Origin of the sequence: Pseudoalteromonas sp. SR45-1, from assembly GCF_014163655.1 — a bacterium.
Lineage (GTDB): Bacteria > Pseudomonadota > Gammaproteobacteria > Enterobacterales > Alteromonadaceae > Pseudoalteromonas > Pseudoalteromonas distincta.
The window spans coordinates 115,344-230,686 of sequence record NZ_JACJDR010000004.1; the positions used below are offsets into that span (position 1 = coordinate 115,344).

At 38.6% G+C, this 115,343-nt stretch carries 110 protein-coding genes (2 of these 110 cut by a window edge); 30 read left to right on the plus strand and 80 right to left on the minus strand.

All coding sequences use genetic code 11. From position 1 onward, the window contains the following. A protein-coding gene (locus H5089_RS05975; protein WP_182711739.1) for an allantoate amidohydrolase crosses the window boundary here: on the plus strand, positions 1–982 show its 3' portion. 302 nt of this gene lie to the left of the window's left edge; only the last 982 of its 1,284 coding nucleotides appear in the window; its start codon lies beyond the left edge, outside the window; the stop codon is at positions 980–982. Positions 983–1,109: 127 nt separating this feature from the next. Here H5089_RS05975 and H5089_RS05980 read toward each other — a convergent pair whose 3' ends face one another. The 14 genes from H5089_RS05980 to H5089_RS06045 all read right to left on the minus strand — a co-directional run bounded on the left by H5089_RS05980 (position 1,110) and on the right by H5089_RS06045 (position 10,080). After that, the gene (locus H5089_RS05980) at positions 1,110–1,412 is read right to left on the minus strand and encodes a hypothetical protein (protein ID WP_024596154.1); all 303 of its coding nucleotides are present in this window, start codon (positions 1,410–1,412) and stop codon (positions 1,110–1,112) included. Positions 1,413–1,455: 43 nt separating this feature from the next. Then, positions 1,456–1,704, minus strand: coding sequence for a DUF1272 domain-containing protein (locus H5089_RS05985; RefSeq protein ID WP_182711740.1), 249 nt, complete (start codon positions 1,702–1,704; stop codon positions 1,456–1,458). Beyond that, positions 1,698–2,060, minus strand: coding sequence for a 2OG-Fe(II) oxygenase (locus H5089_RS05990; RefSeq protein ID WP_149593221.1), 363 nt, complete (start codon positions 2,058–2,060; stop codon positions 1,698–1,700). Before H5089_RS05990 ends, H5089_RS05985 begins: the two co-directional genes overlap by 7 nt. 235 nt (positions 2,061–2,295) lie before the next feature. Continuing rightward, a complete protein-coding gene (locus H5089_RS05995) occupies positions 2,296–3,834 on the minus strand; it encodes a glucan biosynthesis protein (protein WP_182711741.1) in 1,539 nt (512 codons plus the stop codon). A gap of 364 nt (positions 3,835–4,198) precedes the next feature. Next, the gene (locus H5089_RS06000) at positions 4,199–4,423 is read right to left on the minus strand and encodes a ribosomal protein L7/L12 (protein WP_007378552.1); all 225 of its coding nucleotides are present in this window, start codon (positions 4,421–4,423) and stop codon (positions 4,199–4,201) included. 171 nt (positions 4,424–4,594) lie between these two features. After that, the gene (locus H5089_RS06005; RefSeq protein ID WP_024596157.1) at positions 4,595–5,107 is read right to left on the minus strand and encodes a hypothetical protein; all 513 of its coding nucleotides are present in this window, start codon (positions 5,105–5,107) and stop codon (positions 4,595–4,597) included. A 123-nt stretch (positions 5,108–5,230) separates the two neighbouring features. Then, complete coding sequence (locus H5089_RS06010) at positions 5,231–5,608, minus strand: hypothetical protein (protein ID WP_310735802.1); 378 nt, start codon at positions 5,606–5,608, stop codon at positions 5,231–5,233. Positions 5,609–5,859: 251 nt separating this feature from the next. Further along, the gene (locus H5089_RS06015) at positions 5,860–6,321 is read right to left on the minus strand and encodes a DUF2846 domain-containing protein (RefSeq protein ID WP_024596158.1); all 462 of its coding nucleotides are present in this window, start codon (positions 6,319–6,321) and stop codon (positions 5,860–5,862) included. A 188-nt stretch (positions 6,322–6,509) separates the two neighbouring features. Then, positions 6,510–7,094: a GNAT family N-acetyltransferase gene (locus H5089_RS06020; RefSeq protein WP_024596159.1), complete on the minus strand. Its 585-nt coding sequence runs from the start codon at positions 7,092–7,094 to the stop codon at positions 6,510–6,512. Between the two features lie 317 nt (positions 7,095–7,411). After that, positions 7,412–7,834 (minus strand): hypothetical protein, encoded by a 423-nt coding sequence (locus tag H5089_RS06025; RefSeq protein ID WP_024596160.1) that lies wholly within the window; start codon positions 7,832–7,834, stop codon positions 7,412–7,414. 78 nt (positions 7,835–7,912) lie between these two features. Next, entirely contained in the window at positions 7,913–8,311 is a 399-nt protein-coding gene (locus H5089_RS06030) for a hypothetical protein (RefSeq protein WP_024593234.1), read from the minus strand. Between the two features lie 111 nt (positions 8,312–8,422). Continuing rightward, positions 8,423–8,743 carry a hypothetical protein gene (locus tag H5089_RS06035; protein ID WP_024596161.1) on the minus strand — a complete coding sequence of 107 codons (321 nt, stop codon included), beginning with the start codon at positions 8,741–8,743 and terminating at the stop codon, positions 8,423–8,425. A 235-nt stretch (positions 8,744–8,978) separates the two neighbouring features. Continuing rightward, entirely contained in the window at positions 8,979–9,230 is a 252-nt protein-coding gene (locus tag H5089_RS06040; RefSeq protein ID WP_182711742.1) for a Rho-binding antiterminator, read from the minus strand. 10 nt (positions 9,231–9,240) lie between these two features. Then, on the minus strand, positions 9,241–10,080 hold the full coding sequence (locus H5089_RS06045) for a DUF417 family protein (protein WP_182711743.1): 840 nt from the start codon (positions 10,078–10,080) through the stop codon (positions 9,241–9,243). A 284-nt stretch (positions 10,081–10,364) separates the two neighbouring features. Between H5089_RS06045 and H5089_RS06050 the strand changes: the two genes are divergently transcribed. Together H5089_RS06050 and H5089_RS06055 are read left to right on the plus strand one after the other, a co-directional pair. Then, on the plus strand, positions 10,365–11,831 hold the full coding sequence (locus tag H5089_RS06050; protein WP_039486658.1) for a DASS family sodium-coupled anion symporter: 1,467 nt from the start codon (positions 10,365–10,367) through the stop codon (positions 11,829–11,831). 97 nt (positions 11,832–11,928) lie between these two features. Beyond that, positions 11,929–12,216, plus strand: a complete 288-nt coding sequence (locus tag H5089_RS06055; RefSeq protein WP_404936380.1) for a GNAT family N-acetyltransferase — start codon at positions 11,929–11,931, stop codon at positions 12,214–12,216. 149 nt (positions 12,217–12,365) lie between these two features. Here the strand turns inward: H5089_RS06055 and H5089_RS06060 are convergent, their stop codons facing one another. The 9 genes from H5089_RS06060 to H5089_RS06100 form a co-directional block, all read right to left on the minus strand. After that, on the minus strand, positions 12,366–13,001 hold the full coding sequence (locus H5089_RS06060; protein WP_004334621.1) for a trimeric intracellular cation channel family protein: 636 nt from the start codon (positions 12,999–13,001) through the stop codon (positions 12,366–12,368). A 578-nt stretch (positions 13,002–13,579) separates the two neighbouring features. Further along, entirely contained in the window at positions 13,580–13,981 is a 402-nt protein-coding gene (locus H5089_RS06065) for a hypothetical protein (RefSeq protein ID WP_076924301.1), read from the minus strand. 135 nt (positions 13,982–14,116) lie between these two features. Continuing rightward, on the minus strand, positions 14,117–14,713 hold the full coding sequence (locus tag H5089_RS06070; RefSeq protein ID WP_182711744.1) for an RDD family protein: 597 nt from the start codon (positions 14,711–14,713) through the stop codon (positions 14,117–14,119). Positions 14,714–14,853: 140 nt separating this feature from the next. Further along, positions 14,854–15,588, minus strand: coding sequence for a DUF5020 family protein (locus H5089_RS06075; RefSeq protein ID WP_182675000.1), 735 nt, complete (start codon positions 15,586–15,588; stop codon positions 14,854–14,856). 29 nt (positions 15,589–15,617) lie between these two features. Then, positions 15,618–16,994 carry a uracil-xanthine permease family protein gene (locus H5089_RS06080; protein WP_182711745.1) on the minus strand — a complete coding sequence of 459 codons (1,377 nt, stop codon included), beginning with the start codon at positions 16,992–16,994 and terminating at the stop codon, positions 15,618–15,620. Positions 16,995–17,068: 74 nt separating this feature from the next. After that, positions 17,069–18,136, minus strand: a complete 1,068-nt coding sequence (locus H5089_RS06085; RefSeq protein WP_182711746.1) for a BMP family ABC transporter substrate-binding protein — start codon at positions 18,134–18,136, stop codon at positions 17,069–17,071. A 72-nt stretch (positions 18,137–18,208) separates the two neighbouring features. Beyond that, complete coding sequence (locus H5089_RS06090; protein ID WP_182711747.1) at positions 18,209–19,135, minus strand: ABC transporter permease; 927 nt, start codon at positions 19,133–19,135, stop codon at positions 18,209–18,211. 3 nt (positions 19,136–19,138) lie between these two features. Then, on the minus strand, positions 19,139–20,242 hold the full coding sequence (locus H5089_RS06095; protein ID WP_182692491.1) for an ABC transporter permease: 1,104 nt from the start codon (positions 20,240–20,242) through the stop codon (positions 19,139–19,141). After that, a complete protein-coding gene (locus tag H5089_RS06100) occupies positions 20,239–21,798 on the minus strand; it encodes an ABC transporter ATP-binding protein (RefSeq protein ID WP_182711748.1) in 1,560 nt (519 codons plus the stop codon). The genes H5089_RS06095 and H5089_RS06100 overlap by 4 nt, the downstream gene beginning before the upstream one ends. 198 nt (positions 21,799–21,996) lie before the next feature. Here H5089_RS06100 and xdhA point away from each other — a divergent pair, with 198 nt between their 5' ends. Genes xdhA through puuE form a run of 8 tightly spaced genes read left to right on the plus strand, consistent with a single transcriptional unit; the run spans position 21,997 to position 31,055 of the window. Beyond that, positions 21,997–23,496: a xanthine dehydrogenase small subunit gene (gene xdhA, locus H5089_RS06105; RefSeq protein ID WP_182711749.1), complete on the plus strand. Its 1,500-nt coding sequence runs from the start codon at positions 21,997–21,999 to the stop codon at positions 23,494–23,496. Continuing rightward, positions 23,483–25,822: a xanthine dehydrogenase molybdopterin binding subunit gene (xdhB, locus tag H5089_RS06110; RefSeq protein ID WP_182711750.1), complete on the plus strand. Its 2,340-nt coding sequence runs from the start codon at positions 23,483–23,485 to the stop codon at positions 25,820–25,822. The genes xdhA and xdhB overlap by 14 nt, the downstream gene beginning before the upstream one ends. Next, positions 25,815–26,705 (plus strand): xanthine dehydrogenase accessory protein XdhC, encoded by an 891-nt coding sequence (gene xdhC / locus H5089_RS06115; RefSeq protein ID WP_182711751.1) that lies wholly within the window; start codon positions 25,815–25,817, stop codon positions 26,703–26,705. Before xdhB ends, xdhC begins: the two co-directional genes overlap by 8 nt. Continuing rightward, on the plus strand, positions 26,702–27,202 hold the full coding sequence (gene uraD / locus H5089_RS06120; RefSeq protein ID WP_024606698.1) for a 2-oxo-4-hydroxy-4-carboxy-5-ureidoimidazoline decarboxylase: 501 nt from the start codon (positions 26,702–26,704) through the stop codon (positions 27,200–27,202). Before xdhC ends, uraD begins: the two co-directional genes overlap by 4 nt. Further along, positions 27,199–27,537, plus strand: coding sequence for a hydroxyisourate hydrolase (gene uraH / locus H5089_RS06125; RefSeq protein WP_182711752.1), 339 nt, complete (start codon positions 27,199–27,201; stop codon positions 27,535–27,537). The genes uraD and uraH overlap by 4 nt, the downstream gene beginning before the upstream one ends. A 2-nt stretch (positions 27,538–27,539) precedes the next feature. Beyond that, entirely contained in the window at positions 27,540–28,904 is a 1,365-nt protein-coding gene (gene guaD, locus H5089_RS06130; protein WP_024595279.1) for a guanine deaminase, read from the plus strand. Positions 28,905–28,909: 5 nt separating this feature from the next. After that, positions 28,910–30,121: a urate hydroxylase PuuD gene (locus tag H5089_RS06135; RefSeq protein ID WP_182711753.1), complete on the plus strand. Its 1,212-nt coding sequence runs from the start codon at positions 28,910–28,912 to the stop codon at positions 30,119–30,121. A gap of 1 nt (position 30,122) precedes the next feature. Further along, a complete protein-coding gene (gene puuE, locus H5089_RS06140; RefSeq protein WP_182711754.1) occupies positions 30,123–31,055 on the plus strand; it encodes an allantoinase PuuE in 933 nt (310 codons plus the stop codon). 63 nt (positions 31,056–31,118) lie between these two features. Here the strand turns inward: puuE and H5089_RS06145 are convergent, their stop codons facing one another. Beyond that, the gene (locus H5089_RS06145; RefSeq protein WP_154902977.1) at positions 31,119–33,620 is read right to left on the minus strand and encodes a S8 family serine peptidase; all 2,502 of its coding nucleotides are present in this window, start codon (positions 33,618–33,620) and stop codon (positions 31,119–31,121) included. A gap of 585 nt (positions 33,621–34,205) precedes the next feature. Between H5089_RS06145 and H5089_RS06150 the strand changes: the two genes are divergently transcribed. The 4 genes from H5089_RS06150 to H5089_RS06165 are packed head-to-tail and all read left to right on the plus strand — an operon-like array spanning position 34,206 to position 37,336. Continuing rightward, the gene (locus H5089_RS06150; protein WP_182711755.1) at positions 34,206–35,708 is read left to right on the plus strand and encodes a curlin; all 1,503 of its coding nucleotides are present in this window, start codon (positions 34,206–34,208) and stop codon (positions 35,706–35,708) included. A 41-nt stretch (positions 35,709–35,749) separates the two neighbouring features. After that, entirely contained in the window at positions 35,750–36,148 is a 399-nt protein-coding gene (locus H5089_RS06155) for a curli production assembly/transport protein CsgE (protein WP_024595596.1), read from the plus strand. Then, the gene (locus H5089_RS06160; RefSeq protein WP_024595597.1) at positions 36,138–36,563 is read left to right on the plus strand and encodes a curli assembly protein CsgF; all 426 of its coding nucleotides are present in this window, start codon (positions 36,138–36,140) and stop codon (positions 36,561–36,563) included. The genes H5089_RS06155 and H5089_RS06160 overlap by 11 nt, the downstream gene beginning before the upstream one ends. After that, positions 36,563–37,336, plus strand: coding sequence for a CsgG/HfaB family protein (locus H5089_RS06165; protein WP_182197166.1), 774 nt, complete (start codon positions 36,563–36,565; stop codon positions 37,334–37,336). The genes H5089_RS06160 and H5089_RS06165 overlap by 1 nt, the downstream gene beginning before the upstream one ends. Before the next feature lie 81 nt (positions 37,337–37,417). Here the strand turns inward: H5089_RS06165 and H5089_RS06170 are convergent, their stop codons facing one another. The 4 genes from H5089_RS06170 to H5089_RS06185 form a co-directional block, all read right to left on the minus strand. Beyond that, on the minus strand, positions 37,418–38,107 hold the full coding sequence (locus tag H5089_RS06170; protein WP_024595599.1) for a LuxR C-terminal-related transcriptional regulator: 690 nt from the start codon (positions 38,105–38,107) through the stop codon (positions 37,418–37,420). A 182-nt stretch (positions 38,108–38,289) separates the two neighbouring features. Further along, on the minus strand, positions 38,290–39,792 hold the full coding sequence (locus H5089_RS06175; RefSeq protein WP_182711756.1) for a trehalase family glycosidase: 1,503 nt from the start codon (positions 39,790–39,792) through the stop codon (positions 38,290–38,292). Positions 39,793–39,806: 14 nt separating this feature from the next. Continuing rightward, positions 39,807–41,045, minus strand: a complete 1,239-nt coding sequence (locus H5089_RS06180) for a sugar MFS transporter (RefSeq protein WP_182711757.1) — start codon at positions 41,043–41,045, stop codon at positions 39,807–39,809. A gap of 175 nt (positions 41,046–41,220) precedes the next feature. After that, positions 41,221–42,228: a LacI family DNA-binding transcriptional regulator gene (locus H5089_RS06185; RefSeq protein ID WP_182711758.1), complete on the minus strand. Its 1,008-nt coding sequence runs from the start codon at positions 42,226–42,228 to the stop codon at positions 41,221–41,223. A gap of 285 nt (positions 42,229–42,513) precedes the next feature. Here H5089_RS06185 and H5089_RS06190 point away from each other — a divergent pair, with 285 nt between their 5' ends. Next, positions 42,514–44,766, plus strand: coding sequence for a TonB-dependent receptor (locus tag H5089_RS06190; protein ID WP_182711759.1), 2,253 nt, complete (start codon positions 42,514–42,516; stop codon positions 44,764–44,766). A gap of 80 nt (positions 44,767–44,846) precedes the next feature. Here the strand turns inward: H5089_RS06190 and H5089_RS06195 are convergent, their stop codons facing one another. From H5089_RS06195 to H5089_RS06215, 5 genes are all read right to left on the minus strand, one after another. Then, the gene (locus H5089_RS06195; protein WP_182711760.1) at positions 44,847–45,368 is read right to left on the minus strand and encodes a hypothetical protein; all 522 of its coding nucleotides are present in this window, start codon (positions 45,366–45,368) and stop codon (positions 44,847–44,849) included. 56 nt (positions 45,369–45,424) lie between these two features. After that, positions 45,425–46,963, minus strand: coding sequence for an EAL domain-containing protein (locus tag H5089_RS06200; RefSeq protein WP_182711761.1), 1,539 nt, complete (start codon positions 46,961–46,963; stop codon positions 45,425–45,427). Positions 46,964–47,041: 78 nt separating this feature from the next. After that, a complete protein-coding gene (locus H5089_RS06205; RefSeq protein ID WP_182711801.1) occupies positions 47,042–47,677 on the minus strand; it encodes an SGNH/GDSL hydrolase family protein in 636 nt (211 codons plus the stop codon). Between the two features lie 8 nt (positions 47,678–47,685). Beyond that, positions 47,686–48,198: a DsrE family protein gene (locus H5089_RS06210; protein ID WP_182671945.1), complete on the minus strand. Its 513-nt coding sequence runs from the start codon at positions 48,196–48,198 to the stop codon at positions 47,686–47,688. Positions 48,199–48,263: 65 nt separating this feature from the next. Then, a complete protein-coding gene (locus H5089_RS06215; RefSeq protein WP_182711762.1) occupies positions 48,264–48,737 on the minus strand; it encodes a flavodoxin family protein in 474 nt (157 codons plus the stop codon). Positions 48,738–48,814: 77 nt separating this feature from the next. Between H5089_RS06215 and soxR the strand changes: the two genes are divergently transcribed. Beyond that, positions 48,815–49,276 carry a redox-sensitive transcriptional activator SoxR gene (gene soxR, locus H5089_RS06220; protein WP_182674959.1) on the plus strand — a complete coding sequence of 154 codons (462 nt, stop codon included), beginning with the start codon at positions 48,815–48,817 and terminating at the stop codon, positions 49,274–49,276. Between the two features lie 14 nt (positions 49,277–49,290). On the opposite strand, the gene H5089_RS06225 is transcribed toward soxR, so the two are convergent. The 33 genes from H5089_RS06225 to tagH all read right to left on the minus strand — a co-directional run bounded on the left by H5089_RS06225 (position 49,291) and on the right by tagH (position 87,396). Continuing rightward, positions 49,291–50,457 (minus strand): lipase family protein, encoded by a 1,167-nt coding sequence (locus H5089_RS06225; RefSeq protein WP_182711763.1) that lies wholly within the window; start codon positions 50,455–50,457, stop codon positions 49,291–49,293. A gap of 23 nt (positions 50,458–50,480) precedes the next feature. Continuing rightward, positions 50,481–50,912: a DUF6795 domain-containing protein gene (locus H5089_RS06230; RefSeq protein WP_259396052.1), complete on the minus strand. Its 432-nt coding sequence runs from the start codon at positions 50,910–50,912 to the stop codon at positions 50,481–50,483. A 238-nt stretch (positions 50,913–51,150) separates the two neighbouring features. Beyond that, entirely contained in the window at positions 51,151–51,930 is a 780-nt protein-coding gene (locus H5089_RS06235) for a hypothetical protein (RefSeq protein WP_182711764.1), read from the minus strand. 82 nt (positions 51,931–52,012) lie between these two features. Next, complete coding sequence (locus H5089_RS06240; protein WP_076924322.1) at positions 52,013–52,279, minus strand: hypothetical protein; 267 nt, start codon at positions 52,277–52,279, stop codon at positions 52,013–52,015. A gap of 67 nt (positions 52,280–52,346) precedes the next feature. Continuing rightward, on the minus strand, positions 52,347–52,922 hold the full coding sequence (locus H5089_RS06245; RefSeq protein ID WP_182695336.1) for a hypothetical protein: 576 nt from the start codon (positions 52,920–52,922) through the stop codon (positions 52,347–52,349). A 4-nt stretch (positions 52,923–52,926) separates the two neighbouring features. Continuing rightward, positions 52,927–53,682: a hypothetical protein gene (locus H5089_RS06250; RefSeq protein WP_182711765.1), complete on the minus strand. Its 756-nt coding sequence runs from the start codon at positions 53,680–53,682 to the stop codon at positions 52,927–52,929. Between the two features lie 47 nt (positions 53,683–53,729). Further along, positions 53,730–54,185, minus strand: a complete 456-nt coding sequence (locus H5089_RS06255) for a hypothetical protein (RefSeq protein ID WP_182711766.1) — start codon at positions 54,183–54,185, stop codon at positions 53,730–53,732. Continuing rightward, positions 54,175–54,609 carry a hypothetical protein gene (locus tag H5089_RS06260; RefSeq protein ID WP_182711767.1) on the minus strand — a complete coding sequence of 145 codons (435 nt, stop codon included), beginning with the start codon at positions 54,607–54,609 and terminating at the stop codon, positions 54,175–54,177. The genes H5089_RS06255 and H5089_RS06260 overlap by 11 nt, the downstream gene beginning before the upstream one ends. 55 nt (positions 54,610–54,664) lie before the next feature. Next, a complete protein-coding gene (locus H5089_RS06265) occupies positions 54,665–55,297 on the minus strand; it encodes a hypothetical protein (protein ID WP_182711768.1) in 633 nt (210 codons plus the stop codon). Between the two features lie 130 nt (positions 55,298–55,427). Beyond that, positions 55,428–56,186, minus strand: a complete 759-nt coding sequence (locus H5089_RS06270) for an immunity protein YezG family protein (protein ID WP_259396053.1) — start codon at positions 56,184–56,186, stop codon at positions 55,428–55,430. A 9-nt stretch (positions 56,187–56,195) separates the two neighbouring features. Next, complete coding sequence (locus H5089_RS06275) at positions 56,196–61,073, minus strand: DNA/RNA non-specific endonuclease (RefSeq protein ID WP_182711770.1); 4,878 nt, start codon at positions 61,071–61,073, stop codon at positions 56,196–56,198. Next, entirely contained in the window at positions 61,073–61,924 is an 852-nt protein-coding gene (locus H5089_RS06280; protein ID WP_182711771.1) for a hypothetical protein, read from the minus strand. Before H5089_RS06280 ends, H5089_RS06275 begins: the two co-directional genes overlap by 1 nt. Beyond that, complete coding sequence (locus H5089_RS06285) at positions 61,921–62,949, minus strand: hypothetical protein (RefSeq protein WP_182711772.1); 1,029 nt, start codon at positions 62,947–62,949, stop codon at positions 61,921–61,923. The genes H5089_RS06280 and H5089_RS06285 overlap by 4 nt, the downstream gene beginning before the upstream one ends. Positions 62,950–62,951: 2 nt before the next feature. Then, positions 62,952–63,242 (minus strand): PAAR domain-containing protein, encoded by a 291-nt coding sequence (locus H5089_RS06290; protein ID WP_024595244.1) that lies wholly within the window; start codon positions 63,240–63,242, stop codon positions 62,952–62,954. Between the two features lie 35 nt (positions 63,243–63,277). Further along, positions 63,278–63,634 (minus strand): hypothetical protein, encoded by a 357-nt coding sequence (locus H5089_RS06295; protein ID WP_182671935.1) that lies wholly within the window; start codon positions 63,632–63,634, stop codon positions 63,278–63,280. Between the two features lie 7 nt (positions 63,635–63,641). Then, the gene (locus tag H5089_RS06300; RefSeq protein ID WP_182711773.1) at positions 63,642–65,519 is read right to left on the minus strand and encodes a type VI secretion system Vgr family protein; all 1,878 of its coding nucleotides are present in this window, start codon (positions 65,517–65,519) and stop codon (positions 63,642–63,644) included. Between the two features lie 73 nt (positions 65,520–65,592). Continuing rightward, positions 65,593–66,072: a type VI secretion system tube protein Hcp gene (locus H5089_RS06305; protein ID WP_024594574.1), complete on the minus strand. Its 480-nt coding sequence runs from the start codon at positions 66,070–66,072 to the stop codon at positions 65,593–65,595. A gap of 250 nt (positions 66,073–66,322) precedes the next feature. After that, positions 66,323–68,926, minus strand: coding sequence for a type VI secretion system ATPase TssH (gene tssH / locus H5089_RS06310; protein ID WP_182711774.1), 2,604 nt, complete (start codon positions 68,924–68,926; stop codon positions 66,323–66,325). Positions 68,927–68,948: 22 nt separating this feature from the next. Further along, on the minus strand, positions 68,949–69,938 hold the full coding sequence (tssG, locus tag H5089_RS06315; RefSeq protein WP_024594572.1) for a type VI secretion system baseplate subunit TssG: 990 nt from the start codon (positions 69,936–69,938) through the stop codon (positions 68,949–68,951). Further along, positions 69,935–71,761, minus strand: coding sequence for a type VI secretion system baseplate subunit TssF (gene tssF / locus H5089_RS06320; RefSeq protein WP_182711775.1), 1,827 nt, complete (start codon positions 71,759–71,761; stop codon positions 69,935–69,937). Before tssF ends, tssG begins: the two co-directional genes overlap by 4 nt. Further along, positions 71,758–72,243: a type VI secretion system baseplate subunit TssE gene (gene tssE / locus H5089_RS06325; protein WP_024594570.1), complete on the minus strand. Its 486-nt coding sequence runs from the start codon at positions 72,241–72,243 to the stop codon at positions 71,758–71,760. Before tssE ends, tssF begins: the two co-directional genes overlap by 4 nt. 17 nt (positions 72,244–72,260) lie before the next feature. Continuing rightward, entirely contained in the window at positions 72,261–73,028 is a 768-nt protein-coding gene (locus H5089_RS06330) for a type VI secretion system accessory protein TagJ (RefSeq protein ID WP_182711776.1), read from the minus strand. Between the two features lie 2 nt (positions 73,029–73,030). Further along, positions 73,031–74,557, minus strand: coding sequence for a type VI secretion system contractile sheath large subunit (gene tssC, locus H5089_RS06335; protein WP_182711777.1), 1,527 nt, complete (start codon positions 74,555–74,557; stop codon positions 73,031–73,033). A 36-nt stretch (positions 74,558–74,593) separates the two neighbouring features. Further along, positions 74,594–76,084 (minus strand): type VI secretion system contractile sheath large subunit, encoded by a 1,491-nt coding sequence (gene tssC / locus H5089_RS06340; RefSeq protein ID WP_182711778.1) that lies wholly within the window; start codon positions 76,082–76,084, stop codon positions 74,594–74,596. Next, positions 76,081–76,584 (minus strand): type VI secretion system contractile sheath small subunit, encoded by a 504-nt coding sequence (gene tssB / locus H5089_RS06345; protein WP_024594566.1) that lies wholly within the window; start codon positions 76,582–76,584, stop codon positions 76,081–76,083. The genes tssC (H5089_RS06340) and tssB overlap by 4 nt, the downstream gene beginning before the upstream one ends. A gap of 16 nt (positions 76,585–76,600) precedes the next feature. Further along, a complete protein-coding gene (tssA, locus tag H5089_RS06350; RefSeq protein WP_154902980.1) occupies positions 76,601–77,716 on the minus strand; it encodes a type VI secretion system protein TssA in 1,116 nt (371 codons plus the stop codon). Between the two features lie 221 nt (positions 77,717–77,937). Then, entirely contained in the window at positions 77,938–78,735 is a 798-nt protein-coding gene (locus H5089_RS06355) for a PP2C family serine/threonine-protein phosphatase (RefSeq protein ID WP_024595081.1), read from the minus strand. Beyond that, on the minus strand, positions 78,728–79,456 hold the full coding sequence (gene tagF, locus H5089_RS06360; RefSeq protein ID WP_024595080.1) for a type VI secretion system-associated protein TagF: 729 nt from the start codon (positions 79,454–79,456) through the stop codon (positions 78,728–78,730). Before tagF ends, H5089_RS06355 begins: the two co-directional genes overlap by 8 nt. Then, positions 79,438–82,950, minus strand: coding sequence for a type VI secretion system membrane subunit TssM (gene tssM, locus H5089_RS06365; protein WP_182711779.1), 3,513 nt, complete (start codon positions 82,948–82,950; stop codon positions 79,438–79,440). Before tssM ends, tagF begins: the two co-directional genes overlap by 19 nt. A gap of 9 nt (positions 82,951–82,959) precedes the next feature. Further along, a complete protein-coding gene (tssL, locus tag H5089_RS06370; protein WP_024603626.1) occupies positions 82,960–84,240 on the minus strand; it encodes a type VI secretion system protein TssL, long form in 1,281 nt (426 codons plus the stop codon). 21 nt (positions 84,241–84,261) lie between these two features. Next, positions 84,262–85,590 (minus strand): type VI secretion system baseplate subunit TssK, encoded by a 1,329-nt coding sequence (gene tssK, locus H5089_RS06375; RefSeq protein ID WP_182711780.1) that lies wholly within the window; start codon positions 85,588–85,590, stop codon positions 84,262–84,264. A 15-nt stretch (positions 85,591–85,605) separates the two neighbouring features. Further along, complete coding sequence (tssJ, locus tag H5089_RS06380; RefSeq protein ID WP_182671924.1) at positions 85,606–86,070, minus strand: type VI secretion system lipoprotein TssJ; 465 nt, start codon at positions 86,068–86,070, stop codon at positions 85,606–85,608. A 15-nt stretch (positions 86,071–86,085) separates the two neighbouring features. Beyond that, positions 86,086–87,396: a type VI secretion system-associated FHA domain protein TagH gene (gene tagH / locus H5089_RS06385; protein ID WP_182711781.1), complete on the minus strand. Its 1,311-nt coding sequence runs from the start codon at positions 87,394–87,396 to the stop codon at positions 86,086–86,088. Between the two features lie 494 nt (positions 87,397–87,890). Between tagH and H5089_RS06390 the strand changes: the two genes are divergently transcribed. Next, a complete protein-coding gene (locus H5089_RS06390; protein WP_182711782.1) occupies positions 87,891–89,864 on the plus strand; it encodes a serine/threonine-protein kinase in 1,974 nt (657 codons plus the stop codon). Positions 89,865–90,034: 170 nt separating this feature from the next. Then, positions 90,035–90,391, plus strand: a complete 357-nt coding sequence (locus H5089_RS06395) for a PEGA domain-containing protein (RefSeq protein ID WP_024595403.1) — start codon at positions 90,035–90,037, stop codon at positions 90,389–90,391. Between the two features lie 64 nt (positions 90,392–90,455). On the opposite strand, the gene H5089_RS06400 is transcribed toward H5089_RS06395, so the two are convergent. Beyond that, positions 90,456–90,827: a DUF1294 domain-containing protein gene (locus tag H5089_RS06400; RefSeq protein ID WP_182711783.1), complete on the minus strand. Its 372-nt coding sequence runs from the start codon at positions 90,825–90,827 to the stop codon at positions 90,456–90,458. A gap of 51 nt (positions 90,828–90,878) precedes the next feature. Here H5089_RS06400 and H5089_RS06405 point away from each other — a divergent pair, with 51 nt between their 5' ends. Beyond that, positions 90,879–91,409, plus strand: coding sequence for a hypothetical protein (locus H5089_RS06405; protein WP_182711784.1), 531 nt, complete (start codon positions 90,879–90,881; stop codon positions 91,407–91,409). A gap of 62 nt (positions 91,410–91,471) precedes the next feature. Here the strand turns inward: H5089_RS06405 and H5089_RS06410 are convergent, their stop codons facing one another. Then, positions 91,472–92,014 (minus strand): carboxymuconolactone decarboxylase family protein, encoded by a 543-nt coding sequence (locus H5089_RS06410; protein ID WP_024595406.1) that lies wholly within the window; start codon positions 92,012–92,014, stop codon positions 91,472–91,474. A gap of 112 nt (positions 92,015–92,126) precedes the next feature. Here H5089_RS06410 and H5089_RS06415 point away from each other — a divergent pair, with 112 nt between their 5' ends. Further along, positions 92,127–92,714: a TetR/AcrR family transcriptional regulator gene (locus tag H5089_RS06415; RefSeq protein ID WP_004334521.1), complete on the plus strand. Its 588-nt coding sequence runs from the start codon at positions 92,127–92,129 to the stop codon at positions 92,712–92,714. Positions 92,715–92,818: 104 nt separating this feature from the next. On the opposite strand, the gene H5089_RS06420 is transcribed toward H5089_RS06415, so the two are convergent. The 5 genes from H5089_RS06420 to H5089_RS06440 all read right to left on the minus strand — a co-directional run bounded on the left by H5089_RS06420 (position 92,819) and on the right by H5089_RS06440 (position 98,293). Beyond that, on the minus strand, positions 92,819–94,939 hold the full coding sequence (locus H5089_RS06420) for a methyl-accepting chemotaxis protein (RefSeq protein WP_182711785.1): 2,121 nt from the start codon (positions 94,937–94,939) through the stop codon (positions 92,819–92,821). Positions 94,940–95,046: 107 nt separating this feature from the next. Next, positions 95,047–96,264 carry an organoarsenical effux MFS transporter ArsJ gene (arsJ, locus tag H5089_RS06425; RefSeq protein WP_182711786.1) on the minus strand — a complete coding sequence of 406 codons (1,218 nt, stop codon included), beginning with the start codon at positions 96,262–96,264 and terminating at the stop codon, positions 95,047–95,049. Positions 96,265–96,288: 24 nt separating this feature from the next. After that, complete coding sequence (locus H5089_RS06430; protein WP_182711787.1) at positions 96,289–97,299, minus strand: ArsJ-associated glyceraldehyde-3-phosphate dehydrogenase; 1,011 nt, start codon at positions 97,297–97,299, stop codon at positions 96,289–96,291. A gap of 32 nt (positions 97,300–97,331) precedes the next feature. After that, positions 97,332–97,688 carry a metalloregulator ArsR/SmtB family transcription factor gene (locus H5089_RS06435; RefSeq protein ID WP_004334508.1) on the minus strand — a complete coding sequence of 119 codons (357 nt, stop codon included), beginning with the start codon at positions 97,686–97,688 and terminating at the stop codon, positions 97,332–97,334. 176 nt (positions 97,689–97,864) lie between these two features. Beyond that, positions 97,865–98,293 (minus strand): organic hydroperoxide resistance protein, encoded by a 429-nt coding sequence (locus H5089_RS06440; RefSeq protein WP_182711788.1) that lies wholly within the window; start codon positions 98,291–98,293, stop codon positions 97,865–97,867. Between the two features lie 123 nt (positions 98,294–98,416). Here H5089_RS06440 and H5089_RS06445 point away from each other — a divergent pair, with 123 nt between their 5' ends. From H5089_RS06445 to astB, 3 genes are all read left to right on the plus strand, one after another. Beyond that, positions 98,417–98,851, plus strand: coding sequence for a MarR family winged helix-turn-helix transcriptional regulator (locus H5089_RS06445; protein WP_182711789.1), 435 nt, complete (start codon positions 98,417–98,419; stop codon positions 98,849–98,851). Positions 98,852–98,896: 45 nt separating this feature from the next. Continuing rightward, positions 98,897–100,003: an L-dopachrome tautomerase-related protein gene (locus H5089_RS06450; protein ID WP_182711790.1), complete on the plus strand. Its 1,107-nt coding sequence runs from the start codon at positions 98,897–98,899 to the stop codon at positions 100,001–100,003. 637 nt (positions 100,004–100,640) lie between these two features. Then, positions 100,641–101,987, plus strand: a complete 1,347-nt coding sequence (astB, locus tag H5089_RS06455; RefSeq protein WP_182711791.1) for an N-succinylarginine dihydrolase — start codon at positions 100,641–100,643, stop codon at positions 101,985–101,987. Between the two features lie 81 nt (positions 101,988–102,068). Here the strand turns inward: astB and H5089_RS06460 are convergent, their stop codons facing one another. Continuing rightward, entirely contained in the window at positions 102,069–102,923 is an 855-nt protein-coding gene (locus H5089_RS06460; protein WP_182696518.1) for a mechanosensitive ion channel family protein, read from the minus strand. A gap of 274 nt (positions 102,924–103,197) precedes the next feature. Here H5089_RS06460 and H5089_RS06465 point away from each other — a divergent pair, with 274 nt between their 5' ends. Together H5089_RS06465 and H5089_RS06470 are read left to right on the plus strand one after the other, a co-directional pair. Continuing rightward, positions 103,198–103,878 carry an SDR family oxidoreductase gene (locus H5089_RS06465; RefSeq protein ID WP_024597442.1) on the plus strand — a complete coding sequence of 227 codons (681 nt, stop codon included), beginning with the start codon at positions 103,198–103,200 and terminating at the stop codon, positions 103,876–103,878. A 48-nt stretch (positions 103,879–103,926) separates the two neighbouring features. Continuing rightward, entirely contained in the window at positions 103,927–104,607 is a 681-nt protein-coding gene (locus H5089_RS06470) for an SDR family oxidoreductase (RefSeq protein ID WP_024597443.1), read from the plus strand. 123 nt (positions 104,608–104,730) lie between these two features. Here the strand turns inward: H5089_RS06470 and H5089_RS06475 are convergent, their stop codons facing one another. Continuing rightward, positions 104,731–105,189 carry a GNAT family N-acetyltransferase gene (locus H5089_RS06475; protein ID WP_182692573.1) on the minus strand — a complete coding sequence of 153 codons (459 nt, stop codon included), beginning with the start codon at positions 105,187–105,189 and terminating at the stop codon, positions 104,731–104,733. Positions 105,190–105,594: 405 nt separating this feature from the next. Here H5089_RS06475 and H5089_RS06480 point away from each other — a divergent pair, with 405 nt between their 5' ends. Continuing rightward, positions 105,595–106,908 (plus strand): M20/M25/M40 family metallo-hydrolase, encoded by a 1,314-nt coding sequence (locus H5089_RS06480; protein WP_182711792.1) that lies wholly within the window; start codon positions 105,595–105,597, stop codon positions 106,906–106,908. Between the two features lie 64 nt (positions 106,909–106,972). On the opposite strand, the gene H5089_RS06485 is transcribed toward H5089_RS06480, so the two are convergent. The 5 genes from H5089_RS06485 to H5089_RS06505 all read right to left on the minus strand — a co-directional run bounded on the left by H5089_RS06485 (position 106,973) and on the right by H5089_RS06505 (position 110,940). Beyond that, positions 106,973–107,770 carry a response regulator gene (locus H5089_RS06485; RefSeq protein WP_182197608.1) on the minus strand — a complete coding sequence of 266 codons (798 nt, stop codon included), beginning with the start codon at positions 107,768–107,770 and terminating at the stop codon, positions 106,973–106,975. 121 nt (positions 107,771–107,891) lie between these two features. Then, entirely contained in the window at positions 107,892–108,608 is a 717-nt protein-coding gene (locus tag H5089_RS06490; protein ID WP_182711793.1) for a Sir2 family NAD-dependent protein deacetylase, read from the minus strand. Beyond that, a complete protein-coding gene (locus tag H5089_RS06495; RefSeq protein WP_182711794.1) occupies positions 108,605–109,621 on the minus strand; it encodes a kelch repeat-containing protein in 1,017 nt (338 codons plus the stop codon). The genes H5089_RS06490 and H5089_RS06495 overlap by 4 nt, the downstream gene beginning before the upstream one ends. 108 nt (positions 109,622–109,729) lie before the next feature. After that, the gene (locus H5089_RS06500; protein ID WP_024594980.1) at positions 109,730–109,915 is read right to left on the minus strand and encodes an epimerase; all 186 of its coding nucleotides are present in this window, start codon (positions 109,913–109,915) and stop codon (positions 109,730–109,732) included. A 149-nt stretch (positions 109,916–110,064) separates the two neighbouring features. After that, positions 110,065–110,940 (minus strand): diguanylate cyclase domain-containing protein, encoded by an 876-nt coding sequence (locus H5089_RS06505; protein ID WP_182711795.1) that lies wholly within the window; start codon positions 110,938–110,940, stop codon positions 110,065–110,067. A 479-nt stretch (positions 110,941–111,419) separates the two neighbouring features. Between H5089_RS06505 and H5089_RS06510 the strand changes: the two genes are divergently transcribed. The 3 genes in view from H5089_RS06510 to H5089_RS06520 are tightly spaced (at most 9 nt apart) and all read left to right on the plus strand, a layout consistent with a single transcriptional unit that may run on beyond the window. Continuing rightward, entirely contained in the window at positions 111,420–113,480 is a 2,061-nt protein-coding gene (locus H5089_RS06510) for a TonB-dependent receptor domain-containing protein (protein WP_182711796.1), read from the plus strand. 9 nt (positions 113,481–113,489) lie between these two features. Then, positions 113,490–114,017: a YfiR family protein gene (locus tag H5089_RS06515; protein WP_182711797.1), complete on the plus strand. Its 528-nt coding sequence runs from the start codon at positions 113,490–113,492 to the stop codon at positions 114,015–114,017. A 4-nt stretch (positions 114,018–114,021) separates the two neighbouring features. Further along, on the plus strand, positions 114,022–115,343 hold the 5' portion of the coding sequence (locus H5089_RS06520; RefSeq protein WP_182711798.1) for a bifunctional diguanylate cyclase/phosphodiesterase. Its footprint extends 697 nt past the window's final position; only the first 1,322 of its 2,019 coding nucleotides appear in the window; its start codon is at positions 114,022–114,024; its stop codon lies beyond the right edge, outside the window.

Below are 115,343 nucleotides of genomic sequence, written 5' to 3' on the forward strand. Positions count from 1 at the left end.
CGCAGGTGCGTTTGATGGTATTTTAGGTGTACTACTGGGGATAGAAATTGCAGCGCTTGCACATAAGTTAAAGCTCGACCTGCCCTTTCATTTAGATGTAGTGGGCTTTTGCGATGAAGAAGGCACCCGCTTTGCCACCACTTTAATTGGCTCAAAAGCCCTCGCTAACGAATTTGACCCACAGTGGCTAAACATTGAAGACACAAACGGCATAACTATGCGCCAAGCCATGCTCGACTTTGGCCTAAACCCCAACGACTATGCAAAGGCCGCACTAAACAAAAACGAATTACTAGGTTACTGGGAAACTCATATTGAACAAGGTCCTGTACTCGAATCGGTTAATCAGGCGTTAGGCGTTGTAACTGCAATCGCAGGAGCAAAGCGCGCCATGCTTACCCTAACAGGCCAAAGCGGTCATGCGGGTACAACCCCAATGAACTTGAGGCAGGATTCACTAGCAGGCTGCGCTGAATTAGTAACCGAAATTGAAAAACTAGCAAGTAATGCTAAAAATGGCGAAGTTGCCACCGTAGGGCAAATACAGTCTCGCCCTGGGGCTACAAACGTGATTGCAGGCAAAACAACCATAAGCCTAGACGCACGCGCACAAAGCGACACCGATCTCGCTAACTTACTAAGCGTCATACAAAACAGCGCTCAATCTATAGCAAGCAAACGCAATTTAACGCTTGATTGGCAATGGACGCATGCCGCCGATGCCGTAGCCTGCGACACCACTATTCAGCATTTGTTTTCAAGCGCATGTAAACTCAATAACCAAGCATCGCCTTCACTTGCCTCAGGCGCAGGGCACGATGCAATGGCAATCGCTCCAATTTGCCCCGTTGGCATGTTGTTTATACGCAGCCCTGGCGGTATAAGCCATCACCCAGCAGAAGCCGTTATAGACGGCGATGTAACAAAGGCACTCAGTGTAATGTACAGCGCGCTTTTACTTTATGTGAAAGAGTGTGAGTGATTTAAGGTAATCGAGTAAACCAAGTATATTAACTTGGTATGCTTAGGGGCTTAAACCTCCTCAAAGTCATTTGGAGGTTATTACTGAAGGCAGGTAAATGCAGGAATATACGTTATTTAAAGTAGCTTTATCGGGCTGCCCTTTGCTCTTTTAGGCTAAGGCGTTTATGTGAGCTATATACATGTTGAATGTTTGTACCATTAACCAAATATGCATCCATTTCGACGGTAATTAAACCCGATAATGGCTTGATTTCTAGAACACCCAACTCACCTAAATTTGCAGATAGTAAAGTATTATTTCTAATAGCTAACAAAGTTTTGTCAGTATCTCGTAAGTCACCATTCACATATAATTTAGCACCACTAAACCAAGTGTTAATTATTTTAACTTTGATTGACTTAACAGTAAATTCAAAGGATTTTCTCATCAGATCTCCATACCCAGAAATGTAATTATTATACTTTATGTTTTTATATGCTTGGCGAACAAGCACTTTCTTTTAATACCCGTTTAGTCGATGCTGGGTAATTTTTTAGTGCAGCCAAAGGGCGAATTGGCCGCTGAACCAAATTACCTGAGCAGTTTGGGCACACGTTATTTAATACCGTTTGAGCACAGCCAGAACAAAATGTGCATTCAAATGAACAAATAAAAGCCTCTGTGGACTTTGCAGGTAGATTCTTATCACAACATTCACAATTAGGTCTTAAATCTAGCATTTAGCGCTCCCTTTTATCCACCCAATGCTGAGTAAATATCTATTACCTTTTATAACTTTTGATACCTGATGCTCACTTACATCAGGGCGGAATAGCTTAACCCGCTTTGTTTCAAATATCGGATTACTGCAAATAAACTCACCACCCAAATCTGCTTTTTTAAGCACTATATTCAACCGATAGTGTTTACCAGATTCAACTTTGTCTGTGTGTGGTGCTATTTCACTTCCTTGTGGGAATTTAAGCAAATATGTATCAAATTTAATTGGCCACGTAGCACCACAAATCAACATTTTATCGTAGCCTGATTTTTGTCGGCCTCGCTCCCAACAAAATAATTTACTCAAAAAAAACATACAATCCCTCGAAACAGCTAATAAGCTGCAGGTTAACTCGTTTTTTTATTTTTATTGATAAACAAACCATAGCCGAGTTCATATTTTGATTCAATCGATTACTGTATTTTAGGTGGGATATAAAAGGGAGTTTTAATGGGGTTTTGATTGGCGTTTTAATAGACATTATGGTGGCTATAATTGACAGAAAATCAAAATATAGCCACCCGTTTTACTTTAATGCTTATTTAAGGTCTTATTTAATCGTTACCTTTGCATCACTTACCCATGTTTCAGTTATAGCTTCATCATTTTTATCAACTAAATACGCGCGTATGTTCACCGGATTGCTGTTAGCTTGTTTGTAGTCAAACGCTAATCGCCATTGGTTTGTACCAACTACCGGATAAACTCCAATAGGTTCTAATATTTCACCGTTGCTGGCTTCAACAATCGGCTTTATACCACTTTTGTTATCTAATCCTTTAAATGCTGGACCTTCAAAATCAATCACCATTTTGTTAACGCCTTTAGGAATAGGCTGGCCGGGAATTCCGCCTAAGCCTTGGCGAGTATTTACAACGCTTGCAAGGTTTTTTGATTTTGGATCGAGTGGACGCCATTCAATATCATAAGAAAAGGTAAACTCATCACCTTTGCGCGCCTCTTTTTCAGGCACCCAATAGGCAACAATATTGTCGAACGTTTCATCTTTTGTAGGAATTTCGATTAACTGTACTGCGCCTTTGCCCCAATCGTCAGTAGGTTTTATCCACGCTGATGAACGCTTATTGTAAAATACGCCGTCGTCCTGGTAGTTATTAAAGTCACGGTCTCTTTGGATTAAGCCAAACCCTTTTGGGTTCTCATCAATAAAACTATTGGTCGACACCGACTGAGGATTATTTAATGGGCGCCAAACGTATTGACCCGATCCTGTGTGAATCGCCAGGCCATCGCTATCGTGAATTTCTGGGCGCCAATCTTTAGCTTCTGTTTTATCTTTTTGTGAGTACCAATACATACTGGTTAACGGTGCTACGCCTAAGCGTTCAACATCGGCGCGCATATACAAATTTGCCGTTACAGAGGTAATATGGCCTTTGGCTTCTTTGTTATCTTTACTTAAACCAAATCGATAAGCACCAGTGATAGAAGGCCCTTCAAGCAATGCCCAAACAGACACACTTTCACCTTTTTTCTCTGCGGGGCCAATCCAAAATGCAGAAAAGCGCGGAAATTCTTCTGGCTGATTCATGCCCGTATTAATCGCGATACCTCGGGCCGAGAGTCCATATTGCCCCTCTGGGCCGTCGGTACGAAAATAAGACGCGCCTAAAAAAGATATCCAATCGGGTTTCATATCTGGGCGCATTATTCTAAAGCCTGCAAATCCAAACCCTTCTGGGAGATCGTGAGCTGGGCTATTATCGGGCATATCAAAAACGTCATTACTAAAAGGTACATTTTGAACCTGATTTTTATCATCTCTGATGTAAATACTTACTGGCTCAGGAAAATATCGGCCAGGGTAAAATAATTGTACGGGCGCCTTTTTTCCACTTGGGTATAAGGTTTCATCTTCTTTAAAGCGTATTTTCCAGTGTTCGTCATACGTAATTTTATCGATTAACTCCGGCGCTGGCACCTTAGTTGGCGTATAGGGCTTTTCGGCTGAGGCTTTTGCTAGGGCTTTTAAGTCTTCGAATGAAAACTCCGTTTTATCTACTGCTTCTGTCGCGTAAGACGACATCGAAGTGCTAAAAATAATTGCGATAAATAACTTTAATTTCATAAAAAGAATATCCAATAAATTGAGTCAAATAAAAATGGGAACGCTGCACGAACGTATGTTTAACTTAAAGTTCTGTATGGATATTACGTGACGTAATATGAACTAGCGTTTACTAAAGTATTGTTATTTGACTACAGGAGCTCCCATAGTTATTTTTTTAGGGTATTGGTTTTAAGGGAAATTGCGCGCGTTTGATGATATCGCTGAAGTGAAATAAGCGGGGATAGCGCAATTTATTATTAGATCGCTGATATTCAAATGGATAAGGCTTGTATTTAGTCGGTGGAAAATGAAGAGGCTCACCCCTTTTAAAACTTGCAATTAATGGCTGAGTTTTATTTGGCCCTCACTTCAGGGCATGTTTTTATGTTTTTGAAGTTAATTTTTCAATAGCATCTTTAGCTTCTTTCAAACTTACACCATGAACAGATCTATAATATTTTATTGCTCTAACTTTATGACCTGATTTTAAAGCAACAATAACATCACCTTCAGTTACGCTGCCATGCTTAGGTATTGAGTTACCAAATATTAATATAAATAAAACTGCAATAACCGCTAAAACACCCCAAATATATTCAATTTCCATAAATATCCTCGATGTTCGAAAAATAATGAGCCTGTAGGTTAACTCGTTTTTTATTTATTTTTATTGATAAACAAACCATAGCTGAGTTCCTCTTTTGTTTGTAATAATGTTCACCAAGAGCAAAATGTATTTTTATTTTATCTTATTTTAATTATTCTTATTGGCTACTGGTTAAATAGCCTTTCGCATTTTATTTAATAACTCGTAGCATGCTTTATACAACAGTATTTCCATGTCTTCGTTATGGTACAAAGGACCCCAACGAAAAAAGCCTCTTAAGCTAAATTTTTTAGCTATGAATTCGCGCCACGTAACAGATTTAGAAACGCTGAACGTTTTAATCGTCTTATTGTGTTTAATATTATACAAGCGCGATACTAACTTAACTTTTGGTCGCCAAAATAGCGGAATAATAGCTGTATCAAAATCTATAGTGAATGCATCACCACCATGCAAAGTAACTATAACAACATCTAAACCAATATCTGACTTTTTAGGCTCTTTAATAGACGAAATACTGTGAAGACAAAAAATATCTTCAAGCTTCTTGTGCATATGATCTTGTAGTGAATCGCCCGTTATATAAAAAAACGACTCTACCTTAGAAAAATGGCTGTTATTAGCTACAGCTAACGATCCCAAATAAACATTTGGCTTTTCAGAGCTAAACCAATCGAATAGCAAATTTAAATTCCTTTTTTACTTATGCCGAATAAATAGGCCGTAAGGTTGTTATCTAAGGTTAGGGCGAAAAAGCAAAAACCAGCTGTTTTTGCTCTGCTTTACGATTTGTTTATTTACGCTCAACTATTTTCGACGTAATTGAATACCAAGTAATGTACCTAATAAAACAGCAATAACATGCAGCAAAGCTGAAATTAAATATATCAGAGGATCCATTGATATTTCTAATAAAATGTATAGTAAGGCACCGACACTTAGATCAATAAACCAATAAACCGCCGCAACTAAAAAGGCTTGTTTATACGGACTCACTGTTTGCTTATAGCCTAGGTAACAATAAACGATTAAAGAGGTTACAAATCCGAGGACGTAATAAGTAAAAGTTAATGAGGTACTTTGAGTCATTTCATCAAAGCCAACAATCTTTGTTGCTATTGTTGATAAAGCAACTAGCAATAAATACAAGCCTACTGAAAAGAGTACAATCCTAGAGCATTTCACGATAATCCTTTAGCAATACAACGAGGCTGTAGAATAACTTCTATAGCCAAATTCAATTAATTAGTTTCTTTAATTAACTCTAAGCATTTTAAAGCAATGTGTAATAAATGTATTACCCATTAAACAGGCTGTTTTCATAAAAAGAGTAATTCTACAATCTCAACGCCTCAATTAAACAGCGTAAAATAGCTGGTTACAATAAGCTAGGTACGAACAAAAAACTAACTATTAGAAGTCCGTTTAAGCAACTATTAGAGTTCAGTAGCTTGTACATATTTACAGCACTCTCTTAACAAGGTCTCTGCGGCCTCTTTGTTAGACTGATCATGTTTACTCGAACCTAGTTCAACACCCATTGCCGTATAAACACTGCTATTTAATTGTAAATATTTAGTTTGATTAGGTGCAATTATTAGCTGTTTTGTATTACTCCACACTCCTGTGAGTGGGCTCCAGCTAATTTTTAAATCGTAATTACCCGCAGGTAATTTTATGTAAGAGAAAGTATTGTTTGGTAGTGCTACAATTTTTTTATCATTTATACTTACACGCATATCTGATGCCGCTGGTGGGGTTAACAACCTATGGAATACTAAAACACTTTGCTCTTCATTTGGTTGAGGTAGCTGTACCTGGTCAAAAGTTAAAGCATCTCTTGGGGCTGAAGCACAACCACTTAAAAATAATAGTAAGAAAAAATATATATAACGCATAAACACCTATCAGATTTGAATTATAACGAGCCTGTAGATTAACTCGTTTTTTATTTTTTTTGATAAACAAACCATAGCTGAGTTCCTATTTTGGTTCAATCGTTATTGCATTTCACGTGGAATATAAAAAGAGGACTAGGTGTTGTTTTAATTGACGTTTTGGAAGGTATTACTGGAAATTTAGTATGCTAACTGTTTGTTATTATCCTAACTTGCCGTATTTCAGAGTACTCGGACTGAATTAACCCAAAGCATTTAAGATCGTGAAACTGATTTTTCCAGTAACCACTTTGACGCCTTATACCTTCCTCTTTGAACCCAACTTTTAAAAGGAGTGACTCAGATGCAGAGTTTCCAAGAACAGTATCGCCTTGAATACGATTAAGTTTACCGCAAGATAAGTCACCTGAAAATGCGGCTTTAACTATTCGATGAACTGCTTCAGTGGAAAAACCCTTACCCCAATATTTAGGTAGTAAATCATATCCAATAACAGCATTTTTCATTTTAGGACTCCAAGTATTAAAGCCGCAAGTACCTATAAGTTGATCTGTTTCTTTTAGGCGAATAGCCCAACGAATACCTGAGTTTTCTTTAAAACGAGCGTTAAAAAACTCAATTAAATGGCTGGCTTGTGACAGTTCAGTAAACGCCTCTAAATCATAATATTCTACAACTGAATTGTCCGAGAACAACTCAAACAAACTATTTGAATCTTCTTTTGATAATTGATCTAACCTTAAGCGATTTGTCTCTAAAGTTGGAAATGACAACCTAAATCCTCCGTGAAATATAACAAGCCTGTAGATTAACTCGTTTTTTAATTTTTTATTGATAAACAAACCATAGCTGAGTTCCTATTTTGGTTCAATCGGTTACTTCACTTCACGTGGAATATAATAAGAGGACTAGGTGTTGTTTTAATTGATGTTTTGGAGGGTATTACTGGATAATTTAGTGTGAGTGTCTTTTTACTCTTTCTTTCATTGTAGCTCAGCTTTTTGCGTGATTTATTTTTATAAAACCCACTTAACCCGCTGCTTTAATTTATTATTTATGTAAAAGCTAGAATGAATCTCATCCTAACTCTTTAGCTTTTGTTTAACTCTATTTTTGAAACGTAAAATACAATACCAGCAACAAGGCCTACTATAGAAAATAAAAATAATTGTAAAAAGCTATATCCATAACCTATTAACGTAATTGAACCATTTTCGACCAATACCTTACCATTAATGATTGAGCTATCTAAACCTGAAGGGAAAACAAAAAAGAAAGAAACTAAGCAAGTAGATATAACTGAAGATTTGAGCACTGTATTTAGCGAATAACCACAGCTTTTAGTGATAAATTTATAAATGGGAAATGCTGTTACTGGAACCAAAATTAGAACAACTATTAACGTCCAAATAAATATACCAAAAGGCATAATAGTAAATTTCCTTTCAATTGCCATTGGCGCTAAAAATGCAACAATTAAAGAGGCTAAAATAAAGCTAAATATTGTTCTCAACTCGAAACCTTCTTAGAAAGCTAACGCCTGCCATAACCGATTTGTGGCGCTCTTGCACAAATCCGGTTAATGGCTTTGTTATGTAAGGTCACCGTCAAGTCCAAATTTTTCCCTGTTCAAAACTAGCGCTGCCAGCACAGTTACTCCTAACACTGTACCAACAGGGAACATGAAGAGTAACAATGTTGAATATATTATTAGTGCCCAAAAAAGCCACTTAGTTCGATAGTTTAAGCCCACAACGGAAAATGTTAAAAAGCAAAGTGCAACTAAAAATAAGATGAACCCTGTTACTGTAGACAAAGCTGTTGATGACATTTCTTCTTGTGATATTTTAGGTTCATTACTTCCAAACAGCGTTATCTCTTGAAATGAAGAGGACATAATTAAATACGAATCAACAATTCCCCAAAGAGGTGCCCAGAAAAGCAATAATCCCAAAACTGCGACGTATTTCCCTATAGTTTCCTTGTTCATCATCTCTCCTCACGTAGTTATATAAAGAGCCTGTTAACAGGCAGAAAATAGTTAGTTAAATTAGCAACAAAGGAACAAAGCCAACTATTTTTATCCTTGTTTAACAGCCTGTTATGCATTGTTTACACTACAGTCAATTGTTGCGTTAATCTTTGGTGGGTAGACAGAACCAAACTGGCTATGCGAGCCATAAGTACCCATTTTATATTTTTTTACGTATATATCACTAGATTTGCATAACTCTTTTCCTTTGAGCTCTACCAATTCGACCATATCTGTTTCATTAAGATCGGTATGACCAAGAACCTCAATTGAATACGTCCCATCAGAGTTTTTGCTTACATCGCTATATTGGACTATGACACCTTTATAAGTTTTCATACCAACACAACCAGAGATTATTAATATGATTAAAGGTAGATACTTTTTCATGCTTATCCTTAAACACCTAACAGCTTATTGAGCACCACTTTGGGGATTTATAGCACCCCAAAACGGCGTATATTACAGTGTTCAATAATTCCACTAAACAACTTCAGTGTAAACAAGTAATTAAATATGTTACAAAAAACCTTTTATAATTTTTCACCAAAACGGTGTTTAATAATGTTATTGGACAAAACAAAAATAGAGCTTTATTTATGATAAAAACGAATGAGTGAGGTATTTACTTTACTTCAAAATTCACATGGTCAAAGTATGGGTTTTTCTCATGCGCTTTAAGTACGCTGATTGTAGTTAGCACAATGAGTTTCAACTCGCTATTTACATTAACAACTATGCATTCGTCTCTATTAGCATTGCGTTTTGTGTCAGTTGCTATCCCGCATACACCATCGCCATTTTTTAATATAAGCTCAATGCTTAAATGGTGCATACAGGCAATTTCGATGTAATCGTATTGGTTGCAACTAATCATAACGTCCTCTTTATTTAGTCGGTTTAAATAGCATTAAAAAAGCAATAACAACAAGGTTGGCTATATACCACAAATCTTTAATTACAAACTGCCCTAGGCGCTCCAATAAAGTGGAAGAACTAAATGCACCGGTTGCGGTAATTAAGAATGTTTGGGTCATCATAAATACGCTTAAACACGCTAAGCCACTTACAATAATTAGCTTTTTATTCTTTAAAAATAGCCCTAAGCCCAATAACACAGCAAATAATACATCAAACCCGCCAATCACGTTAGATGTACCTTGTACGCTAAATACCGTGTATAACCACGACATAAACGGTGAGGTTTCTACTAAACTTACAATGCCTTTTGCTTCAAACTCGTAAAACTTCATGCCGCCGATCCACAGTAAAACCATAGCAACCGGTATAAAGTTTAAAAGTACGTGTTGTTTGTCGGTAAGTTTGTCTTTATAAAACAAAAACAAATACAAAGGCACTACAGCGAAGTATTTAATTATGCCCTGCCCGCTACCAATGATTGGAAAGCCACCAAGTTGCGCCATCCAACGGTTACTGGCAAACAAGGTAAGTAATGCTACTAAACTTATAATTGCTGCAAGTAAAAGTGCTGGTGTAGGTTTCATTAGTTTAAGGCGAGCGAGCACGGTGGCAAACGCTAAGGCAATCATAAATGAGCCACTAATTAAACCTAACGCAGATACAGACATTAGCGAATCAACGCCATAATAACTAAACGTAGCCGTTAACGTATTAGGGTTTGCTCCTAACGCAAACGACAAGCCAAGTAGTAAAAAGCTACTCGTTAATAAAAAAGTAATCACGTTATTGGTTAGTTTTAAGTTCATTGTATTTCCAAGTATTCGTTGAGGTTTATAAAGACCTTACGAACCTATAAAACAATTCAAGCTAACTCTTAAAAATCAGAGTTAATTAAGCACACTGTAAGCTCTTATCGGGTAATGTAATCAATCACTTTAGTTTATAGTTTATTTCCTCTTTATTAATAAAATTAAATAAGTCTAATATTCATATGATGTGCGTCATCTTTTTTATTATTAAATGAAGTAGAATGACGTTGCCTTTTCAATAAACAGAATGCATGCATTTCTAAAACTTAGGGACATTTTTAATGAAGGGTACTGATATTCGAGTTACCTCTGGACTGATTTCTATAGCCATTGTTTTACTACTTTGGTTTGCTGTACCGCCTCCGCAAGGTGTTACCGAAAACGCATGGCATTTGCTCGCTTTATTTATTGGTACTGTAGTTGCCATTATTGGTAAAGCAATGCCTATCGGCGCCATTGCTATTTTAGCTATAACCTCTGTTGCGTTAACTGGCGTAACTAATGACAGCCCATCTGGCGCTATTAAAGATGCATTAAGTGGCTTTTCTAACTCATTAATTTGGTTGATTGGTATTGCCATTATTATTTCTCGGGGATTAGCTAAAACTGGTTTGGGAAATCGTATTGGCTATAATTTTATTTCTCTTTTTGGTAAAAAAACAGTTGGTATTGGCTATGCACTCGCACTTTCTGAACTTGTTATAGCGCCAGTAACGCCAAGTAATACCGCGCGAGGCGGCGCTATTATTCACCCAATTATGAAGTCGATAGCAACAAGCTTTGGCTCATCCCCTGAGGAAGGCACCTCTCGTAAAATTGGCCACTACCTTGCTTTAGTTAGCTACCATATAAACCCTATTACATCAGCTATGTTTATTACCGCCACGGCTCCTAACCCGCTAATTGTAAAGCTTATTGCTGATGCTACTGGTGCAAATATCAGTATTACTTGGAGTACGTGGGCGCTGGCAGCGCTTGTTCCTGGTTTGCTATGTATTGCCCTTGTGCCTTTGGTTGTTTATGCCATTTACCCACCTGAAGTTAAAAGTACGCCCGACGCTAAAACCTACGCAGAATCTAAATTAACTGAAATGGGCCCAATGAGTTATGGCGAAAAAATAATGGTGGGTGTTTTTGCTATGCTGCTTGTTTTATGGGCCGGCGTACCTGCAATGATTTTAGGGGCTGACTACGCAGTTAATACAACCGCAGTGGCTTTTTTAGGTTTGTCGGTTTTATTAGTCACTGGTGTATTAAGCTGGGACGATGTACTTAAAGAAAAGTCTGCGTGGGATACCGTTGTTTGGTTTTCAGCATTAGTAATGATGGCCACTTTTTTAAATAAACTAGGTTTGGTAACGTGGTTTTCAACACTTGTTGAGAGCAATATTGCGCAACTGGGCTTTGACTGGATTGTATCGGCTATTATATTGGTAGCTGTGTATTTTTATGCTCATTACTTTTTTGCCAGTACCACAGCACATATTACTGCTATGTTTGCCGCATTTTACGCCGCAGGTTTGGCGCTTGGCGCTCCGCCTTTATTTTTAGGTTTACTGTTAGCTGGCGCCTCATCACTGATGATGTCGTTAACGCATTACGCAACAGGCACATCACCCATAGTGTTTGGCTCAGGCTATGTATCGTTAAAAGACTGGTGGGTAATGGGCCTTATAATGAGCGTTATTAATTTAAGTGTATGGGGAATTATTGGCGGGCTTTGGTGGAAAGCACTTGGGTATTGGTAGTGTTGCCTTTGTTAGTTTGGCTTGCACATTTAATACTGCGCACTTATTTTAGTTAGTTCTACAAATATAAACATTGAGGCTGTTGCAAGGGAGCACTATGGTTTTTAAATTCATAAAGGCAGCATATTCAGACCGAGACTACTTATTAAGCCTCAGAAAGCTGACTATGGTTGAACACTTAGAAAATGCCGGGTTATTTTTAACAGATCAACAGCATGTTTTAAGGCTTAATGATCAATATGACTGCTCCCATCTTATAGTTATAAATGAGGTACCAATTGGTACTTTAAAATACCAAACACACGCTCAATACGTTGAAATAATGCAATTACAAATACATCCATTGCACCAAAATAAAGGGTATGGGAAAGCGGTTATTGAATAAGTTATTACAAATACGCAGTCAAAACCCATTAAACTCACCGTGCTTAAAAACAACCCAGCATTAGGACTTTATAAGCGGCTGGGTTTTACTATAACGGATGAGGATAATTACGAGTACCACATGCAAACGCGAGCTACTCGTAGCTAAAATTAGTCGCTTTGATCTCTGAAGTCTTTTTTTCTGAAAATAGTTAAATGCCAACCCCAATGCAAAGAGCCTAATCTTAAAAAGATAGTCGTGAAAAATGAGCCTAAAATACACCAAATGTAATCTACATTAAGGCTAAATAAAGCGGCATAAACTGCACCACCCGCTAAACACGCAGAGGCGTATGGTTCGCTGCGCATAACAGTTGGTACCTCACGGCAAATTACGTCACGTATTAAACCACCAAATATACCTGTAGTAATACCCATGGTAATTGCGACCACCATACCAGAGCCATTAATGAGTGCTTTTTCTATCCCCATAATATTAAATAACGCCATACCCACAGCGTCTACTAATAAAAAGTAGTAATTATTAACGCGCGGTAAATATCGAATAAATGCAATTGTTGCTATAACGGCCCCATAGGTTGAATATAAATACTCTGGGGTTGCAATCCAAAATACCGGTTTGTTTAAAAGTATATCTCTGAGGGTACCGCCCCCTAATGCAGTAACGGTTGCAACCACTACGACGCCAAAGCCACTAATGTTTTTTTCATACCCAAGCAATGCCCCTGCAACAGCAAAAAATGCAACACCGAGTAACCCTAGTACCATAAAGTATTCAGCAGTCATGGTAATTCCTTTTTAAAGTTTATTAGGAGTTGTATCAACTTACGTGCCAAAAAACTGAGTGAATATAAATAAACCCACAATTTAAGTGACTGAAATTTATAAGCTTATTTCATTTATTAAAAAATATTAGCTATGTGATATTTAGTGAAGGATTAACAAGAGTAATTATTTTAATTATGGGTAGTTTTTACACGTTAAAGTACAGAGAGATTTTGTTACAGAGTTGCAGCCGAGCACTTTTAAATTTTAAGCAAAAATTAAATGAACAATAAAGCTATTACCTATATTACAAAAATAATAGGCAATATTGCATGTTGCCAATTTTGTTCTTTATTTTGATTATAGAGTGTTTGCATTGAGCTTTTATCATTATTGGTAAAACTATGCTGGCACTGCATACAGTTTTGGGCTTTTATGCTCACCCAAGTACCACATTTAATACATGCGTAACACCTCGACAGTTTATCAAACTCGTTTGTTTTCCTGAATATTCTCATTTATCTCCTCATTGCTTTTCGCCGCAGTAAGAAACCCAATGAATAATATATGCTCTTTAAATTCATTGTTACTTCTTTACTTTATTCAATAATTTTTACATTTGGAATGTTTTGTAAAAGGTAGGATTTTAAAGATTCAAACGCATCTTTATTGAAAATAAACTCAGTTGTTTTACCATCAACTTGATTATACGGTAGTGCAAATACACCGTGCCTCTTAGTTTTGTCGATGACAACTTTGTTAATATCGTTAATATTAAACACTTGCTTATAAACGTATAATATTTGCCCCTCAACGCGTACAGCCTTTAACGGGCTTTGCTCAACATTGCGCGAACGAATAAACACAAAATATAAAATAACGGGAAATAAAAACAGGTTAAACGCTTGCAAACTAAAAGGTTTATCTATCAATACAATATATGTTGAGTAACAAATTAAAGAGGCCGCTAGTGCTAAAATTAGTTGTGTGTTGTTTTTCATAATCATCCTTGGTTACTAGTCAAAAAAATCGGTAAGGTTTTTTAATTATATTACCAATTTAGTGAAATACGCCATTTTGTAACTTTTGCTAATCAAACTTAAATCCGGGCAAAGCTGCCATAATTAATATCCTGATTAATCTACATAACTCACTTTTGTTCCCGCTAAATGATCATGTAAACATCGTTTATCTTTTCCAAATATAAATAATGGATTAACAAAACCAGCTATAAACTGACCTACCGAAGGGACAAGTGATAATAGTTGCATACAAAGCATGCGTTTAAAGTAAATTGTAGTAAAGCTTGCTTGTGTACCATCTAAATTTTCAATACGGATAGACATTAAAGATTTACCAATTGTTTGTCCGCGTTGGTACATAAGGTAACCATGAAGCACTAACGTGCTTAATATGCCATAACCTAGCAAACCTGCAGATAAAGTAAGTGTTGGTTGGCTTAAATTATCAAACCCTACGAGTATGAATACAGGTATAAAACAAACAACACCTAAAACGCCATCAACAATAGCAGCCACTAGCCTGTCTGAGCGCGTTGCTTTTTCTCCTGCTACTTTTGATACAATATTTTCAGATGGGTTCTGTGCTTCTCGCGTTTTAATTAAGTCGTCTATTTCTTTTGCTCGATCTGGGTAGGCTTCGCGATCTATAGCTCTCGCTGATGAGTAAAGCTCATCTAAAGTGTAGGTAGAAAAATCAATTTCAGAGTCCATGAAAAAAATCCGTCATATAGTGTTATTAAAAAGCAATCTAACACAACTAATTCAAGCTATTCAATTATTTAAGATTATCAAATAAAAAAGCTACTAAAAAGTAGCCTTTAATTATTAATTAAATACCATTCAATTTGCTGTTAAAAATGCCATTTAACTAGCAAGTTTGGATTATGTTCGGTTTGACCATCTACACCAAATTTATTTTTCCAATAAACATACTCAATACCCACATCAAGGCGGCCTGTATCTAAGCCGAGCATAGGGGCAATATTGTATTTAATCTGCGAGGTAAAGTTAAAGCCACCTTCACTTTTACCAAACATTGTGTCGGTGCTATCTACAATATCTAAAAAGCCATCGTATCTAAAGTTACCTTTGTTGTAGCCCCACGTGACTGTTATTTGGTTATTATCTTCACGTTGAATACCTATATCATCTTGAAAACGACGATAATAAGCCACATTAAAATATTGAAAGCCAGGTACATCAAGTGATACACCGCCCCCTAATAAATAGTTATTTTGATCCGTATCTCCCGAGCCATACTCTGTTTGTAGGCCTAAAAACACCTCTTTAACAAAGCTATTTTGTGGCTTGTAAAGAGTAGGGTTTATGTTTAGCTCACCGTACACTTCATCGGGATTACTTAGTCTATCCATAAAGAAGAACGTACTGCCCCATGTATGTCCCGATGCATGCTCTATAGTAACAACACTTCTATCATCTTCAGTACCTGAAAACGGCTCTAGGTAGTCGGCTCCTGTCATTGCGGTAATACTAAAATCAGACCAAAGCTCTTTAGCCGATACACCTGTAGAGCACATTGCAATTGCAGTTACTAATGCTAATTTTTTTATTGTTTTGATTTTCATTGTTAATCCCTTTTATGATTTTTATTAGTTTAGTTAAGATGATCCGTACTTGCTGAGTAATTTTCTGGTAGTACCAACGTCATTATTATTGCGGTGATACCCGACACCGTCACTGCACTACCAAATATGGCAGTAACTAACTTAGGTGCGTTTGTAAACAACTCCGGTACAAAACTAACACCTAGCCCGAGCCCCAAACTCACCGCAATAATAAGTAAACTTCTGCGATTTATTTTTTCGCTGGCGAGTATTTTGACCCCAGCGGCTGCTACGGTGCCAAACATTACAAGCGTTGCACCGCCCAAAACAGGTTTAGGTATATTTTGTAATACAGCGCCAATCACAGGAAACAAGCCAAGAATAATTAAAATACTGCCTATCCACAGGCCAATATATCTGCTGGCAACTCCAGTTAGCTGAATAACGCCGTTGTTTTGACTAAAAGTAGTATTAGGAAAAGTATTAAATAAAGCGGCAATCATCGAGTTAACACCATCTCCTAAAATACCGCCGCGAATACGTGCTAAGTAACTAGGTCCTCTAACAGGTAACTTAGAAACCGCACAATTGGCAGTAATATCGCCTGTCGATTCAATTGCAGTAATAAGGTATAAAAAACCAAAGGCTATGAGTGCACCAAAATCAACATTAAAGCCGTATTTAAAAGGCAGTGGGATAGCAATTAGGTCAAATTCACCTAATTTAAAATTAGCGATACCTAATACAAACGCAAGTAACCAGCCAAGTATCATTGCAACTACCACAGCCGTTAGCCTCACCCATTGGTTTTTACTTGCATTAAGCAGCACCACTAAAGCAACAACCGAAAAACCAACAATTAAGTTGCTCGTTGAAGCAAATTTTTCAGGCATATTAGTAAGTAGCCATTGCCCGCCACCTATATCAGTCATACCTACTTTAATTAGGTAAATACCAATAGTAGTGATGACCACACCAGTAACTACTGGCTTAATTATTTTGCCTAATTTACTAATAAAAAAACTAATAAATACTTCAACAAAAGCGGCCAAAAAGCACACTGCAAATATAGTGGCAAGGACCTCGTCGTTATTGCCTCCGGTGGCTTTAACGGTAAAGCCTGTTGCTAAAATAGTCCCTAAAAAGGCAAAGCTTGTACCTTGCACACATATTAATCCTGAACCCACAGGGCCAACACGCCGCGCTTGTATAACCGTGCCTACACCAGATACAAATAATGCCATACTAATTAAATAAGGTATTTCAGCAGCTAAACCAAGCACACCGCCAATAATAAGCGTGGGTGTAATAATACCTACAAAGCTTGCGAGTACGTGCTGTAGTGCGGCAAAAAATGATTCAGTTACGCCTGGTTTGTCATCAACTGCATATATAATATCGTCAGACGAGCTTGTATTTATTGACATATAAACCTCTACGTTTTGCAAGTTAGCCACTGTATTTGTCTAAGTGACCAACTCATTGTTATTGCGTTAACCGCTTATTTAAGCTGCCCTTCAACGCCCTCAACATAAAAATCCATACCCAACAACGTTTTGTCGTCTATTGTTTTACCCGCATCAATAATCAGCTCACCTTGCTGATTTTTTATAGGGCCAGTAAATGGATGAAATTCACCTTTACCAATTTTCTCTGAAATAGCATTTACTTCACTTACTACATCACTTGGAATATCTTTACTTAGCGGCGCCAAGCGAGTCATCCCTGAGCCTATCCCTTTCCATATATCTTGCGATTGCCACTTATCGTCAAGTACTTGCTGTACGCGCTCTGCATAAAATTCATCCCAGTGATGAACCGCTGCCGTTAAATGTGCTTTTTTACCGTATCCGCTCATATCTGAGTGGTAGCCAATAGCGTAAATACCAGCGGCTTGCGCTGCTTGCAGTGGTGCAGGCGAATCAGTATGTTGAGTAATAATATCAACGCCTTGATCTATTAGGCTATCGGCAGCTTCACGCTCTTTACCCGGATCAAACCAGCTATTAACCCACACTACTTTTACTTTTGCATTCGGCTTTACTGAGCGCAAGCCAAGCGTAAATGCATTTATACCGCGTATTACCTCCGGAATAGGAAACGCAGCAATATAACCAATGCTGTCGGTTTTACTCATGTGTCCTGCAATAACACCTGTTAGGTAGCGTCCTTCGTAAATGCGATCAAAGTAAGTGCTTACGTTTTTTGCGCGTTTATAGCCTGTGGCATGCTCAAACTTTACATTAGGAAATCGTTTAGCCACTTTAAGTGTTGGGTTCATGTAGCCAAACGACGTGGTAAATATTAAATCGTGCCCGCTTTTAGCCAGTTGCGTAATAACACGCTCTGCATCCGCTCCTTCTGGTACGCTTTCGACAAAAGTAGTTTCTATTTTGTCGCCAAACTTTTCTTCTAGGTAGTGGCGGCTAGAGTCATGTGTATAAGTCCAACCGGCCTCACCTATGGGGCTTACATATACAAAGCCAACTTTTACGCTATCTTTTGCAATAGCAGATGCGCTTATGCCTAAGCTCAATGCAACCCCGAGTGCTGTTATAAGTTTTTTCATTGTTATTCTCCGTGTTATATTTTTAATATCCTGTTGTAGCAGGTGATTTGCCATATTGATTTTGTAATTAATTTAATGACCCTTGTGCCAAGGTTTACCTAGCCACATGGGTTCGTACATTTTTAATTTTTGTTTATTTTTACTTAGCATAATCAGTACTATAAGCGTTGCACCATAAGGCAACATGGCCAGTAAGTTAGACTCCACAGCCCACCCAAAAGCCTGTGCCACTAAGTGCATAATGCTGGCAAAGCCAAATAAATAAGCGCCAAGCATTACGCGCTCAATACGCCAGCTTGCAAACACCACTAAAGCAAGAGCTATCCAACCTCGCCCTGCAGTCATGTGTTGAGTCCAAAGTGGTGTATAAGCCAACGACAAATATGCGCCCGCAATGCCAGCCAGTGCGCCGCCAAACATTACGGCTAAATAACGTGTACGCATTACAGGTAATCCTAAGTTATTACCCACACTTGGGTTTTCGCCAATAGCTCGTACTGCAAGCCCTGCTCTGTGGTATTTAAAAAACAAATACGCACCAAGCACTAAACCCCAACTTAAATACACAATGGCGTCTTGCGAAAATAGCGCTTTGCCTAAAACCGGAATATGCTCAAACCCTGCAATTGCTAAAGTAGGTAACGCGTTAATGGTTTTTCCCTCATAGTCAGCACCTAAAAATGCCGAGAGGCCTGTACCAAAAATAGTCAGCGCTAAACCTGCCGCTACTTGGCTAGCATTTAAATTAAGTGCTACAAAAGCAAAAATAAGTGAGGCCATAACCCCGACCAAAGCTGCTACCGTAAAACCAATAAATAGGTTGTCGCATTGGTACATAGTTATAAACCCTGCCACTGCGCCAAGTAGCATCATGCCTTCTTGCCCTAAATTTAAGGTGCCGCTTTTTTCGCATACCATTTCACCCAGCGCCACCAGCAATAAGGGGGTGCCTGTACGAATAGTGGCGTATAAAATATTAGTAATTACATCTAATTCCATGATTTAAGACTCCTGTGCAATATGTATTGGCTGCGCTTTTTGTTGTTTAAATGGCAGCGAAAATCTAAGGCGATAAGTAATAAGCACATCGCACGAGAGTAGATAAAACAGCATTAACCCCTGAAAAATACCGGTTATAGCGTTAGGTAATCCCATGTTAATTTGCGCAAGTTCACCTCCCATATAAATAAGCCCCATTAATAAGCCCGCAAACGTAATTCCTACTGGGTGGAGTCGCCCTAAAAAAGCAACAATAATGGCGGCATAGCCATAACCGGGTGATATTTGCGGAACCAACTGTCCAATAGGCCCAGCTACTTCGCCCGCTCCAGCGAGCCCCGCCAAGCCCCCGCTAATAACTAGCACTCCGGCAATTAATAATGCTCGCTTGTAACCCGCCATTTTGGCCGCGGATGCATCAAGCCCAAGTACTTGTATTTGAAAGCCTATAAAGGTTTTACTAATAAAAACCCATGTGGCGCATAGCGCCAATAACGCAAACGCCAGGCCTAAGTGCAATCGAGTACCGTCGAATAAAACAGGCAATAACGTGCTATCGCCAAACAATGCACTTTCAGGAAAGTTATAACCGTGAGGATCTTTGAGTGGCCCATGAACAGCCCACAGCAATACATTTACTGCTATGTAGTTGAGCATTATGGTGACTAAAATTTCATTGGTGTTTAAACGCAGCTTCATAAAAGCAGCAAGCCCCGCCCACAACATGCCACCAGCAATACCAGCGAATAATGTAAGTGGCATTGCAAAAGCACTTGTTGAGTCAACAAAGTTAACGGCTACAGCACTTGCACATACACCACCAATAAGCAGTTGCCCTTCTGCGCCTATATTCCAAACCGATGCTCTATAACAAAGCGCTAAGCCATAGGCGCATAGCAAAATAGGAATGGTCATTACAAGTAGCTCTGTTACACCATACCAATCGGCAACAGGTGCTATAAGCAATGTATACAGGGCATTTAGAGGATCATGCCCTAATAAAGCAAACACCACGTAACCGGTTATTAATGTGAGTAAAATAGCTAAAACAGGAGAGAGATAGCTCCACGCTGGTGAGCGTTCAACACGTGGTTCTAACTTAATCATACGAGTGCCCCTTGTGGTGTGTGTACTTTAGGCTGGTTATTAAAAACATCGCTAAAGTCGCCAGCCATCCACTGCCCTAACTGCACAAGCGGTACGGTATCGGTATTTAAAATAGGAGACAGTTTGCCATCACAAATTGCGCCAATGCGGTCGCAAATTTTATAAAGTTCGTCTAAATCTTCTGAAATAACGAGTACCGCACACCCTTCGTCGCGAAGCTTTAAAATAGCTTCATGTATCGCCACCTGTGCACCTATATCTACACCCCAAGTAGGGTGCGACATAACGAGTAGTTTTGGACTTTGCTCTACCTCGCGACCAATAATAAATTTTTGTAAATTACCACCTGAAAGGCTAGCTGCATGAGTGCGAAAACTTGGCGTTTTAACCTTGTATTTTGTAATGATTTTATTAGCAAGCTCAGTAATTTTTTGTTTTACTAAAAAGCCATTTTTAACCAGCCCATTATCAAAACTAGTAAGCAATGCATTTTGTGCCAAATCCATAGTGGGCACGGCTCCTCGCCCAAGCCTATCCTCTGGCACACATGCAAGCCCAAGGCGGCGCCTTTTTAGCGGGCACAGTGCATCAACTACGGTATTTTTAAATTTAATGGCGCTACTACTAGCTTGAATTTGTTCCCCCGAAAGCACTTTTAATAACTCTTCTTGTCCGTTGCCTGCAACACCCGCAATCCCCACTATTTCGCCTTGCTGTACTGCAAAGTTAATGTTTTTAAGGGGGGTTTCAAATAATGCTTGTGCGGCGGTGGTTAAATTATTAACGGTTAAAAAATCCGCAGTACCCAAAGCTCTGCGAGTTTGGTTACTAATTGGCGTGTTGTCGCCTACCATCAGCCTAGCAATTGACTCACTAGTTTCGTTTTTAGGAATACAATGCCCGCTTACTTTCCCGCCTCTCAAAATGGTCGCACTGTCACATAGCTCAATCACTTCGTGCAGTTTATGGCTAATAAACAGCACAGAGCAGCCTTCTTTTTTAAGTGACTTTAGGGTTTTAAATAATGCATCGACTTCTTGTGGAGTCAGTACTGAAGTGGGTTCGTCTAAAATAAGTAACTGAATATCTAATAATAAGCATCTAACAATTTCTACTCGTTGGCGCTCGCCAGTTGAAAGTGTTGATACCAGTCTATGGGGGTCTAATGGCATACCATAACGTGTTGATGTTTTCGTAATTCGACCCGCAAGCGTGCTGCTATGCCCTGCTAAATCACCTAACGCTAGTTCAATATTTTGGGCGACCGTAAGTGTTTCAAATAACGAAAAGTGCTGAAACACCATTCCAATGCCTAAATCACGCGCATCAGCAGGCTCTTTTATATTCATTATACGGCCGTTGAAAAACATGTCCCCTTGGTCAGGTTTAATCACACCATAAAGCATTTTCATTAATGTGCTTTTACCTGCACCGTTTTCACCTAATAAGGCATGCACTTCACCATGCTTAATTTTTAAGGTTACGTCATTATTGGCTATACATCCGGGATACTGCTTTGTCATTCCCTGCATAGTAAGGCGGTATTTATTATTCATTATTAGGGCCTATTTGTACTTAATGAGCAATTTAGCCTACTTAAAACATCAACTGACCAACCGGTCAACAATGGCATGGTAACTGCAATATACTTACCAAGATGAAAAAGTATTTTTCTTACCCGTGCGCAAACAACAAGAAAAAACATACGCCAAGCCTTTATGTATCAGGGCTTTATAAAAATTAAGGGGGTCTGTGTGATTCAATTTTTATTAAATAACACGCCAATTGAAGTACAAGAATGTTCGCCAAGTCTCACCATTTTGGACTGGCTACGCACCAAAAAAGGGAAAGTGGGCACCAAAGAAGGGTGTGCAACTGGCGACTGTGGTGCGTGCACAATATTAGTGGGTGAAGAGCGTATAAATGCAAACGGGCAAACTAGTTGGCAATACAAAACAATGAACAGCTGTTTATTGTTATTAGGTAATGCGCATGCAAAACATATAGTAACGGTAGAGGCTGTGACTACTGGCTTATACCCAAACTTAACCGATTTACATCCCGTACAACGTGCACTGGTAGAGTGCCATGGTTCGCAATGTGGTTTTTGCACGCCCGGTATAATAATGAGTTTGTTGGCTCTTTATATTAATGAGCCAACGTACCCTGGTAAAAAAGCGGTTATTCATGCACTTGGCGGTAACTTATGCCGTTGTACAGGTTATAGCCCTATATTACTTGCAGCCGAAAAAGCCTATAGCTATGAACGTAAAGCTGAACCGTACTCAGCAATGGCCGCTCAATTTAAAGCATCACTTAATACGCAATATGATGACGATATTCCATTTTTAAAAAATGGTCCTCGTAAATTTTACTTACCACAAACTGCCCAGCAACTTGTTGAGCTAAAAGCGCTTTATCCTTATGCACATTTAGTTGCTGGTGGCACCGACTTTGCCATTGAGCTTAGCCAAAACATGCTCTTACCAGATGTAATTATCTCCCTTAGCCAAGTAAAGGAGTTTTGCACCTTGGCAGATAATAACGGTGAGTTACACATTGGTGCAGCACTACCTTATAGCCAATTTGTTGAAGTATTTTATAACCATTACCCAGAGTCAAAAGAGCTATTTGAACGCTTAGGATCAAGCCAAGTACGTAACAGCGGCACGCTTGGTGGCAGCATAGGGAATGCCTCTCCTATTGGCGATCCAGCTCCCCTTTTAATCGCTCTTAATGCATCAATGGATTTATTAAGCAGCGCTGGTACGCGTACTATTAAAGTTGCTGACTACTTTATTGATTACAAAAAAACAGCTCTTAAAAGCGATGAAGTAATTAGTAAGTTCACCATTCCAAAGCGCCCAGAGTCGCTAAAACTGGCATGTCATAAAATATCAAAACGCTTTGAAGACGATATATCTACCGTTTGTTTGGTGCTTGCTATAGAGCATTCACAAAACATGATTACCCAAGCCCGCTGCGCTATGGGCGGTATGGCTGCTATTCCTAAGCGCGCACATCATATTGAGCAAAAGCTGATATCTCAATCATTACAAGTAAGTAGTTTTATAGACGCAGCAACGGCTATTAACGATGACTTTACGCCCATGAGCGATGTGAGAAGCAGTGCGCATTACCGCACCACGGTAAGCAAAAACTTATTACAACGCATTGGTATTGAGTTTTGTGAGCCACAAGCACGCAACAATAACAACATTGCCATTACGAGGATCTCACATGCGTCACTTTGAAATGGATAAACTAAAAGCGCAAGGTGGTAGCGTTGGAGAATCTAAATATCACGAAAGCGCTATTAAACAAGTTTGTGGCAGTGCAAATTTTGCCGACGATAACCCTGAGCCTTACGGTTGCCTGCATGCCTACCCAGTGCTCGCCCCTGTTACAAGCGGCTTTATTAAATCAATAGATACCAGTCTCGCACTGGCAGTTGAAGGCGTTAAACGTATTTTATCGGCCGAAGATGTTCCGGGTAAATTAGATATTGGCCCGGTATTTCCTGGTGATGTACTGCTGACCAGCCATGAAATTCAATACCACGGGCAACCTGTATTAATTGTCGTTGCCGACACCTATGAAATAGCGCGCCGCGCTGCACGCTTGGTGGTTATAGAGTGCGAGCAAACTACACCCATACTTGATATTAAAGAAGCCATTAGCAAAGAGCATTGGGTAAGGCCGCCCCATTCACTTAACCGTGGTAACAGCGAAAACGCCATTAATGACGCAACCCACCAGCTTAAAGGCGAAATAAGCATAGGCGGGCAAGAACACTTTTATTTAGAAGGCCAAATTGCGCTGGCGCAACCTGATAATGACGGGGGCATTCATGTTCAGTGTTCTACGCAACACCCTACTGAGGTGCAGCACTTAGTTGCTAAAATTTTAAAAAAGCCATTTAGCTTTGTAAACGTAGAAACCCGCCGTATGGGCGGTGCTTTTGGCGGCAAAGAAACCCAAGGCGCACCATGGGCATGCCTTGCAGCTCTTGCGGTTTACCACCTTGGCTGCGCAGTAAAAATGCGCCTAGCCCGCAGCGACGATTTTAAATTAACCGGTAAGCGCCACCCTTTTTATAATCACTATCATGTTGGTTTTGACGAAAATGGTTTAATAGAAGGTGCCGACATTACCGTAAACGGATTTTGTGGCTACTCCCCCGACTTATCGGATGCAATTGTAGACCGCGCCATGTTTCATGCCGATAACGCCTACTACTACCCAGCCGCCACAATTAAGGGTAATCGCTGTAAAGTAAATACCGTAAGCCATACCGCATTTAGAGGATTTGGTGGCCCGCAAGGCATGATTATGGGCGAGCTAATAATGGACGATATAGCAGCTAAATTAGGTAAAGATCCGCTTGAAATTAGAAAACTCAATTTATATAAAAAAGGCCGCGATACCACGCCGTACCATCAAACCGTAGAGCAACATATTTTAATAGATATGATTGCTCAGCTTGAGGAGTCGGGTGACTACTGGGCACGTAAAGAGGCTATTAAAGCATTTAACGTATCGTCACCTATTATAAAAAAAGGCCTTGCAATGACGCCGGTTAAATACGGTATATCGTTTACTGTACAACACTTAAACCAAGCCGGTGCATTAGTGCATGTATATAGCGATGGCTCTATACATTTAAACCACGGCGGCACCGAAATGGGCCAAGGGCTGAATACCAAAATTGCGCAAATTGTAGCCCATGGCTTTGGGGTCGATTTTAACGCGGTAAGTATTAGTGCTACGCGTACCGACAAGGTGCCAAACACTTCACCAACAGCGGCCTCAAGTGGTACCGACTTAAACGGCATGGCGGCGCTAAATGCAGTAAACACAATAAAAGAGCGCTTAATTGATTTTATTACCGAGCACTTTGAAGTAGACAGCAACACTGTTGTATTTAAAGATAACCTCATTACTTTTAGTAAAGGGGAAATTAGCTTTAGCGAACTTGCGAATCTTGCTTACATGAATCGTATATCGCTTTCATCTACCGGTTACTACGCCACACCAAAAATTCATTACGATAGAGCCAAAGGTGAAGGCCGCCCATTTTTTTACTACGCTCACGGCGTAGCGCTCAGCGAAGTAGAAGTAGATACCCTAACTGGTGAAAACACGGTAACTCGCGTTGATATACTGCATGATGTAGGCAGTTCAATTAATCCAGCACTTGATATAGGGCAAATTGAAGGCGCCTTTGTACAAGGTATGGGCTGGCTAACAACCGAAGACTTACAATGGAATGATAAAGGCCAGCTTGCAAGCTTTGGCCCAGCCAACTACAAAATACCAGCCATTGGCGATACCCCTGCCGAATTTAACGTCAATCTTTATAACTCAGCAAATCCAGAAACCACCGTGTTTAGATCAAAAGCCGTAGGCGAGCCGCCATTTATGCTGGCCTTTAGTGTATGGAGCGCCATTCGTAATGCAATAAGCAGTGTGGCTGATTACAAATACACCGCCCCACTGGATACACCCGCAACCCCAGAGCGAGTATTGAGTGCAATTGAGCAAACCGCTAGCTGGTTTAAGGAGCATCAACATGACTAATTTAAATGAGTCGTTTCAGGGTTTTCATACGCAAAATTGGGCGCAGGCTATAAACGAGCACGAACAAAGCGGCACTAACTATGTAATTGCCACGGTACTTGGCACCAATGGCTCAACCCCACGCGGCACAGGCTCTAAAATGGTAATAAGCGGCGAGCATATTTACGACACCCTTGGCGGTGGCCATCTTGAGTACGTAGTAATAGAAAAAGCCCGCGAACTACTTTCCAAAGGCGAAGCCGCCCAAGTAATTGAGCAATTTAACCTAGGTGCAAATTTAGGCCAGTGCTGCGGCGGGGCTGCCACCGTTATGCTTGAATGCATGCAATGCGAGCGCTTTACCTTAGACATTTATGGCGCAGGCCACGTAGCACAGGCGCTTATTGGTATATTGGCACAACTACCTATGCGCATACGCTGGATAGATAGCCGCGCCGATGTATTCCCACAGGCTATTCCAAATAACGTAGTAAAAGTGGTTGATGAAGAACCAACAGAGCAAGTAAAACGTGCGCCTAAAGCTAACAACTACTTAATATTGACCCATAACCACCAGCTCGACTTTGCACTCACCCAAGCCATTATTAAACGCGCCGATGCCAATTGGCTTGGTGTAATTGGCTCTGACACTAAAGCCAAACGCTTTAAGCAGCGCCTAGCACATCGCGATTTTACAGCCGATCAAATACAGCAAATGACCTGCCCTGTTGGGCTTAATAACATTTCGGGCAAATTACCAATGGAAGTGGCTATTTCGATTAGTGGACAGCTAATTGGCCTTTATCAGGCTATGCAAACCCAAGAGCCAAAACGCCAAGGCTTGCAATGGCGCACACTAAAAAATGCCTTAATTAGCACCACGCAAGAGGAAGTAAACGCATGAGTAGTTTACAAATAAATACGCTAAATGATGCACAAGTAAAACAAGCACTTGAGCATTGCTGCGCGGCCCCTAACTGGGTGGCGGGCATGGTAAAAGCAATGCCATTTAAAAGTGCTCAGCAGCTGTTTGAATGCGCACAAAGCACATGGGATAACCTTGGCGAAAGTGACTATTTAGCTGCCTTTGAAGGCCACCCGCAAATAGGCGACTTATCAACCCTTAGCAAAAAATACGCTGCTACCGCACAAAAAGCGGGGCATGAGCAATCGGGTATGAGCAAAGCAAACGAAGCCGTACTTACCAAAATGATTGCCCTCAATAAAGAGTACCTGAACAAGTTTGGCTTTATTTTTATTGTGTGCGCCACCGGTAAAACGGCCGAACAAATGCTCGAACTCATAGAGCAGCGCATACACAACACCCGCAGTACAGAGCTAAATATAGCCGCGGGCGAACAAGCCAAAATAACAAAAATAAGATTGGAGTCACTGCTATGAGCAAAAGCCCTATAACTACCCATATACTTGATACAAGCACCGGAAAACCATCAGCAAATGTTGCTGTTAAGCTATTTAAACTTACAAATAACGAATGGGTACAACTAACCCAAGGCAAAACCGATTCCGATGGGCGAATTACCGATTGGCTCAATACAGAAGTAGAATTTGCAACCTATAAGCTAGTATTTGATTTAGATAGTTATTACCAAAACCAACCTACCCCTGCGTTTTACCCAGAGGCGCAAATAACGTTTAGATTACAAGATACTAAACATCACCATATTCCGTTGTTGCTTAGCCCGTTTGGCTACTCTACATACAGAGGTAGCTAATAATGAGCACGCAAAACAATAATAACTTAACAGTAGTTTGTGCCGATATACTCGACTTTGTTGACGACCCTGCCATTGCTGGCGAAAACGCCCATCGTTTTTTTGAAAAAGGCGCATTAGTTATCAAGCACGGCAAAGTAGTTAAGCTTGGCTATGAGCAAGACATACTGCCTACAATTGATAAATCAGCGCGTGTTATCCGCCACGATGGCAAACTCGTTATGCCTGGTATGATTGACACACACATACATTTGCCGCAAACCGAAATGGTAGGCGCGTATGGCGAGCAGCTTTTAAGTTGGCTCACCGAATACGCCTTCCCAACCGAAAAAAAGTTTACCTGTGAGCATTATTCAAAAGAGATATCTAACCGCTTTTTAGACGAGCTGCTGCGCAATGGCACAACCACTGCCCTTGTATTTGGCACTGTGCATCCGCAATCGGTTGATGCGTTTTTTAAAGAATCACAAAAACGCAATTTACGCATGATTGCCGGTAAAGTAATGATGGACCGTAACTGCCCTGACGACTTATCTGATTGCGCGCAAACAAGTTATGACGAATCTAAAGCCCTCATCGAAAAATGGCACAATATTGATAGGTTAAGCTACGCAGTTACACCGCGTTTTGCCCCCACATCAACCCCTGAGCAACTTCAAAAATGTACTCAGTTGCTTGAAGAATACCCAGACACCTACCTGCATACACACTTATCTGAAAACAAAGACGAGTGCGAATGGGTAAAAGGACTATTTCCAGAAGCCGAAGATTACTTAGGCGTGTACGAGCAAGCAAAAATGGTACGTAAACGCTCAGTATTTGCCCATAGTATTCATTTATCTGAGCGCGAGCTATGCTGCCTTGCAGATAACAATGCGGCAATATCGCACTGCCCTACCTCAAACCTATTTTTAGGATCAGGACTTTTAAATTTAAAAGCCTGTGAAGAGCACGGCATAAACGTAGGCATGGGTACCGATGTAGGCGCGGGAACAAGCTTTTCTATGCTACAAACAGGTAACGAAGCGTACAAAATTCAGCAATTACAAGGTCAAAAGTTTTCAGCATTTAAAGGGTTGTATTTAGCAACACTCGGCGGTGCTAGAACGCTCGATTTAGAAGGGACAATTGGTAATTTTGAAGCCGGTTGTGAAGCCGATTTTATTGTAATGGATTGTTCAGCAACCCCATTTTTAAAATTTAGAATACAGCATGCCAAAACCCTGCATGAAAAATTATTTGCAATGATGATGTTAGGCGACGACCGCTGCGTTGAGCAAACCTACATTATGGGTAAAAGTGTGTATAAGCGCGATGATAACAATCAATTTTCAGACACCCGCTCACCGGTATTAGAAGAGGCTTAACCGTTATGGAAAACTATTTATTTGAGCTTGCTCATTTAGTACTGCGTTATTTTCATGTTATTGCTGGTATAGCATGGATTGGCGCTTCATTTTATTTTGCATGGCTTGATAACAACCTACAAACACCACCGCAGTGGAAAATAGATAAAGGCATAAAAGGCGATTTATGGGCCGTGCATGGTGGTGGCTTTTACGAAGTGGCTAAGTATCAAAATGGCCCTGAACAAATGCCGCATACTTTGCACTGGTTTAAGTGGGAAGCCTACACAACGTGGATCACCGGTATATTACTATTTAGCTTACTTTATTATGTTGGCGCCGATGTGTATTTAATTGATAACAGTAAAAGTGAGCTAAGTAAATTTGCAGCTATTGGCGCATCCCTTGGTTTTATTGGCTTAGGTTATGGTGTTTATCGTTTATTGTGTAAAACCTCACTGGTCGAAAACGGCAAAGTGTTTATTGCTGTAGTTATTGGTTTATTAGCTCTGTGGACTTTTGGGGTTGATCAATTATTTAGCGACCGCGCTGTGTATATTCATGTAGGTGCACTTATTGGTACTTGTATGGTTGGCAATGTGTATCACATTATTATGCCAGGGCAACGCTATATGATAAGTGAAGTAGAAGCCGGTAGAATCCCTGATTCAGCGCCAGGTTTAAAGGCAAAGCTGTGTTCTATTCATAATAACTACGCCACGTTACCCGTGGTATTTATTATGCTTAGCAATCACTTTCCTTATACCTACAGCCACAACTTTGGCTGGCTTATTTTAATTGCGCTGTTTGGTATTGGTATGTGGATACGCCATTATTTTAACTTAAAACATCAAGGCGTTAATAAACCTTCAGTACTTGTAAGTGGTATTGCCGCCTTTTTTGCCCTTATGCTGGCAATAGCACCTTGGCCCAGTACACCAACAAATGCAGGCGAAAGCGCGCCTTTACAAACAAGTATTACCGACGCACAAGCGTGGGATATAATTAGCAAGCACTGTACACAGTGTCACAGCGAAACACCCACCTCTGAGCTTTTTCAAACCGCGCCGCTAGGCTTTAAGCTCGACTCTATTAATGATGTAAAAAAGGCCAGCACGCTTATTCATACCCGCGCGGTTATAACAAAAGATATGCCATTGGCCAATATGACCAAAATGACAGACACAGAGCGCGAAACGCTAGGCTCTTGGCTCAGCGCACTTAAAAAGGAGCAATAACATGAGCGAGCAATTTAAAAACTACCCGCGCGATTTAATTGGTTATGGTCCAGATGTACCCCATGCAAATTGGCCCAATAAAGCCCGTATAGCTGTACAAGTGGTATTAAATTACGAAGAAGGCGGCGAAAACTGTGTATTGCATGGTGATGCAGCAGCCGAAACATTTTTATCTGAAATAGTCAGTGCCCCGCATGTAGAAGACCGCCATATAAGCATGGAATCTATTTACGAATATGGCTCACGCGCTGGCGTGTGGAGGCTACTGCGTTTATTTAAAAAATACGATATACCGGTCACCATTTTTGCAGTGGCGATGGCCCTTGAGCGCCACCCCGATGTAGCTAAAGCCTTTGTTAAAGCGGGCCACGAGATTGCAAGCCATGGCCTGCGCTGGATTAATTATCAAAATATAGATAAGCAAACCGAACGCGAGCATATGCAACAAGCCATTGAGATCATTCAAACGCTTACCGGTAAAAAGCCCAAAGGCTGGTACACAGGGCGCACAAGCCCTAACACAGCAGCCCTTGTGGTAGAAAATGGCTCGTTTTTATATGATGCCGACGATTACAGCGACGACCTACCTTTTTACAGTATTAAAGAAAGTAAACTACAGTTAATAGTGCCCTACACGCTTGATGTAAACGACATGCGCTTTGCTGCCGTGCAGGGTTTTAATGCCGGGGATCAGTTTTATAATTACTTAAAAGATGCATTCGATACACTATACGAGGAAGGCGACCCACAAGGTGAAAACGCCCCAAAGATGATGTCGATAGGTTTGCATTGCCGCCTAATTGGCAGACCAGGAAGAATAAAAGCATTAGCACGGTTTTTAGAATATGCTCGCTCGCATGATCAGGTTTGGTTTGCCACACGTGAGCAAATAGCCGAGCACTGGCTTAAAACCCATCCATATAAAAAAGCATAGTTTATATTTTTTAAAACATAAAAAAGCCCAGCAATGCTGGGCTTAAAGTCACTTTAGGAGTAGTTAGTTAAATGAAACCGTAATGATGTTAGAACATACATTTTCAGTTACACATAATTGGTAATCGTACGATGGTAATGTAGCACCACGTACGTAGTCGCGGTAACGACCTCGGTCAGCAGTAGTATCTACAAGCTCACCATTACGGTAAACACTTAGTGATTCAGCGCCAACACTTTCCCAACTAAGCTCTACACGCATAGTATCAAGGCGAGACTTATTAGCACGTTTTAAGGTGATTTCTAGCTCTACATCACTTACAACAACCGTTTGAGTTGATGTACTTGTATTGCCTTCACTGTCTGTTACCGTTAGTTCTACATCGTAATTACCTGATGCTGCATACACATGCATAGGGTTTTGATCAGATGATGTTGCACCATCGCCAAAGCTCCAGCTCCACTGTGTAATATCGTTATTTGAATCAGTGCTTGAATCAATAAAGTTAACTGTTAAGCCTTGTGTCTCAACGTCAAAACTAGCACGTGGTGGTTGTGGGCTAACTTCGCCAATAGCGCTTAGCGTTAATGACCAGCCATTAATTGTGCCGGTATCGGCTGCAGCAGTATCTTCTACTTGTAGTGTCCAATCGCCTGTAGCAACTTCGCCGTTAAATGATTCAGAAGTAAAGCTTCTAACTATGTCGTCGTTTGAACCACCCACATTGCTTTGTAGCGTTACTTGTGTGCCTTGAGCAGATACTAACTTAACCACTAAGTCGCCTGAGTAAGTATGCGAAATATCTACATCAGCAGTAGTACCAAATACTGTTAAGTCATCAGGAACATTAATTACTGACACTGCACCTACTGGCGAGTTATCAGGAATATCAACACTTGTGTTACTGCTGTAAGTAAAGTCGTTTAAGCCAACAGGTTGAACCATTAATTTAACTGACTGCTCTTTAACAATATCACCAGCTGTAGCTGTTACAGTAAGCTCGTATTCGCCCCACTGAGTGTTAGTATCGGTTTCAACATTTAGCATTACTTCATCGCCTGGGCGCGCTGTAAGCGATGATAAATAAGCGCCGCCTAATGTTGTTGATAACTCAAGCGTTACTTCTTCATCCCATTCGGCAATTGAACCAATTGTAAATGTGTAGTTTGTAGCTTGGCCTGCTTCAATTTGTTGCGTAAGTGGATCAGCTGATATTTTAAAGCCCGGTGTAGGGTCTGCATCAATAAGCGCTTGGTTAACATTAAGACGAGTACCTGCAACCGTTACACCTTGTAGCGCAGCATTTGCATCGCCAGAGTTCATTAGTAAATCTTTCAGCTCTTGAGTACTAAGCTCAGGATTAATTGACAACACTAACGCTGCTGCACCTGCTACATGAGGGGTTGCCATAGATGTGCCAGAGTAAGATGCATAGCTCTCACCTGGTGTAGTAGATAAAATAGCACTACCCGGCGCGCCCATATCAACGCTTGTTAAACCATAATGTGAAAACCATGAAATACCATCGGTTTGATCCGTACTTGCAACCGATAATACACTTGCGTTTTCGTAGTTAGATGGGTAATGCGGGTTAACATCGTTATCAATAGTATCGTTACCAGCTGCGGCTACAAAGAGTAAATCCGCCGCTTCGCTTGATGCAATTGCATCTGCTAGTGCTTGGCTGTAACCGCCACCACCCCAGCTATTATTTAATACGCGTAAGTTAACGCCTGAGTTTTTAAGGCTAACCATGTAATCAATACACTTAATAGCGTCTGATGTTGAGCCATTACCCGCAGCATCTAAAAACTTACAACCAACAAGTGATACTTCATGGTTAACACCTACAACTCCAATACCATTGCCACCACTTGCGCCAATAGTACCTGAAACGTGGGTGCCATGGCCTTCGTCATCCATAGGGTCGCCACTGTCAGTAATGGCATTTATACCATGCACGTCATCTATAAAACCGTTACCATCATTATCAATACCATCTCCTGGTATTTCGCTGCTATTTACCCACATATTGCTAGCTAAATCACTGTGGCTGTAATCAATACCCGTATCAATTACACCTACCACTACATCGCGGCTACCTGTCGAAATATCCCATGCTTCTACTGCATCAATATCAGCGTCTGCTGTACCACCCGTTTGGCCATCATTATTTAAGCCCCAAAGCTCATCAAAACGAGGATCATCTGGGGTACGTGCAATGCTTACTTGGTAATCAGGCTCTACATATTCAATAGCTTGATGAGACTTTAAAAGCGCAATTGCGTCCTTAGTGCTCATTCCCGACACTTTAAACTTAGCTAAGCGACCTGAAAGTAAAGACGTATAGCTGTCATCAAGTTCATCTTTATTTAGATCAGTAATTTTAGCTTTAACTAATGAACGAGCCTGCTTACGCATTTCTTTCGTTGCATTACTTTTATATTTAACAATTATAGAATCACTGCTAGCAGTTACAGATTGCTTTACACCCACATCAGGAACTTTTGCAGCTGCTAAGCACGGAAGTAAGGCAAGAGTAATAATAGATAATTTTGTTTTCATTGTTCTATCCATAGTTTTTTTTGGGTTAGCTTAGATGCTCTAAGCACGTTCTTTCACTATTTCGAGTACAAGGGATCACATGGCATACCCTAAGGAAACAACCAAACTAATCATTTAACAAGTTAAAAAATAAAAACGTTGTTAAAACCAACAATTTTGACCAGTTAAAGTATAAAAAAAACACTAAAGACAGACCTTTTAATGAAATTCACGCAAAGCCATTTACCTAATAAAGGGTCGGAGATTTTTACTGCTTTTAGATTGAATTAATAAAAAACCTCAACAACCGCACCATAACCCACTGAAAAATAAAAATTAAAAAATTGGTAAAAAATGATGATTTCAGAAAATACATTTGAGGAATACAGTAATTGGGTACTTAATAATTAACAGTTATTAAACGTAAGTTAAAAATAATGACAAAGCGTTTAGTGATAATTATTAACTACATCGAAAAATTTTACTTTAAGAGCTTTTCAAGCGGATCACAAAACATTATATCGGCACGGCATGCTGACACAGCAAATACCTTATAAAACCTATAAAATTTAAGGTGTTTGGTTTTAATATTTCAAGGAGAAAATAATGAAGTTGAACAAATCACTTTTAAGCTGCGCAGTTGCAATTGCAATGGGTACTAGCTTTGCTTCTTATGCAGATACTAACAACAAATCAGCATCAAGCTCAGAACTTGCTACCAACGTTTCTATAGCAAGTGTTGAAAACTCAATGACTCTTATCCAAACTTTTAATGAAAATACTGCACTACTTACACAAGATGGTGATAGCAACACCATGCTTGTAACAACAACCGGTAATAATAACGAAACTGAAGTTGTGCAGAGCCAATTTGGTAATTATGCTGAAGTAATCACCACAGGTGACAACAACTTACAAGTATACAGCCAAGATGGCGTTGCTAATGGTTTTATCTCTGAAGTGACTGGTAATAATAATATGTTATTTGTTTCACAATTTGGCCAAGGCTTTTTTGTAAATAATGAAGCGATTAATATTGTAACTGGTGATGATAATATCATTGATGTTGAACAAGGCACTGGTGGTCACTGGTTCTACAACATGGATATGCAAGGTAACGCAAATGAAATTACCTCACTGCAAACCGGTGAATGGCATGAAGCAGAAATTACGATGCTTACAGGCGACGAAAATACTCTTGATTTAGTTCAAGACGGTTATTGGAGTACCTTTAAAGTAAGTAGTTTACAAGGCAATGACAACGAGCTTGAAGTTGAACAAGTAGGTGATCGTAATGCTGTAGCATTTAGTGCAATTTCTGGTGATGCAAATGAAATTGAAATTGAGCAAGATGGCTTAACTAATGCGGTAACGTTTGCAACTGTAATTGGGGACGACAACCAAATAGATTTAGATCAAGAAGGTTCACTTAACACAATTGAATCAAACTTATTTGAAGGTTCTAATAATGAGGTTTCAGCAACACAAGTTGGCGCTGAAAACTTAATGACAGCCGATTTAATTGGTGACAACAACGAACTAACTTCAATGCAAAACGGTGATTTAAACGAAGCCTACATGGGTGTAATTGGTTCAGACAATGAATTTACATCAGCCCAAATAGGTGATTTAAACTCGATTCACTTAGCTAACTTTAACGGCTCTGGCAATGATGTTGATTTAGTACAAGCTGGCGATGAAAATGCCGTACTTGTTCAATCTTCATACCCAGATGTAACGCTTACATCTAACGATAATGACATCGATATTGCTCAAGACGGCTCTCAAAATGAAGCAATTGTTACCCTTGCTGGCATTTTAGATAGTAATAATAACCAAATTGATATTGCACAAAGTGGCACGTTAAACCTTATTGATATGATGGTTGAAGGCAATAACCACAGCATTGATATTTCACAAACAGGTGAAGGTAACTGGGTTACTGGCGTTGAACAATCAGCATTTTTAGTTGGTGGTGAAAACGTATCGTTTAGTGTTACTCAAATTGGTAACGACAATATTGTTGAAGGCTCAGTAATTGGCTTTGACAGCACTGTATCTGTTACCCAAATTGGTGATGGAAACGCAGCAACAATTACTCAAATGTAATTGTTGAGGTGGGGAGAGCGATCCTCTCCCCTTTTTAAATTATGAAAAAAAATATTAACTTTAATCGTTACCTACTCACACTTTTCCTATGTTTTTCTGGGGCAACTCATGCTGCGGATGAACTAGAAATAGATGGCTTATTACTTGATAGAAGTATTAGCCGCTTTGGTCATCAATTTTATTATGAATTTTCAAACTACTGGCGAGATCTCCCTTCAACAGCTGGTTTTAATATTGAAATAAAAGAAACCGTAATACCAAAAGCGGGTACACAACTTTCTTTAATAATGAATAATCAACTCGTTTACGCGACTTATTTAGGTCGCAGATTAGAACCCCTCGATGAACGTGTTGAGCAAGCTGTTTATACAGTAATAGATGCAATGGCTCGCTCAAACATGGCTGCATCAACACCAGATATGGCTAAAGATGGATGGTAAAATGAAAAAAATAGCCCTTATAATAATAACAATATTAAGCTTTTCAGCTTCCGCGACTGAAATAATTTACACCCCAATAAATCCAAGCTTTGGTGGTAATCCACTCAATGCAAATATGCTGCTGAGCAAAGCACAGGCTCAAAATAAGCACAAGGCTCCGGTAATCGAAAAAGGTTATGCTGAACAATTTCAAGACTCTTTAGAGCGCACTTACTTAAACCGCATGGTAAGAGAAATTACAGATATGGCTTTTGGTGAGGATATTGAAGATAGTATTTTTAATCAGGACTCAATTTTTATGAGTGGTGATTATCAAATTGAAGTTATAACCAGCACAACCGATTCTATTACAGTAAAAATAACAAACATATTAGATGACTCTGTTGTGATCATTGAAGTACCGAGGTTTGGATAATGTATAAACTACTAATAACAATAACATTACTGGGTTTGAGCGGCTGTACAAGTTTAGGTAAGCTTATTCCACCATCACAGCAAAAAGCAATTAGCCTAGAGCCAACTGAATTATTTGCAGACTTAAAAAACTTACCAAAACCTGTTGGCAGCATTCCGGTATCGGTCTACTCATTTAGAGACCAAACAGGTCAATATAAACCACAAACTAACGTTAGTTCGTTTTCGACTGCCGTTACTCAAGGTGCTAATTCAATACTCGTACAAGCACTGCATGAATCTGATTGGTTTACACCTGTTGAGCGTGAAGGTTTACAAAACATTTTAACTGAGCGAAAAATCATTCGTGCAGGCCAAACTGATAACCCTAACCAGGCTGAGTTACCTCCACTTACCACAGCTAAAATCATTTTAGAGGGCGGTATTATAAGCTATGACACCAATGTGAAAACGGGTGGGTTAGGTATGGAATACTTTGGTATAGGCGCATCTGAGCTTTACCGTGAAGATGCTATTTCAATTTATCTACGCGCTGTGGATGTTCGTACAGGTCAAGTGTTGCTTAGTGTGGCCACCAGCAAAAAAGTATTAAGCCAAGAGATGCGTGCAGGCTTTTTTAGATACGTAAGCTACAAACGTCTAGCTGAAGCTGAAGCCGGCTTTAGTGACAACGAACCTATGAGTATTTGTGTAACTCAGGCAATAGAAAAAGCACTGACAGACCTTATAACAAAAGGCATTGATAAAGGCTTATGGGCTAAAAAAGTGAGCTAATTACACAGGCCGTCATAACAAATAAAAAAGGCTACTAACAGTAGCCTTTTTTATAGGAGAAATTGAGATTATATATGCTATTTATTTAGCCATTGGTAATAAAACAGAAACGTAACGCTGAGCCCAATTCGCAAGTTCTACCCTGTTACGTGAGTTAGTTTTTTTAAACGCACTGTACAAATGTGTTTTTACAGTGTGGTCGCTAATGTTGAGCTTATCAGCAATTGTATTGTTACTCGCACCTTGTGCAATTAAATGAATAACGGACTTTTCTCGCTTTGTTAAATGATCGTAATCGTCCTGCTTTAATTCAATGTCGTCATGTAGGTTATTAAATGATGATGCCACGGCTAAAATGTCGTTAAAAGCTTTTGAAATTACTTTACGCGTAAACCAAAGCTCGCCAGTATCAACACGAACTAACCCTTTAAAAATATCTTCTGGCGCATCAGATTTATAAAAAACACCATTAAAATGGTTAAGCAATAAGTTTTGCTCGCACACATCTTCTTTATCAACATTAAAGATAACAACACTATGGTGTTTAGCTAAACAAATAAGGTCTGCGGGAATGAGATCTTGCCATTTGCTTTTAGCACCATCTATTAAAAACAAATCATAATTTGCACGCTGCTCAGCTTTAGGAATAACATCGTCCATTTTAATATCACCAAACAAGGCCTGTAGTGTTCTTAAAATAGCTGTGTAGTTGTGTGAATGAAAAGATGATTGAAATGTAGTTTTTACGAATACTGAGTTTTTATGGGGCATAAATTTCGTCCTTGAAACATTTACACTACATTACCTAAATCAAATACAACTTACAATGAGATTTTGGTATTAAATAAAGTTATCGTTTCTCATCCTAAAACAGATAAAAACCTATTAAATCAATACATAACCTGCATTACTTTTGTTTTAACAATTTTTTGTAAGATAAATAACAGATCGGATTAGTAGTTTAGTAATTTATAAAATCGAGTCGTTACGCCATTAGTCCAACCAAAACCCTGCTGTACTTGATATTCACCACCACCGGCTAAAACCGCTGGTGTGCACACATTGTATTTTTCGAGTAAGCACTTATTTACTGCAAAATTTTGCTCAACCATATTTACCCAATTTTGCATTATATGTGTACTCAATTGAGTAATACCGTAGTTATTAAGCCCTTTTACCGCAAGCCATTGGAGTGGAGCCCAACCATTTGGACTATCCCACTGCTGAGGCGTTTGAGTAATAGTTGTAACAATGCCACCCTCTTTTAAAAATTCATTGGCTAATATTGTAGCTACCTTGATTGCTTGCTCATTACTGGCTAAATTAACAAATAAAGCAGTAGTTGCCGCTGCACTAAGTATTGGAGATTGAGTCGTTGTACGGCAGTTATAATCAACAAAAAAACCGGTTGGTTCATTCCAAAGGTAAGTATTAATAAGTGCCTTGCGATTGCTGGCAAGTAATTGGTAATGCTCTGCTTGTTCACTATTGCCGAGCAATTGAAAGAATATGCTTAATTGATTCTCTAAGTTATACATAAGGCAGTTTAAATCTATAGGAACAATATCAGTTGTTTGAATAGAGCTTAGTAAATTAGACTCACCAAGCCAACGAGAACTAAAGTCCCAACCCGACTCACATGCAGCGCGAATATTACGATAAAAATCAGATTTTTTCTCCTTCGCCAACCCTTCCGCTAGCGCTAAATCTTCACGCAATGACTCTGCTCTTGGCTCACTTACATCGTCCCAATAACGATTTAAAACACCACCACAAGGCATTCTTACTACCCGCTTTGAGCCCAATAAATCACTCGAAAGCAACTGCGCGTCTTGCATCCAAAATATATATTCTTTTTCAAGTGCTGCAACACACATAGCAAGCCATTGCGCATTAAGTGATTTGCTATGCGTATGTTCCCATAATAACTCGACCATGAGTGCTAAAACCGGTGGCTGCGAGCGTGATAAATAATAGCGACGGTTACCATTTGGAATACAACCATAATCGTTAATTAAATCGACAAAGTTAAGTAGCATATCTTCAACTACATCACCTTTATCTGCATCGATTAAGCCCAATGCTGTAAAATAACTATCCCAATAGTAAATCTCTTGAAAGCGCCCGCCAGGCACAATATAGCTGTGCTTTAGTGCTAGTAATGAATCTTGCTTCGGGGTATCCGCCTCTCTTCTAAGGCCACTCCATAACGAGTCTATATAATGTTTAACCGATGACGTATCAGCCTCAGTGCCCATTGCTAGCACTGGAGAAGTAATAAAGTGTGCGTTTACAAACTCACTAAGCTGCGTATTAGTTAAAGGCGCTAATTGTTCATACCTTTTACATGCACTTTGCCAATTAACACGCGCAATTGCATCTGCGAATGTTTTACAGTCGCTAAATACATGCTGCATTTGAACATCTTTAAATAATTGGCTGTCAAAAAAACTCATAACTTTCCTTACTGTTAAGCTGTCGTTGCGTGTTGTGAGATAGCGTCGGTTCGTTTTTTGAAAAAAATCACGCTAATAAAAATCAAACTAATGGGAACCAAAGAAAGGTAAAACGCATGCTGGCCACTAAAGTGCTCAAATACATAACCAGTTATTATTGAGCCTGTTGTTCCACCAAGTGCTGAAAAAACTACAATTAAGCCAGTCATAGCGGCATGACGATGTTTTTCAAGAGCGCTGAGCATAACTGAGTTAAGTACCGGATAAATAGGCCCCATGAAAAAGCCAATCAACGGTAAAATAAATGCAGCAAGTGGTGCATCAAATAAGCTAATTACTGTATTTTCAGTAACATTCTCAGTAAGCGGTAGGGTAATAAGTATGAGGCCGGCCATCGCAATTAAACAACTGCTCAATACAACAAACCAGTGAATGTGTTTAAGTACTTGCCCTGCGACTAAGCGCCCAAATGCAAGTGCCGCAGCAAAAATACTGGCCAGCTGAATACTAATAGCTATAGGAAGTTTTAAAACTTCATTATTGAATGTGGGTAGCCAAGTACCTACGCCCTGCTCAATTAATACGTATAAAAAAGCACTAATTATAAATATGAGTACCAACGGTTGATATGTTAGCTTAAGCATGGCGATAAAATCGAACCAACAGGAGCGTTTAGTTTTACTTATAATGGCGGGCTTTATAGGCGCAGCAATTACGCTCGCTATAACGATTAGGGCCAGAGCTGCTAGCAAGTAATAAACGTTGAGCCACGCGGTTGAATCGTTTGGATCTATAAAAGCAGTAAAAATCCAATAGCCACTTAACACACCAACCATGAAAATGCCCTCAATGGTGTTTAACAATGAAGAGTGGCTATTTGCATCATCTGTCACTTGGCCGATAATAGAGTAAACCGACACTTTAACCACAGCAAAGCCACAACCAATGGCGGCAAATAAAATTTTAAACGCATAAAAGTCACTAATTAAAGCCGTACTTACACAAGCAAGGGCAACAACAGTAAGTGCCCCAAGCATGGCCAGTTTATAGCCTAGGCGAGGAATAAACGAAGCCACTACAAATGACATTATCGCAATGGATAAATCTTTAAACCCCTCAAGCACTGAAGCTTCTGTTTTACTTACCCCAAGGGTATTTATTGCCTGCAAAATAACGGTGCCCACGCTATTTAACAAAATAGCGAAAATAAAGTAACTTGCTGCAATTGCCAGTGTGACTTTTGTTTTACTCATAATTGCCCTCGCTTTACAGCGTTATTTAAACGCTATAACGACCTTTATTGTATGCCCATAACGAGTGCATACACAGTGTGTGTTTATATCAGTGAGGTTTGAGTTTAGTTTAGAATAGCCCTTAATGCAATCGTTTGCATTTTAAATTTAACATTAACTCAACATGATTTATAAACTATCTTTTACTTGATTGGCGGGTAATCAGTTCAATATCAATTACTTGTGATTCAACTTTTTCACCAGCTAGTTGCTGCATCAACTTTTGAACTAATAGCGTGGCTGCGTACTGTGTGTTTTGTCGGATAGTTGATAATGAAGGGTGGCTAATGTCGGCCATAGCAATATCATCAAAACCTACTAGAGCGACATCATTAGGAATGCTTACATAACGCTCTTTTAAGGCTTTCATGGCACCTAAGGCAACCATATCACTACATGCAACTATAGCATCAAAATAAAGGCCTTTTTCACGCAGTAATTGGTTAATTGATTGATATGCTGAGCTACTTGTAATATCAATAGATACAACATGTTGCTCTAATTTATGGGATGCTAATGCGGCAGAGTACCCTCTATGACGCTCACTAATTTCACCATGTTCTGGGTCGCCTAAAAATACAATGTTTTTAGCTCCGTGCTCTATTAAATGCGTTGTTGCTTGCAAGCCTCCCAAGTAATTGTCACTTCCTACAATGGGGTAGTTGCTAGGTGTTTTAGGGTCTCCCCATACCACCAGCGGAATACCTGCGTTAGCTGCATTTTCTATATTGGTTTGGTTTTTACCTTGACCTACAACAATAATACCGTCTGCACGGCGGCTATTAATAAAATAATTAGCCCAATCGTCTTGCGCCATGATTGAATTAGATAGTAAAAGCTCTAACCCTTGCTGATTAAGTGCAAGATTAATTTCGCTCACTACTTTAAGTAAAAACGGATCGCTAATCGACTGCTCTGTTTGTTCGTCAAGGTTAATTATAACCGCAACTACATTGGTTTTTTGTGTCCGCAACCGACTTGCAGCCGTATTAAGGCTAAAATTATGCTCTTTAGCTAAGCGCTGAAGTTTATCGCGGGTTTCTTGCTTAATTAGCGGATTATCATTAAGCGCACGCGAAACTGTAGAGGTAGACACGCCTGCTATTTTCGCTAAATCAGTTAATTTAATTTTTTTGTTATTCATGATCTTCCTAAATAGTCGCTTACCACTGATCAATACAATTATCTAACTCGCTGACAATATAGCATTATTATTTTTTGCTGGCGCGAACAACGACCTAAAAAGTGTTTAACATATAAATAAGCTCAATAAATAAACTATATAAATTCATAAATAATTTACAAATAAATATTGCAAACGTTTGCATTTATCTCTAAGGTTTCATTATACACAGCCTATTTACAATGATTTTTAGTAAAAAGGCTGCTGAAATACACTGTTTAATACACTAAAAACGGGATCACACACATGAAAATCAATAAAGCAAAAAGTACATTAGCGTGTGCAATTACTTTAGCGCTTAGCACTCAATGCGCATTTGCAGCAGAGCAAACACAAGAAAAACAGAAAGTTGAGCGCATTGTGGTATCGGGAACACCTACGGGTGTTGGAGTTAGAAAAATTGATGCCAGCTATGCGGTAACTAATATCGATAGTGAACAAATTATTAAACTGTCTCCAAAAAGCACCGCTGACTTGTTTAAAGCAATACCTGGTGTTTGGGTAGAAAGCTCAGGTGGTGAATCGGGCGCTAATGTATTTGTTCGTGGTTTTCCTGGTGGTGGTGATGCCCCATTTTTAACACTCAGTATTGAAGGCTCACCTATTTATCCTGCTTCAACATTGTCATTTTTAGAAAACTCATCAATGTTTCGTGTTGATGAAACCATTGAGACAGTAGAAGCCCTGCGTGGTGGACCTAATCCTGTTTTATCTAACGGACAACCAGGATTAACAACCAATTTTAGATTAAAACGTGGTGGCGAAGAAACAGAAGGCTTATTTAAATACACAACTTCTGATTACGACTTACAGCGAGTTGACGCTGTGATGAGTGGTGAAATTACTAACGATTTATACTTTATGGTTGGCGGTTACGTAAAAAGCTCACCGGGTATTCGTGATGCGGGCTTTACTTCTGAAAAAGGTAGCCAATTTACAATCAACATTACTAAAGATTTAGACAACGGCGAGCTTAACTTTTATACCCGCCAAACAGACGATCACGGTGCATGGTACTTACCAACACCCCTTAATGTTGATGGTATTGACGCAGAATATACGCAACTTGGTACGCTAAATCGTCAAGCAACAATATTTACAGGCCCCGATGCGCAAGCACTTGATATTGACCTAGGTGATGGCCGAGGGTGGGACGGCCATGTTTCGGGCGGTAGTATTAAGCTAGAGCTAAAAGGTGATTGGCATTTTTCAGATCGCTTTAACATTACCAAAGGCGATGCAAATACCTACGGTTTAGTACCTAGTGGCTCAGCAACAACGGTTGGAGCAGTTGCTGATAACGGCCAAACTGCATTTGGAGCAGTTACAAACACTGAATACGCAAGCGATACCCCAGTCCAACAACTTGGTCGATGGGTAGTACTTAAAGAAATCAGCTCATTTACTAATGATTTAGCTTTTTCGAAGAAATTTGGCGACCTATCAACAACCTTTGGATATTACACTGCAAGTACTTCAGCAAAAGATTGGTGGAGCTTAGGTAACACTGCATACCATGTACTTGAATCAGGTGGCGAAGCATTAACCGGTATTGAATGTAATCAAAACACCGATGGTTGTGATTTTAACTACGACATAAGCTCAACAGGTGATGCGCGCACTAACGCGTTTTATGTCACCGGTGAATACAAATTTGCTGATGCGTTTACACTTGATGTTGGCGTACGTCAAGAAAACCACGAAGTAGAATACAGTGTAGATGAGGGCCTTGACGGTATTATTACTAAAACCGTTAGCTATGATGAAAGTAAAACATCGTGGACTACAGGGTTAAACTATTCAATTAATGATGATATGGGTGTGTTTGCCCGTGTTAACCGTGGTTATAAAATGCCTTACTTTGATGACTTTAGAGATAACTTTGATGCTTACGAAGGCGGCGAAAAGCTTATTAAAGAAATTACTCAAGGCGAGCTTGGCTATAAGTTAATTACTGAATCAACCGACTTTTATGCAACCGTATTTGTAAATGAAGTTAAAGGCGACACATTTGTAAGACGACCTGGCGTACCAGCAGAAATTTTAACAAACGAAGCATACGGTATAGAGCTTGATTACAACTTTAATCATGATTCTGGTTTTTCTGTTAATTTAAATACGACATTACAAGATGCTGAAATTACAGAGAGCCCAACAAACGATGGTAACCAGTCGCAGCGCCAACCAAAATGGCAAGTACGTATAACGCCAAGTTACGATTTTGAGCTACAAGGTATGTATGCAACTTTATACGGTACGCTTTCAGCGGTTGATGATCGCTTTGGCAATAACGAAAACACTGTAACACTCGATGGCTACGAAAAAGTTGATTTAGGTTTAATACTAGAACCAATGGAAGGCATCAAGCTTCAAGTAGCAATAGATAACTTAACGGATGAGCAAGGCATTACAGAAGGTGATCCACGTAATGCTGATGCACCAAATGGTCGTTACATTATGCCTCGTACAACGCGCTTTAGTGTAAGTTACGCGTTTTAAATAAAATACAATATAAAGGGAGCATTCGCTCCCTTTCACTTTAATTAACCTAAACAAATGAATTTAAGGGCTAAAGTGAATTACTCAATACTCGCTTTTAATTTATTCAGCGCATCAACCGAAAAACCTCGATCATAAAAATATAAAATTTCGCCGCTGCTATTTATAAGTACCACACGAGAGTTATTTGGGCTTTGATTACCTGTAAACTTTTGAACTGTCTCGCCATCTTTATAAATAGTGATTACCCCACCCCATAATTCTTTAGGGATGCCTTTGCGCATACCGCTGTCTATAAATGTGCTAAACATACGTGGTGCCATGCCGGCAATGGTTGGTAGTTCGTATGTAGGGAGCGTTACGCCCGCCATATCTAAACCAATTAACCAACGGTCTATATCAAACTGGCTGTCTTGCTTATACCCAATGAGCAGTAGTGTTTTATCTGCTTTAAAATCACTTGGTATAGTCACCATAGTTTGCTCTAAGCTTTCGCCACTAATGCTTGGGAACTGCTTACCTGTTAATTGCTGGTTTGGGTACTGTGTTGTACATGCGCTAAGTAGTAAAAGTGCAAAAGCACTTAATATTAATTTGATCATAATAAACCTAATATTTATAAATTTCATACCGATACGTTTAGTATGGCAGCTGAGATCTAAAAATGCTGATTAGTTATATAATTTTTAAATTTAGACGCAGTCATGGGCTTACCGTATTTCCAGCCTTGTCCGTAATGCACACCCGCTGTTTTTAAAATGGCTTCTTGCTCAGTGGTTTCAATACCTTCTGCTACACAGGTATAATTAAACTTATGCACAAGTTCCATAATATTTGGGATCATAGAGGCTTTTAAGCCCTCAGTTGTTATATCTTGAACAAACGTACGATCAATTTTAAGTTGATGAAAGCTCAAATTTTGTAAGTTTCTTAAATTTGAATAACCCGTACCAAAGTCATCTAATGATAAGTTAAATCCCGATTCAACCAAGGTTCTAAAATGAGCATGCGCGATGCTTGTATCAAGGTATTCGTCTTCCGTTATCTCTAAACAAATAATAAAGCGTGAATTGGTAAGCTCTTTAATTTGTGGCAGCAACGACACGTTACCCAGCTCTACATCACACGGAAATATATTAAGCGACACTTTAAAGCCTTCAGGCAATACCTCTATAGAAGTTAACTCTTTGATTGTGGTGGCAATCATGGCCTCAGTAAAAGTCCAGGTTAAATTGTTTTTTCTAATAACCGGAATAAACTCATCTGGAAATAAAACACCGTACTTATCTTCAAAACGTGCAAGTACCTCGCAACCAATCAGCTTGCCACTTTGCAAACAAATAATAGGCTGGTAAGTCCAATAAAATGATCCCTTTTTGAGTCCTTTACGAATACGCTGATTAATAGAGCGACGTGCAGCAATTCTTGCATCAACTATTAACGCACTCGATATTCCCGCTAGACAGGTTAAAATTAACGAAATTATTAATAATAAGTGGTTATTAGAAAAAAACAGACTCCAAGGTAAGTGCACTACCACACAATATTGGCTACTTGCAGAACTGCAAACTAAATTAGTTTCGTAAGGAAAGAAAACATTGTTTTTTACTTGAAGGTAGAGGTCCTCTTTACCTGCTAAATGATGCAAAGTATTTGGTGTTTCATAAACAACTTCCCAATCTGGCACAGTAATGCCAATGTTGGTAAAGGGAGTACTCTGCATAATTAAATTATAGTCCCCTTGTCTGACTATAATTACCTCCATAGGGCGCTCACTAAATAATAATAGATAAAGCTCTGGCTCAAAACGAACCCTCACCTGTTCATCATCTCGAATAAAGTCAGGCTGTTTGTCGTTAATTGGTTTACTTAATAAGCCTGCACCCGTAGTACAAACTAGCTGATTATCTTTAAAAAAACCTATATCAATTACATATTTTGCGTCAAATAAAGCTCGGCGCATCTCAAGAAGAGTTGTGTTGTCACACTGTTTAAACGCAAGCTTATTTAATGGGGTAAGTATTCGACGCCGCTCTGCAATTGCACCTTCTACATGAGTGAGAATATACTCAGCATCTGACTTTGTTTGTGCTGTTAATTGCTGCGCTGCAAAATTGAGTAAAATTATACAGCCAGTTATAAAAACTAACACTCCGGTTAGAACGGCTATAATAGATTTTTGTTGGTACTTTTTCATAGCATCTCGAAGTTGTTAATTTATATCACTACTTTATTAGATGATTGCATAAGTCGCATTAAATTCACACAGATAGATTTAACAATTATTGAGTGAGTTTTGAACCAATTGCGCTATTTTAAAGCCTATTGCCAAATGTTGGATATCATCAAAATGAATCCCATCACCATCTGTTATGTTAATGAACGAGTTAAAATCAATAAAAGCGCACTTATTATTAGCTGCAACGCTTTTAAATGCACTAGAGAGCTTTGTTACTTTTGTATCAGCCTCTTCATAAATACGTGAATACTGCTCGGTAATTCTTATTTTAGGTGGGCTAGCAATAATAATCTTAGGAGATTTTAAAGTACTACCCTGCTGATAATAAATGTGTATTGAGTTAATTAAATCATTCAAGCCATCTGCTATTAAACTAGGTGTTAAATTAAAACGTTTTTTAAGATCGTTTGTACCAAGAGCTATAATAACAAAGTCGAGATCATGCTTATCCAAATAAGGCTTTAAATAGCTAACACCATTAAGCACACCGTCAAACGGGGGATTATGCACTAACGTGCGATTAGGTTGCCCTGCCTCTATTACGTTATAGCCCCACCCTAAGTTTTTATTTAAAAGTGATGTCCAACGGGTATTTTCATCAAAACGTTTACCCGTTACAGGGTTTAAGCCCCATGTATTTGAATCCCCAAAGCAGAGAATATTTTTTATTATTTGAGTCATTAAAATGGATTGAGCGTATAGCCTTGTTGTTGAAGTTGTGCGTGAGCGGTCATAGCCGAAAGCGACATTTTTACACCCTCAATTAAAAGCGCTGGCGTTACTTTAAAGTGAGTAGCAGATTGCCCGCAAACATACACTTTAGTGTTGTTTGCTAGTAGCTGCTCAATTAACGCTCGGTTTTTATTGTCAGCGTTAAAGCGTTTTTTATATTCGCTATTAGCTAACACATCAACACTTGCGCTGCCGTGCACAACTAATGCAAGTTGTATGTTTTCAGGCTTTACGCCATGCGCCACATGCATGTTAATAAAACGCGCTAGCGAATTTATTGAATTATTTTGCGCGCCTTTTTCAGCGCCATCAGCAACATCAAATGCTATTTTAAATACCGTAGCGTCATTAATTTCATCATGCTCGGGTACATTGTAATAATTACCATATCCCTTAATTGGTTGCTCTGTTGCATATATTAAAGGGCTAAAAAGCAGCACTAACAATAGTAAATATTTCATAAAACAATCCTGTGTTTTTTAAGATTATTACTAAACTACCAGAGACAACCAAAAAAGGCTGCAATTTAAGCAACCTTTTGGGTACTTTTATGGCTGTGGTTAATAAACTGCATACCTAAATAACTAAACGTATTTTTAAACTGCTCTACAAAACAGGCGGGGGCTTCACTTGATGACGCATTTGAAAGTACTGAAAAATGCTTACTGCGTAAACTACGAAGCTTAGGTTTTAATGCTTCATCGTCCATATAATCGGTTATTCTATCGATAAATAATTTCATTTGTACCGTGGTGCTGTACCAATAAACAGGAGACGCGAACACCCAGTGATCATATTTTAAAAGTGCTTCAAACACAGCGTAAAAATCATCATTTTTATAGCTTTTGTTATAGCAGTACGGCGCAATTTTATAATCATCTAAGCATATTACACGCACATTATTTTGCTCTGCAAATCCATTAACGTGCGCCTGTGTATTACCATTTTTGCGTGCGCTTGAATAAATAATAACAGTGCTACGCTCAAGTTTTTGTTGCATTTAGTTAGCTCCTTTTTTAATGTTACAAGAAGCTTAAAACCTCAAGTTATATTGAGGTCAATCGGAAATTAAAAATAATGCCAATAGATCAAAAAAAACTAACTGAGGCCAACCTAACCGTGGGTTATGTAGCAAAGCGTAGCGGCGTAAAAGTATCAACCCTGCATTTTTATGAAACCAAAGGACTAATACGTAGCTGGCGAAATGGCGGCAATCAACGCCGCTATAAAAAAGATGTACTGCGCCGTATAGCGGTAATAAAAGCCGCACAAGCAATGGGAATAACACTTGATAAAATTAAACTCACTCTGGCCACATTACCTGATCAGCGCACACCCACGCAAAAAGATTGGGCAGCCCTTTCAAAGCAATGGCAAGCACAGCTGGACGAGCGAATAGCGTATATGCAGCGTTTGCGCGATCGCGTTGATGGATGTATTGGCTGTGGGTGCTTATCTATGAGTAAATGCCCTATTTATAACAAAAACGACCACTTAGGCGAAAACCAAAGTGGTGCTATTTTGTTAGAGCGAGATTGAAGGCTAGATTAGAATTAATCTAAGCCGCTTAGCCCCTCTCTCGCCGCTCGGTATAAAGCGCCTAGGGTTGAGTCGAATACCGATTTTATAAAGCTATATGTAAGCTCCACCGCTTTACTAATTACTTTGCCTGCAAACACTAACATATGTCCTAGTAAACCTAAAGTTTGTGTTGCAAACGAGGCTGACGCTTTAGCTATTTTATCTAAAGTACGCGCCAACATATCGTAAAAAGTGAGCCCAGTACCAATAGCTGCTTGAGCTGCTACTGCACTGTAATAGCCGGCATCTTTTAAAAGTGTGACTAACGCAGCCCCTAGTTTATCAGCCCAGTGGGAAGTAAAAGAGGCTTGATTTCTATCTTCAAATTTTAAACGCACAGGCATGTTTAAAAAGTGATTAGCTTGTATAGTTAAGTTGTTCCAATTATTGCTATTGGCAGTGTTTAAGTAGCCAGGCGTACCATTGAGGGTATGAGCAGCACCTTTTAAACCTTGTCCACTATCTAAACGTATTTCTTGGCCATTGTGCGGAGCATGCGAAAAAGGCCATAAAGGCACTTTAGCCACTGGGTCAGCCCCATGTGTACAGCGATAAATTTTATCGATTCTTGATGTTGCTGCGCGAGAAAAGTTTTCAAGCCCAACACGTGGCGAACCAAACGTATATAATTTTACAGGAAGTGAATACTCAGCTTTGATCCAATCAGCAGAAAGCGTCGCTAACGCACCACCCAAGCTATGGCCAACTAAATGAACGCAACCAGTCACTTTATCTTGAATATTCGCTGCTATAAACTCTTGCAGCGCAGGCTTCATACTGTAAAAGGTCTTATTAAATCCAGCATGCACCATACTGCCATTTGAGCCTCCACTTAAACCAAAATGGCCATCAGTTAAGCCATCTCTTAGCGAGTTAGTACCTCGAATTGTTATAACTGAATCCCCCTGATAATCGCCAAGCCCATGCCCTACTAAAGCAAAACCCGTACTTAAATTAAATAAATGGGAGAAAAAACCTCCCGTTACACCTTGTACTGCGCCAGGGTTAACTGAAAAGTTAAAATTGTCGCGCAAAGATGCATGAAGTGAACGATGAAGTAAATTAGTGGTTTTAATGCTTTTTGCTTTATAAGCAAGGTTAGCTAATTGTACGGCTTGAGTGGGTGTCAAAGTATTCATATAAGTTCCCTTTAAATTAATAGTTAAAGTTTACATGATGTGTAAATCGCAAAAGCGTGGCTGGTATCTTCTTTAATTGGAATATCGTATGTTTGCGGCTCTTGGCCAATATCACACTTCAAGTGTGCAAGAAGCTCTTTAAGTGTGTCACTTTTTTCATGAATTGAAACAAGCGTGTACCATAAAACAATTCCTTCTGGCGTGCCGTTTTCTAAATAAATATGCTGAACCAACGAGTCGTTATCAAACATATTAGAGGGCTTACCTGTTTTTATTGTTTTTTCTGTAAAAGTAAAATAACCGTGTTCGTCTGTTTTGGTTTCGTCAACGTATTCATCGCCATAGGTGAGTGAGCGCATTACTTTAGTGTTTGCAACTGGCTGCCCATTATCTAATAACTGCCCCTTTACTGGAGCCGATAAATAAAATTCTTGTTTATTAAAAAAGCCAAACATATCCGCACAAGCCTGTGATGTAGTAAAAAAAACAACGGCAATAGAGACTATTACCAACACAAAAATTTTTAAACGCGATAAAAACAAAGCAAACACTCTCCCAAGACCTAGCTATAAGCTACTTAATGTTTATGGCCAATTAATTACACCAACCATATTTATATTAAAAAAAAGTAGGGGAACATACTAATTAGGTACAATTATACTGCATGTTTTTTAATCAAAAAACAATCCTAATTTAATTATAAAATAGCGTATATATTAATTTACCAATACTACTAAAAGCGATACCGCCCACAAGCAAAAAACCATATATAAAACTAATAGCACCAGCTGAAGGATCGCTCTTTTTATCAATTTCTATACATGCCGTGCACACAACAAAAAATATAAAAAAGTTAGCGATAACGCCTAAAATAAAAGCATGCCCAAATAACGGTGATACACCTGCCAAAACTGCGCCCAATATTAAGAGCGAGCCTGAAAATGAATGTTTATTAAACCGGCTCTCAATCATTTTTATAACTAATGTTGCTAACATAAAGAGTAAAAAGTATAGCGTTGGCCAAAACTGATAATACAAATAGCCCCAGTTTAAAAGCTCACCTGTAGATGATGAATAAGTTTGCTCACCTATGACAGGCGCTGAAGCATTCGCGGCATTTTCGCTAAAAAAATATCCTAACCCACCAATAATTAATTTTATAATCCCAAAAAATAAAAAACTGGCAATAGTAAACCCGATAGCGTCATCTCTTGTTAATCGCTTTTTAGCTTTGCTTTTTACAATAATGGCAAGCATTAAACCTAACAGGCATACACTTCCTAAATAAAGTACCGCTTGCCAAAAGTTATCAGAATAAAATACGGCTAAACCAGGCGCTATAAATAGATACATAGCATCTTCGTTATCTAATGAACGGCTTGGAGTACTCCGATCTGACTCTTTAAAAAGAGCTAAATATAAAAATAAAGGCTGTAAAAACAGCATTAAAATACTCGTGGTGATAAGGCTCATAGATCATCCTTGATGAGAAAAAATTAATGCAGCACTAGTGCTGCATTAATATTAAAAATTGAGTGTGTAATTATGATGGGTGTTATAGGTTTATTTTTTGAAAATACGTTTTAAGTTTTAAAAGTCCCGACTCAAGTTCAAATTTTTGTATTTTAGGGTTCTTGAATTTAAACCCATTAGAAATATGGGTATTAATCATCGTCGCCATACCCTCAAACCCAGCTGGCGCTGTGGCAACTAAATCGCTCAACAAAGGGTTTATAAGCACTTGATGCTCTTCTATTAAAGCTGGGTCTTCATATATATCGTAAACAAGGTTAGTTAGTGTTTGTTGGCTTTGTTGTTCCATATCATTTCTATAGCGCCTTAGCTTAGGCGTTCATAGCTCCTTTGTGTATCAGTTTGAATTCAATGATTTATTTTAATTGAGCTTTCTCTTTTGCTAACTGTAATAGACTAACAGCTTGCTCTTTGTCATAAGCTAAAGCGCTGTGTTCAATAACATATTGTGCATGCTCTTTTACTGCAAGCCAATTATGCTGCGATTTATATAAACTTGCTAACTCAAAATGCGCCGTTGTAACTAATGAATTTGGCAATTCTGCATCTAATGCTAAAAATTCTTTGTGAAGGGAAATTGCATTATTAATATCTTGCCCTACAAACATGCCGCTTCCATATAACCAAGCTAATGTTGAATAAGCTTCTATCTCTTTTGCCGCAACCCGCTTTTTGGCTTCCTCTAATAATCGAGTCCCATCCCCAGTGTGAAGGCTTAAAGTAATCAATGCTTTCCAGTATCCCATGGAATAAGCTTTTTCACACCACTCTTCAAGATACTCTGGCGCGTTAATTAAGCTTTTATGACATTGCTGTGCGGCGGTTATTACAGTTAAATCTGGGTCATTTATATCTATAGTATTATCCCATCGAGGACCTGCGGCATAAATGGAAGGCGCCATCATAATCAACAATAATAATATTTTATCCATAAAATCACTTCCCTAAAGATTGTTCTGGAAGATGGACAGTATAAGAAGGTACTGGTGAAGGTAAAAATGCACCTTTCCTATAGAAATAAGTCTCTCTAAGCGGCTTTTTTAAGTCGCCTTCACCTTCACAAACTCCACTATCTTTGCAGGTCATCCCACCAATATAGTCAATTATACTTATTCCACTGATTTTTAAATTAAGTAAAATAGAATCAACACCTACATGCCTATTACCAGCATTAAATGCATGATACCGATGCATAAATGCAACAATACGGGAGCCTTTTTCAATTTTAAGAGTACTGCTTAGTATACTCGCCCACATTTGATTTCTTTGAATATGTGAATCAGTACATAAACCACCATCAGCGTCCTCCCAACTGCACCTACCATCAATTTTATCCATCACCTCAACAGGCATATCTAACGGAATAATTTTCATACCTAGAGAGTTAGCAGCTTTAACTAGTTCACCATAACCTGTGCTAGCAGCACCATTCCAATACCAATTTTCTCGAAAATGTTTGTAAATCACATCAAAACCTTTACCAGTACGTTGATAAAAATCTATTTTTTCTTTTATCTTTATAGGTAACATTTCCATCGCAAAATGAGTGAAACCCGCAGCTTTAAGTTGTTTTAGAGCCTTTATAGCCTCATATTTATAAGATACAGGGCTATGACTGGATTCTGCGATAATTACCAAACGAGCATTACCGGCCATTGTTCTATAATTTACATCCGTGTTTATTTTATTCACTGTATTTCCTTATGTTTAATATTCTTAATAATATTCAAAAACCCAAGCTAGTCACACCAAACTGCTGGCGTGCGTGCTAGTTTAAGGGAATCTCTATTTTCATTTATCCAAGCATCAATAACAGGTGTAGGTTTAAACTCTGAGCCCGTACCAGGCCAATAATAGGACCCGCTTAAATTCTTACAAAGTGCTAAGTAAATAGGTGCCGAGTTAAACATTACATCTTCGCCACTCTCAACAAACATCTCATAAGAGATTTGTTTATGAATTAACCCTTTATAGGTTGTAATTATATCAGCAATAAAAACATGCCTTTGGAAACCATCGGCCTGTTGGAAAGATTCTATTTTAATAATTTTTACTTTAGCTAAATAGTCAGCACTATTAACCGCTTTTCTAAAACCATCAAGCTCTAATAAATCAGTATGTTGAGCATTAGTACAAAAACTAAAGCTTAATAAAATAGTATGCGCGATCAGCGCTTTTAATTGGCTAAAAATCATCAATAGAAGCTAATTTACTAATAGCAGTACTGTCACAAGTCCAGTATTTCTTTATATCATTCTTTTGTAGTGTGACTGTTTTTTCCTTTGTTACTGTATCAAACTCTTCGCTATAGTAATCACTCACTATAACTTCACTTTTTCCTTCACTAAAAGCCAAACTGTACTCAGTAACTAAAGAGCGATGATAGCTCGATTTTTCTACCGCTTTAAAGTCTGCTGAATCAATAACTGTGACTGCATTTATAATGAATTTATCTAAGTGAAATTTATTCCCTACTTTGTTAATAACCAGCTCAATAGGTGTAGGTACATCCGCATTACATTTAAATATAACTTGCGTAGCACCTTGAGCTTCATTACACGGTGCAATAAAAAACAAGGCTGTAATCAGAAAAAACTTACCAAGGTTACTTTTTATCATACTTTTTAAATACCCTTGATAGTTCGATATTATAGTTATTTAGTAAATACATTACTTAATGCCTAACTGATACACCTGATAAATCAAAGTTGTAAAGTGTAACTGAATCAATTGAGTGCTCTTCAACTAGCTTAGTATTCTTTACGCTAATAACACCTTCATCAATACTAATATTGCTTACATTACTACTTAAAGTAAAATTAGGGAGTGCGTATAACTCTGATTTGATGACTTGATATCCCTTTAGTACTTGCAATTTGTTACCTGCATAAAACTTTATTAATGCATAATAATTTTTGTCTTTTTCGAGCAGTGTTATTTCTGGCGTGTGACCTTTTAGTCGAGTGGCAATAAAAGGGCTCCCTTCACTAAAAGACAAAATGTAGGTATCCCTTGTAGGTAAGCAAACACCTGACTTATCTTTGTGGAGTAATTTAACTTGCTCAAACTTTAATGACTGCAATAACCCTGTTTTGTCATCAACTTTTATGGGCTTAGTTACTTTTATATTTAAGCATTCTGACGCGAAAGCGGTATGACTTACCGCAAGTAATAAAACACAGATTAAAGCTTGTGTAAGCGAGATAAGCCTTTGTAATATATTTAGCACGTTTTGTACCGCTTCTACATCAGTTAAACTATTAAAGCCACTCAATCCAACCGATTGTACTATTCTTACTAATGACATCGAAAAGTCCACTTTTAACGTTATCTCTTTTAGATGCAATTTGTCAGCGGTAACTGAACACCCATCATTAAAGGTGGGTGTCTTTATTATTTAAATTTTTATACATAAAATATGAGAAACTAAAATACTTTTAACTTAGTTTTGAAATTTCTATAAATATCCATTTATAAAACCCTAAATCATCTTCCTCAGAGTTTTGATAAGGCATAACAGCAAAGTCATAATTAAGGACAAATATTAATTCTTCTATACTGTATATGCTTTCCGCTTTATTTTTATAGGTTTGCTTGACCTCTTCCCATAAGCGCATTGCATTATCGGAGTATTTATCTTGCCAGTGCTCTTTCAATAATGCTGAGTTATTATGTTTTAAAGTAAATGCAGAAACATCTGCTCTCGTTAATGTATCTACATCTGGAAGCACTAATAGCGTTTTTGCCCAATATCTAGGGTAACTTTCAGGCAAGCCTTCCCATGACTTTATTTGATTTATAACGTCTATATCAAGATCATCATATTCTTGACTATCGATATCAAGTGACTTGTACCACGCGAAATCTTCATCATATTTAAAATCAATTGAGAAGTCGCCATCCGATGTTATTTCAAAACGCGCTTTATTCCAAGGAACATCATCTTTGTCCTTTTGCATAATCGTATAAAGAGCATAAAATGCCTTATTACACATTGAATTCTTATAGACACCATTAATAACATCTAAATCAAAATCAAAAGTCTGTTGAGCATACGTGTATTTAGAATCAATCGATATTGAGACATTTAATCGGTGTAAATTCACCTCTAAGTATGCTTTGTCCCATTTTACAGGTAAGTGTTCAAACATACTCTGTCCAATGTGGTTATATATTTCATCTATACTATTAAACAAATGAATTCCTTAATTATCAAAGTTTTGAGGTTGTTGTCTTACCCCATCTACAATTGAGGTTGCACGTAATGACTTTGGTGTAGCGTCATCACCATCGTATTCTGCTAATATTTCTATTTCAACTTCGTTGTCTTTATCCAACTCTTTAGCCCAGTTCTTTTCCATCTCTCGCCATTCGCCGTAACGATTTTGGTCTTTTAGTTGAGGTACCAAGTTTATTTTTTCTGCTGGACCTTGAAATAAGGTACCAATTAAATGGCCGCCATCATAGTTAGGATTATCCCCACCATAACTACTTTGTTTAGAGCTGCGGTGTTTCCTATCTCTTTCTTTTTGCTTTTCAATGGCTGACTTTACAAGCTTTCCTGTGACTCTTATTGTACGTCCTTGCTCATCTGTTTCATAAGTATAAGTTGCAGGTTGACCATTATGGATAGAAGTAACTTCATATATAGTATTAGGCTTAGGATTTTCAAGCTCTTCCGCCCAACTGCCTCTACCTCTAGGTTTGTCTGATGCACTTCCAGCCAAAATTTTTACAATTGGCTTATCTACTTTTTCATTCTCAGCTTCTGGCTTTTTAAAGTTGAATTTTTTAGGTTTTTCTGGCTCTTTCGGTTTTTCTGGTTGATTATTTGTAACTACAATATAACCTCCAGATTTTTTACCTAAAACAGATCCATTAAACCTAAAATCGGATAGCACTTTTGCATCAGGATTTTTATCTAACAACTCACCTACAGTTGCTTGTTTTAGCTCTACATCATCATCAAAATACCCTTGCTTCTGCCTCAGCTTTGTTAGCTCGTCAAGGTTTGGTTCCGAAGCCGCAAATAAAGCTTGATAGTAATCAGGCTTTAAACCATATTCCATAGCCTTTGAAACGTCAAAAAACGGTGATTCATGCGGTGTCATCGGCGTACTTTCTAGAGGACTTTCGAATCTGACTAATTTAGTATCACGCGATATATGTTCAACTATTTTACCAGACGCGCCTATTACAGGAACTAAATTGTCCGTAGGAGATCCTTCCTTACAACTCAACCCAAACGGGTCCACCCAATTAACTGGGTTCGGCGCATATTGATAGTGGTTTATCCCACCCACAAGCCCTATTGGATCTTGGTTTATAAAGCGCTGTTGTTTGGGGCTGTAGTAGCGATAACGGTTATAATGCAGGCCACTCTCTTCATCTAAATATTGCCCTTGAAAGCGGATTGGCTGAGTGAAGCTGCTTTCTTTATTAAAATTAGACTCAGCTTCTGGCTCCTCATAACCATACACATCGGCTTGGTTTTCCCATACGACTTCTGCTTTGTTATTAGTAACAAAACGCGGGGTGTTAAGTTGGTCTAGGTGGTAGTAATACACCTCACCTTGTTTAATCAGCGCAACTGGGTGAAATTGATTCGGCAGGTTGATATACCAGGTATATTCACCGTGTTGGCATTCGCCAATTAACTGGTCGTTATCCCAAATGTAGTCAATTTTACCGTGCTCAGTGTGCTTGGCGATACGACGACCTAGTGGGTCGTAGTCGTATTGGGTAAGCGTGCCGTTGTTGTTAAAACAGCTTAACTGATTAAACGCGTTGTATTCACGACGGGTTTTAATGCCTTTGCCGGTTTCGCGTATTTGGTTACCGAACTCATCGTAGTAAAAGTCGCTGTCGCCAAAGTGTGTTAGGCGGTCGGCGTCGGTGGCACTGTTTATTGTGGTGTTGTTAGTGCCTTCATTGTTTATTACTGAGTCAGCATTACTACTACTTTCACTATTATTTGGCGCTAACTCTTTGTATTCGCTATGCGTGGCGCGTGTTAAATCAATAGAAGAGCTGGCTGTATGCTCATTACTGGCAGCCTTATGTTTTGCACCTTGGTTGCCGCTAGCTATATCGCTAGCTTCTTTATCACACGTGCTTGTATCTTTAGTGTCTGCATCGCTTGTGTTTGATTTAACTGTTTGGCTTTGTGGGTTACCAAAGCTATCCCACTGGTAGTATGTGGTTGTATCAGCACGTGAGCCTGCCAATTTTTGTTGTATTAACTGGCCGAGGCTGTTGTATTCAAAATTGATATTTTGGCTGCTTACGCCTTCGTTTTTACGGGCTATAAGCTGATTGATGCTGTCGTAGTTGTACGTACAGGTATCAAATAATGCTTGTGCTGGGTGCGTGAGCTGTTGCTGCGTTAAACGGTTAAATACATCAAACTGTTGAGTAAGGGTTATGCTGTTACCAAACTGTTGGGTTTGAATATTACCTTGGCTGTCGTAGCTTAATGTTACAAGCGGCTTTGCAAGTTCTACCTCTTTGCTGTTGGTTTGCTGTAAGTTAATACCGCTTAGCTGGCCAAACTGGTTGTAGCTGTATTTAAGCGTGGTTGAGTCTGGCAGCGTAAGGGTTTGTCTTCTGCCGTATTCGTCGTAGCTGTACTTTAAGGTATGCGCTTGTTGCTGGTTATTAACTTGCTCAGCACACAGTAGCCTACCGCCTTTATCAAAGCGTTGTTTAAGTGTTGATTGCGCGTTATGTGCACGCGCAATTTTACCTTGCTTTGTGTAGCTGTAGTAATTGGCGTTATTAATGATATGTGAGTCGCTTGCAAGGCTTGCATGCTGCGCAGTTACACGGCCTAGGCTGTCGCGCTCTATTTTTACGTGGCGTTTGTTGCTTTGCGTTACTGAAGTTAAGCGGTTACAGGCATCGTATTTATATTGCTGTAGCGTGCCATCAAACCCGGTTATTTGTGTTGGGTTTTCGTTCGCGTCGTAACTTATGCGGTATACGTGACCGTCGCTTCGCTCGATGGCTGTTAAGTTCCGCTCTTTGTCGTACGTTAAATGCAGGGCGCTGCCATCGGGCTGAATAACACAATGCGGTTGGCTTAGCCCTTCAAAGTGTTGCTCTGTGGTGTCGCCTTTGCTGTTTTGCGAGCTAATTAATCGCCCTGCTTCGTCGTAGCTAAAGTATTGATGCTGCTTATTTTCAGGCTTGTTTTCATCAAAGGCAACTGTTTGTGTAAGCTGGCCGTGCTCATTGTATTTATATTGGGTGAGTAAGCCTGCGTTATTCAGTGTGGCATTTACGCGGCCTAGGCTGTCGTAGCTGTAACGTATTAACTCATCGTTAAGATGCTTTGCTAAAAGCTCGCCTTGCTCGTTCCAAATAAACTTGGTGATTTGACCATTTTTATTAATATGCTGGGTTAACTGGCCGAGCTTATCGTAGCTGTATAACGTGGTGCGGCCATCACCAAAGGTTTCGCTTTGTAATAAGCCAGCCACACTGTATTTACGCGTAATGGTTTGGCCATCAGGTAAGGTAGTTAATACACGCTGCCCAAGTTGGTTGTAAGCAAAGTGGGTTTGGCTACCATCTGGCTGCGTTATTGTTTCTAATTGGCCATAAGGTGTATAGCTATAGCCCGTTGTACTGTTATCGGGCTTTATTTCACTGAGCTTTTGGCCTTGCGCATTGTATGTATATTGCCAAACGTTGCCGTTAGGGTCGGTATGTTTTACCAATTTACCTTGTGCGTTATGTACAAAGTGCTCTTTGTGGCCTCGAGAGTCTATACAGGTTGTTTCACCGCGCTCAAGGTTGTATTCAAACTGGTAGGTATAGGTATTGTTATCGCCCCACTGCTTTATACATTTAGCGCTGGGTGAATAGCTATCCCACTCAAAATGATGGCTAAAGCCACTGGCTCGGGTACGCTTTGTTAATAAATAAGCGGCGTTGTAGGCGTAGCGCTCAGTTTCGTTTTGCTGATTAGTAGACTGAACAAGGTTTTTGTTTTCGTCGTACTCATAGCTTGCAAGCAATGGCGATAGCAATTGCTGTTTGTTGTTATTATCGGTGCAGTACGCTGCTATTTTGCTTAATAAACCTAGCGCGTTGTAGCTAATAACACAGCCACGTACTTTGTTTACTTCTATACGGTGTAGGCGCTCTTTCGCATCGTAATAAAACGCGATGCTTTGGCCTTTTTCGTTAATTATTTTTTCAAGCAACCATGCGCTTTCGCCTGGTTTAAAGGTAAGGTGTTGGTCGTCTGGCGTTACAAGTACTTGCTTACCATTTGTTTGGTAATGTAGCGCAAGGTTACTACTTAACTGATAGCTCGATTGGCCAGGTTTTACCTTTTCAAATTTATGTTTAGCGCCATGCTCGTCTTGGTACTCTAACCAGTAGGTGCCTTTTTGCTTAGGGCCCACTTTTGGCGGCGGCAAGTAATGCTCAGTAAGGCTTGCCATAAAGTCATGGCGCCATCCATTACCCATTGTTGTGCATACATCAGCATGAGATGAGCGATACAAACGTCGCCACACTAATTGGCGGCTGCCCGCCAATGTAAAGTCGATAAGCGGGAGGATTTCTTCGCCCGACAGCATTGATACCGGATCTGAACGGCACTCTTGATTTGTAATGGGCTCTTCGCTTGCGGTGTTATTAATCGCACCACCAGTGTTTTTTACAGGTGCTTGTGATGCACTTTTCCCCGATGCTGTTGAGCTTGATTTTTTGCTCGACTTTTTGCCAGCTGCTCCGCTATTGGTGTTATCACTAACTTGAATAGATGACTTTGCTTTTTGGTGATAACACGTTACAGCGCCAGCTATTAAAGCTTGGGTAAGTGCACTTGCGGTTTCGCGGGCAGAGGCGCTGCGTGGGCAGCTAACGCCTGCGCTATTTAATAAGTTAATTACGTCGAGGCGTTTGGCAGCATCGCCAGTTAGCGCACCACCAATTTCAGCTATTTGCTGTTTAGCACTTTGTGCCGTGTTTGCTACTGCAGGTGCATAGCCAGAGGGCGTTTGGCCTTTACCAGCAACGAGGCAAATGGGGTAACTTGATCCTTGTAAAACAACTGTATTACTTTGCATTAGTTGTGTACTTCCTCACTTATCCATAAGTATGATGCTGCGGCCTGGTATTTTGATTGTTCTTGAGAAATCACTAACGCATGTTTAAAGTGATTTACAATAGCCGGGCTTGAGGTCAATTGATATAAATTGACGAGTCCTTCAAGCGCACCAATTTTACCTAATTTGTAATTAGGTAATTCATAATGTGTATGCTCACTAATTAAATTACTGAGCAATTGTAAATTTGTTAACCACACATCGCTTTCGTGGTTTACGCCATTACCTGGCGCACATATAAAATCTATTTGTTTTTTACTATTAAGCGCAATGTTAGAAAAAATCCCACTTAATTGGTTATGCTTTATAAAATCTACAGATGGAGCCAGTTCGTGGCTTTGTTGCATCCAACCAGTTTTAACCGCTGTAACAGTTGCAAGTGCACCACCAACACCTTGATAAGTATATTCACCGTTTATATTTGCTTTGTGTGTAGCGTCTACTGCAAGTACGTTAACCTTTTTCCACTGATTTTTTTGCACAAGTTCAATCATTGCATTAGCGCCTGTAGCACCATAAAACAAAATATGACTTACATGCTGTGGAAATAACTGTTTTAAACTATTTGCCAAAAGTTGCTTAAGCTCGCCTTGGTATTCAAGCGCAGGAAGCAACCAAACCAAAGGCGCTTGTAGGTCTTCAACTTTTGCAAATAATTCTTTTGCTTTTAATATGCAATCGTAAATGCATGCATTCCACGATTGCCATTCTTTAAACTCATTTGATGCAGACTCTTCGCCGTATAAAAGCTCATCTATGTCTTGAGAAAATGGCGCTAAAAAACACTCCATATTAATATTAAAAGCACTCACAACACGGCCTCCGCAGCTAACTTTTTAGCAGTAGCGTGTTGGTAGTAGTTATATAAGTTAAATACAGCTTGGCTATAGCTATCCATAGCAGACATTTCTATAGCATTTAACTTAGTATTTAGCGCTTTACCTGCTATTAAGCGCGAAGATGAAAGCTCGCCCTCAAACTTTGGCCAGTTAGTGTGTAACTGACGCTTAAATTCACTACACGATAACTCATCACCTTGCCATGCTTGCAGTTGTGTTTCAAAGCTCACTAATAAATCAAGCTTATCGCCGAGCAAGCGCCTTATTAAAGCAATAATGGTATGTGGTTCTTCAACTTTATTTAAAAAAGTATTAGCTAATGGAATTAATTTTGCAAAGCTACTTTGCAGTAATACCTGCATGGTTTGGTCAACCGTTAAAGTGTTGCTTGCATGGTTGCCAACTACATTCACCTGTTCCCAACTGAGTGATAATAAAAAAAGCGACATTAACGGAGAATTAATAAGCCCAGCATTGCATAAGTGTTTAAACGTATTTATTACTTCGGTATTTTTGGCTTGGCTACTTATTAATAAATTTTGCTCCAACGCTGGCTGTAAATGCTCAAGTGACTCTTTGTCAGTGGTTAATGCAAAGCACAAAGTTTTTAAGTCAATATAAGCGATTAAATTCAAGCTGTGCTGTTGTAATAACACTTTATAAATAATTAATTTAGTTAGGCTATGTAAGGTGGGCTCATTCATTAAAGCGTTAATAAACGCTAGATTAATGTTTTGAGGCAAATTAGCCATAACTTCAATACATGCTTGTGCTGTGAAATCAATGTTGGTGTCACTTTGTAAAAAAGCAATTAATTGTGCTAAATCTGGCTGGCTGAATTTTTGTGTTACGTTATTTTTTTTAGCCGTTAACCAACAAGCTTCTAGTAACTTTGTTTTGAGCGTTTTTATAAAACCTACGCATGTAAAAGGGCAATATTGTGCTTCACTAATTGCTAGCAGTTGCGCTTTATGATTACTTAGGTATGTAGATAGCAAGGTTAGCCACCTATTAATACTGTAGGGTTGCCAACAACAATTTTACCGCCGTGGGAGCTGTCATCACCCATTCTAGCTGCAGGCTTACCGTTAATTTTAACCGAGCCAGAACCCGATTTAATACTATCTGGTGGGCCAATACACACCATCATGTCGCCTTTGCGCGCAGCAGGCATTCCACCGATTAAGACATTAGTTGAACCAATAACTACAGGGCCGCCTACATGCGGCACTGTGCCGGTTGTTTTAGGACACACATGCATGTGACCAATTGTAGCTGCGGGCTTGCCCATAAAGACTCCTTGTCTGTTTATATATTTAAATAAAACTAATCAAATAAAGGGATAATTAATAACTTGCTGTGCGCCACTAATAGAGATAAACACTCTATTAATTCACTTTGAGAATAATCTGAAAGTGCAACAGGGCTTTGCATAGCATATTGGTATAATCCCGACACAACATCTTCACTATTTAATACTGGGTGTAAATTATTTAAAAACTGGCCAGCGTAATAACCATTCATTGCTTTTAGGTGACTTAATGCTGGATTTAGCAATGGATCGTCTGGCCTATTAATTGGCAAACATATTAAATGCGCAAGCCCATAACGGCAATATACAACATATCCGTTATTATTAATGCCGTTTCTAAGTCCTGAATGAAAGCTATTTATTATTTCCATATTTGCACTAATTTAATTTAATCATTCCAGCTGATAAAGTAATAGCACTGCCGTCAACTTTAACATTACTACCTTTAATATTTATATTAGTGCCTTCAATAGTTATATTACCATTACTGCTCATTTTGATTTGTGCAGAGCCTGTTTTAATAACTATTTCATCACCCGCTTCTATATTTAATGTTTTGCCTACTTTTAAAGTATCGTTTTTACCCATTTCGGCAATACGATTTTTAGCAACATTAAGGGTGTCGTTGTTAGCAATATCTGTTTTTCTGTCGTTGCCAATTTCAATGTTGTGGTCGTGATCTGTCTTATCGTTTTGATCGTTTTTAACATAGAGCTGCTTGTCTTTTTCTGCTTGAAGATAAACCAGCTCACTGCCTTTTTTATCTTCAAACCTAAGCTCGTTAAAATTATCTGCTCCGCCTTCTTTTGTAGAACGCGTTTTTATGCCGCTTTGCGTTTTTTCTGCCGGTAATGCATACGGAGGCATTAAGTCTGCGTTATACACGGCCCCACTTATTATAGGTTGATCTGGGTCGCCATTTATAAAATCCACAAGTACTTCTTGGCCAACGCGAGGGAAGAAAAAAGCCCCCCACTTTTTACCAGCCCAGTTTTGGGCAACGCGGATCCAACACGAACTTTTAGAATCTTTTTTGCCTTCTCTGTCCCAATCAAATTGCACTTTTACACGACCATATTGGTCAATCATAATTTCATCAGCGCTATCGCCAGTTACGATTGCCGTTTGGACCCCGTTTATTACAGGCTTTTTCTTATTTATTTGTGCTCTGTAAGGGATTTCTTTTGGGACACATTCAAAGTGATTTGAATAAACTTCTTCTACCGATGACTGCTGCGAACCTGATTGGTTGGGTACTGTAATTGAAGTCATCATAGAGGTAATAACAAATGTTTTACCTTCAAGACGAGGGTCTTCGTGCTTTTTAAAACTAAATAACTTACCTACAGTAAATGAGCGGCAATCACTGCGCCCACTAGAAAGCTTCATGTCTCTTTGCAATGACTCTAGCTGCACAGACGCTAGATTAGCAGCGCGCGGGTGGCACTCTTGCTCGCCCGTGTATTCAAAAATTTCAGAGACCGATTGAGTAGGAAGTTCAGCGTTTGCTTGCTCGCCATCTGGGTATCGTGATGGCTGTTTAAAGTCGTAACCAACACGTTTAAAACTACCAGGGGCAATGCTTAAGCCACCTTGCCAGCGCGATACGTGTGATTCGCTTAAATGGCCAGTTGAAAATACAACTTTGCCTTCATTACATACTTCGTAAGCCGTAATATCATCAGCTAATACAAGCGTATGGTTACTGTTTGAGTGTTCAAAAAAGTAAAATATACCTTCTTGTTGGAATAAGCGCTGAATAAAATCAAAATCAGATTCTTGATACTGAACACAATATTCATATTTAGGGTAGGTTTTACTGGTTTTATCGCTAAAGGCAACATTGTGTTGGCCAAATAAATCAGCAAATATTTCTTTAATTGTTTTCTTTTGAAAAATGCGGCTATTTTTACGATTGCGCATTGAAGCTGCGAATGGAACTATCGTCGCTTGATAATCTATATAATTTTTTTGCTCGTCAACATCAGCCGTACGGCTGCCATTTGAAACCAAATGACTAACAATGCCGTGGTAGTAACGCTCACCACCGCCATCTGCATTTTTTACTTTAATAGATACAGGTTTACCCACTAAGTCTTCGTGCGCGATTTGTTTTCCAATAGTGTACATATTGGCCGACATAACAAACAAATCAGACATTGCCTCTTGGGCAACAAAACGAGTTAAATAGAGGGCATCTTTACCAACAGGGGTGCTAATTTGAATTACGTTTTTATCTTGTGTTGCTTTTTGCATTCCTTGCTTTTCCCGTCCTAAAGATCAAAAAAAGCTCTGAGCAATGCCCAGAGCCATTATAAGGTAACAAATATTACATTTGTTGACCTTTAACACCGCTGTAACCGTATACAAGAGGAGCAGTAATGTTATTTTTGTCGTCTGTTGGAGTAACAGTCATCATCATTTCTGTGTAGCTGATAGTGATTGTTTCGATTGGACGATCATTTTGTACTGAAACTGAGTAGCTAGAAATCATTGCATCTGTAAGTTCGATTTTCATGATTTCTTCAACCTTATCACCTTGCTTAGTGATATGGAAAACAGCTGGTAAACCTTTACCGATTGTCGCTTCTTTGAAAAGATCCGGAGATGCTTTATCTTGAAGTTTAGTGATTGTTACGTCACCAAGACGAGTAGAGCTTGACTCACGGTCCATCGCTGTACCAGTAGCTGAGCTAATTTCGCGACTTACATTCCAATCAAGAGATAAAACTGTAATTAAATCTTTGAAAGACTCAGCAGTAGTTTCGCCTTTGATTGAACCGTATTTTAAATATGTATTTGCTTGCATTTGATAATGCTCCTTTTTATTAAACAATGTTATCCATTAATACTGGATTCTTTACTTTGGTATATACCAAAATTCCTTTGAAACCATTATCTTTAATACAGCAATGAAAAGGCCTTCTGATTCCTTTCCTTAGATGAAGACAATGTCTCAAAAATTCCATGTAGTGATATCAGGCACCAAAATTATAATGCCCTCAAACTAAAGAAACAACCTTAATAACAAGTTATTTCAAATTAACTTTAATTAACCTTTAATTCAGCTCTAGTTCAAATTCATTATCTTTTACTAATAGCGATATACTATTAATTTCTTTGTCGTCAATCATGCTAGAAAGTAAAATCTCAGACAACAATGGCAGCACTCTATTTTGAAGTATAGTGTGAATATTACGTGCACCTGAGCCTGCATTTTGGCAATTAGCAATAATATATTCAATTACATCGTCATTATAAATTAACTCGGCATTGTAGTGTTTTTTAACACGTTTAATTATTTTATTTATTTGAATAGCGGCAATCTCAGTGAGAATATCGTCACTTAACGGAATGTAAGGTATTACATTAATACGACCTAAAAATGCCGGTTTAAATGAAGCAAGTAAATCATCTTGTAATGCCTTTAATAAACCTTTGATGCTTGGTTTACTTTCTTCGTCTTCAAACAAGCTCATTGTGGTATCTGTGCCCACGTTTGAGGTCATAATAATAATTGTGTTTTTAAAGTCGATATCGCGGCCTTCACCGTCTTTAATTGTACCTTTATCGAACACTTGATAAAAAATATCTTGTACGCCTGGGTGTGCTTTTTCCATCTCATCCAAAAGTACAACACTGTATGGCTTTCTTCTTACAGCCTCGGTTAATATTCCTCCTTCACCGTAACCTACATACCCTGGAGGAGAGCCAAGTAATAAAGAAACTTTATGTTCTTCTTTAAACTCTGACATGTTAATTACCGTGACGTTTTCTTCACTACCATACACTTCTTGGGCTAGCGAAAGTGCAGTTTCTGTTTTACCCACACCGCTTGGCCCTGCTAACATAAATATACCGTTAGGACGGCTTTCATCTGCTAGCTGAGCACGAGATGTTTGAACAACTTTAGCTATTAAATCAAGAGAGTGGTCTTGCCCTACAACTCGTTGCTTCATTTGCTGTGCTAGATTTAAAATGCCATGTATTTCATCTTCATGCATTTTGCCAACAGGTATGCCTGTCCAATCTGAAATAACTTGCGCTATAAGCTCTTCGTTAACCTGCCAATGAACCATATTATGTTCAAAAGAGGCTAGCTTCTCTTTACTAAGCCTTAGCTTATCGAGTATTTCTTGTGATGACTCTTCATCTTGAGAGTTAATAAGCTCTAAAGCTTGATTAAGCTCAGCTACAATTTCTTTTTCAGCACTAAATTGCTCATTTAACGGTGCTAATCGCTCTTCAATTGTAATTAGCTCTGCTTTTAATGTGTCTAGTTGCTGTGAATGATCTAAACCCGTTTTTTGCTCTCTGTTAAGCATTTTTACTTGTGTTTCTATTTCGCTTAAGCGATTTACAAGCTGCTCTATAGTATTTGGAGTAGATGCTTGGCTCATTGCAACACGTGCACAAGCTGTATCTAGTAATGCAACGGCTTTGTCTGGTAGCTGCCTTGCAGTAATGTAACGATGTGATAAATGCACCGCGCCTTCAAGTGCTTGCTCAGATATAAACACTTTGTGGTGTTTTTCCATTACAGGCACTAAGCCTCGTAACATTGCCACCGCTTTTTCAGGGGTTGGTTCTTCAACTTTTACAACTTGGAAGCGGCGTGTTAATGCGGCGTCTTTCTCAAAAAACTTTTTGTATTCAGCCCAAGTAGTTGCAGCTATTGTGCGTAATTCGCCACGCGCTAAAGCAGGCTTTAATAGATTTGCCGCATCATTTTGACCCGCTGCACCACCGCTACCAATCATGGTATGTGCTTCATCAATAAACAAAATAACCGGATTTACCGCATTTTTTACTTCATTGATAAGCGATTTAAGGCGATTTTCAAATTCCCCTTTCATACCTGCACCAGCTTGTAATAGTGCTAAATCTAAGCTGTGAATTTTTACATTTTGTAATACAGCAGGTACGTCTTTTTGAGCAATTCTTAATGCTAGCCCTTCAACAACAGCTGTTTTACCTACGCCCGCTTCACCAGTTAAAATTGGGTTGTTTTGGCGGCGTCTGGTTAAAATATCAACCATTTGGCGAATTTCGAAATCACGACCAAGAATAGGGTCAATTTTTCCAGCGAGTGCTTGGGCAGTTAAATCAACAGTAAATTGATCTAAACTTGGAGTTTTAGAACCAACATTTGCTTGAGTTGACGCATTTTGTACTGAATGGTTGCGCTCTTGAGATTGCGCAACTATTTCAGGCCATGCATGAAGCAATTGACCAGGCTCTATTTTATTAAATAACTTACTACAACGTGTTACTAAGCTAGATAATGTATCGTCTTTAGTAAGGGTATAAATAACGTATGCACTACGAATTTGATTATCTGTAAACTCAATGCTGGTACTTAACCAAGATTGCTTAAGAAGACTCGTAACATGCACTGACAAACTAGGAGATGACTCACTACCCGTTTTAAACGACTCTAATGATTGATTTAAATCCTGTTGAACTTTATCAATATCTATATCGAACGAGCCAAAAATTAGTCTAACATCATCTAATTGCTGCTCAATCATTGCAAGTAACCAATGCTCAAGTTCAACCGTGAAATGACTGCGACTATTACATATAGCAACAGCACCTTCTAGGCTTTTTCTGCAATCAGGACTCAGTTTTTCAACTAGTTTATTCAGTGTCATCGAAGACATACTTTTTTCCTTTTAATTTTAATTATCCCTTAAACGATAACTTAGTAGGGTTAGATTTTAATTTGTTATCTTGTACAGATAAGAAGCTATTAGCGCCTAACTGACACTCATTTTTTGAAAGTTTAGCGGCACCTAAATTTTGAAAATTTGACTCAATGACTAAGCGAAAGTTAATAGCATTTCCTACATAGTCTTTTGTTATTTGATTCGCTATTTCGAAAAGCGGACCTTTGGGCAAAAGTTGTTTTGCTTTATCTGGATCATCTGATTTTATGTGGATTTCGATATTAGAAGATACGTCCCATACTTTATTTCCAATCATGGTATCAACACCTAAACGGGCGTGCTGGCCTTCATATAATGCCTGGCTTGCTAAACGGGTTTGTTCTTGCTCTTTTAACTCGTGCCATTGGCCAACCATTTGTTTGATTGATACATCACAACCTAGGTATGACGAAAGTACATTTTTTAAATCAAATGCATTTCTAATTTTACGGCTATATAAACCTGAAAAATGCAGTTGGTGCTCGTTATAGCCACCACTTAATAAACCGAGTATTTGTGTGTATGGGTCTTTGTTTTTTTCTTTATTAACGTGATTAAGCGAAGGCTTATATTTTTTCCAAGCGCGGTAATACAGTGAGACTAAACGATGATTAAACATGTCGTAAAAGTCACGCATGGTTGTATCTTTATAGCGTAAACGCTGCATCACGAGTTCACTATAAAACTGGGGTAAAGCGCCTGAACACCCCGTCAGTCCCATAAAAGAAACCTGCATAGTTACTTTATGCATACCGTCTTCAAAACCAGTTTCTTCTAATTTGGTAATTGCATTACCTGGATAACCAAACTTTTGGGTAGCTGTAAACTTAATCAACTCTTGCTTTGGATTACTGTCGTAACCGACATGTCGATAATCTAAGCCACGCTTTTTTAGCTGATTTTCAATTATGAAAACAGCTTTGTAAAAGTCAATTTGAGAAGCTTGTGAGATTATTTGCTTTATCATAATAACGGACAGTCACCCACTCTTGCAGGCCATTGATAATAAATTTGTTCTTGCTCTTTAAGCCTTAAACTTAAACGCGTGTAGCTATTTATTGCTGCAAATTGAGCAAAAAAGTGATCAAGTATTGATGCAAAGAAGAACATGCCGCTGCCAGAAAAATCATCGTTAGCAAATGTAATTTCAATTTCGCTGCCTGTTGCAAAGCTTACTTTACCTTTTTGAATCACACGGGCAGTTGAAGGCTCTATTACCACTCTATAAATATTATCTATCATGCCTTTAGTTTGTGGTGATGCTCTAAAATCGTATAAACGCAAAACTTCTTTAAGCTTATTACATGCGTCTTCACCACTAAAGGTATCAAGCGTTAAATGATTAACTAACTGCCACCGTGTTGCATCAGCTAATACAGGTCTCACTGCATGAGTAAATGGCGTTAAACATCTAATTTTTTTAATTACATCGCCGCGCTCAGGCATTAATAAACCAAGTTCGTCATCACCAAATGGCATGCTTGCTGGTAGGTTGCGATTACTACAATTTGCGCGCACAGTAAGTACAGAGTTTCCGTCACCATATTCCATCGCACTATTTTCAAAAGTAGCATCAACTAACGATAAAAATGTTTCGGTTCCTGACTCTACATAACCGCCAGCCCAAGAAGCAGTTTCTCGACGAATATGCCAAAACAAATCATCATGTCCATGATATTTAGGATGTGTTTGACCATAAAAAGGCGAAACAATTTGTTTATTGCCTTTATGATCAAATGCAATAACTTCTGATATACCAATTACTTCTGATATTTCCGAGTCCATATAACGCGGTGTTAACTGATATTCATATTCACTGATCTCAGGTCGTATTGGCTCAAGCTCTTGTTCAAATAAGTTTATTATTGGTGTACAGCCTAATAAGAACATATCTTTATCTACTTGCTTTTCAAGCTCAGTAGATTCAGTATCTAGGTAAATATAAATACTACATTTATTAGATTGCTTAGGCAGTGATGAAAGAATGCCTTCAAGCTCAAAAAACCTAAACTTCTCAGGAAAAGTAAAATTTTCGACGAGCAAACGATATCCTGCAGATGAGCGCTGCGAATAAGGAACCACAGCCTCGTTAGAATCAAAGCCCACTGCTTTTAATTGGTTTTTTGACAGATATCTAATACCTTCATCGCCATTGTCTATAGCAATACCAATACTATGTTTGAACAGTAGTTCGTAAACTTTAAGTGTATGATGCCATTGGCCATTGATAAAAATCCGTAATTTTTCAAGGCCAGTTTCTGCAAGCGAAACCCCTTTATACTCACCTGTTAATTCTATTTTGAAAATAGATTTTGCTTTTTCTTGCCAGCGAGGCTTCGGCGCTACAAATGGGCTATTATCAAATTGCACATTTGTTATTTCAACAGGCCAAAGGTAGGTTTCATAACACGTTTGAAATTTACATTGCTTCATTGAGTCAACGTTAGTTTCTACTTCACTTGCCTTTGGTATAACCACCCCTGCCGTAGATAAGTTCTCAGCTTCGAGCTTAACAACTGACATTGATGGGATTGGCGCTTGGTAATCTGGTAGCATTTGCCCTAGCAAAGCATCCGTTAACTCCGGGAAACTATCGTCGAGCTTTTGCCTAATATTGGCAGTTAAAAATGCAAAAGATTCTATTAATCTTGAGACATGAGGGTCTTCAATATGATCTTCACTTAACTTTAAACGCCCTGCAACTTTTGGATATTTTTCAGCAAAGTCTTTACCTAAATGACGCACAAATGCTAATTCACGATTGTAATACTTCAATAACTCATCGTTCATAATGATGCCTCAATAATTTTCATACCCAAGTTCACGGGCTCTACTTCTGAATCAAAACTAATAAACTCTGGCTCAGGGTCGGCGTATAAAAGCGCATTTATTCTTAAATTTAATACTCTGTTTAAAGGTACTTCTTCATCTGTAAACACTTCTACTTCAAGAAACCGTGGCTCAAACTTTAAAATTGTATTTCTGACGGTTTCGCACAGTAATGCGCGCCCTTCGTGAGAGCTTACAGACATACTCGAAAAGTCAGGTAAACCATAAGACAAACATGAAGTAGCCAGCTCGGTGTATTGAGTTGGCCATGTATGCCATTGAATTCGAGCATTTAGCAAAGCTTCAATATCTCTGCGCACGTTTTTTCTAAGCTCACTAATAGTGATGCCTTCGGTACGTGATGGCGCATCCTGGAAGTCGGGCTCATCGTCAATGAGCCTATCTATAATGGATGCTTGAAGCTGCTGTTTATGCTCTATCATGGTTGCTTAAGCTTAAATTATGCTGTTTCAAGTGAGCTTATTTTTAAATTTGGGATGGTGATAGCCTCATCATCAACAAACAGCATTTTCATGCCCTTACCGATAATAAATTCATCTTTTAACTCAACCCAGTCAGACACTTGACCTAGCTTTTCAAGCTCCGATTCAGAGTTAATATAAACAAGTGGTAAATGAGCTGTACCTGATGGACCATCTTTAATTGTAATTTCAACACGTAACCAAATACTTTCTAATAAAGATTCTACTGGCTCCATTTTTAACGATTCAATTTCGTTAAAGTTTGCTAGATAAAACTCACCATTAGTACCTAAAACCTCTAGGTACGGGTTTAAGCAATCATCAAGATCTCTTGTTGATGCCTCGTCTGTGCTAACTCTTAAAGACTCCATCTCTTGAGCTAACTGAGCTGCTTCGTCAGTTGAGCCTTCTAACAGAGCAACATGCATTTTCAAAAATAGTGTGTCTAACTCATTCGCATCATGAAATAACTTAGGAATGCCTTTACCTTGATAAAAATCTACACGAGATTGCTGAGCACGAATTAAGTGCCTTAAATTTACTGCACCTACTGCAAATTCTGGATTTTTTTGTACCATGAAATCTAGCTGTTTATCGGCTTTTTCAAGTTCACCATTTATGCAAAGTAATTCGGCGTAAATACTCCTGATATCAAAGTTTAATGGCTCATCTTGAAGCTCTGTAGCACAACAAGATAATGCATCAGTAAGTTTCCCCTCGCGAATTAAGCTATGTATTTTTTTCATGACTATTCCTTTATTTTATGATGAGGACTGAGCTCTGTAATTAATTTAATACTGGAGATCATCTGATCTAATTGAAAATGTGGCTGTAATTGTAAAACAGAAAAGTAATGCCCTGGATTGGCTTTATTTTCACTGACTTTTATTCTGGCATTACTTAACGGGTACTTACTTCTTATATGCTCGGAGGAGGAATCTGAAGCCGTTGTATAATTATTTATCCACGCTTGTAGGTCTCGCTCACAAGCTTGTGCCGTGTTATAAGAGCCGACACGGTCTCGAGCTAATAGCTTTAAATAGTGAGCAAAACGAGATACACACAAAATATATTGCAGCATTGAAGATAAGCGCGCATTAATATTAGCGGCGCTTGATTCATAGTTTTTGGTTTTTTGAACCGATGCATTACTATAAAAAACAATGTGTTCTGTATTAGTCACTGATGATGCTGGAATAAAGCCAAGTTCAGAAAATTGCTTTTCAAATTTGCTTGTTACTAATAAGTTTAGCGGTGGCTTTGCTTCTTTTTGATAAGTGTCGTTTGCAAAACTGTCTCTCGCAAGCCCTGTAACCAGACCCTTTGAAATTTTACCCGGCTCAATACCGCGAATGTGCCCAAACCAGCCACTATCGCAATATGCTCTTATTAAGGTAGATACAAATTGATATGCTGCATTGCCCCAAAGCATATCGCTTTCAGGGTCTTTAATTTGTTCTTTAAAGTAAAAATCTTGATGACGTTTTCCATCATTGCTATATGGCGGTCTAACTAATACATGAGGAAGCGTAAGCCCAATAAAACGAGATTCTTCCATCGCTCGAAAGCTCTGCCATTTAGCGTATTCGGGTTGTTCAAACTGGTCAAATAAGTCTGCGTAATAGCCTAAATCAGAAAAGTTATCTGCACCAAATAAGTTAGGAGAAGCTGAGCAAATAAATGGAGAGAAAGCAGCGGCAGCGGTTCTAGATATTTCTTTTATTGTGTCTATGTCATTATAAATTGTGCCTGCTGAGCACATGTTACTAATTTCATAATCACCCACTACTACACCAAATGGCTCGCCACCTGCGCTATCAAACTCACTTTGATAAAGTAGTTGAAAAAATAGGCTTTGGTCAAAATCAATAGCTTTGTTTACATCTTTAGAGAGTGTTGCCCAATCGCAGTTCAATACTTTTATTTTTACTTTATTTTCTTTGTCGTATTGTTCGCTTTGAAGTATCAGCCACCAAAGATTACGCCAACTGGCTTCTAACTTTTGAAATCTATCATTATGAATTATGAGGTTTAATTGTTCTGAAATGAGTTGATCGAGTTCAACAATTACGCGCTGTAAATAAGGACCAAGTGATTCTTTAGTCCAAGATATAGGTGAATCTGAAGAGCCTTCAAGCCATAACAACAAGGCTTTATCTAGGTTTTTTTCGTTTAAAAACCTATCGAGTAAAGCCTCATTATCACTTATTCTAGACTGCGCTTTTTGTACAAAAGCGAAGTCTTGATTTATAAATGAAAACTCTTCGTGATTCATTCTACTGCATTATCCTTAACGCTAAAGATCAGTTAATTACCCGATCTCTGGAATTTTAGCTACAAGGCGTAAAGAAGAAGTAAGCTCTTCCATTTGTAGCCAAGGTCGTAACCATGCAACTGCATTATATGCACCTGGTTGACCTGGAATTTCCTTAACTGATACTTTTGCATCTGCTAGAGGATAACGTGCTCTGATCTCTTGACCACCACCCTCAGTCGCATTTACATACGAAAGGATCCAGCGGTTTAACCAAGACTCAACGTCTTCAGCTTCCATAAAGCTACCAATTTTATCACGCGCCATTACTTTTAGGTAATGAGCAAAGCGAGACGTTGCCATAAGGTAAGGTAGACGTGCAGATATTGCCGCATTAGCTGTGGCATCTGGAGTTGAATAAATTTGTGGTTTTTGACAGCTTTGTCCACCAAAAAATACTGCATAATCTGTATTTTTGTAATGACAAAGAGGCAAGAAACCTAACTTGCTTAATTCAGCTTCACGACGATCTGTAATGCCAATTTCAGTTGGGCATTTAAGATCTGGATCGCCATCATCACTTGTGAAGATATGCGTAGGAAGACCTTCTACTTTACCGCCGCCTTCAGCACCACGTATTGCAGTACAGAAACCGTATTGAGCAAATGCTTTGGTCATATTTGTTGCCATAGCGTAGGCTGCATTACTCCAACAGTAATCACTGTTATCAGTACTTACTGAACGGCCATCTTTTGGTTCAACTTCAAACTCTTCATAGTTAAATTCTTCAACTGGTTTAGAAGCCGCACCATAAGGTAGGCGAGATAAGAAACGAGGCATAGTTAATGAAACAAAACGCGAATCATCGCTGTCTCTGAATGAACGCCACTTAGTGTACTCTAGAGATTCAAATACTTTTTCTAAATCACGTGGTTTGGTTAGCTCTTCCCAGTTATCAAAACCAAATAATGATGGCGATGAAGCTGAAATAAATGGACAGAAACCAGCGGCTGCAACATTAGACATTAGGCTTAATGTTTCAACATCTTCAGGGTGGTTAGTAAACTCAAAGTCACCAACGATAGTACCGTATGGTTCGCCACCTGGAGTACCAAACTCAGACTCATAGATTTTTTTGAATGTTTGGCTTTGGTCAAACTCAACAGCTTTGCTCAAATCTTTATGAAGTTCTTTTTTCTTCATATTTAGCATACGAATTTTAAGTGTAGAGCTTGTCTCAGAATTCATTACTAAATGGTGCAATCCACGCCAAGAGCCTTCTAACTTTTGAAACTCTTCGCTGTGCATTACTACACTTAGCTGTTTTGAGATCTTTTGATCGATTAATTGAATTGCTTCATTAAACGTCACTGTCATGTTTTTGTTCCACTGAACAGTCCCTTTTAAGGCTTCTTCTGTCAGTGTTTTAAGTAACTCTTCTGCACGGCTTGCATCGGTTTGCTTAGTTGCGCCAATAGCTTGCTCTAATAGTGAAGACGTTGCTTCTGAGGTAGACTCTAATTCAGTACTTAGTTGCTCTGTACTCATTTTTCAGTCTCCTCTATTTTAAGCTCTTTTGCGATTGTATCTAAGCTTGCTGTGTTGCTTAGTACTTCTTCAAGCACGTTTTCTAATTCTTCAGAGCGGTCAATCTTAGTCATTAAATCGCGTAACTTGTTACGTGTTTCCATTAATTTACGTAATGGCTCAACCTGATTTACAACAGCTGCTGGTTCAAAGTCATCAATCGATTTAAAGTTAAGTTTTACTTCAAATTCAGAACCATCATCATTAAGCGTATTATCAACTAATAATTTTAGTGAAGGGCTCATGCGCTTTAAAACGTCATTAAAGTTTTCACGATCTATTTGCACAAATCGTCTATCTTTAAGTGGTTTTAATGCTTCTGTGTTATCACCAGAGAAGTCGCCCATAACACCAACAACAAATGGTAATTCTTTTTTTACTGCAGTGCCTTCAGTTTCCACATCATAAGTGATGTGTACGCGAGGCTTACGAACTCGTTTTAATTTATCATGGATACTCATAGAGAACTCCTTTTACTTATGTTTCAGTTTCGCTGATTTTAATGCCAGACAACTTAAAGTACCCAGTCCTAGCATCACTATCTGTAATTAATTCATTTAATAATTCAGGCAGCGACAATTCGCTCCATCGAATTACTTGTTCTATGGTGTACGACATAGGTGAGTGCGGCTCTGTTTTTCTAAAAAAAGTAGCGATTTCTTTGAGTTTATTAATCGCACTTTCTCTTGAGTTAATTTCGTGATTAACTTTTACAACTTGCTCTGTAACACTTTGACCGTCGTCGTCTTCACTTTGAACCACTTCTTGCACTTCGTTTAATGCAGCTTTTGCCTTATCAGCAGCTTCAAGCTTATCTGCAGCAACATGCTCAACAGCAGCAAGACTAACTGCTAATGCTTGTTTTATATTTGATGTTGGCTGTGGCTGTCCAGTTACTCTATCCAATACTTCGCTTAATAAAGCAAATTGCTCAATCGCGTTTTCAATGTCTTGTTTTAAAGTAACAAAGAATTCAGTACTTGTTTCTGCAGCACTTCTTTCAATGAGCTCATAGTCAACAGCACCTAAATTAAGCTTTTTCTCTCTTTTCTCATCTGTTAAACGAGAAATATCATAGCCTTGCTGATATTCCCAAAAAGAATATGACTCCATACTGGCGCTATCGGTCAGATAGATACTTTTTATCGGGATTATTAATGTACCTTCGCCTGCTGAACCATTAAGGCCAACCAATGCAGATACTTTGTCTGACACTTCATCATCGTCATCGAGTGACGGGTATAATTCATCAAAATAATTGTCGAGCAAGTTATGAGCAACTTTAAAACCAAAAGCTAAGCCTTTGAAGCCATGAATTCGACAAAGTGCTTCAATAAACCAAGCTAAATATTCGATATCTTTGCTTTGTGTTTTTATTGCTTTGCTACATTGCTCTAATAAAGGAAGCCAATCTCTTGCTAGTGAGGAAATACCTTCTTCATCCACTAATGCATTTCTTTCTGCTGCGCGAAGCTGGTTTCTTAAATCTTTTAAGGCGTAATAAGTCGACGTAGGCGAGACATCTGAGCGAGGATCAATACCTGCAACCTCGGTGTCTGAAATAGGGGAAATATACTCTTCAAATAAAAACATTCCGTCGTCCTAATAATTATCCATAAAACTCCAATAAAGCGGAGCGGATTTCATATTACATTCTTTATAATAAATTACAAGCCTAGTTACAATTGAGTTTAAACCTTAATTATTGCCTTTATATAAACAATTAAAATTTAATATACTTATTAATTAATAGATGTAATTAAAGTAAAAACTCAAATATAAAAATACAAACCAAATTTTTTAACTTAAAATCGTTATTTAGAAAAAAGCGGGATAGTAGCTTCATCTTGAATGTTGAATGTTTCTGATTTATGACCAGCGTATCCTTCATCGTACTTAATTAAAATACAGGTCACATTATCTCTTGCACCTCTAACTAATGATGAATGCATAAGCGCCATACCAGAATCAATAATGCTACTAGGCTCTAGCGATAAACATATGTCTTCATCAGACAACTCACCGGTGAGCCCATCTGAACAAAGTAAAAATATATCGCCCGTTTTTACTTCATTTTGAATAACGTCTACTTTTACATCCGCAGTTACACCCACAGCTCTTGTGATTACATTTGATAATGGATGTGTCTTGGCTTCTTCTACTGAAATAATCCCTTCATCAATTAAATCGTTTACTTGGCTGTGATCTCTCGATATCTGTTTAAGTTGACCATCTCGAAGCATATAAGCTCTGCTATCACCAACCCACAAAACATAGTACTTATTATTTTTAAGAAATAAGGCAGTAACTGTACTTCCTGCGGTTTTGCTACCTAAATATTGGGCGCTATATTCGTTTAATTGCCTATTCGCATCCTCAATGGCTTCAACTATGTGAGATACTTCAAGCTTCTCAAGTGGTAGCTCTTCAACTTTTGCTCTTATTACATCTACAACAAGCTGACTGGCAACTTCACCTGCTTCGTGACCTCCCATCCCATCTGCGACAACCCATAAGTTATGGTTATTTATCTCTACATGCGCATCTTCGTTAAGCTGCCTCACAGCGCCTCGGTGGGTAATTGCATAACTTGTACTAAACTTGCTAATCACTATTTTTTACCTGTGTAAAGTTCCATTCCCAGTGTTTCCACCTTCCATCTAACATTGCTGCAACTTGATTTACCGCAGGCAAGCCAGGCGTTATGAGTACCATAGGTTTTATATTATAAGAGCCATGTGTCCACCAAACGCTGTAATCACCGTGTTTTTTTAACAAAAGAGCATGCATTGCATCTTGGAGGGCTTGACTTGATAACTCATCACCTGAGAACTCAAATGCTTCTGCACTTTTATTTTTATCTACAGAATTTAAAAAACTAACCTGCTTTTTAACTCCTGCTATAGAGCTTAGAGACTTAGCAACCTCTTTACGCCAAGAAAATAAATCAACCGAACTATCAAGCACTTTTAATACAGTGTCTTCATACTCTAAAGAAAACACACCTGAGTTTAAAACATCAATAGGTGCAAATTCTAATGTGCTAGCAACTGTGAAGGGATAGTGCCTACCTACTGCGTCCATACTCGGTAATAGAGTCCCCATAACGCCTTTGTCACCAACAATGTTTGGCGATAATGCAAAGTGCCATACTGGTCCAATTAAGTAATTATCTTGCCATACTTCACCTAGCTGCTCTTTACTCACTGCAATGGCTGCTTGCAGCCACTGCTCCCAATGCTCTGAAAATTCTTTCGAAACGCTATCTTGTACAAAATCACCTAAACTAGGTACCTTGCCAAGATAACCAATATTTATAATCGGGTCGGACATGAAAACTTCTCTACACTTTTATTCCAAAATGGATGCCTGATTGATTTAGGCAATAACTCGACTTTCGCATTGTTTCCCATGAGTGAAAAATGTAACTCTAAGTCTTCACGTGTTTTTGCTCTTTTAGCACTTAACTCGTCTAACATGCGATATAGCGACCATTCACCTTGGTAAGTTGTATTTATAGAACGACCACCATTTGGAGGAGTAAATACAACTCGTGTTTTACTCTGGCCACTTGCTCCAGGCCATACAAAATTTGTTACTCTAAGTGGACCATGCCTGTAAGTCATTGACTGACCGTCAATTTCGAGCATAAAGCTAGAGATGGTACGGTCTAATTCTAATGGTTTTAAGCCAAACTCAATTCTTGGTGTTGCACTTCCGCCATCAAAAAAGACTGTTTGAATTTGATTCGCCAGTTCAAACATCGCTAATGTATCTCGGCTAATACCTATATCTTTTTCAAATTTCCATGGCGTTGAGCTCATATCTACACTTGGCGCAATATAGTTGGTGAAAAAGCTATCAATTGTTCCACCTGGGCCGAAAAATCGAGTGAAATCTTTCATATTCACTTCTTTATCTGCGTATGGAGAAAACGGATAACGGCCAACAATTGCAGCGTTATATTCGCGTAGCACCTTACTTTTCCACATCTCGTTTAAATGTCTGTTGGCACTATTTTTAGTTATGTTACTAGTATCTCTACTTATATCTAACAGCCAACTATTAAACGGGTAAGGTAAATCTCGACTTTGAAACTCAAGCTGACGAATAAAGCTAGGCTTACTTTTACCGCTAATTTGGTCTTTAATTGACGACTTTAATTGATCGCCTCTATCAAGTTTGGTTAAGTAAACGTTTAACTCTCTTAGATTTTTCTGAATATTATCTAATTGTTGAGCATCAATTTTTATTACATCTTCAAAGGCTTCTTCAACTTGGTGACCCGGTAATTTAATATCAAATTTAGGGGCTTCGTCAGGTAAAAATCTCTTGATACGATTAGCTTTGGTTTGCATAGCTATTTCAGCAGCATTTGCTGCAACTTTACCTGCAGCCTTTTGGTTATCAGATACTGGTAATTTAGTTAGCTGCACATTTTTTTGTACTGCAGTGATAATATTTTTAATAGGCGCTTCAGAGCCTGCTAAGGCATCAGTAATATTAACTCCCTCAGCCGGAGAGCTATATTGATTCAGGCTCAGATCATCAATAAATGATTGCCAATAATAGATATAATCTTGAAAGTATCGCTGCTCTAGTTTCTTCTCAATCTCATCTTTAGAAATATCGTAAGTGCCCGTTGCCTCTTCACCATACACCCAGCTACTTGCCATTAAATTGCCAAGCATTTTACTTTTCTCAACATTAAAAATGCCGTGAAAACCATTAAATGTATATAAGCCAGGGATACTTCGCGTAAGCTCACCGTCATTTCTAAAAGTAAATTTTTGCGCACTTTCAAAACTAATAATGTCTGTAAGCCTAAATGGCGGAATACTACTATCTAGGAAGTCGGCTTGTAATCTTTGATATGCTCGCTCAGCAATTGGTAGCTTAGTTAGCTCAGCTCGCGCAACACGCACTGCTTGATTATCAATTTCAATTTGGCTTACACCATTTTCAAGTAATGTAGCTACATGCTCCATCAGCTCTACTCTGGTTTGCATATTTTTATCGCCTGGTAAGTTACGCTCTAAATAAGCGTTAAACCAAACCGTTATATCTTCACTTTCAAAGTATTCAGGCTGAAACAACATGAGGTAACACTTCAGTGTTTCGTATAAATAACTTAAGTGCTCAGGATGAGCTTCCATTTCTTTAATTAAGGTACTTGCAATAAACGGTTCTAAATACGTTTGTAATGAACGGTCGTAGGCTTGTGTAGAAGCCATTTTTATTTCATTTAGTTTATCAAACCCAATTGATTTAGACTCTTGTGTATTAACAAGTTCAGGGTTGCTTGCAGGTAAGTTTCTAAGAGCCTTTAATCTGTCGTTTAGTACTAGTAAGTTATTACGGTCAAATGAGGCTGTATCAAGCTCTTGGTACGTTGCAATCGCATCTTCAGTCTCTGAAATTAAGTTACTATTCCAAGCAAAACTAAAGTACCACGATGTTGAAAAACCAAATAAAGCTATGCATGCAAGCGTTATGCTACCAACACGAAGCCATTTATTTTGCTTGTCATGATGTTTGTTAGTACTTGCTAAGTTTTGCTCTGGAAAAATTACACCTTCTAATACATTCTTTATAAAAAAGCTTTTAGATTGGTTAATGTATCCAGATTCGCCTGCGTTTGCTTCGTTTAAAAAACTAGATGGCGTACCTTCTTGCGTTGCACTTGTGAGGTAAACACCACGAAACATTGGTAGTTCTTCGTATGCATTAGGAGTGAATATTTCTTTTAAAAAAGCATCTCCTACACCTTGTAAAACACGAAGCTGCCTAGGGAATTCAAATATCTTAGCGCGAATTTCTTCGTTTCTTTCATTAATTAATCTACGATTTAACATTTCAGTTAATTTAGAAATTAATGAGTGAAATTCTTTGTTGAAAGCATCTACTTGTGTGTCTTTATCTAAATCAAGTTCAAAGGTTACGCCCCAAACCTGCTCACACTCTTCTTCGGTTAATTCGCCAAAAAACTCTCTAAAACCTTCAATTAAATCAACTTTAGAAAAAATAACGTAAACAGGAAAGGTCATGCCTAACTGGCTTTGCAGCTCTTGTAAGCGCTGTTTAATAGCACGAGCATGTAGGTTTCTCTCAGTTTTGGTCTGGCTCATCAGCTCAGAAATACCCATACTGATCATTACACCATTAATAGGCCTAAGAGGACGGTACTTACGAAGTAATCCCAAAAAGCCTTCCCATGCACGTGAATCATGCTTTGCATGGCTGCTTTGCGTTGTGTAGCGCCCAGCTGTATCAATTAAAACTGCTTTATTGGTAAACCACCAATCACAATTACGAGTACCGCCAACACCATGAACCAAGTCAACACCTAGTTTGTCTTTTAGCGGGTAATCAAGTCCTGAGTTATGAATAACGGTAGTTTTACCAGCCCCTGGTGGGCCTATCATTATGTACCATGGCAACTGGTAAATATTTTTACCTTTGAACAGCTTTACGTCTTTTAAAAGATCGATAGCTTCGTTCATTCGCGTTTTAAGCGTAGTAATTTCTTCATTTACTTCAGAGCTATTTGTATCGTTATTACTATCAATTAACTCATCAGCCATTTTTTCGTCTCGTTTGCTTTGTTGCACAAGACGATAAATTTTAGACACAGAAAAAACCAATAAAACCAATATAATAGTAAACAGTCTTGCTGCAATACTTTGTAGTGGTACATAGTCAGCTATCGCGATTAATGGGCCGCCAAACCAAATTAATAATGATAAAGCTAAAAAGCCAATAATTAGCATTGCCGTACGAGATGTAAGTGCGTAGGTCACTTTTTTTATTTTTTGTGAAAAACTCATTTCAGCCTCTTAAAATAATAAATCGATTTCAATTCGTCGGTTTAATGACCGAGAAGCTGAATCTGAATTACTGGCAATAGGCTCTGCTGCGCCCTTACCTTCGGGCCATAAACGCCCACTGAGGTTTGTACTTTTAGCCATAGAGTTTGCAACTTGCGTTGCGCGCGCTAAAGAAAGGTGCCAATTAGAAGGGTACTTATCAGTTCTAATTGGTGTGTCATCTGTATGGCCGGTTATTAAAATACGTCCTTTGGTTCCTTCAAGGCTTAACGCTAGTTTTTCTAAAATAGGCTGAAATGAAGGTAACAATTTAGAGTCACCTTGATTAAAAAGGCTCTCACTATTAATTGAGATTCTGATCCTATCGATATTTTTCTTTATCGTCACAATCCCCATTTGAATCTCAGTTTGTAATAGCTGCTCTAGTACAAGTAACTGCTGATCTTTTTTATCTACTGCTTGGTCTTCAGCTACAGGATGAATGATTGCAAGCTTGTCACTAACAGCCATAACATCATCATTTAGCTTCATATTTATAAATAAATAAACGGTAAGTAAAAGTAAGCCTAAAACAGAAAAAATAACCCATAATGGCACCTGATTTCTTAATTCTACGCCAGCGGCTACTCTTTGTTTCCAGTTAGGAGAAAGCTTATTATTGATTGGCCCATCTAACTGATTTAATAAGTGATACATTTGTGAGCGGTATTCTTCTACTTTATTGTCACCCACAGTATCTAGTCTGTACTTACCTTTAAAACCTAAATTTAAACAGTGGTATTGCAGCTCTAAAAAGGCTTTGTGTTGCTCAGGCTGGGCCAATGCATTATCAAGTAAAGTATAAAAGTACTCACCGCCAAAAGTTTCTTTATGAAATGTCGAAAGCAAGCTTTCGTCAGCCCATTCCATAGAACTCCATTTAGAGTTTAAAACTGATTCATCTAAAATTGCACATAAACAATAACGAGAGTTTTTGATTACATCTTTTGATAAATTTTGATTACGTAGTTCGACTTCAAAACGTTTGATAGCCTCTACACATCGATGCTTTAACGCAGCTAAGTTAGTCATCTCAACTGATTTTCTAATTGAAATAACCAAAGAGAAACAGTCTGTTGCGGCTTCCATTAATGGGTTTCTAAATATAGAAACCTTTGCATTACTAGGAATACTACTTGCAACAGGCTCAACAGACATGACTGTTTTGTCTGGATCATTATCTACTTGAGGATTATTTGAGGCATCACGCCCTAATCGACCAGGACGTGGTTTTATAATGGTTTCGTCCATTGAAACTCTTCCTTTTAAAAGTTAAGTTCTTATTGCCCACAGGCTTAGTTGTAACTCGGGGTAATTTCCTGACAAGTGAATAGCAATACCGCCACTTGAATGAAGTTTTGCCCAATGCTCGCCATGTTTATTTAATTCAAAATAATGAAAACCTGCATGGTAAGGAATTTGACGCGGTGCCGTTGGTAAGTTACTGATTGTAATACCTGGGATTTGATTATTTACTAAATCTCGGATTGTCTCAACACTACCAATTTTAATTTGAGAAGGTAATATCTTACGAAGCTCCTCGTGAGGAACACTGGCTTTAATAGCCAATACAAATTGACCTGAGCTAAGTACTGATTTGTCTTTGAGCGCACCAAAAGAAATACCAAACTTGCTTTGCTCTAACTTTATTTCCGTAGCAGTTTGCTCAATTACATGACTTAAAGATCGGTATAAAAAGTTTATTACTTCACTAAATACCGGGCCTAAGTTTTTATGATCGTACTTAGGTAATTTAGGCACTCTTTTGTTTACTGTACTAAAAGTAGATAACTCACCAGCAAGCTCTATTAGACGAGTATAAAGAACGCTTGGATGAAGATTATTAACTGATAATAAGTTTTCAAAAACAGCGTCATACTTGTTTAATGTTTGCAGCATAATAAAATCAGCTACAGAGGTACTTCCCGCATAACCTTGGCACAATCTAACAGCAATACTCTCTGAGCGCTGCTTGATCATTGAGCCAATCTCTCTCACTAAACCAAGTAATGGCTTACACTGACCGACTTTTAACGATGCTGGTATATACTTTGGATCGAGCTTAATTTGACCTTCACTGCTAACTTCAACAATGCGTGCAAGTGGCAATAATATATAGCCTGCATGGTCGTCTGATGACAATACTAGCTTACTAAATACCTTAGCTACTTGAATAATTTCTTGAGCTTGTGCACCTAAAGAGTCATCACTTACAGATAAGTCGTTTAGTTTATAACGCGTAACAATATCCTCATCTAAAGAGGAAATATTAATACCACTGGCTTTTAGTGCAGGAACCGCTAAATAAATTATTTCATCATAAACATCTTTGCCCACCACTAAAGGCTCAGGCAAAGAGGTAGATTGAGGCATATCGATAGGTAGCAAATCAGGGGTAATAGCTGACAATGACTCAATAGCAAATTGGCCTGAGCTTAATAGCTGATTATCGATACTTATATCAAGTATGCCCCAAGGATCTGCTAAATTCCCATTACAAATTTGCTTAATTAAATGCGAAAAATGCTTATCTGACTGCTGAAAGTGTTGCGGCCTTAAGAACATTCCTTCGGTCCAGGCAACACGAGTGTTATCACTCATTGTACAAATCCTTTTTTACTGCTCTCTCATGTATGTAGCAATTGCTTCAACATTTACATCTATATCGTCATAGCCAGTTGGGTCAACTTCGATTACAGCTCTCCATCGTGCTTGATCGATATTTCTGTACGCGACAACAACACCAACATATCGTGTATTGCGGTTTAAGCTCATTTTATATTCTTGAACAGAGTTTGGCTGTAATTCTAATTCATCTTTTTTTAATAAGTCTGGGCCTAATAGTTTTTCAGGTGTTTCATACAGGCTAAAGAAATCCTGAGTATCAAAAATTGTTCTCGAGCTAAGCTCAAAAATTTTCATTACTACCGGTGAAGGTCTATCTGACGTGTCTGGATTTACATTTTTAGACACATTAATTTTTAGATCCGTAGAAGGAGGCACAAACTTATTAACAGTTGAACAACCCATGGCTAAAAACAGTAAACTGAAACTCATTAAAAAGAGCTTAAATTTGTTCATTATCTACTTTCCTTTCTAGAACGATTCTTTAATTCTATCGTTGTATGCTTTTAAGAAATCATCTGACAACGCCATAGCTCCCTTACTATTTACATCATGAGATAACTCATCATATAAATTTTTGTATAGCTTCCAGCACTTAGCCTCTGTTTGACCAGGGATGATTTTTAATACGTTAGAATTATCATTTATTTGTTGATTTATATGTTGGGGAGAAACTTGCTCTAACATCCCTTTTAATACGCCGTCAGCTCCTGCTAATAAAGCATGTTCATGTCTTCGCGTATCAACAAAGCTTTCTTTGATTGATTCTTGAGACGACAGGAAGCTTGCACTATTTCTGATGAATAAATTCTGAATAACGTCATCAATATCTGCCGAAAACTTAATTGGGTTATTTTGTTGAGTTTGAAACATCGTTTGGTTTAAACGCAATTGGTTTTTTACAAGCGCTCTTTGGCGAAGAGACTCCATCAACTCGGTCAGTAATAGATTTAACCCTTGGCCCATTTCAAACCAAAGTTCTTGTGAGTTTAATGAGTTTTGTAACTCAGCTTTAACCCCCAGTCCGTTTAAAAAAGCATCAGTTAAAGCGGTATCTTCACTAAGCGATGTTGGATTTTTTTGCACTACTGGTTTATGAACAGGTTTTACTGCTTGAGGTTTAGTTACAGGCGTATCTAGTACTGGTGTATTAACTGAAGTTTGCTGCTCAACAGTTGGTTTTTGTTGTGGTTTCCTTACAACGGGTGCTTGTTGAGTTACAGCTTCTGGGTTCATTAAGTGAGCAAGCTCATCCCAGTTTTCCGGTATTTGGTTAGCTGAATTAAGGTCACTGGCCTGAGTCATAGAAACTGCAGGCATAGACTCATCCATTATTGATTCATTAAAGTACTGTTCTGGCTCAGAAAAATGCTCCGTAGGATGCTGATAAGACCTTTCTGGCTCTTTGCTAATACTAGCTGCAGCGCTTAAATTACCATAATCGGTATCAGCTGTTTTTTCATTAGTAGCTAATTTTACCTCTATCTGAAAATCACCCACAGTGATCGTATCACTATTTGACAAGCGTTGTTTATTGCCTTGACCTAATGGAGCCACACCAAAATTTACAAAAGTACCATTTGTAGATGTATCGTAAACATAAAAAAAGTCGCCCTCTTTAACTATGCGTCCGTGCTTACTAGAAATGATTTTTTCAGGATCAGGAAAATGCCAATCACATGCTTCTGAACGGCCAAATATTAGAGAGTCTTTTACTGTTTTAGTTGCTTCAATTTCTGGAGAGAGTCTATGATAACTAGTGATGTTTAGTATCAGTTCCATTTGATAAGTTAGTCCCATAAATCTACATTCTCATTAGGATAAAGTAGAAGAGAAACTATTGTCAACATTGAAATTAATATATAAAAATATACTCAACCATACAAAAGCTCAAATTTAAATAAATTAAATTAAACAAAACCTCTATAAAAAAGCCCTTTCAAAGCTTACAAAAAATATTTTGTATGTTCCCATTTAAAAAAATTGCTATTTAATAATTAGCATTACATTTTATTCATTTTAAGCCCCTAGAAGTGTTACAAAACAATGCCTGTAGGCTTACACTGTTTATAAAAATAAACAGTAAATAAACGATATTTCAATAATTAATATAAAAGCCCTTAATTTTTTAAAGTTTTGTACGAAAGTTCTGCTTTAGAAACATTGCTAAGTTGGCTAATTTTTGTAAAAATACAACGCTTATCAAAGGGAGAATTGATAAAAATAAAAAACTCACCTTTGCGATTATTTTAATATACACAATAAAAGGATTTATAATGAGCGGTGTCAACAGTTCTAATGATAAAACGCAGATAGCTTCGCTTGACTCAAATCTTCGCACGTCAAAAGCAATAAATAAATTAAACCTTATTGGTAAAAAAGTTTCGGATCGCTACTTAGTTGAAGAACTTATTGGCCAAGGTGGCATGTGTTACATTTACCGAGCCAGAGATTTATTTTTAGAAAGTGCGAGTCGTCCTGAAGTTTTCGTAGCGATTAAAGTATTATTAGAAGAGTTTTCTCATTCTGAAGAAGCTATTTCACTTCTTAAGGATGAAACAACTAAAACACAACAGCTCTCCCATCCAAATATTGTAAAAGTATATTCTGCAGGTTCTGATAACGGTTTACATTACGTAACCATGGAATTAGTAGAAGGCGAAACGCTAGAGCAAATAATTAAACGCAACAAACCCTCTGGAATGGTTTTCAAAAAAGCGAGCGTGATTCTTAATCAACTTGCCGATGCTTTAATTTATGCCCATTCTCGTGGCGTCATTCATAACGATTTAAAGCCATCGAATATAATCTTCGATTCAAATGGTAGCCTCAAGGTACTTGACTTTGGTATTGCTAAACACAAAACCATTGAAGATGCCTATGCAGTTAATAGTGAATCAAGCCTAGGCACTGTAGGAGGTTATACGCCAACCTATGCAAGTCCTGAACAATTAAAAGGTGCTGCAGCATCCGTTAAAGATGACGTTTTTTCTTATGCGTGTATTGCCCTAGAGTTATTAAGTAGCAAACATCCATATAATCGTGTTGCAGCAGACACACTACCTAAAGATACATCGGCAAAACGTCCTAGTAACTGCCCTTTATGGTTATGGGGCACACTTAATAAAGCAATTTCTTTAGATGCAGCAAAAAGAACTGATTCGTTAAAGCCTGCTTTAGATAAGCTTCAAAGTAACTTTAAACCGGCAATAGCACTTGCAGCCAGTACTGTTGTGTTAGCCCTTTTGGCTAGTCAGTACTATCTATCAAATACAAATAATATAAAGCAGCTTGAAGCAAAATTAGATAATGCAAAAGCAATTAACCAACAAGTAGAAACATGGATGTCTTGGGATGGGCCGGAGATTCTAAACAAGCTTGCAGAAATCCCACCTCAATACGAAGTATTAAAACAGGGATTATTAAGATCTAATCAAGCTAATATTCTACAAAGTTTTGATTACAGAGCGAATCAAATCAATACAAGCGCTAACAAGTTTAAAGACTTTGATGAAACAATTAATGTTTATAGTAAAGCCTTGGAGTATTACCCAGATTCAGAAAAGCTATCGGTACAACTCGAAAGCATTTTAAGAGAGCGTCAATCAATAATCTCAGATATTACTTCTCGTATTGATTTGTTACTTGAGCAATCTCGCTATAGTGAACTGGACAATAATAGTATTCCACAATTAATCAATGATTTAAGTGTAGTCGATAGCACCTACGTTTATCGCCCGTCTGAAGTGCATTTTGATAACTATAAACTTGCCTTAGATAAAGCGATTGAAGAAGATGATGTTATCACGCAAAAATCTTTACTTAATGTTGGTAAAGCTATTTTCACCAATAATCAAAAAAATGAACTTGGCTTTGCAGACCTTCTAAAAAGAGAGTCGGCGATAGATGCTTTAACGCTTTACCAAAAGAAAGTAAACCTAGGTGAACCAGCTGATTTTCCTACTGAAGATGCCGTCGTATTTTACGGTCCTAGATTTGATAGATACACACAAAAACTAGAGACGATTGAAGAGTACAGAGATTTATTAGATTTTGAAGAATTAATCAATACCGAGTCTGCAACATTACCTAAAGACTTTTCATTACTCGTTTCTTTAAAACAAGAATTATCTAGACGTTATATCACTATGGCAAATACGTTAATGAAAAGAAAGATGTACCGTACAGCAGAGCAACTAGTTGAAAGAAGCGAAGCTATTACTCAGTCTCTTGATAATGTAATGCTTTAAAAAACTATTTATTGCGAGAGCATCACCAAATAACTAAAAATATATTAAACTAACAAACGTTTTGTTTTAACAAACGAAGGTCAAGGACGACGGGTTGAGCGATCATTTTGCATAAACTCCTCCAAGATTTTTCGTAATTATCACTATTTAAATGAGTTTATGGAGTACCTATGAAAAAGATAAGCGCACTAGCGGCATTACTAATACTAAGTGGTTGTTCAACTACATCGTCTGTAGATGAAACGCAGCAACTTGCAAAAGAAGAAGCAGTTCAAGTACAAGAAGAAATTGTCGAAGCTGTAGCACCTATTTCATTAACTGTAATCACTAACCCTAGTGATGCACGCGTACGCATTATGAACATTGCGCCTGTGTACCAAGATGCCATTGAACTTAAAGAAGGTAAGTACGACGTTGAAGTAAGCAAGCCAGGTTACTTAACTTACCGCAAGTGGGTTGTAGTCGATAAAAAGACAATTTTAACAGTAAATTTAGATGAAGTAGCAGCAACTGAAGCGGCTAACTAGTCCAGTATCTAAACTTTAATTATGCCTTTAAACATTTCACATGTATTAAAGGCATAATTTTAAACTACACCAAATAATATAATAAACTCCCCACAGCCCCTACATTTATTAAAATACATAACCACAACACCACTATAAAACGTCGCTTTTGTGATTTATGACGAAGTAATTGTTGAGCAAGTAATGCCCCCGGCCATCCTCCAAATAATGCAAGTAGTTGCAGTGTGCGCTCTGGCGTGCGGTTTACTTTTTTATGTGAAGAGCGCTTAGCTTGTCGCTTATCCCACGCGTACATTAAAAAAGTGATAGCACTTAATACACTTATATAACCAGGTACATATATAGGTATATAAACAGGTAAGTATTGCAGTAGGTAAGCCTGCCAAATGGCGGCTAAATAAAGTAATGAGAATGTGATTAATATTTTCTTTATCAATTAATTATCGCCTATACTTGGCATTGGTATTACAAAAACAAGAGCCAAATTATGACATATTTTAAAGCGATATTCTTAGTCTTATGCTTATTAACATTTAGTAGCTATGCATCCGATACATCCACCAACCTTGATAAAGAACTTGCCGTATTTAAGCCCTATTTAGGAACTTGGCAGGCTGACTTTAAAGTACCTGAAGGTGCTAAAAAAATACAAGATGTTGGCCGTTGGGAGCGTGCTTTAAACGGTAAAGCGATACATACCAAGCACTCTATTAATGAAGGTGAGTATGGCGGCGAGTCGATGATTTTTTACGACAGTAAAAAAGAGTCTTTGGTATTTTACTATTTCACAACAGCAGGGTTTTATACAAAAGGGACTATGAAAGTCCTCAGCCCCACTCAATTTGTAGCTTATGAAGATGTAACTGGTAGCCAAGATGGTATTACAAAGGTTAAATCGATGAGTGAACTAAAAGACGATAAATTTCTTGTATCGACCTCTTACCTTAAAAAGGGTGAGTGGACAAAGCCCGAACAACGTATTTATACACGCAGTACAAAAACGGTTAAGTTTAAATAGCTGTGATTTAAAAGTACAAAAAAGGCAGCCTAGGCTGCCTTTTGTCATTTATAAAACCGTATTTATTTTACGTATTTTTTAAATGCAGCGTCTACTGGTGTATCAGCAAGGTGATTAGTGTAGTTGCTCATTACTTTTTGAGACAAGCCTACAATAATTTCAAGTAGCTGTTGCTTAGCGTAACCTGCGGCAAAGAATTTTTCGATTTGCTCATCGCTGATCACGCCACGTTCACGTGTCATTGCAAGTGTAGTTTCACGAAGAGTTTCTAGCTTAGGGTTTTCAAGTGGTGTTTTGTTAACAAGTGCGTCAACAATACCTTGATCAACCTTCATTGCCGCTGCAATACCACTGTGAGCAGGTACACAGTAATGACAGTCGTGCTCTACGTTAATTGATTGCCATACTACTGTTAGCTCTTCTGCGTTGAATGATGTTTTTTGAAACAACTCATGCAGTACTTGGTAACCTTTAAGTAATGTTGGTGCTTCAGCCATTACTGCATGTAAGTTAGGAAGCATACCAAATGCTGCTACTGAATCAGCTAGTAACGGTTTTGCTTCTTCTGGTGCGTTTTCTTGAGTGTATAAAGTAAATTCGGCCATGGTTAGCTCCTAATAATTAATAGTTTTAAGTAACTTCGAGACACATAGTATTTGATTTTGAGCGACTGTTCAAGTTAAAATTGAGCAAATGTTCAAATTGATTGAGAATGATATGGCTAATAAGGTTAAATTTGAACGCGAGAATGTAGTTCGCGTTGCTAGTCAGCTATTTTGGCAAAAAGGTTTTCATGCAACCTCAACGCGTGACTTACAAGAAGCCGTTAATATGCGCCCAGGTAGTATTTACTCTGCGTTTGGCTCTAAAGAAGGCCTATACTGCGAATCGCTGAAAGATTACACCGTACAAATGAAAACCCAAATAGAAGGGTTTTTATCAAGTGCCGATACAGTACTTGGTGGATTACGTGCGTTTGTTGAAAACGTGGTAATTAAAACAAAAGATTGCAGTCCAAGCGCTATTTGTATGCTAGTTAAAGCAAACAGCGAGTTTGCAGAAAAAGATTCAAACCTGTATGAGCTAAGCTTAGATTTAACGGCTCAATTTGAAGCTTATTTAACGCAATTATTTAACCAAGCAATAAACAAAGGTGAGTTAAGTAACACGTTGACCGCTGTTGAATATGCGCGCTTTTTTCAAGTGCAATTTACAGGTTTACGCGGTTATTTTAATCGTCCTAATGTAGAGCAATTTGCTGAGCCAATGATCAACCAAATGTTTATGTTGATTAAAAAGTTATAAATAGCAGTTATCGAGCATTCCCAACAAGTTACATTTATTCTACTAAATAAAAATGGCCAGTATTAACTGGCCATTTTTTTTGTGCTTAAAACTTAATTTGTAAGTTACGTTTTAAGCTTATTAAGTTCATTATCTTGCTGGGCAACGAGTGCATTAAGCGCTTCGCTGCTATCCCCTGCTTGTGTAGATAAGTCAGCAAGTTGCGATGCGGCATCAGAGATAAGCGTTAAATTACGGTTTATTTCTTCAGTTACTAAACTTTGCTCTTCAGCAGCGGTGGCAATATGTGTAATTTGATTGGTTATTTCATCAACTTTAACAACAACACTGTGCAGAGCATCAAAAGCTACTGATGTTTCATCAACGGCATTTTGTGCACGTACTACGCCTTTTTCAATAACGGTAGATGCGTTACCTACTTCAGATAATAAACTATCAATTAGCTGGCTTATGTCGTCTGTTGATGAACGCGTTTTAGAAGCAAGTGCACGTACTTCATCGGCAACAACGGCAAAGCCGCGCCCATGTTCACCAGCGCGCGCAGCTTCAATAGCAGCGTTAAGTGCAAGTAAATTTGTTTGTTCTGAAATAGTACGAATTACATCTAATATTTGCGTAATGTCTTTACTACGCGAAGCAACTTTTTCAACGGCTTGGTTAGCTTCTTTAATTTCTTCAGACATCGTTTTAACTTGCGTCATCGCTGATGACAAGCTCGACTCACTGCTTACTACCAAGCTATTTATTTCATCGGCTTGTTGGGCTGATTGCTCTGATGCTCTGGCGACTTCAAGTGCTGTTGCGCTCATTTCGTTCATAGCCGTTACCACACTTTCAATTTCTTGAAATTGAGATTGCACATTATGCTTTGTATCAATAGCTATGTGTTGTGCTATTTCGCCTTGCTGCTTGGTTTGATCAGACACCGTTTTAAGCTCAGAAATTAAATCACGTAGCTTTGCTAAAAATCGATTAAACCCACCAGCTAAAGCAATTAGCTCTGCATGGGTTTCAACATGAAGTGTATGCGTTAAATCGCCTTCTGAACTTGCAAGGTTATCTACACGTTGTTGAATTTTCTGTAGCGGCGCTATTACACCTGCTATTACTAATTTCATAATAACAAAAGCAACCACAGCAATTACTAAGCCTGTTATTAAAATAATAAATCTGAGTGATGTTGCTGTTTCTTGCATGTTTTTTTCTAGCGCTTCAGGCCCTGCAAGTGCTAGATCTGTAGGTACTTCTATGATTAATGACCACTGAGTGTTAGCTAGCTTAATATTAATTGGGTAGTTAACTAAATACTCGCTAGGCGTTTTAAAGAGGCCATGTTGGCCTTTAAATTTAACCAGCTCACTGTAAGTGTTGCTACTAACCGCTTCTTTAAATGGGCGGCCTAATTTAGACTTATAGTGACTGCTGCCTACAATTAAACCTATATCACTTAAAAGTGTTACTTTTGCTTGGCCGTTGTAAAGCTCGCTCGACAGCTTTTCGGTTAAGCCCTGAAAAGTTGGGAGCGTTAAATCAACGCCGGCTAAACCAATAAACTGACCTGACTTTAAAATAGGCACAGTTAACGACGTTAGCATTACTGAGTCGCCCGATGGGATTTCGTATAAATACGGTTCCATAATACAAGGCTTAAGCGTGTCTTTTGCACACAAATACCAATGCGCTTCACGAATACCAAATTCATTTAAAGAGGTAATATATTTATCGGCAGCGTTGGCTACTTTTTGCTGTTCAATTACGCCGTTTTGGTCGCGAGTTATATACACCTCTAAGGTGCCATTACCATTAACCGAATGTTTGTAACCTTGTTTAAAGCTCGAATCTTGCCCATCAAAAGCATTAGGCTCAAATTGCGAATATATAGAAGAAAGCAGAGTATTTTGCTCTAACATCGAGCGGTTAATACTTACTACTGTATCGCGGCTCAGGGTTTCGCTTTTGGCTGCGTCACCTAATAAAGCCGCTAATGAATAAGGAATGCGGTAAGCTTCATTAATAAAGCCTGCAATTTTTTCTCCGTATCCAGCTGCATGAGCATTAAGCTTTTCTTCTACTTCTACAGTAATGTACTCTTCAGATTTAGTCGCTAACTGCTTATTACTTGATGATAACTGCCACCACAAAACGCCTGATAACACTAGTACAGTTATAAATATACTACCGACACTAAGCCAGAGTAACTTTTTTGCTAACGATATTTCTCGCATTCATTACACCCTTTAAATTAAAACTACTGATACAGTTTAGTAGATCTAACCAACGAAGCTATGAATATCGTTAAACAAATTGAATTTAATACAATACGTTGGATTTTTTAAAGTTTAGCTAACCGTGCTGTTGTAATTGCGGCTAAAACTAATAAACACACACTTACCCATAAACACGCACTAAGCCCATATACTTGAAAAACCCAACCAGAAAGCACCGTACCAAGCAAACGCCCTATCGCATTGGCCATATAATAAAAGCCAACGTCTAGTGACACCCCATCATTTTTAGCAAAACTTACTATTAAGTAACTATGCAGCGATGAATTTACAGCAAATACTCCACCAAAAATAAGTAAGCCTATTACAAGCGTAAAATGTACCGCTATATCCAATTGCATCAACAACGCCAAAATGCCAGTTACACCACTTAATAAAGCAACCCACCAGTATGCTTTTTTGACCGAATGTGAAGTTGAATCACCTTGCCCAGTTATTCGCGGTGCTTGCGATTGCACCAGCCCATAAGCAATTACCCACGAAGCCATAAAACCGCTGACCCACCAATGATCCCAGTTAAACTGAGCGGCTAAGTAAACAGGTAGTGCAACTACAAACCATACATCGCGCGCTGAAAACAAGCATAAACGCGCTGCGCTAAGTAAGTTAATTGCCCGCGATTTAGAAAATAATTCTTTAAACTTAGGTTTGTTTTTAGCTTTACCAATATCGCCTTTTAAAAAAATTAAACTAATAACCCACGCAACACTAAGTAAAATAATTAGACTTATTAATGCCCCCACAAAACCAAATACAGTTAGTAATAAGCCGCCTAAAAAAAAGCCCACCCCTTTTAAAGCATTTTTAGAGCCGGTAAGTATGGCAATCCATTTATATAATTGGCTTTGCCCTGCATCGTCTTGCGGTACTAAATACTTAATGGCGCTCTTTGCACTCATTTTATTTAAGTCTTTTGCTATGCCACTCAGTGCTTGCGCTGCCATAACATAGGCAACGGTTAGCCAATCCCCTGGCACGCAAAGCATGGCTAAAGCTACAAGTTGTAGCCCAAGCCCTACATTCATGGTTTTGTTCAACCCTAAATGCGCGCCAAGCCAACCACCTACTAAATTGGTGATCACCCCAAATATTTCATAAAACAAAAACAACATGGCTATCGCAAATGCACCATAACCTAACTGATGAAAATACAGCACCACCAACATGCGTAGCGCACCATCAGTTAAAGTAAATGCCCAATAGTTACCAGTAATTATTAAATATTGTTTTATAGAGCTCGGTAAGTTAGCCAACTGCGCAAACATAGCGTTAAACCTTTTTAAACGAGATTAAACCAAATCACTTTGTGCAACTTTAAGCATTAGCTCAGCAGTACGGTTTGCATAACCCCACTCGTTATCGTACCAAGCGTATAGTTTAAGTTGAGTGTTGTTAATTACCATGGTTGAAAGCGCATCAATAGTGCAGCTGCGCGGATCTGTTTTGTAATCTATAGATACAAGCGGCTTTTCTTCGTAGCCTAAAATACCTTGTAGCTCGTTATTTGCAGCGTCTTTAAACCACGTGTTTACTTCGTCTTGTGTAACACCTCGCTCGAGCTCAAAAACACAATCGGTAATTGATGCGTTAGTAAGAGGTACACGCACGGCATGGCCGTTTAATTTACCTTTAAGCTCAGGAAAAATATGCGTAATAGCAGTTGCACTACCGGTTGTAGTAGGTATTAAACTTGTACCGCACGAACGCGCACGGCGTAAATCTTTATGAGGGGCATCAATAATCGTTTGGGTATTAGTAATGTCGTGAATCGTTGTCATTGAGCCGTGCTTAATACCCACTTTTTCTTGCAGTACTTTTACTATTGGCGCTAAACAGTTAGTAGTACACGAGGCGGCTGTAACAATTTTATGCTCACTTGGGTTATAAAGATCATCGTTTACACCCACTACTACATTTAAAATACCGTCTTCTTTTACAGGTGCGGTTACCACAACACGCTTAACACCTTGCGCTAAATATTGATTTAACAGCTCGGTGGTTTTCATTTTACCGCTGGCTTCTATTACTACATCGCAATCAGACCAATCAGTTTCGTTTATGGTTTTGTTGTTGGTAACTGCAATCGTGTGTTTACCCACACTAAAGCTATTATCGTCACTAGAAACCTGTTGTGCTAAACGTCCGTGTACTGAGTCAAACTCAATTATATGTGCGTGGGTTTTAGCATCGCCCGCTACATCGTTTACTTTAATAAACTCTATTTCTGGCCAATCAACTGCTGCACGCAGTGTTAAACGCCCCATACGGCCAAATCCGTTAATACCTACTTTAATAGTCATAATTAAATACCTTTAATAAGTTAATTCATTAGTTAGTTGCAGCAGCTAGTAATACGTTCAGGGCGATTACCCATAACATTTAAGCGCGTTAAATCGTTTTCATAAAATGAAGGGTTAGCAGTCAGGGTTTGCGTTAATACATTTTTAGCCCACTCTGGCAGAGCTTTATTAATACTGTAATAAACCCATTGATTTTGTTTTCGGTCGCTCAATAATCCGCATTGTCTTAACTGCGCTAAATGGCGAGACACTTTAGGCTGGCTTAACTCAAGTGCAGCAACCAGTTCGCATACACATAGCTCTTCTTGATGGCTAATTAATAGCATTGCCTTTAAACGCGTATCGTCTGCTAGGCATTTATAAAATTGGAGTGGGTTGAATTGTTCCATACTGTCCTCACTGTGTTAGTGCACATACAATAAAACAAAAACAGAACATATGGAATAGTGAATATATGATTTTTTGCATATTTATTTAACGACTCATTTTTATTAAACTCCACGCACAAAAAAGCCCAGTGGCAAAACCACTGGGCTATTACAGTATTAGTTAACTTAGCAATTAATTAAATAACTGAAAGCTCTACTTCAATATTGCCACGTGTTGCGTTTGAATATGGACATACTTGGTGCGCTTTATCTACAAGCTCCTGCGCTGCAGCTTTATCCATATCACCTAGTGACACAGCAAGTTTTACTGCAATACCAAAACCGCCTTCAATCGCGCCAATAGATACTTGTGAGTCAATATGTGTGTCGCTTGGTAAATCTATTTTTTCGCTACCTGCTACAAATTTTAGTGCGCCAATAAAACACGCAGCATAACCTGCGGCAAATAATTGCTCAGGGTTAGTGCCTTTACCGTCGTCTCCGCCTAAACCTTTAGGTGTTGATAGCTTTACATCTAAACGACCATCATCAGATTTAGCTACGCCTTCGCGGCCGCCAGTTGCAGTTGCTTTTGCTGTATAAGCTACGTTTTGTAATACATTCATAATGAACTCCAAAGTTTAGTAATTAATTTAGTTTGTATGCAAAATAATAGAACAAGTAATTAGAGATTGCAAATACTTTGCATGCAAATTAAAATACCATGTATCAAAATAAAGGATAACGTTATGCCGTTTGAGCAATTAAAGTTAAAAAATCAGTTATGTCATCGGTTATATATGGCATCTAACAGCATTGCGCGTGCGTATCGCGAGCCTTTAAACGAGCTAAATTTAACTTATCCGCAATACGTAGTAATGATGGCGCTGTGGGAGCAAGACGAAATAACAATTGCAGAGCTAATAGATAAAACCGCGATAGATGGCGGTGCAATGACCCAAATACTCAAAAAAATGAGCGACAAATCATTACTGGCTGTTATTAAAGATGAGCACGACAAACGCAAACGCCTAGTTCAGCTAACCAAGCATGGCCAATCACTTAAGTTAAAAGCAGCCGATATTCCTAAAAATATTTTATGTAAATTTGATAGTGTAGATGCAACACAAGCGAAACAGTTGATGCTGCTGCTCGATTTAGTAGTAAACGACTTAGCCGATTAGGCTCTTAATTTTTAAACAATAAACGTGTTTTAAAAGGTTTTAAAAATGACTCATATTAAAAAACTACTATTAGCAGCGGCGTGTAGCACGGCACTTTTAGGTAGCAACGCTGTAACTGCTAACACCGCTGGCCAAAATGCTGATTTAAAAACAGTAGCCACCTTTGATGCGCAGCACCCTCCGGGCAACATTGCTATTACCCCATCGGGCAGAAAGTTTTTATCTGTGCATGGCTTTTTTGGCCAAAAGCAAAAAATTATGGAGCTTTTAAGCGATGGTACAACTAAGCCCTATCCTAATGAAGAGTGGGCATACGCGTACAATAACGGTAAAGGTTTTTACGACGTACTTGGCATAAACGTATCAAGCGATGGTGTATTATGGATGCTCGACACTTCAGGGCCCGATCACGCTGGGCGCTTAGTAGGTTGGGATACAAACAAAGAGCAACTACATAAAATCATTTATCTGGCTAAACCAACCATTACCGACACCTCGTTTTTAAACGATTTAGTCATCGATAATAAACATGGCGTTGTATACATTGCCGACACAGCCCAAGGCAGCCAAGCCGCTATTATTACGGTAAACCTTAAAACAGGTGTCGCACGCAGAGTGTTACAAAATAGCCATTACACCACCGCCGAAAATATCGATATGGTTATTGATGGGCGCATAATGAGCCTTGGCGGACAACCAGCCCGCTTAGGTGTTAACCCTATTACGCTTGACCCTAACGAAGACTGGCTTTACTTTGGCTCAATGTCGGGTACATCGGTTTACCGCATTGCCACCAGCGATATAAATAACGAGAGCCTTTCGGCTAAAGCGCTTGAAGACAAAGTTACGCGTTACGGCACTAAGCCAATTTCAGACGGTATTATTGTTGATGGCGGCGGTAACATATATGTAACCGACATAACCAATGGCGCAATTGGCGTAGTTAAACCCACTGGCAACTACGAAGTATTATTTAAGGACGAACGCTTAAGCTGGCCTGATGGCTTTAGTTACGGAGCCGATCATAAAATATACTTTACCGTTGACGATTTACATAATTCGCCTGTACTTAATAATGGCAAAAATCAAAGCCACGGTAAGTTTAAAGTAATGTCGTTCGAGCCTTTAGTAAAAGGAAAAGTAGGCCGCTAATTTTCTTTTTAAGTGACTACATTTTTTAAAAAGCCTTGCACATTTAAGTGACCTAATAGTTGCAGGGCTTTTTGTTAAAAACACACCACACTGGTGCATATTTTAAAAATACTTCACCGCTTTGGTGCTAATCCTTTAGTACGTATTTACACTTAAATACTAAATACCTGATTTCTATTCATAAAATATTCAAGTTAATGTTGGCATACTTCTTCCAATAAACTGATGTGTTCAGTGAAAATACCAAGGAAAAACCATGTTCAACTTATACCATACCCTTTACCTTTTATGGCGTTTAGATATTAGCGTTTGGCAAGTTAATGATCCAACAAATACCCATACCACCGCTGATAAAGAGCGCGTCTATGTTAAGTAACATCGTATTGTGTAAAGGCTTGGCATAAAGCTTAAATGTATAAACCTACTTTAGGCTAAGCTTTTGCACACTATGAAATTTATGTGTACATTTTAATTAAACTTCAAATTAATCGTTCAATATTAAAACAACCCCCTTGTAATAAACGCCACATTTAAAAACATCGAAAAAATTAGTAAAAACACTGCGTTTATAACTTTGCAAGCAGCCCTATTGCGTTGTATTGTTGCATCCTATTGAAAATTTTTAGTTGGAACGTGTATGCACGCTTTGGAAGTTAATTTTGATGGCTTAGTTGGCCCTACTCACAACTACGCTGGTTTATCGTATGGTAATGTTGCCTCGTTAAATAACGCAGCAAGCTTTTCAAATCCTCAAGAGGCCGTGCTTCAAGGCCTTGAAAAAATGAAAGCCATGCACGACAAAGGCCTAACTCAAGGTGTATTTGCCCCTCATGCGCGCCCCGACTTAAACGTACTGCGCCGCTTAGGCTTTACCGGTAATGATGCACAAGTAATTCATAAAGCATTTAAAGCTGACCCAATTTTATTACGCGCGTGTTATTCAGCGTCTGCAATGTGGACTGCCAATGCCGCTACGGTATCGCCATCTCCTGATACAACCGACGGCAAAGTACATTTTACTTCAGCTAATTTAAATAATAAGTTTCATCGTTCATTAGAGCCTGCAACCACTACGCGCTTATTAAAAGCGATGTTTAATAACGACAAATACTTTGCGCACCATACCCATTTACCAGACCAAGGCTTTTTTGGCGACGAAGGTGCAGCAAACCATACTCGTTTTTGTGACAGCCACGGCGAGCAAGGCCTTGAAATGTTTGTATTTGGTGCCAGCGCGTTTAACAGCCAATTACCAAAACCAGCTAAATTTCCTGCAAGGCAAACTCTAGAAGCCTCAGAAGCAATTTGCCGTTTACATAACTTAAAAGATTCAAGCCAAATTTTACTACAGCAAAATCCAGACGTAATAGATCAAGGCGTGTTTCATAACGATGTAATTGCAGTAGGTAACGCCAACGTATTACTGTGCCACCAGCAAGCATTTTTAAACCAAGCACTGGCACTGCAAGATATTCGCGAAGCGTATGTAGGCAATAAAGAATTTTACATTATTGAAGTACCTACCGACAAAGTAAGTATTTCCGATGCTGTAAGTAGTTACTTATTTAATAGCCAGTTAGTGAGCCTTGAAGATGGTTCAATGCTGTTAGTGGCACCACAAGAGTGTAAACGCAACAGCGCGGTTAACGCCTACATTGAAGAAATGATTATGGCTGATAACCCAGTAAACCAAGTGCAGTTTTTTGATTTACGCCAAAGTATGCAAAATGGCGGCGGCCCAGCTTGCTTGCGTTTACGTGTAGCCCTTAACGAACAAGAACTTGCAGCGGTAAACCCTGAGGTTATTTTAACTGATACTAAATACACACAACTGTGTGACTGGGCAAAACGTAACTACCGCGACAAATTAGGCGCAAGTGACTTTGCAGACTCAGCCCTACTCACCGAAAGCTACCAAGCACTTGATGAGCTAACGCAATTACTTAATTTAGGTTCAGTGTACGACTTTCAATTAGAGCGTTAATACCTCAGCCTACACAAAGACGAATACAAAAATAGCGAGCCAAGACTCGCTATTTTTATTTGTGTTTATGTTAATACATATTTAAGTATCTTTGTTAACAGTTATGGCCGATGCCATAGACTCAGATATATGCAGCGTACGCTGCGGAAACGGAATACTCAGCCCAGCATCTTCAATTGCTTCTTTAACACGTTTATTTAAATCCCACACAGTTTGCCAATAATCACCATTAACAGCCCACGCACGTAATTGAATGTTCACTGCGCTTTCGCCTATTGATGTCACCATTACTTTAGGTGCAGGCTCTGCGAGTAACCGGCTCTCTGATGCCGCTAATTCTTTGAGTACATTTAAGCCAACGTCAATAGAGTCGGCATACGAAATCCCCACCACTATGTCCATTCGTCTTTTACCATTACGGGTAAAGTTTTTAATATTGCCACCCCACACTTTGCCGTTAGGCGATGCTATATAAAGACCGTCGGTGGTTTTAAAAATAGTGGTAAATAGGTTTATTTCACTCACAGTACCTAGTGTGCCACTGGCATCAACAAAATCGCCTATTTTAAAAGGTCTGAGTATTAGCAGCATAATACCCGCAGCAATATTGCTCAGCGTATTTTTAAGGGCTAAACCAATCGCTAAACCAGCAGCACCCATTAGCGCAATTAAACTGGCCGTGTTTACGCCAAAAATATCTAAAATAAATAGCCCGCCAATTATATAAACTAAATAACCAGCAATACTCGATAAAAGCGGGAGTAGCGTACTATCTACCCTTTTTAATGGCGATTTAGAGTTTTTAATCGCTTTTTTAACCGAGCGTGCAATTAAGGCACTCGCAACTAAAATCACCAACGCTAAAACCACTTTGTACCCTAAAGTGATGATTGTTTCTGAATGGCTTTGCCAAAACGCTAAAAGTTTATCTTTCATGTTTGTTCCGATAAATATTGCTGACACTCAGCAAAATAATGGTTAAATCTAATAAAACCGACTTCAAAAGAAGTGGCGCGAGTATATAGAATAAAAAATTTAAACCTATCTTTTTTAATCACTTATTTCAACTTTAAAAATACCGTTAAAACTATGGTTTTTGATACGTAGAGCCCACCTATTTACGGCTAATTTATAGCGCCTATTCAATATAGGTTAATCGTTTATTGGTATGGTTATTTTAAGCTTTCAAGGTTCACAAAAGAGGTTATCTATGGGAAAAGAGAAAATTGTACTCATAACCGGCGCTTCAAGTGGTATTGGCGAAGCAACCGCAAAAATGCTGGTTAACAATGGTCATAAAGTAATACTTACCGCTAGACGCGAAGATAAATTAACTGAATTAGTAGAGTCATTGGGCTCAGATAACGCCATTAGCGTAGCCGCAGATGCAACCGACTTTACCGCGCTTGAAAACGTAGTTGCTAAAGGCATTGAAAAATTTGGTCGTTTAGATGTTGCCTTTGCTAATGCAGGTAAAGGGCTAGACACTTTAGGGGTTGAAGAAGGCGACCCCAATGAGTGGTCAACCATGATCGACATAAACATTAAAGCCCTACTGTGGACTGCAAAACTAACAATGCCGCATTTACGCCAAAGCAAAGGACACTTTATTATTACTAGCTCAGCAACTGGTCGCAGAGCTGTTAAAGGCTCTATATACGGTGCAAGCAAATGGTTTACTTATGGTTTTTCTCAAAACCTAGCACAAGAAATTAGTGAATGGGATGGGCGTTGTACAACCATCACCCCTGGCGCTGTAAATACCCCTTTTACTGATGAAGCAAGACCTGACAAGTTATACCCGCAAGATGTTGCCGATGCTGTGCTATTTGCCATTGAGGCAAATCAGCGTAATAACATCAGAGAAATACATTTAAGACCCACTCATTAGTAAAACTATTCTCATAATTTTGAATATGTAAACATAGGAGAAATAATCATGGCGAAAGAAAAAATAGTCCTCATTACAGGTGCTTCAAGCGGTATTGGCGAAGCAACCGCAAAAACGCTGGTTAACAATGGCCACAAAGTCATTTTAACCGCCAGAAGCGAAGACAAATTAACTAAATTAGTTGAATCATTAGGCTCAAATAACGCACTTAGCGTAGCTGCAGATGCCACAGACTTTACCGCACTTGAAAACGTAGTAACAAAAGGCATTGAAAAGTTTGGCCGATTGGATGTAGCCTTTGCTAACGCAGGCATGGGTGTTTCAACCGCTGGCACCGAAAAAGGTGACCCAGATGAGTGGTCAACCATGATCGACATAAACATTAAAGCGCTGCTATGGACTGCAAAACTAACACTGCCGCATTTACGCCAAAATAAAGGTCACTTTATATTAACCAGCTCTGCCGCTGGCCGTAAGCCAATTGGTGGCTCTATTTACGGTGCAACTAAATGGTTTGCTTATGGCTTTGGACAAAACTTAGCTGAGGAAATGAGCGAATGGAATGGCCGCTGCACAACCATAGCACCAGGCATGGTAAACACCCCATTTTTTGATGAAGCTAAACCCGACAAACTCGACCCACAAGATGTAGCCGACGCCGTACTGTTTGCAATTGAAGCAAACCAGCGCAACAGCGTACGCGAGATTTATTTAATGCCGACTAATTAAACGTTGCTTGGTTGAGTTTGAGCTGTCAGGTTTAATGCTAATGGTATTAAACCTGATGGTTGTTAATTCTAAATACCGGCTAGATAGAATGAAGGGAAAATATTCGGCATTAATAAAAGCTTGTTAGCTGCTTTTTAGATTGCGTTCTAAGAATACAACTCTCGTTTTACCCAGCTTTGCCGTTTTAAACTCAGAATAACCACGGCGTTTATACATCGCTAAATTAGAAGCACTAAACTCCCCTGTAAAAAGCTCGACACGATTAGCTTCTGGAAATACAGTTTCAAGTGAAGAAAGCAACTTAGAGCCAACACCCTGGCCATGCAGTTCAGGCCATACCGCCATGCGTCCAATATGACAACTACCAGCTTCTAAGCGAGCTTGACCGCTTGCCAATAACTTACCGTTATCAACAACTTTCAAAATGATTTTCTTCTCAAAGTCTGCTTTCAGTTCATCAAGCGTTTGAGTTAAAGGCGGGATATTAAAGTCATTATGCAGTTCAGCTTCTGATTGATAAGCTACGCGCTGAAGTTCTAGTAAACATTCTGCATCTTCTATTGTGGCGTGAAATATTTCCATATACTCAATTCCTTTTGGCAACTAACAATTTAGTCTACGACATTTGTCGCTTTACAAACCGGCAAATGTCCTTATATTACAATGACTTTATCCTAGCTATAAAATAAACAACTGTAAACAGTTAGTTAGCTTCGCCTTACCTTTCCTAAATGCAGCAAAACCCCAAAATGGTGGAGTTCAGTAATATCAGACAAATTACTGTTTAGTTATGCAGCTTGATTATTAATTAAAAGATTATATTTTAAGTACCTGTGTTTAAACTAATAACACGTTCACCCTTTGACCCTTAAACTTGTAACTCGTTATTGCTTATAAAATTAGTTAAAAATCACAATCTACTTCTATTGAATCCTCTGTATTTTTAATTCATATTAAATATTCTTATTTCTCACTTATTATGCTGTTATGTCATTTTTAAAATTTAGCCATGCACTTATCCTTACACTTGCTAGTACCCTACCACTTACAAGCCATGCGGCGCTTGATAAAAATGAGCGTGAAATAGTAAAACAGGTCGATAAAAATATTCCCCAAGCACTTAAAGAAATAGAGCAAGCCGTAAATACTAATAGCGGATCGCTTAATATTGAAGGTGTAAAAAAAGTAGGCGCGCTGACAAGCGAGCAACTTAAGGCCATTGGTTTTAAAGTAGAATGGCTGGATGGCAGTGCGTTTAACCGCGCAGGACATGTACTGGCAACCCATGAGAGTAAAAACCCCGATGCAATAAAAATACTGATGATCGGCCATCTAGATACGGTATTTGCCAAAAACGATAACTTTACTACCTACAAACAACTTGATGCCGATACAGCCAGTGGCCCAGGCGTTGCCGATATGAAAGGCGGTAACACGATAATAATTACCGCACTTAAAAGCTTACAAGCCCTTAATTTACTAGAAAATGTAAGCATAAAAGTATTGCTGACTGGCGATGAAGAAAGCAGCGGTCGCCCACTTAGCTTATCTAAACAAGCTATTGTTGATGCGGCAATTTGGGCTGACGTAGCGCTTGGTTATGAAAATGGCGATAACAATATAAAAACAGCTATGGCGGCGCGCCGTGGTTATACCGGTTGGACGCTAAACGTAACGGCAAATGCAGCGCATTCGTCGCAAATATTTAGCGAAAACGTTGGTTATGGCGCTATTTACGAGGCATCACGTATTTTAAATGATTTTAGAGAGCAACTTGCCACGCAACCTAATTTAACGTTTAACCCGGGGCTTATTGTGGGCGGTACCAATGCCGATTACGACAGTGCTAATTCGTCAGCAACGGCGTTTGGTAAAAGCAACGTAATAGCACCAACCGTGCATGTAGCAGGTGATTTACGCGCACTTTCACCAAAACAATTAGAAAACGCAAAAAGATCAATGCAACTTATTGCTAGCAACAGTCTAAATGGCAGTAAAGCAGAGCTTATTTTTGAAGATGGTTATCCGCCAATGGCATTAACTGATGGCAATAAAAAGCTATTAGAATTATACAGCGACGCAAGCCACGACTTAGGCTTCAACAAAGTAGTAGCCGCCAATCCACGCAATGCAGGTGCGGCTGATATTTCGTTTGCGGCAAACCATGTTGATATGGCACTTGATGGTTTAGGCTTGATGGGCAGCGGTGCGCACACTAAAAACGAAACAGCCGATTTAACCAGCCTTGATAAAAACATTAAAAAAACGGCATTACTCATTTATAGATTAGGAAAACTGTAATAGTAAATGTATTTTAAAGATGAGCGTAGGCCAAATAATAACCGTCCTACGCTTGTACTTACTTTTAAGACATTATTTTATACAGTAATTCTCGCACTGTGGCCGGTTCAAACGGTTTATCACAAATAGCATCAACTCCCGCTTGAGCAATATTAGCTAGGTGAGTGTCGTTTGCCTCTGAGCTCACCATTAAAATAGGAATATGTGAGTAGCTATTTGAGCTTCTAACGGCTTCTGTTAGTTCTCGCCCGTCCATTTCTGGCATGTTGTAGTCGGTTACTATTAAGTCAAACGGTTGGTTATTCAAGTGCTCAATAGCTTCTTTACCGTTTTCAGCTTCTATTGGTGCAGGTATTCCCATCCCTGCAAGTACACGTATTATGTGTTTACGCGCAAAGCGGCTGTCGTCTACCACTAAAACTCGCAGCAGCGTTACGTCAAAATGATCAAGTTCTACTTCTTCTTCGCTTATAATATCAAGGGTTGCTTTGAGTGCGCGGGTAATGGCTTTTGCGCTAAAAGGCTTTGGCAAAATAGCCAGCACACCCGATTGGCGTAATTGCTCAAGGTATTTTTTATTACGCTCGCTCGATATAAGCATAAAAGGTTGATGCTCGGTGATAAGGTTTGATCTTATTTCTTGCAATAGTGAGTCGGCTGTCCCGTCAGATAAATACATAGAGCTTATAACTAGATCAGGGTGATAACTTGCTAATAAGCTAAGCGCTTGTGTTTGTGTAGATGCAGTTTCAACTTGTTTTACACCACTTTCTAAAAGCGATTTTATTATTATTTTTTGCTGAACCTCTGAAGGCTCTACAAGTAAAATGGACAAGTTTGCTATTGCAGTTAAGTCGCTCATTCAGATCTCTTTAGTATTGTTATAATCAGGATAATAATAACATTTTTGACTCGTTAATATTATATAAAGAGATTGTAATATTTAAGAAAACATTACCAACCCCTTTAAAATATAGCACTTATTAATTAGATTGAATGTAATCTAATGCATTCATTTTTTTATATGTGACGTTAGCGTGCAAAATATGTGCAGGTTCAGGGTCAACCACTTCAACAGGAATGTCGTAATTTCGGGCTATTTCAATTGCCATTTGCGTAATATTGACGCTAAACGAGGTGCCCATAAATACAATTTTATCGGCGTTGAGCATACGCTGTTGTGCTTGTGTTATTCTGTAAAGCTCGGTGTAGTATTCGTCAAATAATAAAACAAAGGGCTTAAATGAATGGTTTAGCTCAGGCGTTTGGTTTTGAATATTAAATAGCTCAAAAAGAGACTCTTGCAGGCAGTTTTCGTCTACGCTATCCCACGGGGTGGCAAGTGGCGTGACTGGCTCACCTTGCTCATGAAATAAGGTCATTTGATCAAGCCTGCCGTGTATCGCTATGTAATTTTTGTTACCCGCTTTGCCATCAAGCCCATCTATGTTTTGAGTAATTAGGTTTTTGTCACTTAGCCAATGGTGTACGTCGTTTGGGCCATGGTTGCGATACGTTGCAAAGCGATGGTAATACCATGCTAAAAACTCTTTTGGGGCGTTTTGATACATTGCGCGCGTTGCCATTTCCATAGGCGTATAATTTTTACTGCCAATGGTCCAATAACCATCCTCCCCTCTAAAGGTGGGAATACCACTGGCTGCGCTGACTCCCGCTCCTGTAATGTAAAGAGTGTTCACTTTTCAACCTCGTAACCGAGCACGTTAGCGCTTACTTGCTGATTATTATCTATGCCGCCAATTCGATATAAAACCCCACTGTGCTCAAGTAAGCCACGATGATCCATGCTCTTTACTTCAACTGGGGATAAAATCTGCCATTCGTTTTTTTCGATACTAAAGCGCCAAACATGGTCACTTGCTGGTGCAGGTTTGCCGTCGTAACCTATTGCGCTGTAGTTATATGGGTTATTAGAGCCTGCCATCATATAAATATTGCCATTATAGCTGGTGGCTGCCATTCGGTAGTGAGCAGTGCCTGTTGGATGTGGCAAGGTACGCCAATCTATTTTTTGTGGGTTAGTTGAATCTATTGTGCCTTTTAAGCACTGTGCTACACCTGCAAACGAGCGACGCGAATCAGGATTAGCTTGTGTTTTAACGCCATCACAAATAACAATGGTGTTACCACTAATAGCAGCGGCTTGGCCAAATACGGGCTCACCTAAAAATGGCGAGGCTTGTTGCCATGTATTATTTTGCGTGTCGTATACTTGTACTAAGTTTACGTTGCCGTCGTTATGCCAACCGCTAATTAGATAAATGTAACGCGCTTTGTAGCTCAGCGCTACGCTATCGTCTACGGGTACTGGCATGCTAGCAAGGTGAGTGTAGGTATCTTTTATTTCGTCGTACCTATATACGTCGGGGCTTGAAACTTCAGTATGATCCTCTGCTACCGTATAACCGCCAAACACATAAGCGTACTCGCCTAAGCCGACTGCGGTGCTTGCTAAGCGCCCTTTTAATGGCAAGCTTGAAGGCACACCAGTTTTAGATTGCCACTGTGAATCGCCAACTTTAAGCGTCCACACTTTGTTATGCACTGACGAGTATTGTTTATCGCGCCCCAGCCCCATAAAGCTTAAAAAGTAGGGCTGGTTTTTTACAATAACTTTAGCCACAGCATTATTTGCAACAGGCTCAGGTAAAGCGGGAAGGCTTGCTAACGCAAGAGAAAAAAGAAGGCTCATAAGGCAAATAATTTAATAAGAATTAATACGCTCAGATTAAATTATTTTAGCCTTGTGAGCCAGTATTGTTATATCAAAATAATCAAACGCTTTTGATTAGTAACCATATTAGTAGGCAATACTAATATGCTGATTTACGTGCGCTGCATTTTGCGCTACATCAACCATTGCTGTTGCGTAATCAGTGACCGAAACTTTGCTTTCGCCTGCATCATTAGTAAAAAATGTATTACTGCCTATACGGTAATTGCCTTCATTATCACCCAGACATAACTTGTGCAGTTTATTTATCAAGGAACTACCTACAAACTGCTGTAAGAGCATTTATAGGTTTTTAACGCAGCGCTGGAAAACCGCTATTAAAAATGTGGCGGTAAGTAATGTATTGTAGTTAAGGGCGTTGTGAGGATGAGCTGTCTAAGGTGGTAGTTCAGCATAATTTTTTAAGGTAAATAGGTTACGTTATCTAAGCCTTGTTGTTTATTTTTGTACATAGCTTGATCAGCATATTTTATAAGTTCGTGATCTGTTTGGCCGTGCTCTGGGTAGTTTGCAATACCAATACTAGGTGAAATATTTAGTAGTACGTCATCTAACTTAAAGACAGCTTTAAACTCAGTGAGGACTTTATTTTTTATTCTGACGGTTTCGTGGCTAGAACTTAAATTATCTAAAATAATTAAAAATTCGTCTCCACCTAAACGCCCTACTGTGTCGTAATGCCTAACCGACGCTGAAAGCCTTTTTGCTATAGCACATAAAAGCTTATCGCCAGTTTCGTGTCCGTGGGTGTCGTTTACTGCTTTAAAGCCATTTATGTCTATAAACAGTAAAGAAAAAAATGTGTTGTTTGTAGTTGCACTAATAATTACTTTTTCTAATCGCTCCATCAATAAAGAGCGATTAGGCAAACCAGTTAACACATCGTGCCGAGCCATGTAATGGAGCTGCTCTTCCATTACTTTTCGCTCAGTTATATCGTGCGCTACTGCAATTCTTACTTGATGTTGCTCTGACCAACGAACAGACCATAATATATGGACTAATTGACCATCTTTTCTCATCCAGCGGTTTTCAAAGCGAGGGTTTACCGTTTCGCCAGACAATAGCGAAGTTACGGCGTTATGCGTTTTGTAATGATCACCTTCGTAAACATAGTTAATCATCTTTTTGCCTACAACTTCGTCGGCCGTATAACCAAAAATTTGCTCAAATGCTGCGCTTACAAAAACAAATGTGCCTTGTTTATCTACCACACAAACGGCATCAAGCATTAAATCGAGTACTGCTTCTACATTAATTAATTCATTTTTTATCATACTTTGGTGCCTTCAAAGCAAAACCAAGCAAATTTAAGTATTCTATATAGCTTTAACAAAAGCAAAGATAATTAAACCACAATCGCAGATAACACAGGGCTAGGTATAAATTGTGCCCATATAATTAATATTGCTTTGAGAAGCATGACACGAAAAAGTTAAGATTAAATATTTAATAACCATAAATACTTTGAAGTTATTCTGAAATAGACTAAATTTTAAGTCGTATATAAACATATAACTATCAGCTATTTACATTTTACTGACTCTTTAATAAATATACTTATAAAGTTCATTTAACTATATTTTTACAGTTCAATTGGGCGAAATTAGACCTTTTAACTACTACAAAATTAGTTACCTTGATTTAATCTCATTTATGCTTTTACACTGTTAATGTATGTTAATATTGTGTGATATCACATGTATTACAAAAACAAAGACTGTTTTTGATTTTTGATTGCGCAGGAGACTTTTGGGTGAAAATATCACAACGTTTGTTTTGGCCATTACTTTTTGTTTGCCCTCTCTTAACGGCCGAGCCGTTTGAAGATGAAGACCTCGATCTTGATGCTTTAATGGGCATGGATGTACAAGCAACTTCTGCGATGAAAAGAGCACAATCAGCATTTGATACCGCTTCATCTATTTATGTATTAAGTAAAGAACAAATTACTAACTCTGGTGCTACATCAGTACCTGAAGCACTGAAAATGGTGCCTGGTTTAATTGTACGTCAGCTCGATAACAATCAATGGGCTATTTCATCAAGAGGTATCGCCTCTCGATTTTCTAGCAAACTATTGGTTATGATTGACGGACAAAGCTTATATACCCCAAAATTTGCTGCAGTTTATTGGGAAACACTCAACGTTCCTTTGTATGACATTGAACGCATTGAAGTAATACGCGGACAAGGCGGATTACTTTGGGGTAGTAACGCAAATAATGGCGTGATTAATATCATTACTAAAAACAGTATTGATACTCGCGGTGGATACGCAAACGTAACAACTGGTAATCAAATAAATGTTGATGCAAATCTTCGTTACGGTGGTGATATAAGTAACATAGGCAGCTACCGTGTGTATGGTCATGTAAAAGATGCGAATGAATCAAAAAAAGGGATCTTACTCGCACCTAACGATACAACTAAACAAAATTCTTTAGGTTTTCGGGCTGACTTTACCCCTAATGATGAGTGGTCTGCGCTACTACAGGGGGACGTTACTCACTCAACACTTGGTCAAAACTACCGAGGTGTTATAGATAAAACCAACGAAAACATTTCATTCTCAGATGATTTAAAGCGAACAGACTCACGCATAATGGCACGCCTTGAAAACAGAGTGTCGCCCGATGCCAATCAAATGCTACAAATTTCTTGGCTGAAACAAAATGGTTCCCAAGATTATATTAAAGAAGATTTTGAATCGATAGATATTGATTATCAAATGAACTTCATGTACCAATCTCTACAGCTAGATTGGGGATTAAACTACCGGTATAACTCTATCTCTTTCGCAGAAAGTGTATTTTTAGATAGCGATAAAAACTTTGATAACCTCAAACAGTTTGGTGCACTTGTTCAAGCTCAATACAATGTGACGCCTGATACACTCGATTTTATTATTGGTACTAAGCTTGATCATAACGATTTAACTGGCTGGGAAAATCAACCGTCAGCAAGGCTTATATACAAACCAGTAGATAACCACCTTACTTGGGGTGCTATATCGAGAAGTGTACGTACACCAACATTGATTGAATTTAACGACAACTTTAAAGTTAATGGTACTGAAATTAAAGATCTTACCGGTTTAAGCTCTGGCTTTGGACAAATAGACGACTACCGAATTGCAACCTACCTAAATGGTAACGACAAAGTTAAATCTGAAAACTATCTATCTTATGAATTAGGCTACCGTTTTACTGCTAACGATTGGTCATTGGATCTTTCTACTTATTATACCGATGCTAATAACGTAGCGGTTATTGATATGAATACGCATGCTGAACAATTCACACCTATACTTGAATTATTTCTAGCAGGGAGAATCCCAGAAGTATTTCAAGCACTAACAATGACTCGCATAGATTTAGACTTTGCATCTGTAGCAGACACGACCACTAAAGGGTTCGACCTAGTTGTATCGTGGCAACCTGTTGATAATCTCAATACTGAGTTTGGTTATAGTTACACCGATTATAACTACGATTTACCTCCTCGAGTAGAGCCCGCTATCGGCTATGACTCTAAAAACAGGCAGTTATTTGCAAAAGCCGATTATTCTTTTTTAACCAACCATAATGTGTTTGCGACATTGCGCGCAATAAACTCAAATGCATATAACACTGATAATTACACAACGTTAGATGTTAGTTGGAATTGGCAAGCAACACCTGTGTGGTCTACTGCAATTTCGGGTAAAAACCTCTTTGCAGGTTCACATATTGAGTACAATAATACGCGCGAAACCTATACATTACCAAACTATATTGATGAATGTATTACATTTACAATTTCAGCAAATTTCTAAGTTAATTAGATGATTAAATTAAGAAGTTTAATTCACAGTAGCTTAATAACGTTGACACTTCTTAGTGCCAGCGTTGGCGCTGTTGAAAAAGAATACATGCTAAAAGCAGGCTTCTTATATAACTTTGCACGTTTTGGGCACTGGGATTATCATTTAGAATCTCTTAATGAATTTATTATTTGTAGCCCTGATAAATACTTTATTGATGCGGCTAACAACGCTTTAAAAAGTCGCACTATAAAAAACTTACCTCTATACAATAAATTAATCACTCTGGATGAAGTAACAACCTCGGCGTGTAACATGCTATTTATTACCTCTGATACATTTATCGAATGGCAAAACATAACACCTTTAGAGCTGAAAAGCGTCATGCTCATTGGTGAAACAGACACATTTATTGAAAATGGCGGTCATATCAGGTTTTTTCTTTCCAGTGGTAAAATTCGCTTTGAAATTGCTCCGAAGCAGCTTAAAGATGCAGGCATTACTATGAGCTCAAAAGTGCTACGCCTTGCCCGCGTTGTAGATAGGTAGTGCAATGAAAAAACTATTTGCACTAAATACGATGAGCAAAAAATTACTATTTATCTTAATGAGTGTTGCACTTGTATCAACCGCGACAGTAACCATTGTATTTAGTGCTTATGAAATAACCAGCGCTAAAGAGGAACAAATAGAAAGCTTGGGCTCTCTGTCAAAAATGCTTTCACCGAATATAACTACAGCACTTATGTTTGATGATATTGATGCAGTGCAAGAGCTTATAAACCCAATACTTATACGATCAGATGTTATTAGTATAATGGTAACAAGTATGACTGGTGAGGAACTTGTTATTGCGCAATCCGAAGATGAAGATATGGAGCAAAGTATTGAAGTAAGTACACCCCTTCAACTCGATATGCATGATTACGGTATATTAAAAATACGCGCTAACAACAGCTACATTCAAGACAGAATTACTTTTTACTTTAAATTTATAATGATTTTGATGGTATTCACCTTTGCCATCAGCCTAATTTTATCTCTTTTATTAAGGCGTCGCTTTTTAAACCCTATTTTATATTTAGCTCAAACAGCAAATAAAATAACCACATCACATGATTATAGCTTACGCGCTAAACAGCTATCACAAGATGAAGTAGGACAATTAACCTCTTGTTTTAATGCTATGTTATACAACATTGAGCAAAGAGAAAATTCATTAGAAAACCAAGTGAGACTGCGTACTAATGAACTTGAAAATGCGAATATTCAGTTGCAACAATATGCCTACCAAGATGGGTTAACCGACTTACCGAACAGACGTTATTTTTACGAAAAACTACAAAGCTTAGTAAGTATTAAGGGAATGAAGTTCGCCCTTATATTTATAGATTTGGATGGCTTTAAAGAAGTGAATGACAGCCTAGGTCACGACTACGGTGATTTACTCTTACACCAAGTAGCCACAAGACTGCAAAGTTGTATAACGACTAAAGATACAGTCGCACGTTTAGGTGGTGACGAATTTACATTAATTTTAGAGGGTGTAAATAGTCCTGATGAAGCATCAAAAGTTGCCGAAGCAGTAAAAAGCAGCTTAATGCAGAGCATTAAAGTAAAAAAAGAAACAGTGTATGTTACCGCAAGCATAGGTTTAACATTTTTCCCTGCTGATGGTTTAACAGTAGAAGAGCTCGTTAGACGCGCTGACCAAGCAATGTATTTATCTAAAAATAAAGGGCGGAATCGCTATGAGTTTTTCTCCTATGCTATCGAAGAAAAAGCCACAGAAAAGCGTCGTCTAATAGAGGAAATACGCACTGCAATTGTTAAAAACCAATTTGAATTATTTTACCAACCTATATTTTCAATTGA

Coding starts and splice junctions, on each gene's coding strand:
- H5089_RS06080 (WP_182711745.1), bottom strand. CDS start 16,994: ATGTCAATAAATACAAGCTCGTCTGACGATATTATATATGCAGTTGAT.
- H5089_RS06495 (WP_182711794.1), bottom strand. CDS start 109,621: ATGAGCCTTCTTTTTTCTCTTGCGTTAGCAAGCCTTCCCGCTTTACCT.
- H5089_RS06255 (WP_182711766.1), bottom strand. CDS start 54,185: ATGATTTTTAGCCAATTAAAAGCGCTGATCGCGCATACTATTTTATTA.
- H5089_RS06470 (WP_024597443.1), top strand. CDS start 103,927: ATGGCGAAAGAAAAAATAGTCCTCATTACAGGTGCTTCAAGCGGTATT.
- H5089_RS06390 (WP_182711782.1), top strand. CDS start 87,891: ATGAGCGGTGTCAACAGTTCTAATGATAAAACGCAGATAGCTTCGCTT.
- H5089_RS06195 (WP_182711760.1), bottom strand. CDS start 45,368: ATGATCAAATTAATATTAAGTGCTTTTGCACTTTTACTACTTAGCGCA.
- H5089_RS05980 (WP_024596154.1), bottom strand. CDS start 1,412: ATGAGAAAATCCTTTGAATTTACTGTTAAGTCAATCAAAGTTAAAATA.
- H5089_RS06265 (WP_182711768.1), bottom strand. CDS start 55,297: ATGTCATTAGTAAGAATAGTACAATCGGTTGGATTGAGTGGCTTTAAT.
- H5089_RS06240 (WP_076924322.1), bottom strand. CDS start 52,279: ATGGAACAACAAAGCCAACAAACACTAACTAACCTTGTTTACGATATA.
- H5089_RS06135 (WP_182711753.1), top strand. CDS start 28,910: ATGGAAAACTATTTATTTGAGCTTGCTCATTTAGTACTGCGTTATTTT.
- H5089_RS06415 (WP_004334521.1), top strand. CDS start 92,127: ATGGCTAATAAGGTTAAATTTGAACGCGAGAATGTAGTTCGCGTTGCT.
- H5089_RS06075 (WP_182675000.1), bottom strand. CDS start 15,588: ATGAAAATCAAAACAATAAAAAAATTAGCATTAGTAACTGCAATTGCA.
- H5089_RS06100 (WP_182711748.1), bottom strand. CDS start 21,798: ATGAATAATAAATACCGCCTTACTATGCAGGGAATGACAAAGCAGTAT.
- H5089_RS06045 (WP_182711743.1), bottom strand. CDS start 10,080: ATGAACTTAAAACTAACCAATAACGTGATTACTTTTTTATTAACGAGT.
- H5089_RS06095 (WP_182692491.1), bottom strand. CDS start 20,242: ATGATTAAGTTAGAACCACGTGTTGAACGCTCACCAGCGTGGAGCTAT.
- tssH (WP_182711774.1), bottom strand. CDS start 68,926: ATGTCTTCGATGACACTGAATAAACTAGTTGAAAAACTGAGTCCTGAT.
- H5089_RS06225 (WP_182711763.1), bottom strand. CDS start 50,457: ATGAATACTTTGACACCCACTCAAGCCGTACAATTAGCTAACCTTGCT.
- H5089_RS06175 (WP_182711756.1), bottom strand. CDS start 39,792: ATGAGTTTTTTTGACAGCCAATTATTTAAAGATGTTCAAATGCAGCAT.
- H5089_RS06070 (WP_182711744.1), bottom strand. CDS start 14,713: ATGGACTCTGAAATTGATTTTTCTACCTACACTTTAGATGAGCTTTAC.
- H5089_RS06420 (WP_182711785.1), bottom strand. CDS start 94,939: ATGCGAGAAATATCGTTAGCAAAAAAGTTACTCTGGCTTAGTGTCGGT.
- H5089_RS06030 (WP_024593234.1), bottom strand. CDS start 8,311: ATGAACAAGGAAACTATAGGGAAATACGTCGCAGTTTTGGGATTATTG.
- tssL (WP_024603626.1), bottom strand. CDS start 84,240: ATGGACGAAACCATTATAAAACCACGTCCTGGTCGATTAGGGCGTGAT.
- H5089_RS06215 (WP_182711762.1), bottom strand. CDS start 48,737: ATGCAACAAAAACTTGAGCGTAGCACTGTTATTATTTATTCAAGCGCA.
- H5089_RS06275 (WP_182711770.1), bottom strand. CDS start 61,073: ATGCAAAGTAATACAGTTGTTTTACAAGGATCAAGTTACCCCATTTGC.
- H5089_RS05990 (WP_149593221.1), bottom strand. CDS start 2,060: ATGTTTTTTTTGAGTAAATTATTTTGTTGGGAGCGAGGCCGACAAAAA.
- tssC (WP_182711777.1), bottom strand. CDS start 74,557: ATGAATCACGAAGAGTTTTCATTTATAAATCAAGACTTCGCTTTTGTA.
- H5089_RS06230 (WP_259396052.1), bottom strand. CDS start 50,912: ATGTTTGGCTTTTTTAATAAACAAGAATTTTATTTATCGGCTCCAGTA.
- H5089_RS06435 (WP_004334508.1), bottom strand. CDS start 97,688: ATGGAACAATTCAACCCACTCCAATTTTATAAATGCCTAGCAGACGAT.
- soxR (WP_182674959.1), top strand. CDS start 48,815: ATGCCAATAGATCAAAAAAAACTAACTGAGGCCAACCTAACCGTGGGT.
- H5089_RS06445 (WP_182711789.1), top strand. CDS start 98,417: ATGCCGTTTGAGCAATTAAAGTTAAAAAATCAGTTATGTCATCGGTTA.
- H5089_RS06170 (WP_024595599.1), bottom strand. CDS start 38,107: ATGCCCCATAAAAACTCAGTATTCGTAAAAACTACATTTCAATCATCT.
- H5089_RS06450 (WP_182711790.1), top strand. CDS start 98,897: ATGACTCATATTAAAAAACTACTATTAGCAGCGGCGTGTAGCACGGCA.
- H5089_RS06180 (WP_182711757.1), bottom strand. CDS start 41,045: ATGAGTAAAACAAAAGTCACACTGGCAATTGCAGCAAGTTACTTTATT.
- H5089_RS06035 (WP_024596161.1), bottom strand. CDS start 8,743: ATGAAAAAGTATCTACCTTTAATCATATTAATAATCTCTGGTTGTGTT.
- H5089_RS06210 (WP_182671945.1), bottom strand. CDS start 48,198: ATGAAATATTTACTATTGTTAGTGCTGCTTTTTAGCCCTTTAATATAT.
- H5089_RS06050 (WP_039486658.1), top strand. CDS start 10,365: ATGAAGGGTACTGATATTCGAGTTACCTCTGGACTGATTTCTATAGCC.
- tssE (WP_024594570.1), bottom strand. CDS start 72,243: ATGATAGAGCATAAACAGCAGCTTCAAGCATCCATTATAGATAGGCTC.
- H5089_RS06260 (WP_182711767.1), bottom strand. CDS start 54,609: ATGATAAAAAGTAACCTTGGTAAGTTTTTTCTGATTACAGCCTTGTTT.
- H5089_RS06505 (WP_182711795.1), bottom strand. CDS start 110,940: ATGATAAAAAATGAATTAATTAATGTAGAAGCAGTACTCGATTTAATG.
- H5089_RS06405 (WP_182711784.1), top strand. CDS start 90,879: ATGACATATTTTAAAGCGATATTCTTAGTCTTATGCTTATTAACATTT.
- H5089_RS06395 (WP_024595403.1), top strand. CDS start 90,035: ATGAAAAAGATAAGCGCACTAGCGGCATTACTAATACTAAGTGGTTGT.
- H5089_RS06290 (WP_024595244.1), bottom strand. CDS start 63,242: ATGGGCAAGCCCGCAGCTACAATTGGTCACATGCATGTGTGTCCTAAA.
- H5089_RS05995 (WP_182711741.1), bottom strand. CDS start 3,834: ATGAAATTAAAGTTATTTATCGCAATTATTTTTAGCACTTCGATGTCG.
- guaD (WP_024595279.1), top strand. CDS start 27,540: ATGAGCACGCAAAACAATAATAACTTAACAGTAGTTTGTGCCGATATA.
- H5089_RS06330 (WP_182711776.1), bottom strand. CDS start 73,028: ATGAAAAAAATACATAGCTTAATTCGCGAGGGGAAACTTACTGATGCA.
- tssJ (WP_182671924.1), bottom strand. CDS start 86,070: ATGAACAAATTTAAGCTCTTTTTAATGAGTTTCAGTTTACTGTTTTTA.
- H5089_RS06155 (WP_024595596.1), top strand. CDS start 35,750: ATGAAAAAAAATATTAACTTTAATCGTTACCTACTCACACTTTTCCTA.
- tssF (WP_182711775.1), bottom strand. CDS start 71,761: ATGAACGATGAGTTATTGAAGTATTACAATCGTGAATTAGCATTTGTG.
- H5089_RS06440 (WP_182711788.1), bottom strand. CDS start 98,293: ATGAATGTATTACAAAACGTAGCTTATACAGCAAAAGCAACTGCAACT.
- H5089_RS06085 (WP_182711746.1), bottom strand. CDS start 18,136: ATGAAAAAACTTATAACAGCACTCGGGGTTGCATTGAGCTTAGGCATA.
- tssC (WP_182711778.1), bottom strand. CDS start 76,084: ATGAGTACAGAGCAACTAAGTACTGAATTAGAGTCTACCTCAGAAGCA.
- arsJ (WP_182711786.1), bottom strand. CDS start 96,264: ATGTTTGCGCAGTTGGCTAACTTACCGAGCTCTATAAAACAATATTTA.
- xdhC (WP_182711751.1), top strand. CDS start 25,815: ATGACTAATTTAAATGAGTCGTTTCAGGGTTTTCATACGCAAAATTGG.
- tssG (WP_024594572.1), bottom strand. CDS start 69,938: ATGATAAAGCAAATAATCTCACAAGCTTCTCAAATTGACTTTTACAAA.
- H5089_RS05985 (WP_182711740.1), bottom strand. CDS start 1,704: ATGCTAGATTTAAGACCTAATTGTGAATGTTGTGATAAGAATCTACCT.
- H5089_RS06200 (WP_182711761.1), bottom strand. CDS start 46,963: ATGAAAAAGTACCAACAAAAATCTATTATAGCCGTTCTAACCGGAGTG.
- H5089_RS06190 (WP_182711759.1), top strand. CDS start 42,514: ATGAAAATCAATAAAGCAAAAAGTACATTAGCGTGTGCAATTACTTTA.
- H5089_RS06160 (WP_024595597.1), top strand. CDS start 36,138: ATGGATGGTAAAATGAAAAAAATAGCCCTTATAATAATAACAATATTA.
- H5089_RS06165 (WP_182197166.1), top strand. CDS start 36,563: ATGTATAAACTACTAATAACAATAACATTACTGGGTTTGAGCGGCTGT.
- tssM (WP_182711779.1), bottom strand. CDS start 82,950: ATGAGTTTTTCACAAAAAATAAAAAAAGTGACCTACGCACTTACATCT.
- uraH (WP_182711752.1), top strand. CDS start 27,199: ATGAGCAAAAGCCCTATAACTACCCATATACTTGATACAAGCACCGGA.
- xdhB (WP_182711750.1), top strand. CDS start 23,483: ATGCGTCACTTTGAAATGGATAAACTAAAAGCGCAAGGTGGTAGCGTT.
- astB (WP_182711791.1), top strand. CDS start 100,641: ATGCACGCTTTGGAAGTTAATTTTGATGGCTTAGTTGGCCCTACTCAC.
- H5089_RS06090 (WP_182711747.1), bottom strand. CDS start 19,135: ATGGAATTAGATGTAATTACTAATATTTTATACGCCACTATTCGTACA.
- H5089_RS06065 (WP_076924301.1), bottom strand. CDS start 13,981: ATGAAAAACAACACACAACTAATTTTAGCACTAGCGGCCTCTTTAATT.
- H5089_RS06245 (WP_182695336.1), bottom strand. CDS start 52,922: ATGGATAAAATATTATTATTGTTGATTATGATGGCGCCTTCCATTTAT.
- H5089_RS06480 (WP_182711792.1), top strand. CDS start 105,595: ATGTCATTTTTAAAATTTAGCCATGCACTTATCCTTACACTTGCTAGT.
- H5089_RS06000 (WP_007378552.1), bottom strand. CDS start 4,423: ATGGAAATTGAATATATTTGGGGTGTTTTAGCGGTTATTGCAGTTTTA.
- H5089_RS06185 (WP_182711758.1), bottom strand. CDS start 42,228: ATGAATAACAAAAAAATTAAATTAACTGATTTAGCGAAAATAGCAGGC.
- tagF (WP_024595080.1), bottom strand. CDS start 79,456: ATGTCCGACCCGATTATAAATATTGGTTATCTTGGCAAGGTACCTAGT.
- tssK (WP_182711780.1), bottom strand. CDS start 85,590: ATGAGTGATAACACTCGTGTTGCCTGGACCGAAGGAATGTTCTTAAGG.
- tssA (WP_154902980.1), bottom strand. CDS start 77,716: ATGTTTTTATTTGAAGAGTATATTTCCCCTATTTCAGACACCGAGGTT.
- H5089_RS06515 (WP_182711797.1), top strand. CDS start 113,490: ATGATTAAATTAAGAAGTTTAATTCACAGTAGCTTAATAACGTTGACA.
- H5089_RS06465 (WP_024597442.1), top strand. CDS start 103,198: ATGGGAAAAGAGAAAATTGTACTCATAACCGGCGCTTCAAGTGGTATT.
- H5089_RS06430 (WP_182711787.1), bottom strand. CDS start 97,299: ATGACTATTAAAGTAGGTATTAACGGATTTGGCCGTATGGGGCGTTTA.
- H5089_RS06015 (WP_024596158.1), bottom strand. CDS start 6,321: ATGCGTTATATATATTTTTTCTTACTATTATTTTTAAGTGGTTGTGCT.
- H5089_RS06150 (WP_182711755.1), top strand. CDS start 34,206: ATGAAGTTGAACAAATCACTTTTAAGCTGCGCAGTTGCAATTGCAATG.
- H5089_RS06145 (WP_154902977.1), bottom strand. CDS start 33,620: ATGAAAACAAAATTATCTATTATTACTCTTGCCTTACTTCCGTGCTTA.
- H5089_RS06485 (WP_182197608.1), bottom strand. CDS start 107,770: ATGAGCGACTTAACTGCAATAGCAAACTTGTCCATTTTACTTGTAGAG.
- uraD (WP_024606698.1), top strand. CDS start 26,702: ATGAGTAGTTTACAAATAAATACGCTAAATGATGCACAAGTAAAACAA.
- H5089_RS06305 (WP_024594574.1), bottom strand. CDS start 66,072: ATGCAAGCAAATACATATTTAAAATACGGTTCAATCAAAGGCGAAACT.
- H5089_RS06460 (WP_182696518.1), bottom strand. CDS start 102,923: ATGAAAGATAAACTTTTAGCGTTTTGGCAAAGCCATTCAGAAACAATC.
- H5089_RS06295 (WP_182671935.1), bottom strand. CDS start 63,634: ATGGAAATAATAAATAGCTTTCATTCAGGACTTAGAAACGGCATTAAT.
- H5089_RS06235 (WP_182711764.1), bottom strand. CDS start 51,930: ATGAGCCTTATCACCACGAGTATTTTAATGCTGTTTTTACAGCCTTTA.
- tagH (WP_182711781.1), bottom strand. CDS start 87,396: ATGGAACTGATACTAAACATCACTAGTTATCATAGACTCTCTCCAGAA.
- puuE (WP_182711754.1), top strand. CDS start 30,123: ATGAGCGAGCAATTTAAAAACTACCCGCGCGATTTAATTGGTTATGGT.
- H5089_RS06300 (WP_182711773.1), bottom strand. CDS start 65,519: ATGCAAAAAGCAACACAAGATAAAAACGTAATTCAAATTAGCACCCCT.
- H5089_RS06060 (WP_004334621.1), bottom strand. CDS start 13,001: ATGACTGCTGAATACTTTATGGTACTAGGGTTACTCGGTGTTGCATTT.
- H5089_RS06475 (WP_182692573.1), bottom strand. CDS start 105,189: ATGGAAATATTTCACGCCACAATAGAAGATGCAGAATGTTTACTAGAA.
- tssB (WP_024594566.1), bottom strand. CDS start 76,584: ATGAGTATCCATGATAAATTAAAACGAGTTCGTAAGCCTCGCGTACAC.
- H5089_RS06040 (WP_182711742.1), bottom strand. CDS start 9,230: ATGATTAGTTGCAACCAATACGATTACATCGAAATTGCCTGTATGCAC.
- H5089_RS06410 (WP_024595406.1), bottom strand. CDS start 92,014: ATGGCCGAATTTACTTTATACACTCAAGAAAACGCACCAGAAGAAGCA.
- H5089_RS06055 (WP_404936380.1), top strand. CDS start 11,929: ATGGTTTTTAAATTCATAAAGGCAGCATATTCAGACCGAGACTACTTA.